The organism is Hyphococcus sp. D3-15, from assembly GCF_055809375.1.
In genome coordinates this window covers 113,891-224,989 of the sequence record NZ_CM147910.1, presented here as the reverse complement: position 1 = coordinate 224,989, position 111,099 = coordinate 113,891, and the positions used below count along the sequence as shown (strand labels likewise).

Below are 111,099 nucleotides of genomic sequence, written 5' to 3'. Positions count from 1 at the left end.
GAGCTGGGTGTGGAATTCCAATACCGGCGCGGCCGATTTCAACTATGTGGCCAAGATGGACAAGGTCGTTGATTTGGACATGACCTTGGGCTTCGGCAATTTCAAACTCAAAGAGATTGCGGCTGCGATGGAAGAGGGCGATAGCGACGCAGTGTTGAGCCGCGGCGCATTCAAAAACTTCTCGCTCAAGATCGCGGATGAAAAAGCCCTGGACGCTGTGTTCGCCCTGGCCGGGTTGCAAATGGGCAGCAGCGGCGAGGAGCTTCGCGCCTCAGCCCCCACGATGATACGGCTTTCCGGCGGGCAGGTTGCTCAAATGAACCCGCGCATATCTGAATATGTGAACGCAGTGGCTGATTTTGTCGCCAAAGGCGGGTCGCTCGAAATTGCGGCGAAACCGGCGGAAGCAGTGCCGTTTGCAAAATTGCAGTCCACCGGGACGACCGCGCCGCAAACCATGCCGGATGTGCTCGATCTGAAGGTGACGCATAAGGAATAGGCCGTTAGGCTGATCGATATCCGGCCGCTGCTCCGCTATGCGCGGCGGCGGCCGGGGGACCTGGGGAGGTTCAAGCGCGCTGAGGGTTGAGAGCTTAGGGGATGTTACGCGGACGGATTGTGTTCGCGCCGGCGGTGGGCCGGAAATAGGGGAAACGGGGAGATGATCATGACCAATTTTGTTTCTATGCGCGGTGTTCGCAATGCGCTTTGCGCATCGGTCGCGGCGCTGGCGCTGCACGCCTGCGCGACAGGGCCGGCAAAGATTTTGACCGCAGAAGATTTGTTGTCTGCACCTTATTCCCTTTCAAAGGGCGCGCCCTTCGACGTCGATGCAATGTTCGGCGCGCTGCCGCAATGGGTGTCCGTCACTCACAATGGCGCCAGTTTCGATCCGGCGCTTGGCGGCATGGTGATCGATGATTTGACCATTGCTTTTGCGAGCGCGCCCGATGCGCGCCTTGTTGCAGATCGCGCGGTCATGTGGGGCGGCGACGCTGCCGCCGCGCAATCTGTTTTCGCCGGCGAAGCAAGTCTTACCGAAATGTCCGCGCTTTTTGATCGCCTGACCATCGAGGGGTTGCATTCGGAAGGCCTGCAATGGGAGGCCGGATCGGAAAATGCGTCGCTGTCGATCGGCAAGCTGGTCATCGACGGTCTTGCGGCCCGGTCATACGCGCTTGAAGACAAGGCTGGCGCCAATGAAGCTGCGCCGGTCCTCCGCAATATAGCCGCCGTGATGGGGGCCTTCGCTTATGACGGCGCCGCTTATTCGGATTTTGCATTCCGATTGAACAACAGCCGCGGCGACAATGTTGAAGTGGCTGTCGAGGAAGTGTTTTCACGCGGATACAATGCCGGCGCCCTCGACTTTGAAAGTGCGCGCAATATCTACGCCTTGATCAAGGGCGGCGGCGCATCGCTTGTTGAGGTTTCCGCTGAAAAGAAATCTGCGGTAACGAAAAACAATTCTTATGAGAAAATTCTGAACAAGCCGCCGGTCGAAACAGTCAATGAATTCATCCGACACCCTGCTGCATTTCTCGCGGAAGCGACGGGTGGCGGCGCGACCGAATATCAGATCGATCTTACGCAGTCGCGCGGTTCGGACATTAGCGGCGCTCTTGTCTGGCTTGCGCGCTGGGAGTTGCCGCCAATCACCGAAACGGATCTGATCGATCTCGGCATACAATCCATGCTTGGCTATCGCGAAACCTGGAATGGTTCGCCGGTCTACACGGTCGACGCCGTGAATATTGTTGCGTCAGATTTCTATTGGCTGATCCCGTCGAATTATAAGGCCGTCTATCAGGGCGTGACTTATGATTTCAATGTGCTGTTTGCGCAGATGCGCGATGGCATGGGCGCCGGTTTTGCGACGGAGGCTGCGCCGCAATTCGAGCAGATTATCGATAGTCTGACGGCGCTCGGTCTCGACCGCGTCACTGCGGATGGCGGCCTGTCCTGGCGCTGGGACGGTGAGACCGGCGACGCCTCGCTGGCGGAAGTCGTCGATGCGGCGAATGTCGCTTCCACAGGGTTTGATATTCAACTGGAAGGGCCGTCGCTTGCTCGTTGGGATGCGATGGTGCGCGAAGAAACCTCTCTCCAAAATGCGGCTGAGGAAATCGCCCTTAACGGGCTGGGCTTCGACATCACCGATAAAGGCATTGTTGAAAAACTGTTTGATTTCGCCGCCGCGCAGAACGGGGCGGGCACAGGTCCGGAAATGCGCCAGTCCGTTGTGGCTATGATGCGCCTTTCCGGCGCGCAAGGCGCTGAAGTGAACGCCCGCATACCTGCCTATGCGACGGCGGCTGCGAATTTTCTGGAGCAAGGCGGCACGCTTAGCCTGCTCGCCGATCCCGCCGCGCCTGTCACTATGGGTCAGTTGAAGGCGGCGTCACAAACCGCGCCGACGACCTTGCCGGATGTGCTGAATGTGACGCTGACGCATACAGAGTAAATTTTGAAAAACAAAAAACGGCCGCGCGAGAGGCGGCCGTTTTTTTTTGATCGGAAGTTGTTCCTAATCGTCGAGAACAAAAGTGACTTTCATTACGACGCGATATTCCTTGATTTTTCCCTTGTCGAGAATCAGCGACTGATCCTTGATCCAGGCGCCTTCGACATTTTTCAGAGTCTTGTTGGCGCGTTCGATGCCTTGTTCGATAGCGTCTTTAAAGCCTTTGCTGGAACCTGATATAATTTCCGTTACGCGTGCGACCGCCATAAATATTCTCCCATTTATTGATTATGTACGAGGACCCGCCTCGCGCGGCAGGGCGGATTAGAGCGGTTTTTTATGCAGTGCGCAAACCGTGCGGCCGGCTGACGGTAATTTAATAAAAGGCGTGATTATCGCGTGGGAACGGGTGTTTCGCCGGCATAGTCGTAAAAGCCGCGCCCGGTTTTGCGGCCCAGCCAGCCCGCCTCCACATATTTCACCAGCAAGGGACATGGACGATATTTTGAATCCGCCAACCCTTCATAAAGCACCTGCATGATTGCGAGACAAATATCGAGGCCGATGAAGTCGGCAAGCTCCAGCGGTCCCATGGGGTGGTTGGCGCCGAGCTTCATGCCGGTGTCGATGGCTTCGACAGAACCGACGCCTTCGTAAAGTGTGTAGATGGCTTCGTTAATCATCGGCATCAGGACGCGGTTGACGATGAAGGCCGGGAAATCCTCCGACACGGTCATAGTCTTGCCGAGGCTTGCGACGACGGCCTTTGTCGCTTCGAAGGTTTCTTTCGACGTTGCGATGCCGCGAATGACTTCAACGAGCTTCATCACGGGAACCGGATTCATGAAATGAATGCCGATGAAATTTTCCGGATGGTCTGTAGCGGCGGCAAGCCCGGTGATGGACAAGGATGAAGTGTTGCTGGCCAGAATGGCGCCGTCTTTCAGCGCGCCTTTCAGGCTGGCGAAGATTTGCTTTTTCACCGGCAGCACTTCGCTCGCGGCTTCAATGATGAGATCACATTCCGACAAAGCGGAGACTTCGGCGGCGGTTTTGATCCGCGCGAGCGCGGCTTTTTCCGTCGCTTCGTCAATCAGGCCCTTGGCGGATTGGCGTGCAAGGTTTTTGGCGATGGTGGAAAGCGCGGCCTCTAGCTGTCCGGCGCTGATGTCGTTGAGCACGACGTCATACTCCGCCGCAGCGAAAACATGGGCGATGCCGCGCCCCATCTGACCTGCCCCGATTACGCCTACGGTTTTTATTGTTGTCATGTTCCGCTCCGCCGACTGTCCGCTCTTATGGGTCGCGGATACTGCACCGCAACAAGAGTTTGAGCAAGGCCGGGCGGGGCTCAATCTCGGCGGCGAATTTCAGCGGCGAAGCACCCATGGGCGGCGTTATGGGCGTGCAAATAGGCGACTTCCGGGTTGCCAAAGGCGGCGTTTATGTCATCGGCGGCGAGGCCTTTCAGCGCGAGGCTGGCGCCGACCAGAATGCCCGCTGTGTTGAAATGGCGCAGGGCTATCGGCCGGCCCGTCAACACCGGCGGCACGTCATTGTCGTAAGTGGCGGCGGCATTTGCGTTCTCGCGCACATAAATCGCGTAGGCTGACCGGTAGGGCGTTTGCGCCTTATGGCTTTCATAATTCAGCAGCAGAACGGTTTCGCCGGGCTCGGCGTCGTCAAGCGTGATGCGGCACGGAAAGCCGGGTTTCGCCGTGGACTTTGAACGTATGACGCCGCGTTGTGCAAGCGCGTCGTCCGAAAGCTTGAAAAGCGGCGCGAATTCTTGCGGCGACAGGCCGGTGATGATGAAAGACATAGGCGGTGCTCCAGTTGATTGAGCTGTCCTTGTCCTTCGGTACCGCGCTCTTCGCCACCCGGTTCTTGCTGACGAAAAAAAGCCCCGCCAAAGCGGGGCTTTTTGATCTTCAATTTCGGATCACTCAGAGCGCGGATTCAAGTTCCGGCAGCGCCTTGAAGAGGTCGGCGACCAGGCCGTAATCGGCGACCTGGAAGATCGGCGCTTCTTCGTCCTTGTTGATGGCGACGATGATTTTCGAATCCTTCATGCCCGCAAGGTGCTGGATCGCGCCGGAAATGCCGACCGCGATATATAGCTCCGGCGCGACGACCTTGCCGGTCTGGCCGACCTGATAGTCATTCGGCACATAGCCCGCATCGACCGCCGCGCGTGACGCGCCGACCGCCGCGCCGAGCCTGTCGGCGACCGGGAAGATGTATTTCTCAAAATTCTCATAGGAGCCGAGGGCGCGGCCGCCGGAGATGACGATCTTTGCGCCGGTCAGTTCCGGGCGTTCGGACTTGGTCAGCTCTTCGCCGACAAAGGCGGACAGGCCGGGATTGGCTGCTGCGCCGACGGTTTCAACGCTTGCAGAGCCGCCTTCTTCCGCCGCCTTAAAGGCGGTCGCGCGCACCGTGATGACTTTCTTCGCATCGGAAGATTTCACCGTCTGCATGGCGTTGCCGGCATAGATTGGACGAACAAATGTGTCCGGCGCTTCGACCGCGACGATCTCGGAGATCTGCATCACGTCGAGCAAGGCGGCGACGCGCGGCATGACGTTCTTGCCGGTCGTGTCGGCGGATTTCAGGATCGCATCATAAGAATCGGCAACGGAGACAATCAGCGCCGCCAGATTTTCTGCGAGGCGGTTCTCATATTGCGCGTCGTCAGCATGCAGAACCTTGCGCACGCCGGCAATCTTGCCGGCGGCTTCTGCGGCGGCGGCGCAATCCTTGCCCGCGACGAGAATATCGATGTCGCCGCCAATGGCGGCCGCTGCGGAAACGGTCTTGTGAGTCGAGATCGCTAAGCGCTGTGTTGCGATGGTCGGCGATGACGAGGACAGCCATTAGAGCACTCCCGCTTCGTTTTTCAATTTGGAGACGAGTTCGGCGACATCGGCGACCTTCACGCCGGCCTCGCGTTTCGGCGGCTCGGTGACTTTCACCGTGGTGAGGCGCAGCGCGATATCGACGCCAAAATCACCGACTTCTTTCACGTCCAGCGGTTTCTTTTTCGCTTTCATGATGTTCGGCAGCGACGCATAGCGCGGCTCGTTCAAGCGAAGGTCGGTCGTGATAATGGCTGGCAGGTTCAACGAGATCGTCTGCAGGCCGCCATCGATTTCGCGGGTGACGCTGGCTTTGCCGTCCGCGATTTTCACCTCAGAAGCAAAGGTGCCCTGCGCCCAGCCGAGCAATGCGGCGAGCATCTGGCCGGTCTGGTTTGAATCGTCGTCGATCGCCTGCTTGCCGAGGATGACCAGTTCCGGTTTTTCTTCTTCCGTAACGGCCTTCAGCAATTTGGCGACGGCGAGCGGCTCAACCGTCTCCTCGGTTTTGATCAGGATCGCCCGGTCCGCGCCCATCGCCAGCGCCTGGCGCAACTGATCTTGCGCTTTTTCAGGTCCGATGGAGATCGCCACGATCTCGGTTGCTGTGCCGGCCTCTTTCAGGCGCACTGCTTCCTCGACGGCGATTTCGTCGAACGGGTTCATGGACATCTTCACATTGGCGAGATCGACGCCGGTCTGGTCCGATTTCACGCGTACTTTGACATTGTAGTCGATGACGCGTTTGACGGGCACGAGAACTTTCATCTGCGATGCTCCTCAAAGGGGCTGGAGGGAGCCGCGGCCGGTGGGTGGCCGGAACGGCGGCGTTTCGGGCCGGACCATAGTCGCGGGATTGTTAGGATTCAACGCCGTTAGGCGCCAATATTTTGCAGCGCAATGTCGGGGGTGTTTGCCGGGGGCGGTGATGGCGGCGGCGGTTTATGCGCCGCCTTTGCCCACGAGCCACAAAAACAGCATCATCAGGCCGATCGTGACCGCCTGCGCCGCGACGCGCATGCGCATCAGCTTGTTCGAATTTTCCTTGGCGAAGTTTCCGCCTTTGGCGAGCGAATAAATGCCGACGCCAAGAATAATCGCCGTTACGGCAAGACCAATAGGAATCAGGAAGAATACAAAGGCGTCCATGAAGGCGCTCCCAAATATTTCTATTATCAAAAAGCCTTGGCGGCTCTTGAGGGCAATATAGGGCGCGCCGGGGCGAAATGCTACTGTTCCCGGGGTGCGTCCGAGGGCAGCAGGCGCTTGTGCCAGGCCGGGAGGAACACGCCTTCTTCCTCAACGAAGTAGCTGGCGGGAATCGCATCGGCGCTGGTTTCGGCGTTTGCCGTCACCGGCCCTGCAAGGCCGTATAGATAGGCGCGGATATCGGCGTCTGCAGGCGCCTCCACCCCCAGGCCGCCTTCCTCGGGTGCGGCGACCATCGGCGGTTTCAGCTCATTGAGCGCGAAATCCATGCGCACGTCATAGGTCCGCTCAGCCTGGTAGCGCAGAAAGCGTTGGGCGTTATACCATTGCGCCTTGACGCTATCATCCGTGCACGCCTCAAACTCAGCGCCGCTGGCGCCCCATCGCCGCTCCGGGCAGTGATAGGGGTCGAAAGACATGTCCCACAAACGCTCCATCGCATGGGCGAGGGTGAGGCGCACCCGCGTCGCGTCAGAGCGCCGATAGGTGAACCTGCATGAGCTGTCTTCATCTTCGAACGCGGCGACAAGATCGCCGGCGAGATCATCACCGTCATAGGTGACGCCGGGCGCCCCGGTCGTTACGTCTTCGACCAGTCTTTGCATGTCGCGCCGCAGCTCGATGAAGCTGACTTTCAATCGCGCATCACGAGAAGGGGTCGAATATTCCTCCCACTCCCCATAGGTCCCGAAAATGTTTTCCGGCAATCTGGGCGGGTGCGGCTTCAAATGGGTGCGGGCACGATAAGCGGCGTCCACAGCGACTTTACGGGCTTTTAACGAGCCGCAGATCGTCTCCAGACCGAAGCGCAGTTCGTCAACGGGATCATAGGCGAAGCCCGGTGCAGCAAGTTTGCGGCGGACATAATCGTAATAATGCAGGGTCCGGTCCTGGAATTTGAATTCGCCATAATGCCAGACGCCCGAAGGATGCGGGACATTGCCGACATATTGCTCCATGGAGAAATCGGAGATCTCCGCATTTTTCGCCGCATAAAGTTTTCCGCCATGCAGGGAGCCGTCGGGATCGAGGCGCGCGCCATCGACGCGGATCGGCCGCCATGCCTTCAGGCCAGCGCCGAGCGCAGGTTTTGAGCGCATGAAATTAGGCCCATAAGCGGTGCGCGTCACCGAATTATCCGGGTGCGAAGCAACCACCAGCACGCGCCCGTCTTCCAGCACGTCGTAAATGATGCCCACATGGCCATAGATGTCATAAGCTAGAATGCCGGGTTTGACGGCGCCGCGCTCAATCTTCACCGGATAGAAATCATCATGACTGCCGCCACCGCCGGTTTCGGGGTCGGTGCGGAACATGGCGGTGGATACTTCGCCGCCAATGCGCGCAATGAAAGCGGGCGCGTTCGGGACGGAGTTCAGAATTTGCCGGCGCCCCGCCACGACATTGCCCTCGCTCGAGTAGCGCAAATCTTGCCGCGACCGGTCAGCGGTGCGCATGGCGTTCTGGTAGGAAAAGGGCAGGCCGTTTTTCCAAGCGTAATAGGCGCGCAGAATATAAGCCATGTCGGCGCAATCGCCGGGAAGATGCGGGTCGATAGCCGAGCGATAAGGATTGGCGTCGTCTTTGAGACAGGAATCGATGGAGGTGCAGTCCGAATGGCCGATCGCCGCGACAAACGCGGAAAACCCTGCCTCGTCCGCCGGACTCCATGCCGCTTTATGCACTTCCCAGGCTTTGCCGGTGTTGACGGCGGGCGGAATGACGCCCTGTTCCGCCATCGCATTGGCGAACAGCGTCCCCGCTCCACATACGGCCCCCGCCGCTGATTTCCACGACCAACCCATAAGCTCCTTTTTAACGCGGGGTTAACCGACTCGATAGGGGGCTGTTTTCTGGAAAAATTTCGGCGCCGGGCCGATCCGCAGCCCGAAAAATTGCGGATTTCGGCGTGGCGAACGCGAAAAAGCGACGTGTTTTCAATGGGGTAATGCGAAAAATCGGATTTTCAAGTCTGGCGCGGCGCTTTGTCCGTCACGATCTATAGGGCTCAAGGGCTGAAAAAGGGAGGCGATTATGGGCTTTGAATTATTTGTGGCGGTGCTGGTGGTGCTCGCCATTTTCCTCATGTTCAACACCGTCAAGGTGGTGCCGCAGGGCTATGAATTCACGGTCGAGCGTTTCGGCCGCTACACCAAAACCATGAAACCGGGCCTGCATTTCCTGATGCCGTTCATCGACCGGGTCGGCCGGCGGATGAACATGATGGAGCAGGTGCTCGACATTCCGGCGCAGGAAGTGATCACCCGCGACAACGCGCAAGTCTCGACTGACGCTGTCGCCTTTATCCAGGTGATGGATGCGCCGGCCGCCGCCTATGAGGTGCACAATCTGACGCGGGCCATTTCCAATCTGTCGATGACCAATATCCGTACCGTGATTGGTTCGCTTGATCTCGACGAAGTGCTGTCCAACCGCGACGACATTAATGAGCGCTTGCTGAGGGTTATCGATGCGGCGACGCAGCCCTGGGGCGTGAAGGTCACACGGGTTGAGATCAAGGATCTGGAGCCGCCTGCGGACATCACTGAAGCCATGGCGCGGCAGATGAAGGCGGAGCGCTTGAAGCGGGCGGAAATTTTGACGGCGGAAGGCGAGAAGCAATCCGCGGTGCTGCGCGCTGAAGGTGAAAAGCAGGCCGCCATTCTGGAAGCGGAAGGCAGAAAAGAAGCGGCCTATCGCGATGCCGAGGCGCGTGAAAGAGAAGCCGAGGCTGAAGCCAAAGCAACGCAGATGGTGTCGGAAGCGATTGCAAAAGGCGATGTTCAAGCGATCAATTACTTTGTCGCGCAGGACTATGTGAAAGCGTTTGAAAAGCTCGCCATCTCGCCGCAGCAGAAAACCGTCATCGTTCCTGCTGATATGAGCGCGCTTGTGGGCACCATCGCCGGTGTCGGCGCCTTGGCGAAAGAAGCGTTCGGCAAAGATGCGCCGCTCCGCTCGGGCGGATCGGTTCCTAGCGCGCAGTAACATTTACGCCGCCCGTCCCGGCTCTTGCGCCGGGATGGGCCGGCAATTGGAGAGGAGCATTAAGATGGAAGCTCTGATTACCTTTCTAACCGATATGCCGTTTTGGTATTGGTGGGTGTTTGCGCTTGTTCTGCTTGTGATCGAACTGGCGACCGGATCCACCTATTTCTTCTGGCCGGCTGTAGCGGCGTTTGTCGCTGGTCTTGTGGACATCTGGCCTCTTGACGGCGCATGGCAGATGCAACTGGTGGTGTTTTCCGCAGTCACGATCGTGTTGTCTATTTTTGCGCCGCCCTATGTGAAGCCATGGCTGCATAAGACGCAGGCGGATCATCTCACTTTGAATGAACGCGGCGCGCAAAAGGTCGGGCGTCAAGTCAATGTGGAGGTGGCGTTCGTCAACGGCGCAGGCAAGGTGCGCCTCGGCGATACGCTATGGCTGGCCGAAAGCGAAGACGGGCGAAACCATGCAGAAGGCGCGGTGGTTGAAGTGACGCGCGCAGAAGGCACGAAGCTTTATGTGAAGGCGACGGCTTAGCGCCGGCTGGTTCTGGCGCGAGGCCGGGGGGTGACTTCATCCGGGTGCTTAATTGAATTGGGATGCGCCGACGGCGTGTCCTAATTTCTGTTAACCAGCGCTTCAGGCATTCGCAGTTATGCTGACGGTGAAGGGAATGCAAGCAGTGCTTGCAAAGCAGACAGCGCTGCGGGGGCGTTATGAAGTCGATTACAATCAGAAATGTGCCGGCGGAAACGCACCGGCGATTGCGTATTCGCGCAGCCAGGAATGGCCGTTCGCTGGAGGGTGAGTTGCGCGCGCTTTTGGGCGCTATCGCGCAGGTCAATGCTGAGCCGTCGCGGCCGGAAGCACGGGCTCGTCCGGCGGGGGATGCCATCAACCTCACCAATCGCGATGTTGCTATTGATGTGGCGAGCGCGCGCCAAAAAGTGCGCCAGATTCTCGAAAGAGAAGCCGAATAGCCCCGTTTTACAAGGCTATTTGCGACTTTCAAAAAACTACGTATACAGATAGATGTGCGTGCGCTGTGCTTCGCGCTTTTCTGGCGACAAAAGCCGGCGCCCAAAAATGGGCGCCGGCTTTTGCCTGCTAGTGCGGCTGCCGGTTCCGGGCGCAAGGCTTCCCCTGCGCCCGGAACCGGGCCTCCTCCCTATTCGAGAATCGGTGCGGCGGTGTCCGGCAGGTCCGGCCAGCCGGAAGAATGCTGGGTGTTGTTGCCACGGAACATCGCCTCGATATGGCGGATGAGGCCGTCCTGAACCTTGAAGACTTCAAAAACGACCGACTCGTTATTGTCCGGATAATCCGGCGGCGCGGTGAAATGGCCGATGCCCATGACGACGCCGCGTTCAACATCCGCGATGTAGATGCGCCGATTTTTTACCGGCCATTTGATGCGCGGGTTCTCAAATTCCGTGCCGCAGCTGCCGGGCAGCATGGCTGAGTTGACCGTCATCGTTGCGAGCTCGTAACGCTGGCATTCCGGGTGGAATGGCGTCTTCTTGTAGTCCAGCGTGCCGGAGACGACGTCGAAATATTGGTTTGCGACCGTGATAAGTTCCTCGCGCGGGACCCGCTCGTCCTCTGGCAAGTATGTGTCGAAGATGCGATCTGAAAGATGCATGGAGGCGGCTGGCGTGCCGCGCAGCGTGCCGTCAAATGCGATCTCTTCGATCTCGGTAATGCTCATGTCTTCGACTTTCAGGCGAAGCATGTAGAACCACCACTTTTCCGCATCGCGCGTCGGCGTGTTGGTCACCGTGGCGAGCATAACGGCTGAGCCGGTGTCCGGATCCACGAAAACCTGGCGATAGGGGATGCGGTTGATCTCGCCCCACACCATGCCTTTGCCGAGCTTTGCTTTCTCGCCATTGGAGGTAATGCGGACGTTTTTTGCGGTCTTGATCCTGTCTGTTTTGTTTAAAATCAGATTGTCAGTATAGGCCGTCATGACTTCAAGCAGGCAACGCCGGTCACACTGATCGGCTTGTGCAAAGGCGCTTGCCGGGGTGAGCGTCGCGATCAGTGCGGCGGTAATAGCTGCGAGCCGTCGCGGCGCGCCATTCTTAAAGTCAGCAATCATTCCAGTGCTCCCTAAAACACATCTTTTGTTGTTTGGAGATTTAGAAGCGTGCAGCGTCGACGGTATTGCGCCTGATCATCCCCAGTCGGCCCTGTTCGGCGCCGCAACGGGTGCGACCGAGCCAATGGGCATTCTTACCGCGCTGGCCGGGACACTGCTAATTTGGGAGCGTGTTGACTGTGATTAAGAAATTACGTCGCGCAGCGCAGCATTTTATCTGGCGGCGCATCATATTTGCGCAATCTAGTAGTAGGCCCGGCGGCGGCGAGTCTCGGAACTCGTAAGGGTGCGGCCGATCGGCCAAAGCGCGAAGCCGGCAAGCTTTAGATGCGCCCAGGCGAAAGGCAGGCCGATAATGGTGACGCCAAGAAAGAAGGCGGCGACCACATGGCCCAGCGCCAGCCACCAGCCCGCAAGCACAAGCCAGATGATGTTGCCGAGGAAACCCAGCGGCCCTGTCCCTACTTCTTCGCCATACAGAATTTCGCGATTGATCGGCTTTGCGCCAAACGGCCATAGCGTATAGACGCCATTGTCAAAGGCGGCGCGCGCCCATGGCAGGCCGATGATTGAGATCGCCATGAAGAATGCCGCCAGGAACCAGCCAAGCGCCGCGACCGCGCCGCCAAGCGCCAGCCAGAGTATGTTCAGCACAAGCGAGACAAGCGACATCGAGCTTTCGTCGCGCAGCGGATGTTCCGGGTACATAGGGCGTCTCCTTCGTTAGTCAGGATATAGGCCTAAATGGGCCCGGCGCCATGCATTTCGCCGCACAAACGCAACCGTCCGGCGTGTTCAGCGTCTCACTAAAAGGCGATCCAGCGCGAACCGGTCATATTCTTTGAAAAAGATGATGATGAGAGAGGCGACCGCCACGGTGGTGGACGGGAAAAACAGCAATTTACTGGTCTCCGGCGTCAACAGGTAAAGACCCAGAGGATCGGCCAGGTATTTCCAGATCGCCGCCGCGCCGCCGACCAGGATGACCGCTTGAACCGGGTAAATGATCACGCGGAAGAGGCCCAGAATGACCAGCGCGCCGAGGGCGATCTGCCCATAGGCCAAAGGAAGGATTAAACTCTCGGCGCTGATCATGCCGCCATAGTATTTTTCCGAAAGGCCTACCGCCGTTTGCGGCGTCATTACGCGCAGGACGCCCCAGATGATGAGAAGCGCGCCGGTTGTTGCGCGCAAGGCGAGTAACAGAACAGCTTTCATGGAATGCCCCCAGAAATTTCCGATTTTCAAAACAATAAACGCATGGGACGCTTGCGGTCACATCACAATTGAGAGGGCGGTTGGCGCCATGGGAGCGCCATGTGGGCGCCGCAATTACATGGTGAACTCGGCGCCATGAAATCGGCTTTGGCATTTCTTGCGGCGAGCATGTGTTGTTTTGCAGCGATCGCGCACGCCCAGCGCCCGGCGACGCTAACCAGCGACACACCATCCAGTTTCGGCGCGCAGCTGTCAGAGGCGGCGGTCGCGCGAACGGAGCAAGAGATTGTTTATGACGCGTCCTATGTGAGGCTCGCTTATCCGATGGGTGACGTGCCGCCGGACCGGGGTGTTTGCGCCGATGTTCTCGTGCGCGCCTTGCGCGCCCTTGAGATCGATCTTCAGGTCTTGGTGCATGAGGATATGCGCGCAAATTTCAGCGCCTATCCCGCACATTGGGGGCTTGAGCGCCCCGACAGGAATATCGATCACCGGCGCGTTCCCAATCTTGAAACGTTCCTCACCCGCGAAGGCGCAAAATTGCCGCCAAGCGCGAATGCTGCGGACTATTTGCCCGGCGATATTGTTGCGTGGAATTTGCGCGGGGATGCGGGGTGGCTGCCGCATATCGGGATCGTCACGGACCGCATCGGCCCGACAGGGCGCCCTATGGTTGTTCACAATATCGGAGCGGGGCCGAAGCTTGAGGACGTGCTGTTCGATTGGCCGATAACCGGGCGCTATCGCGTCAGCGCCGATCTGTTGAGGGCGCACACTTAGGAACTGCAACGGCGATTTTCAAGAATTGATCCGGCTTGAATTTTTGCGCAAGAGTCGCCGCCTCGGTGCGGATCCTGCGCCGTTTTCAAAAAAATTTCAGGAGGCGCATATGCGCAAGGTTCCTTTAGGCCGGTCTGGCCTTGAAGTCTCACGGCTTGGTTTTGGCTGTATGGGGCTCGCAGAGTTTTATGGCGATGCCTTGTCCAACGGGGCTGCGGAGGTGCTGCTTGATGCGGTGCTCGCGCGCGGCGTGAATTTTCTCGATACGGCGGATATGTATGGCGCCGGCCGCAATGAAGAGCAGCTTTCCGGATTTTTGAAGAAACATCGAAGCGACATCGTACTGGCGACAAAATTCGCCATTCAGCGCGGCGAGGGCGGTGACTGGCTCGGTCTGTCGAACGATCCGGCCTATATAAAAAACGCCTGTGACGCCTCACTGAAACGCCTCGGCGTCCATGTGATCGATCTCTATTACATGCATCGGCGCGACCCCGCCGTACCTATCGAAGACTCGGTTGGCGCAATGTCTGACCTGGTCAAGGCGGGCAAAGTGCGCGCCATCGGCCTGTCCGAAGTCAGCGCCGATACGTTGAGAAAAGCCAACGCGGTGCATCCCATTGCGGCGGTGCAGTCGGAATATTCCATCATGACCCGCGACATGGAAGCGGAGATCATACCCGCTTGCCGGGAGCTTGGCGTGGCGTTTGTCGCTTACTCGCCGCTTGGACGGGGAATACTGACCGGCGCCTATCGCAAGCCGGAAGATTTTTCCGCCGATGATTTCCGTGCGTCAACGAGCCCGCGTTTTCAGGGGGAGGCGATGGAGCAAAATGTCATGCTCGTCGACCGGCTTGCGGAAATCGCTATGCACAAAGGCGCGAGCCTCGCCCAGATCGCGCTTGCCTGGGTGCTGGCGAAAGGCGACGACATTATTCCCATTCCTGGCACCAAAAAGCTTGCGCGGTTAGAAGAAAATATCGGCGCGCTCAATGTGACGTTGGCTGAAGAAGACATTGCCGCGATCGAAGCGGCGGTGCCGCCGGAAGCCGTCGCCGGTGCGCGCTATCCGACCGGGTCGCGCGCCTCCTTCTTGAACACTTAAGCTCGCGCGAGGCCAAGCTCGGCGATGATGTCTGAGGGAGATTTTCCCTTCTGTCGCAAGGCCTTCAGCGTCGCCGCCTTGTCGCGTTTGGCGAGGCGGCGGCCATTGTCATCCGTCAACAGACGATGATGGCGGTAAAGGGGTTCGGGCAAATCTAGCAGGGATTGCAGCAAGCGGTGCAGATGCGCTGCGTGATATAAATCCTCGCCGCGAATGACATGGGAAATCCCCTGTACGGCGTCATCATGGACAGAGGCGAGATGGTAGCTCGTGCCATTGTCCTTGCGGGCAATCACCGGGTCGCCAAAAATCTCTGGCGTGGCTTTGATTGTTCGCAGGCCATCCGGCGTTTCTTCCGTGAATGAAAGCGTGTCGAAAGCATCGCCCAAATATTTTCTTGCGGCCACTGTCGATAATCGCCACGCAAAAGGCGCGCCTTCCGCCAGCAAATACCGCTCTTCAGAAGCAGGGAGCGGCCCGCCCACATAGGCAGGTCCTTCCGGTCCCTCAGGCGCGAAATGCGGGGCGCGGGCGATTTCGTCGGTGATCTCCTTGCGGGTTTTAAAGCAGCGATAAACGAGGCCTTTCTCGCGCAGCGTGTTCAGAGCGGCGGCGTATTCATCGAAATGTTCCGATTGCCGGCGTGCGGGGGTTTCCCAGGTGAGTCCCAGCCAGGCGAGATCGTCATAGATCGCCGTCTCGAATTCCGGTTTGCAGCGGATCCGGTCGATGTCTTCGATGCGCAGAAGAAAGCGCCCGCCAGCGGCTTCCGCCGCGCGATAGGCGGTGAGCGCCGAAAAGGCGTGGCCGAGATGCAATAGCCCTGTCGGCGAGGGGGCGAAGCGGGTGACGAGTTTGCTCATGCAACCGTTTTAGCGCGTTCTTTCGCCGGCGAAACCGTGGAGCCTATAAACAAGGCGTTAACCATGAATTTCTATTCTCCGCTGGAATTCATTGCAAACCTTCAGTGGGAAACCGGCTCATGGCGCTCGCGGAAAAAGCTTCTCCTTACGATCTCGATGTCGCCCGCGACATGCAGATCGCCAGCAAGCGTTACGGCGCCAGCTTCGGCAAACAGGTCGGCGATTTTCTCGCCTTGCGCATGGCTGGCGCCGGGATGAGCTTTGAAGAATATATTTATTACGGGCTCTATGCTCATCAGCGCTCGGACTATCCCGCTTATATGGGCGACCAGCGCGCCCGCGCTGCATTCTATATCGCCAACGACCTTCGCAACTGGAACGATGCAGAAGACAAGGTCGCGTTTTTTGAGCGGATGGTTGAGGCAGGGTTGCCGACGCCGCGCATTGACGCTGTCGCTCATAAGACTCGCGAGGTTGGCGGGGTTTCCATGCTGCGCGATGCTGACGCCGTCGCACGCTATCTTGAAGGCTGTGCATTGCCGCTATTTGGCAAGCCGGCTGTCGCCAGTCACGGGGACGGCGCGGTGAAACTCGTTGCGCGTGAAGGCGATAGGCTGACGCTCGCCGGCGGCGACTGCGCCATCGCTGAGATGGCGGCGGAGGTTGCGCCTTATCTTGAAAAAGACGGCTTCGTCTTTCAGGAAGTCTTGTCGCCCCATGCTGCAATTGCGGCGATTACCGGCCAGCGGATCGCCACATTGCGATTGATGGTTTGGCTCGGTCCCGACGGGCCGGTTGTGCGCGAGGCGGCGTTGCGTCTTCCAGCCGGCGATCACTTTGTCGATAATTTCCGCCGCGCGGGCAATCTGGTCGCTTATGCGGACCGCGATACGGGCGTGCTTGGCCCTGCGCGCCGCGGCGTTGGCGTTGCGACCGAAACCCTGGACGCTCATCCCGATAGCGGCGCGGCCATCGCCGGCGTCGCTTTGCCCGACTTCGCGCAGGCGAAAGAATTGGCGCAGCGTGCGGCGATGGTGTTCCCGAGCCTTCACATCCAGTCATGGGATGTTGCGCTCACTGACGCGGGCCCGTCACTGCTCGAAGTCAATCCCGGCGGGAACTTCAATATCATTCAACTCGCTTCCGGGCGCGGCGCCTTCGATCCTGAATTCCGCGCCTTTCTTGAATGGTGCATGAAAGAAAACGCCGGCGCAAAATCAAATCCCAAAGCACTTAATCAGGCGCGCAAGCTGCTGAAACTGTCCTGATTGCAGCCGCCTCGCGCGCACGCTTCTCTCCCGAACAAGTTTTTGCTACCCTTTAACTGAGGGGCGGCGATGAGTGAAGATTTAGAAGACGGTGACGGCGAGACTGCCGATGATGCGGGCGTATCCATAGCGGCCGTATCGGCTGTCGGCGCAGCATACTACGCAGCGGCGGCCAAGCGCGCGTATGAGGCAAAGCACTCTGGACCGTTCTGGCCAGCGGCTTTCTTGATCTGTCTTTATTTGTCTGTGTTCTGGTCGGCCTGTCCTTTCGAGCGTCGCAACATCGTGGTGTAGTTTGCAGCCTATGGCGCATCTGTTTGCTAAAGGAGGCAATCACGCCGTATTTCGGTAAGCAGCGGCTGCATCGATTCTTTAATGTCTGAAACAAGTTGCTGTTGCGGGGCCAGAACCTGGTTCAAGTCCAGCAATTTCTGAAGTTCTTGCGAGTTGCCTCTTCTGCACGCGTCGAGCAGTTCGCTTTTAAACTCTTTGTCTTCACGGCTTTGAGTCATGGCTTTGTAAGCTCGCTTAAACTTCCCTTTCCGCAGTTTCCCTACAAGCTGGCAAGCGACCATTGTGTTGTTATCCCTTAGAGAGGTCAGCCTGCTGTCAAGGCGATCGATGAGTGTGGTCGCGGCGGAGAAAGAGAAGCTTATCCGATTGCAGCGTTCCTCACGATCATTTGTTATTGTGCCAATAGTATTAAGAGTGTTTGTGTTATCCGTGGCCGCGTCTGCGGCGTAGCCAGCGAGCGCTGACACCGTCGTAAGATCGGATTGTGCCTCCATCAGATCCTTTTTGACGGCCTCCAATTCGGTGTCTCCCGAATGTTCAGATTTCGGGCTTGCTAAGTGAGCGTTCAAGGTGGCTGCCAGGGCATCTAGCCTTTCATTCAAACGAGCGGTTTCTTGCTTTGCAGCTTGTTCAAAATAAAATGCATTCCACATCCCCTGCTCGTTATTCCTTGGAGCGTTTTGGTAGTGAATATTATAAAGCTGCGGATAGAGGGCGGGCATGATCAAGTGAGTCTGTTTTTGTGGAATGCCTTGTTGCCTCAATTCTTTCAATAAGCTCTCCTGCATCGCAGCAATTATCTCGTAATCTGTAGTGCGACGGTTTTCTTGCTGGGCGCTCATTTCGATTTCGTGGATTGTTTTACTTGGGGCATTGGCGGCCGTTAGGCCTAAAGTGCCGCTTACGCCAAGCAAGGATGCTCCTTGCGCCAGAAGGTTTTTGAAACGGGCGGCTTTTTCCTGAAAATGTTCAGGCGGAAGCCTCCAGTGGTAGAAAAACAAAATAAAGAAAAAAACGGTCGCCAAACCTAAATCAATTGCGAGCACCATTTTTGCGTTGAATCCGTTGCAAAAAGGGTTCTTGCGAATGCTATCGGTGTCGGATGCGGAGGTTTCATTGGTTGCGCTTGTGGGCTGCGTGACGTTGCGCACCTCGTAACAGTCATATGAAAACCCGATGGCTGCAGTAGCGATCAGGATGATCGTTGTCGCGGAGATCCCAATGAGAATGGTGCGGCGCTTATCATCGATCAACGCAAGGCAGAACAGTTTCATTCGAAGAAACGCGTAAAGCAATAGAAAGAGAATGCCGTCGAAGAGCGTCCAGAGTAACAAGAAGGCTGCGCCTATTCCTGCAGGAAACAGCCTAAAAAGGCGCCACCAGAAACTTGGTGACGGTTGTGCCGCAAAAGCGTACAGCGCGCGCCACGTTTGTAACGTTCGATGGCGTAATCGCTTGGGTAAGCGCGCCAGCCGATTTCGGATTAGCGTTTTTTTGTCATTTAGATTGTCGTCTTGCGGGTTTAGGCCGTCCATGAAGATGACGGATGCGAGAGAGATAATAGTGATGGCGATTAAAATCAGACAGATGATCTGGTAAAGAGATATGGTCGAACCCCAATGGTCGAGATCATGCGTAAAATGTGGCAGTAAGAAATTTCGCTGCATATTATGCGCCCCCACACAATAATATGATCTTATTTTCTCCTCTTTTTAAGTATTGTCAAATAAATGCCACGCTATTTTAGAATATAGATCTTAAGCGCCCCGTTTTCTTTTAAAATCATAGCCTTGACTGGCCTTACGCGCCGGCGCCGCCAACAGTCATGCTGTCGATTTTCATTGTCGGTTGACCAACGCCCACGGGCACGCCTTGTCCCGCCTTGCCGCAAACGCCAATGCCGGGATCGAGTTTGAAATCATTGCCGATCATTGAAACCTTGGTGAGGACGCTTGGGCCGTCGCCGATCAGCGCGGCGTTTTTGATCGGCGCGCCGACCTTGCCGTTTTTGACGCGATAGGCCTCGGTGCAGTTGAAGACGAATTTGCCTGAAGTGATGTCCACCTGGCCGCCGGAGAAATTCACGGCGTAAATGCCGTCTTTCACGCTGGCGAGGATTTCTTCCGGATCGTCTTTGCCGCCAAGCATGAAGGTGTTGGTCATGCGCGGCATGGGCTGATGTGCAAAACTTTCACGGCGGCCGTTGCCGGTGGAATCACCGCCCATCAGCCGTGCATTGAGACGATCCTGCAGGTACCCCTTCAAGATCCCGTCTTCGATAAGGACGGTGCGCGAGGTCGGCGTGCCTTCATCATCGACGGTGAGCGAGCCGCGCCGTCCGGAAATCGTGCCGTCATCGACCACCGTGACGCCCGGCGCGGCGACGCGCTCGCCGATCCGGCCGGCAAAGGCGGAGGTGCCCTTGCGGTTGAAATCGCCTTCGAGCCCGTGTCCGACCGCCTCATGGAGCAGAACGCCGGTCCAGCCCGGCCCGAGCACCACTTCCATCTCGCCGGCTGGGGCCGGCTCCGCTTCCAGATTGACCAGCGCCTGCCGCAAGGCCTCGTTCACCTGCGCCTGCCAGGCGTCGGCGGCGATGAAGCGGGCATAGCCCTCGCGGCCGCCAGCGCCGTAGCTGCCTGATTCCTGACGGTCGCCTTCGCCGGCGGTCACAGAGACGTTCAGGCGGACGAGAGGCCGGAAATCTCGGATGATTTCGCCTCCGGGACGAAGTATTTCCACAGCCTCCCAAGTCCCGGACAGGGAGCAGGAAACCTGACGCACGCGGGGGTCGAGCGCGCGCGCATAGTCGTTGATATCGGCCAAAAGCTTGGCTTTTTCCTCAAATCCCTGGCCGCCCAAGGGGTTTTCATCGGAGTAAAGCTTGGAATTGGTGCGCGCTGGGCCGCCCGCCAATGCCCCGCCGCGACCGGATTTGACCGCCTGAACCGCGTCGCCAGCCCGTTTCAGCGCGGCCTCGGAAAGTTCGGAGGCGTGGGCGTATCCCGTTGATTCGCCGCAAACGGCGCGCAGGCCGAACCCCTGATTTACGTCGAAATTGGCGGTTTTCAGCCGGTTGTCGTCGAAAACAAAGGCTTCTGACTGGCTATATTCCAGATAGAGTTCGCCGTCGTCAGCGCCTTTCAGCGCATTGTCGAGGACGCTTTGCGCGCGCGCGGGATCGAGATCGGTGCGGGAGAAAAAATATGATTCTGTCATCCACAAGATTTAGGGCTCCAAAGGCCCGGCGGCAATGGCGGAAATCCGGGGCGGGGGGCGGCTGTGGTGCTGCGACCATTTTTCCTTCGCTAGCGCGATGACGGCGCGCCCAAGGGCGGCCTATAAGCGGCCCGTCTGAAGACTTAAAAATTTGACCTCGGCGCTCAAGCGGGCGTATCGAGGCGGCCGGATTTGGAATGAACAGCCAGCTGATTGCGGCGGGCTTTCGACAGGCGCGGGATGCGACAATGAAAAGACTTTTCTCTTTCCTGACTGGATTGAGCGTGATGGCGGCTTCCGCCGCTTACGCGTTGCCCGAAGATGGCGGCGTGAAAATGGTGCCGCCGGCGTCGGCGCTGGCGGAAGAAGTGCATTTTTTCCATGACGGCATTTTGATGCCGGTGATGACCGTGATCAGCCTGTTCGTGCTGGGGCTGCTGATTTGGGTGGCCGTGCGCTACAATTCCAAATCAAACCCGGAGCCGAGCAAAACCAGCCACAACACATTGCTTGAGGTCGTCTGGACCGGCGTTCCCATTATCATCCTGTTGATCATCGCGCTTCCTTCCTTTGAACTGCTTTTCAAAGAAGGCGTGACGCCGGACGGCAAACAGGTGGTCGCGCGCGGCGATGGACAAACGGTCGACTTTGTATTCCCGAATGATTTTCCGCCGAGCCGTGCGGTCTCTCGCCGCGATCAGCTGCAGGTGATGATCGACACGGGTTCGGATCGCCGGAGCCTTAAATACAAAACCGACTTCACAGTCGAAGGCTGGGGCGAGACCGACATGGTTGTTTCGTTGAACCAGCCTGCGCCGATCGGATCGAGCGTGATTTTGCGCGGCGGCAGGTCAACCCAGAATGTCAGCGGCTGCCCGATGGCGAAGCGTTATTTTGACGGCTGCGAAAAGGAAGTGATCCTTGAGCCGACCATGACGTTGAAAGTCACCGGCTATCAGTGGAACTGGAGCTACGGCTATCCTGATTTCGGCGACTTCGAGATTTTCTCGAATATGCTGCCGGAAGAGCAGACAACGCCGGAAATGTACCGTTTTGAAGTCGACAACCGCGTTGTTGTGCCAGTGGGCGAGACCATTCGCGTTACGACAACAGCGAAGGACGTCATTCATTCCTGGACTCTGCCGAACTTCGCCGTAAAGGTCGACGCCGTCCCGGGGCGCACGAACGAAACCTGGATCCGCGCTGACCGCGAAGGCGTCTATTACGGCCAGTGTTCGGAAATTTGCGGCGTTCGCCACGCCTTCATGCCGATTGTCGTTGAAGTTGTCTCCCGTCCGGCATTTGAGGCCTGGATCGACGGACAGCGTTCGCTCGCCGGCATCGATCCAATGTTCGCTACCGATAAAGTCAAACTTGCGCAGGCCGATGACGCCAGCGCAGCCGCTGAATAAGAGGGCAAGGAACCATCATGGCTGACGCACACGCCACTCCCGGGTCGCATGACGAGCACGACCACACACCACCATTCTTTGTCCGCTGGTTTTTTCGACCAACCATAAAGACATTGGCACGCTCTATCTGATCTTTGCGATCATCGCCGGCATTGTCGGCGGGGCGATGTCGGGTCTGATGCGGTGGGAGCTTGCCGAGCCGGGCGTGACCATCCTGACCCGCTTCACCGGCGGCGACATGGACGCGGCATATAATTTCTACAACGTGCTGACGACCTATCACGGTCTCATCATGATCTTCTTCATGGTCATGCCCGCCTTGATCGGCGGCTTCGGCAACTGGTTTGTGCCGATCATGATCGGCGCGCCGGATATGGCCTTCCCGCGCATGAACAATATTTCCTTCTGGCTTTATGGCGCGTCGGGCATTTTGATCACCATGTCCCTATTCGTGCCGGGCTATGGCTCCAATCTCGGATTTGGCGGAGGTTGGGTCATGTATCCGCCCTTATCGTCGAATACGGGCAATCCCGGGCCCGCGATGGATCTATTGATCCTGTCGTTGCACCTGGCGGGCGCCTCATCGATCCTTGGCGCCATCAATTTCATCACCACGATCTTCAATATGCGCGCGCCAGGCATGACGCTGCATAAAATGCCGCTCTTTGCATGGTCGGTTCTGGTGACGGCGTTCTTGCTGGTGCTGTCGCTTCCGGTTCTCGCCGGCGCGATCACCATGCTGCTGACCGACCGCAATTTCGGCACGTCCTTCTTTGACGCGGCCGGCGGCGGCGACCCGCTTCTGTTCCAGCATCTGTTCTGGTTCTTCGGCCACCCGGAAGTCTATATTCTCATCCTTCCAGGCTTCGGCATCATCAGCCACATCGTCTCGACCTTCTCGCGCAAGCCGATCTTTGGCTATCTCGGCATGGCCTATGCGATGGTGGCGATCGGCTTTGTCGGCTTCATCGTCTGGGCGCACCACATGTATACGGTCGGCCTTTCGGTGAACATGAAAGCCTATTTCGTTGCGGCGACGATGGTCATCGCGGTCCCCACCGGCATCAAGATATTCTCATGGATCGCGACCATGTGGGGCGGCTCCATACAATTCAAAACGCCGATGGTCTGGGCGATGGGCTTTATCTTCCTGTTCACCGTCGGCGGCGTCACTGGCGTTTTGCTCGCCAATGCGGGCATCGACCACTATATGCACGACACCTATTATGTTGTTGCGCACTTCCATTATGTGTTGTCGCTCGGCGCTGTCTTCGCGATTTTTGCGGGCTGGTATTACTGGTTCCCGAAAATGACCGGCAAGATGTACCGCGAAATTCTGGGTCAGCTGCATTTCTGGATCATGTTCCTTGGCGTGAACCTGATCTTCTTCCCGCAGCACTTCCTCGGCCTGCAGGGCATGCCGCGCCGTTATATCGACTACCCTGAAGCATTCGCCCAATGGCACCACCTGTCGTCGGTCGGCTATGCGATCACCCTGGTGGGCATGGCGGTGTTCCTGGTGGCGATGATCGACGCGTTCTTCATCTACCGCCGCAAGGCCCCGGCCAATCCATGGGGCGCGGGCGCGACGACGCTGGAATGGACCTTGCCGTCGCCGCCGCCATTCCACCAGTTCAACGAACTGCCGCGCTTCGACAAGGGCGACGCAAAAGCCTTCTAGGCGTTAACCTTCCTGTCGCGAAAAATCGCCCCGCCGGTTCATCCCGGCGGGGCTTTTTTGTTGAAAAAACAAGAGGTTTAGCCTGCTGGCCGAGCGCGCAAAAATCCGGTACAAATAGTTAACGGCTGGTCTGAAGAAACGATCTATGGAGGGGTGCTGTGTTGGAGACGGTGATCAATGATGTGGCGGGTATTTTTCGGTCGACTTTCCTGAATGGCGACATGATCGCGCTGACGATCGCATTCGGCTCGGTAGTGGTTGCGTCGCTGGTGATGCGTCGCGGGACGCAGATCGGATCGATGACCTTGCTGGCGCTGATTTTGTTTGCAATTGGCGGCTATCTGCGAGGCTATTTTCGCGGCGCGGCGGCGGAAACGACCTATGGCGACCGCGCGGTCTCCCAGCTGGATGCAAGCTGGGGCTATTTCATGGATCTCCAGGCGGGCACCTTGCTGGCCTATTTCATCGCCTTCATGTTTTTGATCCTGCTCCTGTTCGGCGTGCGAACCCTGTTCGGCCGGGCCTGACGGGGCGATAAGCGGCCGCCGGGCGGGCTGTTCATAATTGCGCGCCGCGGCCATTCGTCATTTGAAAGGCGCTGCTGTTTCCGGCATAAGGCGCGCCATGAGCGATGCCGCTATGAAACCTGAGCCTTATTCCCTTGTGGGACAGTCCTACGCCCTTGCAGGGCCGGGCGATTATTTCGCGCTGTTAAAGCCGCGCGTGATGTCGCTTGTCATCTTTACGGCCTTTGTCGGCATGGCGGTCGCGCCCGGATCGATGAACCCGTTGCTGGGGCTTGTCTCCCTGTTGGCGATCGCGGTCGGCGCCGGCGCCTCGGGCGCGCTTAATATGTGGTGGGACGCGGATATCGATTCGGTGATGAAGCGCACCGAATCGCGGCCAATTCCGGCGGGGCGAATTCCGCGCGCGGAAGCGGCGGCGTTTGGCGGCTTTCTGTCTTTTCTGTCCGTTGCGTTGTTGGCGCTTGCGTCGAACTATCTGGCCGCGGGGCTGCTCGCCTTCACGATCTTCTTTTACGTCGTCATCTATTCCATGTGGCTAAAGCGTTCGACGCCGCAAAACATTGTCATTGGCGGCGCCGCCGGCGCGCTGCCGCCTGTCGTTGGTTGGGCGGCTGCATCTGGCGCCGCGCCGCTTGAGGCATGGGTTTTATTCGCCGTCATTTTCCTGTGGACGCCGCCGCATTTCTGGGCGCTCGCGCTGTATAAGCGCGGCGATTATGAACGCGCGGGCGTGCCGATGATGCCCGTCGTGAAAGGCGAAGCCTCAACCCGCAAACAGATTTTCGCCTATGCGCTGATCCTCGCCGCGACCGGCGTAGCGCCATTTGTCATCGGCATGGCGGGCTTGCTGTATCTGGCGGTGAGCGCGCTTCTGGGCGCCGGATTTGTCGGGTTGTCCTGGGTCGTGTTGAACGCCTCGGAAGGCGATTATAAATCCGCGAAAAAGCTGTTCGGCTTTTCGATAATTTATCTCTTCGGTCTGTTTGCGACATTGCTGATCGAGAATTTGGCGGGGCTCCATGGTTGAAAATGTTGATCCGCCAAGAGCTTTGACGCCGGATGAGCGCAAGCAACAAAAGCGCCGCAATGTTGCGATCGGCCTTTCGCTGGCCGCCTTTGTGGTGATTGTGTTTTTAGTCACCATGTTAAAGCTGATGGCGAACGCGCCGCAGGGGTTGAGCGAGATGACAGATCAAGATCTGGCGACACAGGACCAATCGAACGGCAGTCGGGCGAGGAACCGTAAAACGGCGATGATCGTTTCCGGCGTCGTTGTCGGCATGGTGGCTATGTCGTTTGCGGCGGTGCCGGCCTACCGCGCTTTTTGCCAGGTGACCGGGTGGAACGGCACGACCCAGCGCGCCGAGACCGGCGCTGACCGCACGCTGGCGCGCCAGATCGCCATCCGCTTTGACGCCAATGTGGGCAATGGCCTCGATTGGCGGTTCCATCCTGAACAGGTGTCCCAGACGCTTCATATTGGCGAGACGGGGCTTGCTTTCTACGAAGCCGAAAACCACTCCGCCAAGCCTGTGACCGGCCGCGCGACCTATAATGTCTCGCCAGCCAAGGCGGGAATTTACTTCAAGAAAATCGAGTGTTTTTGCTTCACGGAGCAGACGCTGGCGCCGGGCCAGAAAATATCCATGCCGGTGACTTATTTCGTCGATCCGGCGCTCGCCGATGACCGGAATCTCGATGACGTCCAGACCATTACGCTCTCCTATACGTTTTTTCCTTGGGATGACGGGACGGAGACGGCCGCTGACGGGGATAGTGCGGCCGAATAGCGCGGGGTCTGGGGGCGACGGCGCTTGGAATTTTGGCCCGCCCCAGTATAGAACCCTCTCAAAACCTTTCGGAATTCGCTCAAGAGGGACCTGCCATGGCCGGCGCGGAAGTCAAACACGATTACCATCTCGTCAACCCATCACCGTGGCCTTTGGTTGGCTCAGTATCCGCTGCGATCATGATGATCGGCGCGGTCGCCTGGATGAAATCCGGCGCCGGTGAACCGGGCATTCTCATTGGCGGTCCGACCGATGAAGGCGCGGCGAAGATTTTGGGCCTTAAGGGCAACACGCTCTTCATGATTGGCTTTGCCGGGATCTTGGTGACGATGCTCGGCTGGTGGCGCGACATCATCAAGGAAAGTCTGACGGGCGAAAACACGGCGGTCGTTATCCGCCTCGGCCTGCGCTACGGCATGCTGCTGTTCATCGCGTCAGAGGTCATGTTCTTTGCTGCATGGTTCTGGGCGTTTTTCGGCGCGGCGTTGTTCCCGACGGCGTTCGATCCGGTCATGCTCGCCGACGGCACGCAAATGCTGAACGGCAATGGCGATCCCGCTTTTATTGGCAATGACGGACGGTTGCATGCAATTGGCGGCGTCTGGCCGCCGGTCGGTGTTGAGCCGCTCTCTGCGTGGGGGCTGCCATTGATCAACACGCTGGTCTTGTTGCTGTCCGGCACGACCGTCACCTGGGCGCACCATGCAGTTCAGCATGGCGACCAGAAAGGCCTGGTGCAGGGCCTTATCCTCACGGTTGTTCTCGGCGTTCTGTTTACGTCGCTGCAGGCGGTTGAATATTACGAAGCGCTCGCAGGCGGCATGTTCAAATTTTCCGGCGGCGGCATTTACGGCTCATCCTTCTTCATGGCCACCGGCTTCCACGGATTGCATGTTCTCATCGGCACGATCTTCCTGATCGTCTGCTTGTTCCGGGCGCTGGCGGGCCATTTCACGCCGGAGCGGCATTTCGGCTTCGAATGCGCCGCCTGGTACTGGCACTTTGTCGACGTGGTTTGGCTGTTCCTCTTCGCCTTCATCTACGTGCTCGGCAATCAGGGGCTTTTGTCCTAGGCTGCTGACGCAGCAACATGGGAGGGCGGCGAATGCGCTCTCTGCAGATCCTGAAAACCGGCCTTGCGGCGCTCGCCGCAGGCTTGCTCTCCGGGTGTCTTGTCTCTGAAGAGCCCGTTCTGGATGCGGCGACCGGCAAGGGCCGCCCCTTCGCACAAGGCCAGTACACAGCTTGCGATTCCGAAACTGCGGAAGATTGCACCCTGTTCGCCATCACCCGTCTGGATGACGGGTCCTATTCGCTGACAGCGGAAGATGAAGACCCGGCGATCTTCAGATTTCGGCGCATTGCGCGCGACGCTTATGCGGTCCAGTCCGCTGAAGATGACGGCTATGCCTATTATTACGGCGCAGGCGACAGCAGTGGTTTTTCTTTGACCATGATGTTGTGTCAGGATCTTCCGGAAACACTGCGCGCAAAGCTTATCGCCAAAAATGATCTCTCGACCGAGGACCAGGATTTTGAGGTTTGCACGGTCGAGACAATGAAAGGGCTGGTCGCCGCCGCAAAAGCCTATCATCGCGGACAGACGACGGGTGAGGAAAACGCAACCATCTTCTTGGCGCCCGTGGCTGACGAGGCGGGAGAATAGTCCGTATCATGATTTATTATCCGCCTGTCTCGCCTTATGCCGCCGGCTTCGGGGCGAAATGCCCGCGTTGCGGACAGGGGGCGCTGTTTGACGGCTTTCTCAAAATGCGGCCCGCCTGCGAGGTTTGCAATCTCGACTACGCCAAAGCGGATTCGGGCGATGGACCAGCCGTGTTTGTGATTTTCATTGTCGGGTTCATCGCCGTCGCGCTCGCCTTCGTGGCGCGCTATGTCTGGTATGCGCCTATGGGCGTTGCGATGGCGCTTAGCATTGGCTTCGCCGTGGTTTCGATCCTGACCTTGTTGCGGCCGTTAAAGGCGACGATGATCGCGCTGCAATACGCAAACAAGGCGGCGGAAGGCCGTCTCGAAGAGTGATGGCGCGCCTGCGATTTGAATTTCGTCCCGGCCTGACCATTGCGACCGCGCTTGCGCTAGGGCTTTTGATTGTGCTCGGAAGCTGGCAGTTGCACCGGCTGGACTGGAAGCGTGATCTGATCGCGCAGGTCGAGGCGCGCGTGAATGCGCCGCCGATTCCGTTCGATGAGGCCGTTGGCCGCGCCGAAGCGGGTGAGGCGATGGAATATGCGCCGGTGAGCGTCGAAGGACGCATGGACGCAGACCGGGCGGCGAATGTCTTCGGCACATTTGACGGAGATGCGGGGGTTTTTGCTTTCGCACCGCTGATCACCGCCTCCGGCAGGGCGGTCTATGTCAATGCGGGCTTTGTCCTGCAAGAGGCCATGGGCTCCACCGCGGCGAACGCAGAAGAGCCGACGATTATTACGGGCCTTTTGCGCTACCGGGAAAGGCCGACGCCGCCAGCATCCTGGTTTCAGGCCAAGGGTAAATCCGTAGACGGATTATGGTTCATCCGCGATCCTGTGGCGTTCGCAGCGGACGCGCAGATCGATGCATTTCCCTATTACATTGATCAAGGCGTCGTGCCGGGGCGCGAATGGCCGAAGGGCGGCACGACGCGGCTCGCTTTTAATAATCGTCATCTTGAATATGCATTGACGTGGTTTGGTCTGGCGGGCGCGCTGGCGGGCGTTTGGGCCGCTTTTTCTTTGAAAAAGGCTGACTGAGGCTTTAGCGTTGCATGGCAGGGCATTGATCTTGGCGGTCTGTGCGGGGGAATGGAAGCTATGTCTCTAGAGCCATTATTGAGCGCGCCATGGGTGATTCAGGTTCACGCATTTGGCGCCATCGCCGCATTTCTGCTCGGGGTCGTTCAACTATCGGCGCCAAAGGGAACCCTGCCGCATCGCACGCTCGGCACTGTCTGGGTGCTGATCATGGTGGCAGTTGTGGTCAGCAGCGTTTTCATCCGCCCTGCGATAAATCCCGCTACGCCGTTTCTTCAGTGGTTTGGGCCGATCCATGCGTTCACGGTGCTGACCGCGGTCGGCATCGTCATCGGCGTATCGCAGATCCTGAAAGGCGGGCCAAACCTCAAGCGCCATTCCGGCCCGTTTATCGGGATGTTTCTCGGGGGATTGGTGGTCGCGGGCGCGCTCGCCTTCTTGCCGGGGCGGATCATGAACGAAGTGATGTTCGGCGGCTAAGCGCCGCCGCGCTATTCCTCCCGCAGCTTTCTTTCATAGGCGCTGACCAGTGTCATATAGGGGCTGACCTGATCGAACACCGGATCGGTGACTTCGTCCGGCGCATAGTTCTGATACATTTCAAAATGCAAATGATAGGTCGTCGGAACGCGTTCGCCGGCGGAATTGAAAAAGTCATTGGAGACTTTTCCAAGGCGCTGGCCTTTGGTCACATACTGGCCATCCGTGACCGCCAATTGGTCCATGCGCAAATGCATATAGCGGTAAAGCGTGCCGTCGGCGGTTTGCAGTTTTACAGTGTATTTTGAGTCTGCAAGGCCGACGATGCGACCATCCTCGACGGCGACAGCCCAATGGCTGGCGCCGGTTTCGGGAATGCAGGTGGCGGGACGGATGTCGACGCCCTCATGGCCGCCATCCGGGCACATGATTTGCGAGCGCGAGCGCGACTCGCAGAATGTGTCCTGCCAGGGATAGTCGTAATTCGATGTCTCGCATTGGCCGCCATTCATGCCGTTGATGGAGCCCTGGCTGCCGCCATAGCGATAGACCTGGCTGTTCAGGAAGGCGGCGTCCTCGAGCGGGAACTGAATGTCCGGGCGGTAAATGGTGGCGTCGGCATTGCCGGGACCGGAATTCGGCAACAGGTCGCCCACGGGCACATAGGAGAAAACGCGCCCCTCGTCATCGGCAAGAAAGTCGTCATCGGGAATGGGGTCCGGCTCTTCCGGATCCGGATCGATGGGATCTGGTTCAATCGGATCCTCCGGCGCAGGATCATCGGGGTGGTCGATCGGGTCCGGCGTTTCGCCGCCGGAGAAATCGCATGCCGTAAGAGACGCTGAACAGATGAGCGCGAAAAGGAATTTGTCGAACTTTTGCATCATTCGCCTCCCGCCAATTCAGGGTTGGCGAGAAACATCGAGTCTGCAAGGCCGGAGATATACTCATCGGCGGCGCATCGCGGATCGGCGGCGGGGTCGCCGCATTCGATGGTCATCACATAGCCGCATCCGAATTTGGCGAAGCTCAGATCGACGCCGTAATCGTTGCGCGAGATGTAATAGGCGGCGTTGGTGCTGGCGAGCCGGCGCGGCTTTTCCGCTATGCGTTTGCGGAAAGCGACCGTTTCGGGCGCGCCGCCAACCACGCGATTGCAGGTGCCGGAAATCGACAGGGTCGCTTCCGTGTCGATGCGCGCGGTCGCGGTGTAGACGTTTTCCATGCCGTAGATTTTGATCTGATCGCGCACCTCAGAAGCGGCTGGGATCAGAACAGGAATCTGGGGTTTTTCAATTTCTTCTTGCGTCACGCGGCGCAAGTGGCTGGCGGCCGCGAGGGGGCGGATGCCGCCGGGCGCAGGCGGGGCGGCGGTGATTGCGCGCGTGGCGGTCACGTTCAACTGCGCGGCGCGGCGTTCCTCATCCGCATCGCTGCTGCGTTTCAGATCTTCGCGCAAGGCCTGCAAATCCGGCTTGCCGGAAAGGGTTCGGGCGCGCGCATCGCGCTTATCCGAAGCGGCGCGCAAGGCGGCGGCGAGGCCGCGTTTGGGAATGCGCTGGGCTTTTTCCTGAAGCGCGCTTTTCAGCGCCTCCGGGTCGGGCCGCGTTCGATCCTGAGCGGAAACGGCGCCAGCCGCGATGCTGGCCGTGATCGCCGCGAGGCCAATGCCTGCTAGCCATAATGTCTTCATGCCAACCCCCTTGCGAGCGAATTTATCGCTCAGTCAACTTGAATTCAATGCGCCGGTTTTGCGATAGCGCCGTGGTTGAATAACCGGAAACCAGCGGCGCCGCCGAGCCGGAGCCGGTGGCGAGCAGGCGGCGTTCGGGCACGCCGCGGCTGGTCAGATACTGCACCACGGAAATCGCTCTTTGTGCAGACAACTCGAGATTGGAATCAAATAACGCCCGGCATGACGGGCCCAGCGGCGAGGCGTCCGCATGGCCGTCGACCCGCAGCACCCAATTCACTTCTGTAGGAATCTCACCTTGAATATCAAGCAAGGCGGTTGCGAGCTTGTTGAGTTCGACCTTGCCGGCGTCGCCCAATGTCGCCGAGCAGGAACTGAACAAAATATCGCTTTCAAAAATGAACCGGTCGCCAACAACCTTGATGTCGGCGCGATCGCCGAGCGCGTCACGCAGCGCTTCGAAGAAACGCGACCGCACTTCCTGAAGCTCCTGCACCTTGCGCGCGAGGGCGGCGTTAAGGCGTTGTGACAGGTTTTCGATCTGCGCCTGCTGCTCAATGTCCTTGGCCTCGGCGGCGTCAAGGGCTTCTTGCAGGCTGGCGAGTTGACGGCGCAGCGCGGCGATTTGCGCATTGAGGGTTGCAAGCTCGCTTTTCTGGGCGTCGGAAAGCGCTTTTTCCGCAGCCAGTTCCTCAGCGGACGCGGCGACGGCGGCCTGGCTTGTCGCCAGCGCGGCGGTCATGTCGCCCAGCTTTGTGTCTTTTTCCTTGATGGTGTCTTCAAGCGCCAGAACCTGCGCCTGCAATCTGTCGCGCTCGGCGGTGGCGAGACCGAGCTGGTCGTTCAGCGAGTTAATCTGTGCGATCAGTCGCGCCAGCTCGTCGTCCTTCGAGGCAAGCTCATCCTTTACGGTCTGCAGGCGGTCGCCGAGGTAAAATTGCGCCACCACGAAAATCGACAGGACAAACATCAGCACGAGCAGCAATGTCGACAATCCGTCGACAAAGCCCGGCCATATATTGGCCTCGCTGCGTGAGCGCCGGCGCGCCATGGACTAACTCCCCGCCCTTATTCGCCTTTACCGACGCGGATCAGCGTTCGGTTCAGCGCCCTGATTTCATCTTTCAGCTCCGCCATCTGGCCGGCGGCCGCTTTGATCTGGGTTTCGGTATTGGCGGCAAGCGCCGCCTCAAGCGCTTGAACGGCGCCGATAAGGTCGTCATCGGCGATCTCCGCGCTGAGATTGGCGCCGCCTTTGCCGCCGCCGCGCACGGTGTCGGTTTTTCCGGCGAGCCAGTCTTCAAGATCCGTATAGAAACGGTTCTGCGCCTGGCTAGCCTGTAAATCGAGGAAGCCGACAACTAGGCTGCCGCCAAGGCCGAACAAGGAGGAGGAGAACGCCGTTCCCATGCCGGAAAGCGGCTCGCGCAGATTGGCGATCAATTGCGTCACCGCGTCTTCCGCCGCGCCGCCGGCATTGGCCAAGCCGTTAATCGTCGCGGCGACAGCGTTGACAGTTTCCAGCAGGCCCCAAAAGGTGCCGAGCAGTCCGAGAAACACCAGCAGGTTCATCAGATAGCGGCCCATCTCGCGGCCTTCATCCATCCGCGTGCCAATGGAGTCGAGAATGGCGCGAGAGGCTTCAGGCGTCAGCTTGCCGGCATTGTTCTTGTCCGCATCGAGCAGCATGGTGGCCATGGCGCGGATCAGGCCCGGCGCGCGCGGTAGGCGCGTGCGGCTCGGATCAACCGCGCCCCAGAATTCATCGACCCAGCGAATGGCGGGGGCGATGACGCCGGCCTGTCTCAGATTATAGATAATGCCAATGGCGAGGACGCCAATGATCAGACCATTGAGGGCCGGATTCGCCTGAAACGCGTCCATCAGCAGGGGCGTCGGCTGCGGGCTCCAGGGCGACAGATAGAAAATCATCGCGCCGACTGCGATCAGGAACAGCAACATGTTCAAGATGTAGCGACCGGGCCGGACAAACTTCACCGACCGTTCAAGCGAGCGCGCCATTAGCTTCCCCTTGGCCTACGATACCCCGTTGGGCGTTACATTATTCAAAAACCGGGCCGGGGGATATGGGCGGAGCTGCGCTTTTGCGCCTTTTATCGACGGCGTTCCGGCGGCGATTTCGGCATTTGGAAGGGCGCCGCTTGCGGCGGCGCGGCGAGGATTTTTGATCGGCGCACGGAATGCGCGAATTATTGCGCACAAGTTGCGCATTTTTATTGACATGACAGTTGGATGACATGTATATGACAGTTTAGTGACATATGTGTCATGCAGTCATGTCATGAAACCCAAGCAACCTGAAAGGGGCATAAAATGAAAATAAAACAAGCTCTTGCTGGTATCGCAGCCGCCGTCGCCTTTGGCGCCGTAGCCGTTGCATCAGATTTCGGATCTGCGCCGTCAAACTACGAGGCGCTGGCAGTTGATTATTTTGGCGAGCGGCTGACCGACAAGCGCGCCGCCCGTTACGAGTTCACCAGCGCACCTTACCAGGTGTTCGCCGATGTGAGCGGTTATGAAGGATTGCCTTGCTGGGCGGTGGATGTGCGCGTCAAAGCCCGCATGCCGAACGGCACGATGGGCGGCTATGTGCCTTACACGGTTCTCTTCCTCGATGGCGAAGCGATCGCCCTGGAAGATGACGTGGTACGGATGGTCCGCGCCTAACGCGTTTTTCGTCTCCGAATCAAAACGCCGCCCTTTTGGGGCGGCGTTTTTTTTGCATGCGCCCGACGGCTAAAGGTCAGCGGCGCTTTTCAACTCGATCGGCCCGAGATTGAGGGCGCGGACATCCGCTTCGATTTTTTCGCGGTCGCCGACAATCACCCAGACAAGACTTTCAGGATGCACCACCTCTTTGGCGGCGGCTGTAATGTCGGCGATGGTCAGGCCTTCATACGCATCTTTCAGCGTTTCAGGATAATTCCACGGCCGGCCATATCGTGCGCTTGAGGCAAGGCTGCCGAGCACGTCGCCTGATGTTTCAAACGAGCCGGGCAGGGACCGCACATTGTTCAGCACAGTGCGCTGCAGCTCGTCGCCGGTCGCCGGTTTGGCGCCGGTATAGGCGGTGAGTTCTTTCACCAGCTCCTGCAGCGATTCCTTGGTCTTGTCGGTTTGCACCGGCGCATAGACCATATAGGGCCGCTGGCCCGTAGCGCCTTGCATGAAGGTGTAGGCGCCATAGGCCCAGCCTTTGTCCTCACGCAGATTCATGTTCACCCGCGCCGAGAACTGGCCGCCAAGAATGTCGTTCATGGCGGTGATGGCGATGGCGTTGTCCGCATTTGACGGCGGCGCCACATGGGCGGCGAGAATCAGCGATTGCGGCGAGCCCGGCTTGTCCACGAGAATGACTTTGCCATGCGCCGGGCGTTCGACCGCCGCAACATTCTTGGTCGGTACCGGCGCTGAAGGCGCGTTCCAGCGCGCAAACGCCTTTTCGAGCAATGGCTTGATTTCCGCCATGGTCGTATCGCCGACGATGAAGATTGTCGCATTGTCGGGACGGATCCATTTCTGGTGGAATTTCGTCAGGTCGTTGCGGGTCAGTGAGTTGATCGACTCGACAGTTCCGGAGCCAGTCAGCGGCGCAGCATAGGCATGACCTTCGCCATAGATTTCCGGCGGCAGCAAACGCAGCGCGAGTTGCACCGGGCTGGCTTTTTCCTGCTCGATATTGGCGAGCCAGCGTACGCGCAGCTTGTCAATTTCGTCCTGCGCAAAGGCCGGGTTCCGGATCACATCCGCAAGAATATCAAGCGACGGGCGAAGGTTCTCCTTCAGCGCAGACATCTGCACCGAATTGACATCGAGATTGGCGCCGGCGCCGAGCGTCGCGCCGAGCAGATCGAGCTGCTCTGCGATCTGGGTTGCGGAGCGGCGTGTCGTGCCTTCGTCAAGCATGGCGGCGGTGAAAGATGATGCCCCGAGCTTGCCGCCTTCAATGCTGTCCCCGGCAAATCCGCCGTCAAACTGAACAGCGATTTCGACGATTGGCACCGTATGACGCTCCGCCAGCACGACTTTCATGCCGTTGTCCAGCGTGGCTTCTTCGATTGCCGGAAACACCAGGTCCGGCGTGGAGGTGACTGCAGGGATGCCTTTTGACCGGTCGACGGTTGAAGCGGTCGTCGAATATTCCGGGAACGGAAGAATGTCGAGTTGGTAATATCCGGCATTCATCACGTCACGCGCGGCCGCAAGCACGTCTTGCGGCGTGGCGGCTTCCAGCCAATCCAGCTGTTCAAGAATGAAACCGGGATTGTCTGCATAGAGCGCGCCCTGGGCCAGGGTTACGGCCTTGCCGCCAAAGCCGCCAATTTGCTCCAGGCCGCGCAAAATGTCGGCTTTAATGCTGGTTTTCGCCCGTGAAAGCTCAGCGGTGCTTGGACCTTTGGCGAGGAATTGCGCAATGACGGCGTCGGTCTCGCGCTCGACTTGCGCGCGGTCTGCGTCTGCATTCGCATCGACGGTGAGGTTGTAGAAGCTCAGCAACTCCTGTTCCTGATTGCCGAGGACGGCCATGGTGGCGATCTGCAGGTCATCGATCAGCCGCTTATACAGTCTTGAGGTCTTGCCGCCGCCAAGAACTTGCGCGGCGAGCTCAAGCATGACGGCGTCGCGCGTGGTGCGTCCCGGCGCGACCCAGTAACGCTCCAGGCGTGGTTGCGGCACGCGATCATACATCACCTCGCGCACATTTGTTTCGAGCTTCGGCGCGTCGGCTTTGGTCTGCGTAACAGGCGGGCCGGCGGGAATGTCGCCGAAATATTTTTCGACCAAAGTGCGGGCGGTTTCCGCATCAATGTCGCCTGCAAGGACGAGGACCGCATTGGCGGCGCCGTAATAATCCTTGAACCATTGTTTCGCCGTCTCGAGCGAGGCGTTTTCCAGATCCTCCATCGAGCCAATCGTGGAATGGCTATAGGGGTGACCGGCAGGCAGCAGGCCTTCCAGCATTGAATATTCAACCATGCCATAAGGCTGGTTGTCGCCCTGGCGTTTTTCGTTTTGAACCACGCCGCGCTGCTCATCGAGCTTTTCCTGGGTGAGCGCGCCGAGCAGGTGGCCCATCCGGTCGGATTCCATCCACAAGGTCATGTCGAGCGCGGTGGTGGGCACGGTCTGAAAGTAATTTGTACGGTCGAACCAGGTGGTGCCGTTCAGGCCGGTGGCGCCGACTTCCTCAAACGGACCGAACCAGTCCTTGTCGAAATTTTCCGAGCCGTTGAACATGATGTGTTCAAACAAATGCGCGAGATCCGGTCTTGCCTTCCGGCTCGTCCTTGGAGCCTACATGGTACCAGATCGAGACCGCCACCAGCGGCGCCTTGCGGTCTTCATGGACAACAACGCGCAAGCCATTGTCGAGGGTGAATTCATCATAAGGCAGATCGATATCCGCGGCGGTTGATGTCGCCGGGGAGAGCGCCAGCATGGCGGCGCTGAGAACGGGTAGAATGATACGCATCAGATATTCCCTTCTGAAAATGCGGGTTGGTTGCTTTTCGCAATATCGGGGCGTGGCGGCAAATGCTAATGCGCCATTGCTGCGCGCTTTATCGCAGTTCAGGCACAGTTCAGCGCAAGACAGATGTAGCGGCTAGCGGGGCGCGCGCTTGGCGAGAATGCGCTGCAAGGTGCGACGATGCATGCCAAGCCTTCTCGCCGTCTCCGAAACATTATGGTCGCAGAGCTCATAGACGCGCTGAATATGCTCCCAGCGGACGCGGTCGGCGGACATTGGGTTCTCAGGCGGCGCCGGGCGTTCGCCAGGACGCGCCAGCAATGCTTTTTCCACATCGTCAGCATCGGCGGGCTTAGAGAGATAGTCGATTGCACCGGCCTTCACGGCGGCGACCGCAGTGGCGATATTGCCGTAGCCGGTAAGCATGACGACGCGGCAGTCCTCGCGTTTGGCGCGAATGGCTTCGACGACTTGCAGACCGTCGCCATCCTCAAGGCGCAGATCGACGACGGCGAAGGCCGGCGGAATGTCCTTGATCATGGTCGCCGCGTCACTCACACCGGCGGCGAGGATGGGCTGAAAGCCCCGTTTTTCCAGCGCGCGGCCAAGGCGCGTGCGAAACGGCTCGTCGTCATCGACGATCAGGAGGGTCGCGTCTTCAGGCAGAGACGTATCGTCGGCGCGGGCTTCATCAAGATGGGACATTGGCGATACCGGGGGGTGTTTTCGTTCAGGCATAAATGCGCTTTTTCGCGCGGAATTCAAGCGATTAGGGCAGATTCTCCGGGGCTGAGCGCCCATTGCGCGCCAACCCATGCGCCGGTGACGCCGGATTCTCCGGAATTCCGGCGCAGATTGTCAAAACGGACTACGGCGCCGGTTGCTTCCAGCAGGGTTTTGGCGATGAAAAAGCCGAGTCCGAGGCCGGTTTTGCCGCCGCGCTCGCTCACATATGGCTCGCCGAGACGGGCGAGGATGTCGGCGGAAAAGCCCGGCCCGTCATCTTGCACCGTGATCGACAACCTTTCGCCATTCCAGTCGGCCTGGAACAGCACTTGCGCGGCGGCGTAGCCGGCGGCGTTTTCAATGAAGTTGCGGAGACCGAAAATGATTTCCGGGCGGCGTTTGAGAACCGGCATTGGCGATCCGTCCAGGCTTTTCGTCTCGATACGGATGACCGGTCCGTTTGGCTGGTCGAGAAACGGGCCGGCGGCCTCGCGCATCATTGTGTCGACGCTCAGCTTGTCATGCATGATGTCGCCAGCATCGCCGTGCCGGGACAGGCGGCCAAGAATGTCGCGGCAGCGCTCGGCCTGACTGACCAGCAGCGCGGCGTCATCGATCATGTCGTCTTCATCGGGAAAAGAGCGTTCGATTTCGCGCAGCATTTCCTTGGCCGTCAACTGAATGGTGGCGAGCGGCGTGCCCAGCTCATGGGCTGCGGCGGCGGCGAGGCCGCCCAGAGCGGTCAGTCTTTCTTCGCGCGCCAGCACCAGCTGCGTCGCAGCAAGGGCGGAGCGCACTTGTGCGGATTCGGCGGCGATCCGGTGGGCGTAAACAGCAAAAAACGCGATCGAAAAGGACAGCGCCGCCCACACGCCGGCTTTATATATCGGCGCCAGAGTTAGCGCTTCGCCCGGCAGCCAGGGCAACGGCATGTGATTGATCGCCAGCAAGCTCACTCCGGCAATGGCCAGTGCGCCAATCGCAATCGTAAAGCGCAAGGGCAGGACGCTGGCGGCGATGGTGACGGGCGCAATGATTAGCGCGGAGAAGGGGTTTTGGATGCCGCCGGTGAAAAACAGGAGCGCGCAAAGCTGTACGATATCGAAGGCGATAAAGCCCGCCGCCTCCTTGTCTGACAAAAGCCTTTGCGGTGAAAAACGCAAGACGGTGAAAAGGTTCAGCCATGCGCTGGCGGCGATCGCCGCGAGGCACAGCCCTAGCGGCGTTGGAAAGCCCAGTGCGAAATGCACGATCACGATAGCGAACGACTGTCCGGCGACGGCGAGCCAGCGCAGCGCGGTCAGCGTGCGCAGGCGCACGGGCCCGCGCAATGCGGTCATGGCGTCCTGGGTGTTTGGGCTGATTGCAAGGGCATGCGGCATTCGGCGCTTTTAGCGCGCCTGTCATTCAGATGGAAAGCTGCTATTGAAAATCCAGCCAGATAATCGCCGGGAGGCATTCATGACCCGCATCGCCGCCGCTTTGTTTTTGCTGCTCGCCGCTTGCGGCCAGCAAGAGCCCTCCGTCGCCATTCCCACGCAAGGCGTCATCGCGCTTTCCGATCAGTTCACCGGGGATTTCGCCTTGGTCGACAAGGCTGGCGTGCCGAAATCCGATGAGGATTTCGCTGGCAAGGTCATGCTTGTCTATTTCGGCTTCACGAACTGCCCGGATGTGTGCCCAGGCGATGTGGGCGTCATGAGCGCCGCCCTGAACGAGCTAGGCGATGAGGCTGCGGAAGTCGCGCCATTGTTTATTTCAGTTGATCCAGAACGCGATACGCCAGCCGCGCTGACGGATTATTTCGCCTTTGACGAACGGATCGTCCCGCTGACCGGCTCCGTCGAGGCGGCCGAGGCGGCCCGCGCCAGCTTTAAAGTGTCGGCGTACAAAGAGACGCTGCCTGACAGCGCGATCGGCTACACGGTTAACCACCAGCGGTTTTTCTTTATTTCCAACCGGGCGGGCCAGCCGGAATATGGCATTGTCGGCGGTCTGAGCCCGCAGGAGCTGGCGGCTTTATTGCGGCGCGAAATCGCAAAATAGGCGCTGTGCCAAGAAAATAATATAAATTACAATCGGTTACGGCTGCAGTTCGCTTTTTCGGATTGTTGCATAGCCGTCATAAATCATTGCCTCCTAGCTTCGGTTAGGCGCATAGTCCCGCATTCTTTAAGGACTTGCGCAGATTTTGTGCTATGCAGCATAAAATCAGTAGCGTTTCGAGGCTCCACACAGAGATGTTATACACCGCATATGAACTCGCCTACGCCGCCACGGCCCCCGCGCGGATCGCCGCTGGAGTTGGCGCGCAATTCTGGCGCTCTCCGCTTAATCCTGTTGCAGATAGCTGGTTCGGCCGCTCGGCCGCCGCGGCGCTCGATGTTTTTGAAAACGCCGTAAGGCGCTATCCGAAGCCGGAATGGGGCCTCGATGCGACGACAGTGAACGGCGCCGAAATCCCCGTTCAAATCAAGGCGGCCGTCAAAGAAGATTTCTGCACGCTCCTGCATTTTGAGCGCGACAAGGACGCCCTCGCCAAGGCGAAGGGAAGTTCTGAGCCTGATCCCAAAGTGCTCATCGTCGCGCCGCTCTCGGGGCATTACGCGACATTGTTGCGCGGTACGGTCGAAGCGATGCTGCCGGAACACGACGTCTACATCACCGATTGGGCGGATGCGCGCCATGTGCCATTTTCCGCCGGGCGTTTTGATCTCAATGATTATGTCGACTATCTGATCGGCTTTATACGGACGATTGGTCCCGGCACGCACGCCATGGCGGTTTGTCAGCCTGGCCCCGCTTTGCTCGCCGCCACTGCGATCATGGCGGAAGACAAGGATCCTCTGCGTCCTGCCTCGATCACCATCATGGGCAGCCCGATTGATACGCGCCGGTCGCCGACCTTGCCGAACAAGCTCTCGCAGGAGCGTCCGCTGCACTGGTTTGAGCAGAACATGATCTACACGGTGCCCGCGCCTTACGCCGGCGCCATGCGCCGCGTCTATCCGGGATTCGTGCAACTCTATTCGTTCCTGTCGATGAATTCCGAACGGCATGTAAATGCGCAATATGACTATTATGAGCATCTTGTGCAGGGCGACGGCGACAGCGCCGACAAGCATCGCACCTTTTATGACGAGTATCTTTCCGTCCTCGACATGACGGAGGAATTCTACATTCAGACGATCAAAGAGGTGTTTCAGGAGCACACATTGGCCGATGGCAAATTCATGCATCATGGCCGACTGGTGAAGCCCGAAGCGATTACCGACATCGCCTTGATGACGGTCGAAGGCGAAAATGACGACATCTCAGGGATTGGGCAAACGCAAGCGGCGCATGATCTTTGCGTCAATATTCCCGAGAATATGCAGCTCGATTACATCCAGCCGAGCGTCGGTCATTATGGCGTGTTCAACGGCTCGCGCTGGCGCTCCGAAATCCAGCCGCGCATCGCCGACTTCATGCGCATGGCGGCGAAAAAAGCCGCGAAGCGCCCGGCGGAGAAACTTGCGGCGGAGTAGAGCGTAGCTTCAGCGCAGCAAGCTCAGCCGGCTTTCGACAAAAACGCGATAGGCAGGCCGCCAGCGCCTTCAAGGTAGTAGATGCGCTCGCCATGGGCGTCGTCAGGGCCTTTGACGTCGAGGCCGTTTTTCTTCGCGCGCTCCGCAAAGGCGTCTGCATCATCGACAACGATTTGCAGCATCGTCATTTCCGGCATTTGTTCGCCCGCCGCCCATAGCTCGATCCAGCTTCCAAGACCGGTCTTGGCGCCTTCGTCCACGGGGAACACCGCGCCGGAAAAACCATTGCTTTGCCCCAGATCCAGCGGGCTAAGGCCCAGTCCGTTTTCCCCAAGCAGATCCGCGATAGACTTGGCGTCTTCGGCATGGGCGACTTTGCAGAACCTGATCCCTAGAACTTTCATGGATGATCTCCTATTGAGGCGGTGCACCCCATTCAAAAGGAACGCTACGATAAATGGCGGCAAAATCCAAAAACGCTACGCGCCTCTACCTTGTCGATGGTTCCGGATATTTGTTCCGGGCCTATTTTGCGATGGCGCGCTCGCGGGAAGGCCTGACGCGGCAATCGGACGGGCTCCCGGTCGGCGCTGTGTTGGGGTTTTCCAACATGCTCAACAAATTGCTGACGGACATGAAAGACGAGCATGACCCGACGCATCTTGCGGTCATTTTCGACTACTCCGGCAAGACGTTCCGCAATGAAATTTACCCCGACTACAAAGGCAATCGCCCGGATGCGCCGGAAGATCTGATCCCGCAATTCCCGTTGGTGCGAGAGGCCACGCGCGCCTTTAACGTGCCATGCATCGAGACCGAAGGCTTTGAGGCTGACGATATTATCGCGACCTATGCCCGCAATGTCGAAGCGGAAGGCGGCGAGGTTGTGATCTTTTCCTCCGACAAGGATCTGATGCAGCTCGTCTCTGATCATGTTTCGATGTTTGATCCGATGAAAAACAAGAAAATCGGACGCGAAGAGGTTGTCGAAAAATTTGGTCTTGGTCCGGAGCATGTTGTTGATATCCAGGCGCTTGCAGGAGATCTCGTCGGATAATGTGCCCGGCGTGCCGGGAATTGGCGTCAAAACCGCCGCGCAGTTGATCGAGGAATATGGCGACCTTGAAACGCTGTTGGCGCGCGCTGAAGAGATTAAACAAAACAAGCGGCGAGAGAATCTTATTGAATTTGCGGAACAAGCGCGCATTTCAAAGCAGCTTGTAAGCTTGCGGACAGACGTACCGCTGGAATTTTCTGTCGATGAGCTGGCGATGCGCAGCCTCGATATTGATTTGGTCATACCGTTTCTTGAGAAAATGGAGTTCACCAAACTGATCGATCGCGTGAAGCGAGAGGTCGGCATGGACGAGCTTGACGCCCGCACCGGGCCGGCGCCGTCTATGGACGTCGCATCTGACTATGAAACCATCTTCGATGAAGGCGCGCTGAAGCGGTGGGTCGCGCAAGCCTATGAGCGCGGCGTTGTCGCCGTCGATACTGAAACAGACAGTCTCGATGCGATGCAGGCGAACCTTGTTGGCGTGTCGCTTTCCACCCGCGCCGGTGCGGCCTGCTATATTCCGCTCGGACATGGCGCAGAAGGGCTTGCGCTCGATGATGAGGAAGTCGCTAAGCAAATACCGCTCGACAAAGCGTTGAAGATCTTAAAGCCGATGCTGGAAGATGAAAGCATTCTCAAAATCGGTCAGAATTTGAAATATGATGCGCTGGTTCTGTCGCGCTACGACATTTCCATATCGCCCTTCGACGACACCATGCTGATGTCCTATGCGCTTGATTGCGGCAAAGGCGGGCACGGCATGGACGAGTTGGCCAAGCGCCATCTCGATTATGAAACCATAAAATTTTCCGATGTCGCTGGAACCGGCAAGAAGGCGAAAACTTTTGATCAGATCGCCATCAAGGATGCATCGAAATATGCAGCGGAAGACGCGGACATCACCTTCAGGCTTTGGTCTGTTTTGAAGCCGCGACTGGCGGCGGAGGGGAAAGCCACCGTCTATGAAACATTAGAGCGCCCGCTCGCGCCCGTCATTGTTGCGATGGAGCGCGAAGGCGTAAAGATCGACAAAGCCGTTCTGGCGCGCCTGTCGTCAGATTTTGCGCAACGCATGGCGGCGGCGGAGGCCGAGGCGCACAAACTGGCGGGCGAAGAGTTCAATCTCGGCTCGCCCAAACAGATTTCGGAAATTTTGTTTGGCAAGCTCGGCCTGCCGGGCGGCAAGAAAACTGCGAAAGGCGCGTGGTCGACCAATGCCGACGTGCTCGAAGAACTCGCTGCGGCAGGTCATGATCTGCCCCAGGCGTTGCTTGACTGGCGTGGACTTTCAAAATTGAAGAGCACCTATACGGATGCACTCCCCGAGGCCATCAATCCGGAAACCGGCCGCGTGCACACCTCTTACGCCATGGCATCAACGACAACAGGGCGGCTCGCATCCACCGATCCGAACTTGCAGAATATTCCCATCCGCACCGAAGACGGACGCAAAATTCGAACAGCCTTTATTCACGAAAAAGGCAATGTTCTGATTTCGGCGGATTACAGCCAGATTGAATTGCGGCTGGTCGCTCATATCGCCGATCTGAAATCGATGAAGCAGGCATTTGCGGATGGCGTGGATATTCACGCCATGACGGCGTCGGAGATGTTCGGCGTGCCGGTTGAGGGTATGGACCCGATGGTGCGCCGGCGCGCGAAGGCGATCAACTTTGGTATTATTTACGGCATCTCCGCCTTCGGGCTTGCAAACCAGCTTGGTATTTCGCGCGGTGAAGCCAAGGAATATATCGACGCATATTTCAAAAAGTTTCCCGGCATTCGTCAGTATATGGATGATACAATCGCATCTGCGAAAGCGAATGGTTATGTGGAAACGATTTTCGGCCGCCGCACTTATGTTGGCGGCATCAATGACAAAAACCCGGCCATGCGCGGTTACTCAGAACGTCAGGCGATTAATGCGCCGATACAGGGCGCGGCCGCAGATGTTATTCGCAGGGCGATGATCCGCATGCCGGCGGCGCTGAAGAAAGCTCATCTCAGTGCGAAAATGCTGCTGCAGGTCCATGACGAACTCATCTTCGAATGCCCGAAAGATGAGGCCGTGAAAACATGCGAGAAAGTGGCTGATATTATGATTGAGGCGCCGGTTCCCGCCGTGACCTTGTCCGTGCCGCTGGTTGTTGATGCACGGGCCGGCAAAAACTGGGACGAGGCGCACTGACCGCCTCGGATCACTGCCTGGGCAGGGCCCCAGATGCCTGTCGGTTATTCGCCTGCTTGCGACAGCCTGATGGCGTTGCCGTCTTCGGCCGGCTCTGTGATGGCAGGGCCAGCGGCCTTGGCGTTCTCACCCGATTTCTCCTTGGGGATTGATATCAACCCCAGGCAGGCAAAGGCGACGGCGAACAAGACGGTTTCAAACTTCATACAACTCCCCCAGTTGTAAAAATTTAACATATTCCGCAACTGCACAATAGCCTTCGCAGGTGCAATATTTATGACAAATTGAGCCTAGCGGCGTATTTTCGCGAAAATCTGAGATGGCGAGTGGAAGCGCTGCAACCAAAGGTGGCGGCGTTCGGCGGTTTTCTCTGATTTTGAATGGTTACAGCGCCTATGGCGTCAAAACCCGCATTGCGGGCGCTGGCTCTCAAAAACATAGAACGCGAAGTGGGGATCTTTGGCGAATTGGGTGCTGTTCGCCCATATCACCGCATCGCTGACGGGGTGTTTGAGATGGGGTCGGGCGATGTCGCGCATGGCTGAGTTATGAAAATAGACGCAGCGTCCGGCGCTCAGAAACGCTTCGGCGGCCTGCCCGGCTTCCGCGGCGTTTTCTTCCAGCGCGGCCATCACGAACGCGCCTTTAGCCTCCGCCGGGATCAGCATCAAAGGCATCTGCGTCAGCACCAATGCGTTTTCAGGGATCGGCGCAGAAATATCCTGGCTCATGGCGAATTGCTCGGCGCGTGTTTTTTCGTGGCCGATCTCTTCGTAGAAGTTGATCGCTGCTGCATAGGATAGGGCTGCAAATGAGATGATGAGCGCGCGGCGTGCGGCCTTCCCTTGGTCCGTTGGCCGCAGGTAATAGATGAGAGAGGCGAGAAGCGCGGCGGCGATTAGCCATTGCGGATATAGCGAGGCGGGTGAGAGCCACCGCTCAGACGCTGCGGCAATCTCCTGCATGCCGAGATAACCCATAGCTGCAATGGCGATGATGACCAGCAAGTTTTGCCGGCTTGGCGTTCCGCCGGCCGCCACAATCAATTCACGAAGGGCCGCCGCGCTCAAGATCGCCAGGAATGGCAACGCCGGGATGAAGTAGCGCATATTGTAACTGCCGCCGCCATGCCATTGGTTGAGGGCGTAGAAACACACCGGCGCAGCAATGGCGAGCAGGCAAAGCCCGGTCGCCGCCAGTCGCTGCTGGCGCAGCGCGCTCACGACAGGCAGCAACATAAGCGCCAACCAGGGCGCGCTCTGGACAAGCGCCTTTTTGGGGTAACCCCAAAACATCAGCTGGCCGAATTCATTGCGTTCAACGCCTGCCTGAAAATAGGCGTCATGGGCTTGTAGGTTAAACACCAGAACATATACGCCCTTGGCGATGCGCCATACGAGATCGCCAAGCGGCGAGGCGAGGACGGCGATCAAGGCGAGACCCGCAAAACCGAGGATCGCTTTCAAGTTGAATTTTGATATGCCAATCCGCAACAGGGCTGGAATGTTGACCGCCCAGATTGTGATCACCGCCGCACCTGCTGCGATCGCCACTGGCAGATAGGCGCCAAGGCTCGCTGCGCCTTCTACCTCGCCATAGCTGAGCGGGGTGAAGTCGCCAAATTTCATTTCATTGAGAATGCTCGCAACGAAAAGTCCAGGAAGCATACCCAGTATGAGCGCCAGCGGCGCCAGCCGGTCCTGTGGGCGGGCGAAAAGGCGCAGCCAGAAAAACAAGGCAAGCCCGACAAGGAAAAGGTCAATTCGGATATTAAGGCCGGCGCCGACCAACAACCCTGCGCTTGCATACAGAGCGAGCGCGCCGCTGCGACGGTCCGTGTCTTGTGCGGCGACCGCGCATGACACGGCGCCGAGCCAGAAGGCGAGCGCCAGCATGTGAGGCCAGATAGCAAAAGCGTATGTAGGGGCGAAGGTGGCGACAGCAAAAATACCCGCCGCCCAAGGAGCGCTGCTCGCGCCGAAAAGCCGGCGCGCCAGAAAATGGGTGAGCCAGACCGCCAGCGCAAAGCACAACGCATTCATTAACATCAGGCCGTGAATGCCGAAGGCCGCGTAGAAGGGCGCAGCAAGCAAGGCGTAGCCGGCGGGATATTGTGGATAGACGGCGCCTTCATGGGCGACCGTCAGAAATTTTGTGAGCGGCGGCGCGCCGTCAACGCCGCCATTGCCGCCAATATAAAAGGCGCCATTTTCGGCCATGGCTTTCGCCATGTCATAATAGATCCCGCCATCAATAATGAAGGGCGCCGGCGGCGCCAGGAACGCGCCGATCATCAGCAAACAGAACAACGCAGCCCAGCGCAAGCGGGCCGCGACGATGCGGGAGAGCAAGCTCGACAATCCGGAGTTTGCGTTCAGTGCCAGGCTGCGAGACAAGGTGAAAAGCCGTATCAGCTACTTAACCATGTTAGGCGTTCCGCCTGAACAAAGAATGAAGTGAGTGGGCGGTGCGAGTGGATTTACGCGCGGTTAAGTGTGTTCGGCCAAGCTGCCTATGTCCCTAACGCGCGGCGAATGCACCCATGACAAAGCTGATCATTCAGATTCCCTGTCTTAACGAATCGGAAACCATTGCCGCAACGATCGCCGATCTTCCGGCTACGATTGATGGCGTTGATGTCATCGAAATTCTGATCATCGATGACGGATCAACGGATGACACCGCGGAAGCGGCGAAAGCCGCCGGGGCTCATCATGTGCTTTCCAATGGAGCCAATCGCGGTCTTGCGCAGAGTTTTCAGCGCGGGCTCGACGCCGCCTTGCGGCTTGGCGCCGACATCATCGTCAACACTGATGGCGACAACCAATATCACGGCGCTGATGTGGCGGCGCTGGTGCGCCCGATCCTCGACAACAAGGCGGATCTTGTCGTTGGCGATCGCCAGACTGAAACGGTTGAGCATTTTTCACCGCTTAAAAAGTCGCTGCAAAAATCCGGCAGTCGCGTTGTCAGCGCGCTCGCCAATGCCGAGATCACTGACGCAGTGAGCGGTTTTCGCGCCTTTTCGCGCCAGGCGGCGATGGGCGTGACGGTGCGCTCGAGCTTTTCCTACACGACGGAGACTCTGATTCAGGCGGGGCGGCGGCGGTTGCGCATCGCTTCGGTGCCCATACGGACGAATAAAGTCGAGCGCCCGTCGCGGCTTTTCCGCTCCATTCCGCAATTTCTTGTTCGCACCGGCCGCACTATGCTGCGCGCCTATGCGATGTACGAACCTCTCAAGATTTTCGCCGTGCTTGGCGTCGCATTAATGGTGGCGGGCGCCATTCCTGTGGTTCGGTTTCTTCTCCATTATTTCGCCGGCGATGGGGCCGGCATGATCCAGTCGCTGATCATTGGCGGCGTCATCATGATGATCGGCGCCATCTCTGCGATGTTTGCGCTGATTGCAGACCTTGTCGCCTATAACCGCCAATTGCTTGAGCTGACCCTCGAACGGGTGCGCAAGATTGAATATGCGATGGACGCAAAGGAAGCGCCGAAAAAACGCCTCCCCATCGAAAAGCTTCGCGAAGAGTTGAAGGCGATCCGCGCGCGCACCGGTTCCTAAGCCGCAAGATCCGGGCGCCTGACGCCGCGAATCCATGCTAGTTTTCCGGCATGACAGTCTATTCGCTCACCCTTTTTGATACGGCGCTCGGGCGCTGTGGCCTCGCCTGGGGTGAAAACGGCTTGCGCTCTGTCAGCTTCCCGGAAGAAAGCGACGACACGACCTGTGCGCAATTGCGCCGCCGCGCGCCGGGTGCGGTTGAGGCTGCGCCACCAGACGACATTGCAGCGGTCATCAGTGATATTCAGGCGCTGTTCGAGCGCGCGCCGCGCGACCTTTCCTATGCCAAGCTAGATCTGGAAAATATCGCCGCCTTCGAGCGAAAGGTGTATGCGCTGTCGATCAACATCAAACCCGGTGATGTGAAAACCTATGGGGATCTGGCGAAAGCGCTGGGCGACGTTGGTCAGTCCCGCCGTGTCGGCCAGGCGCTGGGGCGCAATCCGTTTCCGATCGTTGTGCCTTGCCACCGGATTGTCGGCGCATCCGGCGCAATGACCGGTTTTTCCGCGCCGGGCGGCGCCGACCTCAAGCGCAAGCTCTTGAAAATCGAAGGCGCATTAGAGCCGGATTTGTTTGACGCCCTTTAACTCAGCCCCATGGGCCTTTGCGGTGTCCCTCAAACGGCGAAGGGCCTTCCGGGTCAAGGCGGGTCTGACCGCCCATGCCCGCCATCTGCATCAACCGGTCAATACGGTCTTGCGTTTGCGGATGGGTGGAAAACAGGTTTTGCGCGCCGCGCCCGGATAGCGGGTTGATGATCATCAGCTGACCGGTTTCCGGATGCCGTTCGGCGGTGGCGTTGGGAATTTGCGCTGCGCCATTTGAAATTTTCGCCAGCGCCGAGGCGAGCCATTCGGGATGACCGCAAATTTCCGCCCCCGTCCGGTCGGCCTCATATTCGCGACCGCGGCTGATCGCCATTTGCACCAGCGCCGCCGCCATGGGCGCAAGGATCATGATCGCCAGCGCGCCAATCAGGCCGCCGCCATTATTGCGGTTGCCGCCGAAGAACATCGCGAAATTCGCGAGCGTCGTGATTGCGCCGGCGATGGTCGCGGTGACCGTCATGGTCAGCGTGTCGCGATGTTTCACATGGGCTAGCTCGTGCGCCATCACGCCGGCCAGCTCCTTCTCATTGAGCATCGCCAGCAGGCCGGTCGTCGCCGCAACGGCGGCATGTTCTGGATCGCGGCCCGTCGCGAAAGCATTGGGCTGCGGATTTTCGATAATGTAGATTTTCGGCAAGGGCAGGCCGGCGCCGACGGCGAGGTCTTTCACCATCGCCGCATAGCGGCGCACCGCGCCGGATGCGTGGCGGTCATCCACTTCTTCCGCGCGATACATGCGCAGCACCATCTTGTCGGAATTCCAATAGGCGAAGAGGTTCGTGCCGGCCGCAAACAGGAAAGCGAGCATCATCCCGCCAGCGCCGCCAACCATATAGCCGACGCCCATGAACAGCGCAGTCATGGCTGCGAGCAGCATGCCGGTGCGAAGCGTATTCAACATGTGGCGGGCCTCATCCTTTTGTTTTCAGGCTTTATTTGCCGGATCCTGAGTTCTATATGTGGTCTCGAAAGGCTTGCTTCAATATGGCTGATGACTTCGAAACCGCGCCGAAAAAAGACTTGCCGCCGGCGGCGCAGCGGGCGCTGGCTGAAGCCGAGGCGCGCCGGGAAGCCGCGAAGGCAAAGGCCTTGCCCAAGGAAATCGGCGGCCCGAAGGGCGAAGAGCCGACGCGTTACGGCGACTGGGAAAAGGGCGGCCGGGCGGTGGATTTCTAACGCCGCCACAACGCCGCGCTAGGGTGCCGCTTTTGCTTGGTTCCTTACGCAGCTTGCCCTTATGCTTTGCTTCGTTAAGGCAAAGGAAAGGGCGTGCGACATGCAGCTTCGGGAATGGCAAGGCGGTTTGAAAGCGGCGGCGCTCGCGGCCTATGGCGCGCTCGCAGGATGCGTCGATCCGGTTTCCGAAGGGCGTGCGGAGACGGCGTCCGCTGCGGCGGCCGGACTGGTTCCTGTGCATACCCAGCAATTCACCGACCGTCCGATTCCGCGCTTCATGGCGGACGCCGCCTGGCCGGACCTGCCTGACGATGTGATCCTCGGCCAGATTCCGGGACTTGCCGTCGACGGCGATGACAATGTCTGGATTTTGCAGCGGCCGAACTCCCTCAGCTTTTCCGATACAGGGCTCGATCAAAATCCGCCCATTGCAGTGTGCTGCCGGGCGGCGCCACATGTCATGAAATTCGCGCAGGAAGGCGCGTTCTTGAGCGCATGGGGCGGTCCCGAACATGCGCCCGAGGTCAACGGCGTCAGTCAATGGCCGTCCAATGTTCATGGCCTTTATGTTGATGCTGAAAATACGGTCTGGATCGGCGGCAATGGCGATGGCGATCATGTGGTGTTGAATTTTACAGCCGACGGCGCATTCATTCGCGCCATCGGCGAGCGCGGCCAAACCCGCGGCAATCACGATCGCGAAACGCTGGGAAATCCTGCAGATATTGCGCATGACGAGGAGACAGGTGAGGTCATCATCGCCGACGGTTACATCAACAAGCGCATTATCGGATTCTGACGAAGCGGGAAAGTTCACTCGATACTGGGGCGTCTATGGCGCCTCGCCCGATAATGCGACGCGCGAAGGTTCGTTTGACCAGTCGCAGGCGTCAAGCAATACCGATGGCGGCGCCGACCCGGAATCGAAAACATTTGGCGATATTGTTCACTGCATCGTACGCGGTCCTGACGGTCGCATTTATGTCTGTGACCGGCGCAATAATCGCTTGCAGGTGTTTGAAACGAAGGGCGATGGTGAGGCAAGTTTTGTTCAGGATATTGTATTCGCGCCGGAGACAGGCGGCACACGGACGGTTTCCGATGTCGCGTTTTCGCCCGACGCGGCGTTTATGTATGTCTCTGACATGATGAACGGTCAGATCTGGATACTCGATGCGAAGACCTATGAATTTCTTGGGGCTGTGGGGCGCAATGGCCGCTATCCCGGCGAGTTTATCTGGCTGCACAGCGTCGAGGCGGATAGCGACGGCAATCTCTACACGACGGAGGTGAACACCGGCCGCCGCGTACAGAAATTCGTTTTTACCGGCGTCAACTAAGCCGGGTGCGCTTGAGCGGCGCCAGGGTCGTCTCCTAAGTATAGATTAAGTAAAAAAACAATATAAATACTAATTAAATAAAAAACCATTATTGAGAACAAACAATAAACATGCTACTTATGCGTGTATATGCGATGGTTGTTTGTTTTTCTTTTATGGTTTTCCGGGCCTGCGCTGGGGGCGGGCTTTAGCGGTCCTGCGCGCGGGCAGGTCGAGCGGGTGATTGACGGCGATACGGTGAAAATGCGGGTCGCTATCTGGCTCGATCAGGAGATACTGGTTTCCGTCCGGCTCGCCGATGTGGATGCGCCGGAATTGTTCCGTCCGAAATGCGAAGCCGAACGCGCGCTGGCGAGGAAGGCGAAGCTATTCGTCGAAACATTTCTGAGCGGCGGCGAGGCGGAACTGGCGGATATCAGGCGGGGCAAATATGCCGGCCGGGTGGTCGCCAGAATTGAAGCGGGCGGCGCCGATCTCGGACGCGGATTGGCGGCGGCGGGGTTGGCTGTGCAAGGCGGCCGGGGCGACTGGTGCGAAGATTGAGCATGCAGCGCTAACCCTGCCGGGTTGGTTTTCCATTCCTAAACAGGCGTTTTCCGAATCCGCCGGAGCAGTAAGCTTTGGCTGACAACAATGGACGACCAGGGAGAGCGCCAGTGAGCGGACAATATGAAGCGCCGAATGTAGACGACAAGGCGATCTGGGATTTGTGGCTGTCGATGCATTATTTGCCGGCGGCGACAGCGGCGGACGAGCTCGGCATTATCGACGCTCTCTGCGCCCGCCCGATGACGCTTGATGAATTATTGCAAGATTTGTCGCTGAACCGGCGCGCCCTAGGCGTCACCATGTCGGTCTTGTGCGCACTCAATCTGGCGGCGCGCCGTGACGGCGTCTACCACCCGACCAGCGTTGCGCGCGCATATTTACGCAGCGATAGCGAGTATTATTGGGGCCCGCTTTTCAGCTCTTACAAAAACAGCTCTTCAATTCATGAGCAGCTGATCAATTTGTTGAAGAGCGGTGATGGCGGCGTGCGCGACCGCCCTTCCGATGGTTGGGAAGCGGGAAAGATTACGCCCGACGCGGCGGCGTTTATCGCCAAATTCATGCATGCGCATTCGCTGCCGGCAGCCGTCGCCGCCGCGCGTTCCGGCGTTTTCCGGGGCGTTCAAAAATTGCTCGATGTGGGCGGCGGCTCTGGGGTTTTTGCGATCGCAGCAGCGCAGCGAAATAGCGATCTGCGCGCGAGCGTCATGGATCTCGATACGATGTGCGACGCCGCGCAGGAAATCTTTATCAGCGAATCAGGCGTCGGCGACCGTGTTGATACGATCGCCGTAGACATGTTCCGCGAAGACTGGCCAAAAGGTTATGACGCGCTGTTCTTTTCAAACATCTTCCATGACTGGAATGAAGAGATAAATGCGACGCTTTCAAAAAAGGCGTATGATGTGTTGCCTTCCGGCGGGCGAATTTTTCTTCATGAAATGCTGATGAACGACAATGAAGACGGCCCCTTGGCGACGGCGTCTTTTTCGATGCTGATGCTGCGCGGCACCAAGGGAAAGCAATATACGCTTCGTGAGCTGACGACGATTCTGGAGGGCGCAGGCTTTGCTGATGTCAGCGCTATGCAGACAAGCCCGTATTACTCTGTGGTGAGCGCAACAAAACGCTGATTAAGTGCCGTCGGGTTCCGGCGTCGACGGTGCGGATGAATAGCGAAGAGATTGGCGCTTCAGGCCCTCAGCGTCAGTGATCCTGATCGAACCATAGCGGGTCTCCACAAGGCCGAGCGTTTGAAATTCCGCCAGGACCTTGTTCACCGCCTGTCGCGATGCGCCGACCATGACGCCGATGTCTTTCTGTGCGATTTTGAGGTCGGACATTGGTTCGCCGCGCGCCTTGGCGCTTGAGGCCAGAAACGACAATCGTGAAGCGATGCGCGCTGGCAGCGGGAACATGGTCACTTCCTCCATGAACAGGAGGGAGCTTCGCGAAATCTTGACGAAAAAATCCAGCAGCGCGGTTTCAATTTCCGGGTGCGCCTTGCGCAAGCGGGTCAATTTGCTTCGCGATAAAAACAGCAACTCACAGTCAGTCAGCGTCTCCGCCGACAATGGATAGGGCTCTCCGTCAATAACCGCGAGGTCGCCAAAATTTTCCAGCGGCGAATAAATTTTGAACAGGAGTTCTTTCCCGTCCGGGGAAAGCGAAAAAACCCGGACCTGGCCCTTGGTGAGCCTGTATAGCCCGCGCGCCGGCGCGTACCGCTCATAAAGCAAGACGCCGGCCGGGGCGCGCATGCTTTGCATTTCATTTAGAACCTCATCGCGCACTTCCGCTGGGAGTGCATCGATCCAGTTCAGCACCTCTACGCCTTTACTCACGCTTTACGCCCGCCCTGATCTTTACAGATCCCCCGGGTGGCTTCTTACCCCTTTTGCGGCTGCGTTGAATACGCTGCGACGCAACAATTCTTGGCGCCAGCGTGTCGAAAAAGAGTCAGCCGTAACTTGATCTAATGCTCAGGGTAGATTTTGTAACAGAGTTATCGCTTTTGGCGTTTATGCGCAGTAATATCTGCGCAAATAAGAAGAAGAGGGCTGAACACACAGCCACAACGACAAAACAACAGAGCTAAAACGCCCAACAAACGCGGCGTTTCCAGGGAGGATTGATAATGGCGAAGTCAGTATTCGCAAAAAAACTGTTTCTAACTTCGGCGCTGGTTGGCGGCGCCGTGTTGATGGCCGCAGAACCGGCGGTGGCGCAGCTCGATACGATCGTCGTGACCGCACAGTCGCGCGCAAAGGGCCTGCAAGACACGCCGATTTCAATTTCAGCGGTGCCGGCTGAAAAGCTGACCGATGCGGCGATTCAAAAATCGGAAGACCTGCAATTTCTGGTTCCGAACTTCACCATGACAGAGACCGGGATCGCGACGAATGTGTTCATTCGCGGCATCGGGTCCGGCATCAACCAGGCGTTCGAGCAATCCGTCGCTACCTATATTGACGGGGTTCACTATCCTCGCGCGCAACAAACCCGTGCGCCATTCCTTGATCTGGAGCGGGTCGAAGTGCTGCGCGGGCCGCAGGCGATCCTGTTTGGCAAGAACGCAGTCGCCGGCGCTTTAAACATCACCACCGCCAAGCCGACAGAAGAGTTTGAAGGCTATTTTTCCGGGTCCTACGAGTTTGTCGATCAGGAATATATCCTTGAAGGCGCTGTCTCTGGTCCGATCAGCGACCGTGTGCGAGGACGCCTCGCCGGGCGCTATCGTGATGCGGACGGCTATGTAGACAACGCGACGCTGGGGCGCACCGAGCCGCAACGTGAAGACTGGATGATCCGTGGCCAGATCGAAGCAGACATCACCGACAATTTCCAGGCGCTGTTAAAAGCGGAAGTCGGACAGTTTGATGTTCTCGGCCGTCACATCGAAGTAATTGGCGAAACCCCGTCGGTCGCGCCGGGACCGTTTAACGGGCTTACTTATGGCCAGATCCTCGTTGGCGGCTTTGGCGCTGACCCGAGCGTTTTGAACACCTCTTTTGATGGCGTGCGCAGTTCAAACGGCGATTTCAGCAACAATGAAACTCAAACCTATGTGGCGAACCTGACCTGGGACGCCAATGGGTTCGAAATTCGTTCGACGTCGGCATATCAGAACTTCAAATATGACGAATTGTGTGACTGTGACTTCACTGGCGCGTCGGTTTTTGAGGCGTTGCTGCAAGAAGAATACACGCAGTGGACGTCGGAGCTGCGAGTGACGTCGCCTGTGTGGGACAGTTGGGATTTCGTCGCCGGGCTCTACTGGCAAACCAGCGATCACGATTATTCCGATCAGATCGCCGTGCCGACTGATTCCATTCTCGTTCCGGCGATCAATGCGCTCACCATGAGCTCTGCCGGTCTGGCGGTGTCGGGAACGCAAGCGGCGCGTGACGCGACCACCGATGGCGATGTGTACTCGGCCTTTGCACAGGTCAATTTCCGTCCGATGGACCGACTTGAGCTGCAGCTTGGCGGCCGTCTCAGCTATGAAAAGAAAGACGGGACCCGCTCGCTTTCGATTGTCGATCTGGACTTCAACACCTTGCCAACGGCGCAAATCTCCGCGCCGCTCATCTACGCCAATCTGTTCGGCATCACGTCGACCAATTTGTCGGCGCTCTCCTTGTCTCCGGCGCCCCAGCTTGCGGTTCCTGCGACGGGGCTGCTCGGTTTGTTGGGTGAACTCCCGGTCGCCGGCTCGCTTGAGGAAACACGCTTTTCCCCCGACGTGAAGCTCGTCTTCGACGCGACGGATGACCTCCTGCTCTATGCGAGTTGGGCGCGCGGTTATAAGACCGGCGGCTTCGACTTCCGCGCAAACAACAAGAATTTTTACACAACGCTCGCGGATCTCGTTCCAGTTTGGCGATGAGCAAGCCACTAATTACGAGATTGGCGGCAAGCTCGGGATTGGCTCCTCCGCAGAAGTCAATTTCGCGGCCTTTTTGACGAAGTTCGACGATTTGCAGATTTCAATCTTCGACGGTGTGCTTGGCTTTAACGTGGGCAACGCCGCCGCCGCGGAAATCATGGGCTTCGAGATCGATGGGCGCTGGGCCGTCAGTGAGTATCTGACATTGTCCGGCGCTGCCGCTTACACCGACTTCGAATTCACTGATTTCGAAAACGGTCAGTGCTATTTCGGGCAAACGCCGGATTCAACGGAGATCCCGGGGCTGTGCTCATACACCGGAAATTCCAATCAGCTGGTGTCGAAATTCCAAGGCGTTGCCACGGCTGATTTTCATTTCCCGGTCATGGGTGATTATGAAATCTCCAGCGTTACCGACCTTTTCTACACGTCCAAATATGACGCTTCGTCGACTTACGATCCGGCGCTGGTGCAGGACGGATATGCGACCATCAACACCCGGGTCGCGTTCGGACCGCAAGATGGCGGCTGGCAGCTTGCTTTCCTTGGCAAGAACCTGACCGACAAACAGTTTCTGCAATATGGCGGCGACACCCCGCTCGCCGGATCGACCTTCGGCGCGAAGTCGAACTATTCCTTCTTCAGTCAGGGTCGCACTTTGTGGGTTCAAGGCCGGGTGAATTTCTAACGCCTGACGATGCTTGTATTGCGGGCGGCGAGATATGCGCCGGCCAAGTAAAAACGGCGGATCATATGATCCGCCGTTTTCATTTTCGATGCGTGATGTCCGCGCTAGCGGTAAAATATGGTTTCATTGCCGGTAAACGTCCACGGCTCGCCAAGATCAATACAAGAGGAAACATCTCCGCGCGCTTCGATCTTTAACAGATCGAGCCCCTTGTCGTTTTCCATCCGTTGCAAAAGAACGACGCCGGTCATCAAGGGGCCGATGAAGTTGGCTCTCAGGCGTTGATAGCAGTGAACCGCGCCGTCATTCACATCGGCGAAGGGCGTATTGATGCGCCCGTCGCCTTTGGTGAAGGAAAGGAATTCATTTACGGGCGTTTGCGCCGCGCCATTGGCCGCGTCGACGCGGCTTTTGGGGGCGAAGATCATTTGCGGCGTCAGCGACGGCAATCGTCCATGTAGTGCGAAGATCAGCCGGTCCGGATCGATTGAGTCCGGCGACAGCGCGATGGCGCTGACTTTGGTTGTCGCGGCATTGTGGGTGGCGTCCGTGAACCATGCTCCTTGTGCGGCGCCGGGCGTGTCCACAAGCGCTGTGCGGCATGCATTGTCGCCTTTCGCGCGGCGGATGCCCCACGCATCGCCCAATTTCGCGACCCATGCCGATTGTTCTTCCTTCGGCAGATAGTCGATGGCGCAGCGTGCGCGCGTGACGTCGGTGTTGATAGCTGCGAGCAGGCTTGGCGCGGCGTCGAACACTTCGGCGCGGGCAAAACTGTCAATCCGGTAGCGTTCCGGGCGGGCGAGCGGCGCCGGCGTTGCGGCGAGATCATGCAGGCCGACATCAAAGCCATCGCTTTTCCCGATCACGTCGCCTGGATTGACCCGGATACGCGTCTCAACGGCAGTGTGATCGGACGTCCCAAATTCAGTGAAGGCGACAAGTCCTCCGGCGCGCTGCAACAGGCCTGCATCAATTTCGTCTATCCGGTCGTAGTAAAACGAGATGTCGTCGCAGGACCGGAAATGCACTGTCCAGGACAGGTTCTGGGCGCGGCCATATTCATCGCGCATCACGCGGCGCTCAATTGCCACAATGTCGGCTTTCGCCGGGGCCAAGGCTCGCGTCTGGCGCCGTTCAAAGGCTTGTTCGCCGGATCGGGTGTTGAGGCGGATATATGGCGCGGGCAAAAGCTCGCCCGGCGCGGTGACGCCGCCCAGCGGCGAAACAGAAAGAATATCGTCAAGCGGGGCGAAGGGGCCGGTCAAAGCGGGCTCGCCAATGGCGCAGGCGCGGGCCGACATAGGCGCGCCATCGGCCTTCGCCACGGTCTTGGCGGCGAAAGCGCCGGCTTGTTCGACGAGTTGCGGGCCGCCTTGAGGCCAAGCGATGGCCGCGCCAAAAAGGGCGGCGGTGATGAACGCCGCAGCTAGTCTTACAGCGTCACCGGATCCGGACATGAAACAACCCCCCGATTTGTCCCCGCGCTATTGCGCGCCGAACGTCCTATGCGGGCCCGGCCCTGTCAAGGCGCGCCTGCGAAGGCCCCGCGCCGCGCGGCTTTTCGGGCTCGACAGGCCTGACGTTGCGGGGTAGGCGCCGTATCAATAGGGTTAATGGCGCGCGAACGGGAAGGCGAATTTTATGGTGAAATGGCAGGGACGGCGGCAGAGCACCAATGTTGAGGATCGCCGCGGCGCAGCCGCCGCCGGCGGCGCCGGCATCGCCGTGATGTTGCTGCGTCTCATCATCGGCCGTTTCGGGATTCGCGGTTTGCTGGTTGTCGGGGTGGTTGGCGTCGGTCTTTACATGGCCGGGGTCAATCCGATGCGGCTGCTGGATGGCGGCGGACCCTCTACAGCGCAATCGGGGCCGGTTGACGATGAAACATCGCAATTTGTGCGCGCCGTGCTCGCGGAAACCGAAGATGTGTGGTCGCAGACCTTTTCGAATGCGGGCTCAGATTATCCAGAGCCTACCCTTGTAATGTTTTCCGGCAGCGTTGCTTCCGGCTGCGGTCATGCGTCTGCGGCGTCGGGGCCGTTTTATTGCCCGGCGGATCAGAAGCTATATCTCGATGCGAGCTTTTTCCAGGAGCTCGCGCAACGCTTCGGCGCGCCGGGTGATTTCGCTGCGGCCTATGTTATCGCCCATGAGGTCGGGCATCACATTCAAACCGTGACGGGAATCTCAAAGCAGGTGCGCACAGCCCAGCAACGCGCCCAAGGCGAGAGCGCGCAGAACGCCCTGCAAGTCAGAATGGAGTTGCAAGCTGATTGCTATGCGGGCGTTTGGGCCCATCACGCCGCGCGTTATCGCGATTTCCTGGATGACGGCGATATTGAAGAGGGGTTGCGCGCCGCCGCTGCGATTGGCGATGACACGCTGCAGCGCAATGCCGGGCGGCGCGTCACGCCTGAAAGCTTCACCCACGGGACATCCGCGCAAAGGCAGCGTTGGTTTACGCTCGGCTATCGCGGCGGTGATGTGGGCGATTGTGATACATTCAATGCGCGCGAACTATAGCCTTCGCATCACCCGCGCCAGAAGGCGGGTGAGAACAACACAAGCACGGTGAAAAACTCTAGCCGGCCGAGCATCATGCCGGCCGACATTGCGAGTTTCGCCGCATCGGGCAGGCTGGAGAAATTGCCCGCTGGTCCGACAATGTCGCCAAGCCCGGGGCCGACATTGGCGATCGCCGTCCCCGCTGATGAGATAGCGGTCAGCGTGTCGAGGCCGAGACCGGCGAGGATGACCGCAAGCGTCGCAAAAGTTGCGAAATATACGAAAAAGAAGCTTAGCACCGACACATAGACAGCGTCCGTCAGCGGCCGGTGGTTATAGCGCGCGATGAAGACGCCATTCGGGTGGGCGAGGCGTTTTGCGTATACAACGACAGCGGATAGCGCCACCTGAAAGCGGAAAATCTTCATGCCGCAGGAGGTCGATCCCGCGCAGCCGCCAATAAACATGATGCAGAAGAAAAACCCGATCGCGAAGGCGCCCCAATCATCATAGTCCGTTGTCGCATAGCCCGTGCCGGTCAACACGGAAACGACATTGAAGATCGCCATGCGGAAGGCCGTGAACAAGCCGAGATGCGCATAGACTTCCGACACTTCAATCATGATGACGATGGTGAGGAACGCGACCGTCGCGGCGAAGAATCTGATTTGACTGTCCGTAAACAGACGTTTCCAGGCGCCGCGGGTCAGCGCCGCCAGAAAGATGCCGAATGGCAAAGAGCCGATGATCATGAACACCGTGACGACCATATCGATCGGTCCGCGCCCGACGGTCAGGAAGGCGCCGATTGATGCGTCTTTGGTTGAAAAGCCGCCTGTCGATACGGCGGTCAGTGCATGATTGACGGCGTCAAAGGGCGTCATCCCGAAGCCCCAAAGGCAAAGGAAGCACAGCACCGTGAAAAATGCGTAGATGGCGCTGAGGCCAAGAGAATATTGCGCCGCATTGGCGATGAATTTCTCTGAGGTATCCCAGGCTTCATTTTTGAAAATCTGCATGCCGCCGACCTTCAGGGCGGGCAAAACAGCAAACGCCATAATGATAACGCCGACCCCGCCGAACCATTGCAGCATGGAACGCCACAACAGCGCCCCTGGCGGCGCATCATCGAGACCTGACACCACGGTGGATCCTGTGGTGGTGATGCCGGACATCGCTTCGAAAAACGCATCGACATAGGAAAGGTGCAAGCCGCCAAGCGCCAGCGGGATGGCGGCGAACATCACCAGCGCCAGCCAGCTTCCGGCGGTCAGCATAAAGCCTTCGCGTATGCCCACATTTTCGATGCGGCCCCAGCTCGCCGCCGCGGAACCGCCGCCGATCAGGATTGCGGCGGTCGCGCCAATTGCAAAGGCGGACCAGTCAGCGCGGTGGACTTCGTCCGGCGACAAAAGATCCGCCGTCATGGGGATAAGCATGGAGACGCCGAGCGCGGTCACAAGCGCGCCTGTAACCAGCAAGACGGGACGAAAATTCAGCATGGCTTCACAGAATCGCGGCGTCGTTCAGCGCGGCCCGTCGATTTTGCGCTGTGGCGGGGGCTCTAGTGGATTTGGCGCAATTCATGCGGGCTGTCGAGGGAGAAGGCCGGAATGTCCACATCGAACAACTCGCCTTCCGTCGTCTCCATGCCATAGGCGCCGACCATCAGGCCAGAAGGCGTCGCCAGCGGCGCGCCGGATGTATATTCAAAGCCTTCGCCGGGGCGAATCACCGGCTGCTCGCCAACCACGCCGTCGCCGGCGACCACATCGGTCTGGCCGCGCGAATCGGTGATCCGCCAATAGCGGGTGCGCAGTTGGACCGGAACGGTCGATTCATTGTTGATCTCGCACCGTATAGGCCCAGACATAGCGGGGCTCATCGGGATCGGACTGATCCTCGAGGTAAGTCGGGCTGACGCTGACGCGGATTCCGCGCGTCACGCGTTCATAAGCCGTGCTGCTGCGGTCTCCCCTCGCCATCGCGCCGCCTTGCAACTCCATTACAGTCCCCTTTTTTCGCCAATCTAGGCTGCATCGCGCGGGAGCGCCAGACGTTGGCGCAAATTCAACGGGGCGGGGAAAAGCAGCGGCGCGGCGCCCGTGAATAGCCCTTGCCATCATCTTCAGCGGCGGGCAAACGAGCAGATATGGTTGAGACAACGCGTTTGAAGGAAGGCGTTCTAGCCTCGCAAGACATTGCTGCGCTGATCGACACGAATGTCATCAGCGGCGCCGATCTCGCGCGGCTTCAGCCGGCAAGCCTCGATCTGACTTTGTCCTCTCGCGCATGGCGGGTGCGTGCGTCGTTTCTTCCCTCGCGCGCGCGTACTGTCTCCGCTCGCCTGACCAGCGGTCTCGCTATGCAGGAGATTGACCTCTCCGCCGGCGCCGTCTTTGAGCGAGGCTGCGTTTATCTGGTGGAGCTAAACGAAAAACTGGCGCTGCCGGACAGTATTGAAGGCGCGGCCAATCCGAAGAGTTCTACCGGCCGCATTGATGTGTTTGTTCGACTGGTGACGGATTTCGGCGCGGCCTTTGATGAAATTCCCGCCGGTTACCACGGCCCGCTCTATGCGGAAATCAGTCCACGGACTTTTTCCATTTTGGCGCGGGAAGGGTCGAGCCTCAATCAACTCCGGCTCAAGGCGGGCGCCTGCCAGCTTGATGACGCGGCCTTGCGCCGCCTGCATGATGAAAATGCATTGGTCGATGGCGTCGCAGATATTTCAGGCGGGCTCGGCCTTTCGGTTTGCATCGCCGGCGACGACGAGTGCATTGGTTGGCGCGCGCGCCGCCATTCCGCCCTGATTGATGTCGACAAGGTGGGCGCGCTTGATAGCCGCGACTTCTTTGAGCCGATTGCGCCGCCGACCTCTGGATTCATTATCCTCGACCCGGATGAGTTTTATATTCTCGCCTCAAAAGAAGCGCTTGCGGTGCCGCCTGACTATGCGGCGGAAATGACGCCTATCAGCCCCGGTCTTGGGGAGTTTCGCGTGCACTATGCGGGGTTTTTCGATCCCGGTTTCGGCTGGTCTGACGGTGTGGATGGCGGCGGACGCAACGGCTCGCGCGGCGTTCTCGAGGTGAGAAGCCACGACGCGCCCTTCGTGCTTGAAGACGGTCAGCTTGTGGCGCGCCTTGTTTATGAGCATATGGGCGCGCGGCCAGAGCGTTTATATGGCGCCGGGCTCAAATCGAACTATCAAGGACAGGGTTTAAAGCTGTCCAAGCATTTCCGCTGATTTGCGCGACTAGTCTTCGTCGGCGGTCATCGCCGCGACCATCGCCGCCGTATCCGTATATTGCTGGAAACTGATAATCTTTCCGTCTTTCACTGTCCAGGAATGAACGAACGGGGCGTGTTGTTGTTTGCCGGTGGCGAGATATGTGCCGCCATAACGGCCGAAGACGACAACGCGATCACCTTCTGCGACACTCTCTTCGGGTATCGCGGCGAAGCCTTCCCATTCGCCGCCGAGACGCGCGAACAGGCCGCCCACGACGGCGTCAGGTCCAACATAGGGGTTATTGTCGGCATACGGATTGCCTTCCGCTTCACGCCATTCGATGTCAGGGCTCATCGTGCTGACCGCAAGCTCAATATCGCCCGCGGCGAATCCTGCATAAACGGCATCGACGGCGGCGCGCGCCGGTGATGCGGCAGCGCTTTCGCCCACTTCCGCAGAGTGTTGCGCGCAGGCGCTCAAGATCGACGCGCTTGCTAGCGCCGCAAAAATTTTCAATTGGATATTCATTTTCCGCCCCGTTTGCATGTTGTGCAGGGAGACGTAGCACGCTTTACGCGGCGGGCGTAGCGCCGCTTTGCTCTGAGGTCTCATCTTCATGCTCCGGGTCAGAGCGCGGATCCATTTCAAAAACGCCCGGCGAGGTGCGCGGGACGGAGACAAAGGCCTCGCGACGGCCTTTCGGCGCGGGGTCACGCAAGACAACCCGGAACACGCCGAAAATGACCAGAGCGCCGTAAATCGCCGAACTGTGCAGAAATAGCGCCCGAGGGCCCGCGGCCTGCATGATCAGCGGCGCAATGACCGGGCCCAGCACTGCGCCGACGCCATAAAGCATCAACAAGCCCGCTGCGAGGGTGACATATTCATGGGGCTCGGCGCGGTCATTGGCGTGAGCAACGCACAGGCCGAAAATCGGCATTGCTGTAAGCCCGAAAGCGAAAGCGCCGAACAGCAAGGCCTGTCCGGAATGATTGCCGGTGAGGGCGATCAGGACGCCCGCTGCGCAGCAACCAGCTGCGACGAAGATAATCAGAAGGCGGCGGTCGAGCCGGTCGGAAATAAGACCCAGCGGCCATTGCGATAGGGCGCCGCCAATAACCACCGTGGTCATGAAAATGGCCGCTGTGCGAACATCATAGCCGAGCCTTTGCACATAGACTGCGCCGACGGCCCAAAAGGCGCCATTAGCGGCGCCGACGCATAAGCAGCCAACGCCGGCGAGCGGCGAGATGCGAAACAGTTTCCTCAGATCCAGATTGGCTGAGCTAATCGGTTTTGGCTGAGCGGTGGTGGTCATCGCCACCGGTACCAGCGCAACGGAAATCAAGATCGAGACAATCGCGAAGAGTGCAAATGAGGCGGGGTCTGCGGTCGCCAGAAGCACCTGTCCCAAAGTTGCGGCGGTGAGGTCGACTACCCGGTAGACTGCGAGGATGCGCCCGCGCCGTTCATTGGGGGCGGTCTCGTTGATCCAGCTTTCGATGATCATATAGAGACCGGCCAGCGCAAAACCGGTGATGATGCGCAGGGCGATCCAGAACACCGGATTGACCGCCAGTGCATAGGCCAGCGCCGCAGCCGAGGCGATTGAGGCAAGGGCGGTGAAGGCGCGGATATGGCCCACGCGCTTGACCATATGGGGCGCGATCTGACAGCCGGCGATGAAGCCGACAAAATACGCCGACATCAACAGGCCAATCAGAACAAGCGAGAAGCCTTCCAGATTGCCGCGTACGGACAGCAAGGTGCCCTGCAGTCCGTTTCCGGCGATCAGAAGAAAGGCGGCGATTAAGAGCGCGAAAAGGATGCGGATTGTTTGGGCCATGACCCGGCCTAATACACATGTTCGCCGCAGCGCTTGATAGGGGGCCAGGAAACTTTTCTGTGGAAAATGAGGGGGGAAGGGTGTGGCAAGGGGGCAAAAGAAAAAGGGCGCCGCTTAAGCGGCGCCCTTTCTTCCCGCTTTCGCGGAAAATCCAGAGTACACCCCAATCCAGTGAGAATTCAGATGTTCTCCAGTGCGACTGTTGAATGAACCCGTTACCGTCTCCATTCCCAACCGCTAGACCTTGCGGGCGCAACATTCAGGTCGTGGCTGCCGGCATTTGCGTTTCGCCATGTCCGACATATTGCGTCCTACAGATCCGCGCCGCCTCTTCCCATGCGCCAGCTTGCGCTGTCACAGGTCGTCGCCGCCGCGCGCCGATTTGCAGCTAGCCCGCTGCTCACGGCGATTCCGGTTACCCGTTTCCCGCAACGCCTTTCGGCTTTACGGCGGGTACGGACCGCTCAGATCCGGCCATGCCCATGAAGCTCACCTTAGCTTCAATTGCCGATATGCTTCTGAGCGTCGCATTCGGCTAGCGCATCATTTCGTTCCGCCCGTCCAACCTGCCGCTAGGCAAACACAACAAATTGTCGATAGGGCCGCGAAACAAGATCAGGATACCGAAATATTAACATCGGTCGAATCATTCTTTTCCACAATTTATCGAAGTCAACTGTGGGGAAAAGACAATGCTGTTTTTTCAAATGTTTGTCAGTTTTTCCGAAAGATCACGGACAAATTATTCGCGGGCATTTCCACAACCGTATGCAGATGAAGTCCGTTTTCCCGGGCCAGTGGTGCGATATCCCGCTCAAGATCGCGCACGCCCCAGCGAGGGTCTCTCGCTTTCAGGCTTTCATCAAAGGCTTTATTCGACGGAGCCGTATGCATCTCATTTCTAGAGAACGGTCCGTAAAGAAACAGTTTCCCGCCTTCACCGAGCAAGCGTCCCGCGCCCGCAAACAAGCCTTGCGCCGCAGCAAAGGGCGCAATGTGGATCATGTTGATCGATACAAGACCTGCCAGGGGCGCCAAATCTTCAACGCCCCAATCTGTATGCGATACATCAATTGCATGCGGACCAAAAAGATTGTCGAGCGCGGCGCCCTTTATCCACGCGGCGATAGAGCGCCGCGCAATTTCGTCCGGGTCCCCCGTATGCCAATCGACATTGGGCAGTGCGGTCGCCAGATGCACAGCATGCTCCCCGGTGCCGCCGCCAATCTCTAAGACGCGTCCTTCATGCGGCATGTTGGCAAGGAAAGCATCGCGGATCACATCGCGATTGCGCGCGGTCGACGGTGAGAAAAGCTTGTCGCCGGCGCTGGTCCGGTTTTCGAGTGCAGTTTCTTTCGGCGGACGTGTCATGGCGTTCTCACCCTGAACAGCTGGCGCCGCCTAACACGCAAAATTGCGCGCAAAACGGATGGTTGAGTTTTACAGGCTTTGCCGCCTCGCCGAGGCTTGCGCCCATTTCAAATTGCCGGTCATAGGGCAGCAGCGTGCAAGACAACACGGTCGGCGCGCCGGCGCCTTTGCGTTTGACCAGCATGCGCGATGTTGCGCACATCATGTCATTCGGGCTTTTGCCCAGAATTGACCAGCAGGCGGTGGTGATTTCCGGAACGTCGCGCGCCATATCCATCTCTGGAAAGATGACAAGCTGCGCCGGGTCCGTCGCGTCGATTGCAAAACCCCGTTCCGCAAACAGCTTGGCGAAACCATCGCGCAGGGCGGCGTCGCTTTCGCCAGACAGGCCGCGCCCGGCGATCGAAACCTGAAATGCATTTGAAAGCAGCCAGTCCAGTCCGGTCATGGCGGCTTCAAATGCGCTTTCGCCGCGTTCCAGATCATGCTCCTGGGCGCCGTAGTGATCGAGGCTGATGCGCAGACTCAGGCGGTCTGCAAAGCGATTATTGAGCGCCAGCAAGCCTTCACGCATGCGCGGGCGCATCATCGGCCGCATGGCGTTGGTCAGGATCAACACCTCAAAGCCGCGCTCAAGCGCGGCTTCGGTCATCGCTATCATGTCGGGGTTCAAAAAGGGTTCGCCGCCGGTGAAGCCGATTTCACGGGCGCTCATCTCAACCGCCTGATCTAAAAACGGCGTGACTTCCTCTGCCGTGAGATAGGCGAGGCGGTCGTTCGATGGTGATGATTCAATATAGCAGTGCTTGCAGGTGACGTTGCAGAGCGTGCCTGTATTCACCCAAAGCGTATCCAAGCGCGTGAGGGCGATTTCGGCGCGCCTCTCGCCATTCGCCGTTCGCTCCGGGAGCTGAAATTTTTGGGGTGCAATCGTCGTCTCGCAGTCCATCACGCATCTACTCGCCTTAAGTCGCGCAGCATGAACGAAAACGCCCGCCAGCGGAACCGGCGGGCGCATCAAGTCGCTTCAATTCGGCGTCATGTGCGGCTAGCGATTGTCCTCAATCGGGGCAAGCGGCGCGCCATAAATCGCGTCATCTTCATATTCAGGCTTTTCCGGCAAGGGTTCGCCGGTCACCGGGTCGACCCGCGCCGGTTGCACCGGCGCCATCATGGTCGGTTGCGCGCCCGGCTGATCGCGGTGGGCGAGAGCCCAGACCGCATTTTGCAGGACAGCCGATTGCGGCTGCGATACTTTTTCGCGGAAGATGATGTCCGCCGGCGTGACATTCGCCTGATAATAGTCGCGGTTCCAGCTGCCGCGCGATTTCAAGATCGCGCCTTCAAGACTGACGCCGCCATAGAGCCCGCGTGAGCGCGAGAAGGCGAGCACGTCGACTGTCTGCGCCTTGGCGCCGGCGCCGATTGGGCCGGCGGCGATCGACAGGTCAGCGCCGAGCTTCACAGTGGTTGAGAGCAAGTGCTCCATGCCGCGCTGGGTCATGACCAGCAGAATGGTCTCCGAACCTTCAAATCCCGCCTGAAAGCCGAAAGAAATCGATCCGACGGTGAAGAAAGTCGGTTCCGACCAGCTGCCGTCTTCATTGCGGGCCAACATGACCGCATTGCCGCCGGAAGCGCCGACGATGAAGCCGCCGCGCAGGGATTTTGGAATGATCACCATCGCCTGCGCCTGGTCCGCCGTATTCCACAGCGGCTCATATGCGCTGTCATTAGCGAAATAGCTCACGGTCTCCGCAGCGCTGATCACCAGCTCGGACGCTTTTTCCGCTTTTGGCTTTGCACTGGCGGGCGCAATCGTCATCGCGATTGCCGCGCCGAAAGCGCCAATTATGCTCAATAGCCGTTTCATGTGCCGGCCTCCTTTCAAATTCCCCGATATCCTTAGCGCAGCGCCAGGCTGTTCCGGTTCGGGCGATAGATAAGCCTGTTTGCGTGGGCCGAAAGATGGCGCCAAGCGGCGGCGTATATGAATTCTTGGTCAGATTTGCCGCCCCCGTCGAGACCCTTTCGGGCCCGAACCAGCCTAAAGCAGCCGGAAACTGCCCGCTTGACCTTTTTTCTCGCTGGGGCGACATGATCAGGCGCGGCATTTGTCGCGCTACGCGCCGGCGCATTCGCTGGCTGCTGGCGGGTGTAGCTCAATGGTAGAGCAGAAGCTTCCCAAGCTTACGACGAGGGTTCGATTCCCTTCACCCGCTCCAAATCAGTCGGCGCGAGCAGGCGCCGCCGTCTAAAACGAGATCTTTGAGCGCTCTGGTTTTCGCAAAGGCGTCGACCGGCTTAGCGCCTTGCATGTCGATGGCGGCTTGCAGATGCGCATCCGCCGCGCGCAGGAACGGATTGGTCGCCAATTCCAGCGCGACGGTGGTGGGCACGGTCGGGATGTTTTTTGCACGCATGGCGCCCACTTCCGCAGCACGACTTTTCAATTCATCATTATTCGGATCAACGGACAGGGCGAAGGCGGCGTTGGCTTTTGTGTATTCATGAGCGCAATAGAGTTTCGTCTCCGGCGCCATGGCGGCGATCATCGACAGGGACGACCACATTTGCGCCGGTGTCCCTTCGAACAGGCGTCCGCAGCCCATGGCGAAAATCGTGTCGCCGACAAACGCCGCGCCGTCATCGGCGAAGTGATAGATGATGTGTCCCAGCGTGTGCCCAGGCGTTTCGTGCACGATGGCTTTTGAGGAACCGAGCGCAATGATGTCGCCTTCGCCGGCCTCAATGTCGATGCCGGGAATGCGCGCCGCTTCGCCTCTTGGTCCGATAATTTCACATACCCATTTTTTTCAGCGCCAGATTGCCGCCCGCATGATCGAAATGATGATGGGTGTTGAGGATATGGGTCAGGCGCCAGCCCGCCGCATCCAGTTCGCGGTTGATCGCCTCCGGGTCCGGCGTGTCGAGAGCGGCGGTCGCGCCGGTGTCGCGATCATGGATGAGATAGCCATAATTGTCGGAAAGGCAGGGAAACTGGCGGATTTCAATGGGCATGGCGGGTTTTCCGGGGCGACGGGCGCGTCATTGACGTGCGATTAAGGGCGCCAGCATAACAATCACAGGCGGGAGGCAAAACCATCCCGGCGGGAAAGTTTCGATGCGCACCGACATTCTCGATTTTTATGAGTTCTACCGCACCTCGCTTGGCGGTGCGGCGCGCGACGTCATTGCGGGTCGTCTCGCTGAAATCTGGGGCGACGGCGCCGGGCTGACCATCGCCGGCTTCGGCTACGCCAATCCCTATCTTGAGATATTCACAGCGGCGCGGGCGCGCTTCGCACTGGCGCCAGGCGCGCAAGGCGTCATTCGATGGCCGCAAGGCGCAGCCAACGCTGCAAGCCTTGTCGGCGAGCATGAATGGCCGATTCCTGACGCCAGCCTCGACCGCATCCTCATTGTGCATGGGCTGGAAGAGGCGCCGCAGCCCCAGCGTTTGATGCGCGAAGTCTGGCGCGTTCTGAAAGATGACGGCCGGGTGATCATCATCGCCTCTAACCGGCGCGGCTTGTGGTCGCTGATCGACACGACGCCATTCGCCGCCGGGCGGCCCTATCTCAAGCGCCGTCTCGAAGGGCTGGTGCGTGATGCGATCTTCCGGCCGCGCTTCTGGGACTCGGCGCTGTTCTTTCCGCCTTTGCGCTCATCCTTGTTGCTGCGGGCGGCGCGGGCCTGGGAACGCGCCGGCGCGCGGCTGTGGCCGGGCTTGGGCGGGGTTTTGATGCTGGAGGCGGAAAAGGACATGCTGGCCCCCGTGGGGCTGGTGCGCAGCGCCAGGGTCCGTTCTGTGCGCCCCGCCGTCGCCGCGGCGCAGCCCTTGCAGCGGTCTGAGGGCCAGCGATAGCCGCTTTGGTTGCCAGCGCGCCCGCGTGACCGCTATATCGCGGGCGTCAATCGTAAAGGAATACAGCAGATGGCTCTCCCGGCGCCGCGTCCCGGCATTATGGAAATCAAACCCTACAAGCCCGGCTCCTCGGAGGCCCCCGGTGCGGTGGAGATCCACAAGCTTTCTTCAAACGAGTCCGCCCTTGGGGCGAGCCCGAAGGCGATCGAGGCCTATAAGGACGCAGCGAGTTCGCTTGAGCTTTATCCCGAGGGCGGTTCGACCAAACTGCGCGAGAAAATCGGCGCGGCGCACGGGCTCGATCCGGCCCGGATCGTCTGCGGCGCCGGCTCTGACGAAATCCTGCAATTGCTCGCGCGCGCTTATCTGGGGCCGGGCGACAATATCATCCAGAGCGCCCATGGATTTGTTGTCTACGCAATCGCCGCCCTGGCCTGCGGTGCGGATACGCGCTTTGCGCCGGAGAAAAACCTCACCGGCGATGTAGACGCCATGCTGGCGCTGGTTGATGAAAATACGCGCATCGTTTTTATCGCCAACCCGAATAACCCGACCGGCACCTATATTCCGGATGCGGAGATTCGCCGCCTGCGCGAAGAATTACGCGAAGACATCCTGCTGGTGCTCGACGCCGCTTATGCAGAATATATGGAAGAGGCGGATTACGACGCCGGAGAGAAGCTGGTGGAAGAATATGAGAATGTGGTGATGACGCGCACATTCTCGAAGATTTACGGTTTGGCGGCGCTGCGCCTGGGGTGGGGCTACTGCCCGCCCGCCATCGCGGATGTGCTGAACCGGATACGCGGCCCGTTCAACGTCACCACCGGCTCGCAGCTGGCGGGCATCGCCGCGACGGAAGATCAGGAATTCATCGACCGTAACCGGGCGTTCAACCGTGAAGAGCGCGATTACCTGCAACAACAGTTGGGCGGGTTGGGGCTCGACTTCACGCCGAGCCATTGCAATTTCGTGCTGGTGCGGTTTCCGGATGAGGCGGGCCTCAACGCCGACGCGGTTCAGGCCTATCTGAAGGAAAACGGCGTGATCGTGCGCGAAATGCACGCCTATGGGCTCGGCGAGTATCTGCGCATAACCGTGGGCCCGAAGGCGGCAAACCGCAAACTCATCGCACTGTTGGAAAAGAAATTCGCCCGTGACTGAACCTGTTAAATTCAATCGCGCCTGCGTCATCGGCATTGGGCTGATCGGCTCGTCGCTCGCCCTCGCCTTGCGTGAACGCGGGCTCGCCGATGCGATTGTCGGCGTGGACCGCGACGCCGATGTGGTCGCGCGTGCGCAAAAGCTCGGAATCATCGAGGCGGGTGAAACCGATCTCGCCAAGGGCGTCAAAGGCGCCGATCTCGTCATTGTTTCAACGCCGGTTGGCGCCGTCGCGTCAGTGGCTGGGGCGCTCGCGGACATTGTGGACGATGGCGCGCTCATCATTGATGTGGGCTCGGTGAAAGGCGCAGTCGCGGAAGCGGCGAAAGCCTTGCCTGAACGCGCATTGTTCGTGCCTTGCCATCCAGTGGCCGGCACCGAGCGATCCGGTCCGGAAGCTGGGTTTCCCAGCCTTTTTCAGGATCGCTGGTGCATCCTGACGCCGCTCGACCGCAAGGACGACGCTTATAAGGCGGCGGTCGAAAAAGCCGCCGCGCTATGGACGGCCGTGGGCGCGCAGGCGGAGATCATGGACGCCGCCCATCACGATCTGGCGCTTGCGGTGACCAGTCACCTGCCGCATTTGATCGCCTTCACGCTGGTCGGCGCCGCCGATGACATTGAATCTGTCGCGGCGGGCGAAGTCGTCAAATATTCCGCCGGGGGGTTCCGCGATTTTACGCGCATCGCCGCGTCCGATCCGATCATGTGGCGCGATGTGTTCTTGAACAACAAGGACGCTGTGCTGGAGGTTCTGGGCCGCTTTTCCGAAGAGCTTGCGGTGATGCAGCGCGCCATTCGCTGGGGCGACGGCAAGACGCTCGAAGACTCATTCTCGCGCGTACGCGGCTTGCGCCGGGCGATTGTCGAGGCCGGTCAGGAAAGTGAAGCGCCGAACTTCGGGCGGGATACAAAAGAGTAAAAAGCTTATATTTTATGATTGCAATCGGTGTGATCGACGTTGGTTCCGTAAACAGGAATAATTTGGGTTGGGCAGTTTCGAGCGACAACGCGGGAGTAAAAACCGGAAAAAATCTCGACGAATTCATAGATATGATCGCTGGCCTCCTGAAACACGGACCAGTTGCTTTAGGTTTTGAGGCTCCGATCTACGTTCCTTCCGGGCGTCCGCTTAGTGAAATTCACCGAGGACGCTTGCAAGAAGGAAACCGCGCTTGGTGTGTGGGCGCTGGATCTCAGGTATTGGCGATGAACCTTACTGTTATGGAATATACATTTCGGAATCTGGTGCTTCGGCGACCAGGGTTAAGTGCGACGTTTCAATACAATGACTTCTCAGCAGCTGATACCTTGTTTGTGTTTGAGGCATTTGTCTCAAGTGGCGCTAAAGATAAATTCAAGCACGACGATATACATTGCGCTGATGCAATGGTCGCGATCGAAGAACTGCAAAATGTAATAGCGAGCGGCCGGTCGATGGAATCTGCGCTAGGTGAAGAGTGTGTTTTCAATCTAGCGGCGGCAGCTTGTATGAGGTGTGGTTTGTTAGTCGAGTCACAGTCGTTAAGCCAAGCGTGCCTCGTTGTCAGACCGAATTAGCGCGAATTTCAACTGCAAAGTTGGTTGCGCTCATCCTGGGCGGAAACCTAAGCGTCTTCTTCGTCCAGCGTCACATCATGCCCCCACAGGGTTTCGATATGGGTGAGCACGGCCTCTGAGGTTTTTTCGTTGAGCTTGCGTCCCTGATGCACCGTGTGGCGCAGTTTCAATGTGCGATCGCCGTCGAGATCGGCGCCGACAACCTGAATATTCGGTTCATGGGCGCCGAGATCGTACATGGCGGAAAGCGACTGACGCACCCGGCGGAATCCACGATCGTCGTGGATCGCCTCAATTTCCATGTGACTGTCTTCGGAATCATCGCCAATCGCGAACATGCGGAAATGGCGCATCACGGTCGGCGAAAGATATTGCAGGATGAAGCTTTCATCGCGGTAATTGGCCCAGGCGTCTTTCAGGACGCTGCGCCAGTCATTTGAGCCGGCGATATCGGGGAACCACTCGCGGTCTTCCTCTTTCGGGTCTTCGCAGATGCGCTTGATGTCTTCCATCATCGCAAAGCCGAGCGCGTATGGATTGATGCCTGAATAGCGCGGATCGTCGAATTCCGGCTGGAAGACGACGGAGGAATGAGAGTGCAGGAACTCCATGATCGCGCCTTCGGAAATCTGTCCGCGATTGTAGAGCTCATTCATGATGTAGTGGTGGACGAAGGTGGCGCAGCCTTCGTTCATGACTTTCGTTTGTTTTTGCGGATAGAAATATTGCGCAATATTGCGGACGATGCGCACCAATTCACGCTGCCAGGGACGCAGGACTGGCGAGGCTTTCTCAATGAAATAGAGCAGGTTTTCTTCGGGAAGCTGGATGTTGCGGACTTCCGCCTGACGTTCTTCCTTCTCGCCTTCGTCTTCTTCCGTGTTCGGCAGGGTGCGCCAGATGTCGTTGAAATTGGTCTCTTCGTGTTTGACGCGCGCGGCGATTTTCGCGAGGCGGTCCGCGTCGGAAAGGCGCGGCGGGCGATTATAACGAAACACGCCCTGATCCATCAGCGCATGCGCCGCATCAAGCACCGCCTCAACCTCTTCAAATCCATATTCGTCTTCGCATTTGGAAATATATTTTTTGGCGAAATCGAGATAGGGCAGGATGCCTTCCGCGTCGGTCCATTGCCGGAACAGATAATTGTTCTTGAAAAAATGATTATGCCCGAAAGAGGCGTGCGCCATCACCAGCGCCTGCATGGTCATGGTGTTTTCCTCCATGAGATAGGCGATGCAGGGATTGGAGTTGATGACGATTTCATAGGCGAGGCCGGAGTGACCTTTTTGATAGCTCATCTGGTCGCGGGCGAAATGTTTGCCAAACGACCAGTGCTTGTACATTAGCGGCATGCCGTGGCTTGAGTAAGCGTCGAGCATTTGTTCGGAGGCAATGATCTCGATCTGGTTCGGATAAACGTCGAGCCCCAGATCACTCAGGCCAATGTCTTCGATTGCGTCATAGGCGCGCTTCAGCGCGTCGAAGTCCCAATCGGCGTCCGAATAGAGGAGGGGGAGTTTTTCGGTGAGCGCGCTCACGCTGCCTCCTTCGCGTTCTTGGCGAACAGCTCGCGGAAGACAGGGAAGATGTCCTGCGGGCGCGCGATGCGGGTTTGCGCGAAGTTCGGCCAGCCCGGCGCGAAGGTGCGATAGGCGCGCCAGAGTTCCGCGCCTGAATCCGCGTCTGAAAACACTTCCAGCTCGCGCTCGTCCAGGATCTCGATATAGGCGTAATATTGCGAGATCGGCATGACCTCTTCGCTGAGCATCTCGACACAACGCTTGGCGTCGCCTGACTGGGTGAAGCCGTCTGACGCCTGCGCCACATAGATATTCCATTCATGGGCCGGGAAGCGGTCGCGCTGCACCTCCAGCATTTTTTCCAGCGCGGTGGAGACCACCGTGCCGCCGGACTGGCGCGAATAAAAGAACGTTTCCTCGTCCACTTCTTCCGCGTGGTGGGTGTGGCGAATGAAAACCACCTCGACGCGCTCATAGCGGCGTTTGAGGAAGAGATAGAGCAGCATGTAAAAGCGTTTGGCGAGGTCTTTTTCGCGCTCGCCCATGGAGCCGGAAACGTCCATCAGACAGAACATGACGGCGGCGGTCGTCTCCACCGGCGTCGGTTCATAGGCGTTATAGCGCAGATCCAGCGGGTCGATGAAAGGCGTATAGCGGCGGCGCTTTTCCATTGCGTCGAGTTTCGCGAGGATGTCTTTCTTCTCTGAGATCTCTTCTTCGCTTGGGCTCGCAATGCGTTCCAGCTTGAACAGGCGCTCTTTCAGCTCGTTCATTTCCTTGGTGGAGGGGCGCTTGAGCGCCAGCCGGCGCCCATGGGCGTTGCGCATGGTGCGAATGAGATTGATGTTGGTGGGCGAGCCGGCGACGGTCAGGCCCGCGCGCTTATAGGCGTAAGCCTTGATCTCTTTTAAGGAGCGCTTGACCAGATTGGGCAGCTCAAGGTCTTCGAAAAAGATGTCGAGGAACTCTTCCTGCGTCAGCGTGAACTGGAACGAATCCTCGCCTTCGCCTGTGTCGCTCGCTTCCTTGCCTTTGCCGCGCCCGGCGCCCTTTGGCGGTTTCTTGATCTTGTCGCCGGCGGAGAATTCCTTGTTGCCGGGATGGACCATCTCTCGCTCGCCCTGCTCGCGATCATGAGAAAAGCGCGGTTCGGCAGTCGATTTTGAGGGAATCGAAATCTTCTCGCCCTTGTCGAGTTCCTTCATCGAGCGGTCGCGCAGGGATTTGTTCACCGCGTCCTTGATCTGCGCCTTGGCGCGTTTCAGGAAACGCTGACGGTTCCCAAGGGACTTGCCCTTGGGATTCTTGCGCCGGTCGATGAAGTGGAATGAGTTCATAAGACGCTGCCAGTGGTTGTTATCGCGCTTTGTTCACGGCTATTGTTTTGGTTTTACCGATGAATTCCCCACTTCCAGGCGCAAGCGTGCATCTGCTATAGGAAACCAAATTGTGTTTTGGATAATAGATCGTGGCTACAGATTGTGTGTCTGAGGTCTGGGCCTTGTAAGGCGCTTTTCCGTCTCGCACTTGCCGAAGCAATTCTTTCTGAGAGATTTTGCCGGCCACTTTCGCAGCGCTCCAGGCGACAAAGACTTCAAGAGGAATATCGCCCCATGGATCATCGGTGCGCCATTCTTCATCTGGTTTCGTGCTTAACGTCATCTGCTCTGCCTTGCCTCGGAAAATATAGCGCGAGCAAAGCCATGCGTCTTGCGGGGCGTCGCCGTCGACGCCGGAGAAAAAGTCACGGAAAACCAATTTTCCCACATTGATGTTATCAGGAAGAGAGGACCTCGCATCCTGAACCAGAAAATCGCCGACATAGGTCTGGCGCCAATAAACCACAGCCGCAACCAAGACGATGGCGAGGCCTGTCGCCCATATAGCAACGCCAAGGGCATTTCTTTTCGGTCTATCGACGGGCGTAGCGTTATGCATCACTTCCGCCCGTAATCTGCGCCTTGGCGCGTTTCAGGAAACGCTGGCGGTTCCCAAGGGACTTGCCCTTGGGATTCTTGCGCCGGTCGATGAAGTGAAATGAGTTCATATCAGACGTCGCCCCATTCCGCTTCAACGTCGTCTTCGACGGACTGGTCGAGTTTTCGCGAAACCAGTCGCGAGAAAGCGATCATGGCCCCGAGCGCGATCAAGGCAACCCAAAATTTCTGGGTCACGAGCGTACCAATAAAGCCTGCGACCAGAATGGCGATCTCAACAAGGGTGTATAGTTGAGCGCGATCCAGTCTGGAGATTAAGTCGCGCGATCCACTCATCTACCCGGCCTTGTTGACGCGCATATACCATTCGACGAGCCGGCGGACCTGACGCGGGGTGTAGCCGCGCTCTTCCATGCGGTTTACGAAATTCTCGTGCTTGGCTTCCGTCTCTGAATCTTTCTTAGAGTCGAAAGAAATCACCGGCAGCAGGTCTTCGACCTGGGAGAACATGCGCTTTTCGATGACATTGCGCAGCTTCTCGTAAGAGGTCCATTTCGGATTGAGTCCCTCATTATTGGCGCGGGCGCGCAGGGCGAATTTTACCACCTCATTGCGGAAGTCTTTCGGGTTGGCGATGCCTGCGGGCTTTTCGATCTTCGACAGCTCTGTGTCGAGCGTGGCGCGGTCCAGCAACTGGCCCGTGTCAGCGTCCTTGAAGTCCTGGTCTTCGATCCACGCATCCGCATAAGCGATATAGCGGTCGAAAAGATTCTGACCGTATTCCGCATAGCTTTCGAGATAGGCCTTCTGGATTTCCTTGCCGATGAAGTCGGCGTAGCGCGCCGACAATTCTGACTTGATGAAGTCGAGATATTGCTTCTCGGTCTCGTCGGGATATTGCTCGCGCTTGATGAAGTTCTCGAGCACATACATCAGATGCACCGGATCGGCGGCCACTTCGTCCGTGTCGAAGTTGAAGGTTTCCGACAGGACCTTGTAGGCGAAGCGGGTCGAAATCCCGTCCATGCCTTCGTCGACGCCTGCAGCGTCGCGATATTCCTGCATGGTTTTCGCTTTCGGGTCGGTGTCTTTCAGCTTCTCGCCATCATAGACGCGAAGTTTTGAATAGAGATTGGAATTGTCATGCTCCTTGAGGCGCGTCAGCACCGAAAAGCGCGCCAGCAGGTCGAGTGTTTCCGGCGCGCAGGCGGCGTTGGAAAGCTCTGAATGGGCGAGCAGCTTTTCATAGATTTTGCGCTCTTCGGTGACGCGAAGGCAGTAAGGAACCTTGATCACATTGATGCGGTCAAGGAACGCTTCGTTGTTCTTGTTGTTGCGGAAGGCCTGCCATTCGCTTTCGTTGGAGTGGGCGAGCACGACGCCGTTGAACGGGATCGGTCCGAGCGCTTCCGTGCCCACATAGTTGCTTTCCTGCGTCGCAGTCAGCAGCGGATGCAGCACTTTGATCGGCGCTTTGAACATCTCCACGAATTCCAGCAGGCCCTGGTTCGCGCGGCACAGCCCGCCTGAATAGGAATAAGCGTCACTGTCGTCCTGGCTGAAATGTTCGAGCTTTCTGATGTCGACCTTGCCGACCAGCGCGGAAATGTCCTGATTGTTTTCGTCGCCCGGTTCGGTCTTGGCGATGGCGAGCTGGCGCAGTTTCGACGGGAAAATGCGCACGACTTCGAATTTGGAAATGTCGCCGCCGAACTCATCGAGGCGCTTGACCGCCCAAGGGCTCATCAGCTCCGTCAGACGGCGCTTTTCAACGCCGTATTTGTCGGCGAGCAGGCTTTTCAGCTCTTCGGACTGGAACAGGCCGAGCGGGCTTTCAAAGACCGGAGAAATTTCATCGCCAGCTTTGAGGACATAGACCGGATAGGTCTCCATCAGGTCCTTCAGCCGTTCAGCGAGCGAAGATTTGCCGCCGCCGACGGGCCCGAGCAGGTAAATGATCTGGCGTTTTTCTTCTAAGCCCTGCGCTGCGTGACGGAAGAAAGAGACGATGCGTTCGATCGTGTCTTCCATGCCGTAAAAGCCGTCAAACGCTTCGTAGCGGCGGATGGTGCGGTTGGAAAAGATGCGGGCGAGACGCGGATCTTTCGACGTATCAAAGAGCTGCGGTTCGCCGATGGCCTTCACCATCCGTTCGGCCGGCGCGGCGTAGAGCATCGCGTCGTCGCGTGCGGCGAGCAGATAGTCTCGCAGGCTCATCGCTTCTTGTTTCAGCTTTGTGTAGCTCTCGGAAAAGACGTCAAACACATCGAGAGATTGTTCAGTCATGATCGCACGCTCACTTCTTCACTCGCTTTCGCGGGGCCCCGCAGCCGATTGAAATTAAAAAAGGCGCTGGTCATGACCAGCGCCCCCACTCACTCTACAAAGCATCACCATCGACAATGGCGTATTCAAAATCCGGCGTCTTTCGCATCCTTGGCAACCCCTCGCTATCCATATGGTTTGCATTCAGCATGAAGCAAGAACGGATCGCCGTCTGCTTGTTCGCATTCATGTGATTGCACTCATACATCTCGCTTGCCGCCCTGTTAGCCGATGCCGCTCGCCGTTGTTCTTCCGTCCGCTCTCCGTCTTGTTCCCGTAACGCTTTTGGATAAACCCAAAACCATCGCGCCCGAGATAGCGCGAAACAAGGTTAACCAAAGGCCCCTAACATTTCGTTTCGTATTTTTTCGTGTGACGAATAATGTAACATCAAAACTGAGTCGGTGCGATAAATAAATCGCTTTTCGTGCGTTTTGCGCGCCGCCTCATTGTCGCCCCATTGCGCTCACCGGCGCCGGGGTGGTGTGGTGCGCGCTATTGGATGCTTATGCCAATGTAAGCAGGCGCCGAGCGAGGTCGTCGCGTTAGCGCTTAGAGGGTGCGACTGCCAGACCGGGTTTTACGTTGCATCAATCTTTATTGACGCTTTCCCAATGCGGGGTTGCGCCGATGCGCCGTGAGCGACGGATGTGCAGGAAGACGAGCACGCTCGCCAAAGCTGAAAAGAAGCACCAGACGGACGCCGCCGCAAAGTAAAATGCGAGCATGGTGACGATGGCGCCGACCAAGGTCGCCGCGCCGAACGCGACCACATAAAAATGGCGTGAGAGAAAGAGCGGCGCAACCACGGCGAGCAGATAGAGCGCGAGCAAGCGCCGCTCGAATTCAAGATCGGTGGCGTAGCGCAAGCCGTCGGCGACTGCAGTGACCGTGTAATGATGATTTACAAGAATATAGGCCAGCGCGCTCGACACCACGACGCCTGCCGCCAGCAATATCCATAGCGCCGGTCGCCGCCGTCTCTTCGGCTCCATCGCGATGACGCTCAAGGGAATATAGGTGGGCCAGATCACCTGCGCCAGCAGCAGATAGGCGATGGTGAGCGATATTGGCGCGGCGCCGGAATGGTTGAGATTTAACCAGATCGCGCCCTCAATCGACTGATGGACAGCGAAGATCAGCGGGATTGCTGCGAACGCCATGTCCTGGGGTTTTGGGCGCTGCGCCAGGGTCGCGACGCCGACCCCGCACAGAACGGCGGCGGCGGCAAAGCTGGCGGCGGCTGAAAAGCACATGGTTGAATGCTATCTGCGCCCGGCTGGCAGGTCGACTGATTTTGTCGCTCACTCTACCGGCGCGGCGTCAGACAACAGATCCTCGCCCGGGTCTTCGCGCCGTTCTTCTTCCACTTTTTCTTCAAGATGGGTGTCGGGCGCGACGCTTGGCGCCGCCGCAGACCTGATCGGGCGGGGTTCTTTTTTGGCGTCATCGCCCTGACGCTCCATGTGGGAGGCAGCCTCCGCCTCATTGGGGCGGGGCGGGGCGCCTGCATCGAAACGGAGCCGGTAGATCGGTTCAGGCAGCGCGAAGCCTGCTTCTTCCAGCGCCGTTTTCGCGGCGAAAATCGCAAGGCTGCGCGATTTTGCAAAATCCGCCGTTTCCTGATCAATCCAGGCGGCGAAGAAAATGACGATATTGGAATCGCCGACGATGCGAATGAAGCCCATGGGCGACGGATCCTTCAGCACGAAGTCGAAGGCTTTGATGGCGTTGACGCCGATTTCGATGGCGGCGATCGGATCATCGTCGGCGTCCACCCCAAGCTCAAAGTCGAACCGGCGTTCCGGATTGCGCGTGTAGTTGAGGATGATGGCTTTAAAGACCGTGGCGTTCGGGATGCGAAGATGGTTGCCGTCAAGGGTCATCAAAATTGTCGCTCGGGAGGTCAGGCGGATAACGCGGCCTTCCTTGTCGTCGATCACCACATGATCATTTGGACGGAAAGGCTGACGCAGGGACAGCATGATAGAGGCGATATAGTTCTCGATTGTGTCGCGGACAGCGAAGCCAACGGCGAGCCCGATAACGCCGGCTGCGCCTAAAAACGCGCCCAGCAGGGCGGTTGCGTCCAGCAGGCTAAGCGCGGCGACAGCGCCAAGAATGAAGAAAAGCGCGCGGGCGGTCGAGGCGGCGAGTTCGGCGATGAACGCATTGGGCGTCACCCAGCGCCAAAAGGCGCCCCAGGCGGTCACAAGCCAGCCAAAGGCGGCGATGGCGAGAAAGACGCAGAACGCGAAGAGGATCAGCGGCAGCGACCGCACGCCGTCACGGAGCAGGCGTTCCACCTGTCCCAGTGTCGGCGTCACCCGCGTGGAAACGGAAAGGTCGCGCTCGATTTCGTTTTCGACAGTCACAACCCCGTTAATGCGCGCGGCGATGGCTTCTGCGCGCGCGGCGGCGTCTGCGGTGGCGGTCTCGCCGGACAAGGTGACGACTCCCGCAGCGACGCTCGCTTCCACCTGCTCCAGCGTGTCGATTTCGTTGAATATGTCCGTGATGCGCGCGCTGATTTCGGAATCGCTTGCGACCGGCGGCGCCGTATCAATGACGGTCTCCGGTTCTGCGGGCTCACCCTCCTGCGCATGGGAAGGCATGACGAATAACATCGCCGCGCAGAACAAAAGCGTGAAAAGTCTTGATCCAGCGTTCATGGCGCGCATTGGCCTCCCTGTCCGCCTGCACTGTTGCATATGTGCGCGGTCAAAAAAATACGGGGGCTGACGCGGCGTTATTTCGCCGGGCAAGCGTATCAATTATTAGCGCGCCAGCGCCTCGTCGATCAGCTTCGCGGTCGCGCCGGCGCCATAGATCTTGGTGAAGGGACCCATGCGCGGACCTGCTTCCTGGCCGAAAACGACTTCATAAAGACCTTTGAACCAGTCGCGAATGTTTTCGAATTCCTGCGCCTTGCCGGCGTCGAAAACAGCGGTCTGGTAATCGTCTTCCGAGCCCGCTTCGCCGAGTTCCTTGAGGCGCGCGGATAGCATAGTGAGCGCAGCGCGCTCCTTTTCCGTCGGCGCCCGGAATTTTTTCGTCGGCTTGATGAAGCGTTCGAAATACCGCTCCGCATAGCCGATCATCGCATCCGCTGCGGCGAATTCCTGTTCCGTCGCATTCGGGCGGTATTTCTTGATGAAGCCGCGCAGCATTTCCGCATCCGCCGCGCCCGCCGCGCTGACCAGATTGAGGATCATGGCGAAGTTCACCGGCGGCATGACAGCCGGCGGCTTGCCTTGATGAATATGCCAGACCGGATTGTCGAGCGCTTTCGCGCCGTCCTGTCCGGCGTATTTCTCCAGATGGGTCCAATATTCATCGGCGGTTTTCGGGATGATGTCGAAATATAATTTCTTCGCCGATTTCGGATTCTGCCACATGTAGAGCGACAGACTTTCCGGCGAGGCGTAGGTCAGCCATTCTTCAATGGTGATGCCGTTGCCTTTGGTTTTCGAAATCTTCTTGCCCTGCTCATCGACAAACAGCTGATAGTTGAAACCCGCAGGCGGTTCGCCGCCAAGCGCCTTCACGATCCGGTTCGACAGGCGAACGGATTCAGTGAGGTCTTCCCCGGACATCTCATAGTCTACGCCCAGCGCATGCCAGCGTCCGGCCCAGTCGACTTTCCATTGCAGCTTCGAAGCGCCGCCGGTGACGGTGCTGCGTACTTTTTCACCATTCTCGTCTTCGAAAACCACTTCGCCTTTGCTCGCATCGATTTCGAGCATCGGCACATAAAGCACGCGGCCGGTGGTGGGTGAAATCGGCAGGATCGGCGAATAGCTGGCGCGGCGATCCTCGCCTAGGCTCGGTAGCATGATTTCCATCACCGCGTCATAACGCTCAAGAACGCGGATCAAGGTGTCGTCGAATTCTCCCGCGCGATAGCAGTCGGTGGAGGATTTGAATTCGTATTCAAAACCGAACTGATCGAGAAAGGCGCGCAGCTTGGCGTTGTTGTGATGGGCGAAGCTTTCATGCTCGCCCCATGGGTCCGGAACGACCGTCAGCGGCATTTGGAGGTATTTGGCGAGCATTTCCTGGTTTGGGACATGGGGAGGCGCCTTGCGCATGCCGTCCATGTCGTCGGAAAATGCAATCAGCCGGGTTTCGCGGCCGGTCAGCAATTCAAAAGCGCGGCGCACCATGGTTGTGCGCGCAACCTCGCCAAAGGTGCCGATATGGGGCGGGCCGGACGGGCCGTAGCCGGTCTCGAACACTACAGGGCCGTCCTTTTTCAGCTTCTCAAGGCGCTTGATCAGGGATTTGGCTTCCTGAAATGGCCAGCTTTTGGCCGCGGCGGCGTCTTGGGCTGAGAAGGTTTTGATCTGTAGGGCGGTCATTGAATTGCTTTCGGAAACAAAAGAAGAGCGAGGTTTAACGCGGCGGCGCTACAGGTCAATGACTGCGTAGAGGGGTGCGATTGTACGCGGTTGCCGTTTCCCCGATGCGCCGTTAGTTTCGCCGGGTCGACCCCCGGTCCCCCACCCCGATTTTTGCATAGGAGCCTTTTCATGGCTGGCAGCCTCGTCAATCTCACACCACAGGAAGCGGTAATCTATCTGATGGTCCTGACCTCCGCGTCTGACGGCGCCATCAAGGATGAGGAATTGCGGACCATTGGCCGTGTCGTGCGGTCCTTCCCGTTGTTTTCCGAGTCCGATGAGCGTGAGCTTGTCGCCATGGCCGAGGCTTGCGGCGCGCTGATGTCGTCGGAAAGCGGCTTGCACAAAGTGCTTGAGTCCGCTGCGGCGGCGCTGCCGGATCATCTCGGTGAAACAGCCTATGCTGCGGTCGTCGACGTGGTCACCGCCGATGAAAGCCTCGACGTCACCGAGATCCGGATTCTTGAACTTGTCCGGGATGCGTTGAAGGTGCCGGATGACGGCGCGGCGGCGATCGAACACGCCGCCCGCGCACGGCATATGACCTTGGACGGCGCGGCCTAGATCGTCACAACATCGCCCAGCAAACGCTGGCGACGACGAAAGCGATGATGACATTCAGCATGGCGCCCTCGCGGGCCATGTTGGCGATGGAGACGCGGCCGGTGCCATAGATGATCGCGTTTGGCGCGGTCGCCACCGGCAGCATGAAGGCGCATGTGCATGAAATGGCGGCCGGGATCATCAGCAATTCCGGCTTGACGCCTGATCCTGCGGCGACTGCGGCGAGCACCGGCATGAGCAGATTGGCCGTGGCCGTATTGGACGTCACTTCAGTCAGGAAGGTGACGGAGAGGCATAATCCCAGCATCATTAAAAATACGGGCGCTTTGGTCAGGCCTGACAGTTGATCGCCGATGAGCGCGTCGAGGCCGCTGGCGCGAAAGCCGGCGGCGATGCAGATGCCGCCGGCGAACAGCAAGAGCATGCCCCAGGGAATGTCGCTCGCGGTCTTCCAGTCTAGCAGGGCGCCGCCGCGACCATTCGGGACAAGAAACATCAAAATGACCGCGAACACCGCCACGGTGGAATCGCCAGCCGCTTCAAATCCAAGCGCGCCGGCCCAGCCGCCAAAGGGTTCGACGCGTGTAATCCAAAGCGCGATGGCGATGGCGAAGACGATCAGCGTACGCCTTTCCTCCCGGCGCCATGGGCCCGGTGATGCAAGCATGGGCGTTTTGACGTCGCCGAGATTGCGCGTCAGCCAAAGCGCCATTAACGGCACGCCAATCACGACAATCGGCACGCCGATGCGCATCCAGCGCAAAAAGGAATATTCCTCCCCAGTGGCGAGCAGGTAATTTTCAGCGAATATGAGATTTGGCGGCGTGCCGATCAATGTCGCCGTGCCGCCGAAGGACGCCGCATAGGCGATGCCCAGCAGCAAAGCGGGACCGAGTTTTGCATCATCCGTATGCGACAGGATGGCGAGGGCCATGGTGGCCAGCATCAACGTCGTGGCCGTGTTGGAAATCCACATGGACAATATGGCGGCCGCCAGCATAAAGCCGATCACCAGTCTGCGTCCTGACCCGCCAACCAGCCTGATCATATAAAGCGCAAGTCTTTCATGCGCGCCGGAGCGCTCCAGCGCCTTTGACAGCATGAATGACGCCATCAAGAGGACGATCACATAAGACCCGAGCGCGGCGGCGGCTTCGCGCTGGTCCATCACGCCCGCCAGCGGGAACAAAGCGAAGGGAACAAGCGATGTCGCCGGGATCGGCAGGGCTTCGGTGACCCACCAGAAAGCGGTGAGCGCCGTGATGGCGATGGTTGCGGTGATTTCCTGGGAAAGCCCGCCAAAATGCGCCGCAGCGCCCGCAAACAGGGCAAAGACCAGGCCGGAAATGATGCGCCGTGGATTCATAACTGCCTTTGTTCCTTGAATTGCGGCCAGATGTCCAGATTGTGAAGCTTACGGCGCGCACTATGAGTTAGTGTGTTTTTGGGGCAGGGACTTCATTTATGCGTCTGTCAGTATGCATTATTTTTGCAGCCGTGATTGTTCTTGGCGCGCCGGCGTATGCGGCGCCCGATGAAGCCGCATTCGCGTTGTTTGAGAGCGGCGATTATGAGGGCGCCGCAGAAAATGCGGCGGCGATTGGCGGCGCTGAAAATCTCGCACTTGCCGCGCGCGCCCTGAACGCCAAAGCCTATTTGCAGCGCGACAATGGCGATGCGCGCAAGCTGGCGAAGGCGGCGCTCGAATATGCCGAGGCGGCGATCAGCGCCGATGACGTGCTTGTCGAAGGGCATTTGCAGGCGGCGATCAGCCTCGCGCAGCGCGGCAGCCGCATGGCCGCTTTGCGCGCCTTCTTTTTGGGGATAGCCAGCCGCGCCCGCGATGAGCTTGATCTGGCCTTGGCGCGCGAACCGGACAATTCCTGGGCGCTTTCTAGCTCCGCCGCATGGAACCTGGAAGTTTCGCGGCGCGCCGGGGAGGGCCGTTTCGGTTCTGACCCGCAAACCGGTTACGCACAGTTCTTGAAAGCCCGGAATCTCGACCCTGACAATTTGCTGATTGCCTATGAATGTGCATTGCGCCTGCTGGCCTATGACAAGCCGGAATGGAGAGATGACGGGCTTGCTGCGCTGGAAGTCGCGTTAACGGGCGCGCCCGCCAGCGCTTTTGAGCGGGAAATGCAGTCTCGCGCGCGTGATTTCAATGCTGCGATCGCCGCCGGGCCTGAAGCAGAGCGCAAGTTTATCGACGCGCAACCCTGAACGCCACTGGACGGTTTTGGCGCGGCGCGCTAACCCGGCGCCATGGCAGAGACAAATCACCCCGAATTCGTTTACCGGCTGGCCAGCATCGCCGAATGGCGTGCGGCGCAGGAAACCGGCATCGTGCCGAAGCGTGACATCGATGTGAAAGATGGCTATGTCCACCTGTCGACGCGCGGTCAGGTGCTGGAAACCGCGCAACGGCATTTTAAAGGCGCCGATGATCTTCTCGCCTTGGAGATACCGCTGGCGCCTATTCTGGATGATGTAAAATTCGAATTGGCGCCAAAGCGCGGCGAGGCGTTTCCGCATCTTTACCGGGACTTGCGCCGCGACGATGTTACGGCCGCGGTGCCATTGCTGCGCGACGGTGAGGTGTTTTCTTTTGGAGCGCGCTCGTGAAAACGCCGATGGTTCTCGCAGATCTGGGCGCAAAGGCCGTGGGCGTTCTCGATGCGGAGGCCGCGCACCACCTTACAATCCGTATGCTGAAGGAGGGGTTCGGCCCGAAGGCGGCGGTGGAGACGCCGCGCCTTGCGATCAAGGTGGCGGGACTTTCTTTCCCGAACATGCTGGGGCTGGCGGCGGGGTTTGATAAAAACGCCGAGGCGCCGGATGCGGTGCTGGATCTCGGTTTCGGTTTTGTCGAAGTCGGTGCTGTGACGCCGCGCCCGCAACCCGGCAATCCGCGCCCGCGCGTGTTCCGGCTCCGCGCTGACGCCGGGGTGATCAATCGCTATGGGTTCAATAATGACGGGCTTGAGCGCGTCGCCGAGCGCCTGAAGGCGCGCCCGAAGCGCGGCATAGTCGGCGTCAATCTCGGGGCCAATAAGGACAGCGAAGATCGTGCGGAAGACTATGTAAAGGGCGTGCACGCGCTTGCCGGTCTGGTGGATTTTTTCACAGTCAATATTTCATCGCCCAACACGCCGGGCCTGCGCGCGCTTCAGGGCAAATCCTCGCTGGAGGAGTTGATGCGGCGCGTGCTTGCCGCCCGCAATGAAGCGGCGAGAGATACGCCGGTGTTTTTGAAAATCGCGCCGGATCTTGCTGATGAAGACAAGACCGATATCGCCGATGTTGTGTGCGCGATGAAACTCGATGCGCTGATCGTTTCCAATACGACGATTGTGCGCGCGCCCAATCTGCGCAGCGCGAGAGCGGGAGAAGCCGGCGGTCTTTCCGGCAAGCCGCTTTTCGCGCGCTCCACAGCTTTGTTGCGAGAGCTTTCCGCCGCGATTGGTGATGCGGCGCCGCTTATCGGTGTTGGCGGGGTTTCCACCGCGCGCGACGCGTATGAAAAAGTTCTCGCCGGCGCATCGTTGGTGCAGCTTTACACCGGAATGGTTTATGAGGGGCCCGGTCTTCCCTCGCGCATTCTGAAAGAGCTGCCGGGGTTTCTCGATGCGGACGGGTTTTCATCGATCTCAGACGCGGTCGGCGCAGGCCATCGCTAGGCGATCAAGAGCTGGGTTCGAATGCGCGCGAAATACGCGGCAGCCAGACCGCTAATGTCGCGGCGCGCAAGATGAAATAGATCGAAAACGCCGCCCACAGCCCGTGGTTTCCCCATTGCGCGGCGAGCCAGAGTGATGCGGGCAAGAAGATGAAGGACGAGATGATCATCGAGTTGCGCATCTCCTTCGCGCGTGTTGCGCCGATGAAAATGCCGTCGAGCTGGAAGCCAATGACGACCATGAGCGGGCTGACGACCACCCAGGGCATGTAAGTTTGCGTCGCAATGCGGATTGCGCCCGGCGGCGTAAGCAGCGCGATCAGCGCGTCGCCTGCGAGCCAATAAAATACAACAAAGGCGACCGATGCGGCGATGGCGAGAATAAACGCCTTGCGCACCGCCATGTGATAGCGGGCCTTGGCGGCGATGCGGTCGCGCGCGCCCATTGCTTGCCCGACCAGGGTTTCCGCTGCAATCGCGGTGCCGTCGAGAGCGAGTCCAGTGAAGAGAAATAATTGCAACAGCGCCTGATTGGCAGCGAGGGTCGCATCGCCAAAGGCGCCGCCGCGCTGTACGAACCATGCAAAGCAGAACGCCAGCAATAATGTCCGGATAAAGATATCGATATTGATGGATGCTGTGCGTGCGATGCGGTCGGCTTGCCAGAATTCCGCCGGGCGCCAATGCACATTCAAGCCGCCATGCTGCTTCATCATCAACAGGACTAATCCGGCGGCGGCGATGAAACCGGCGATTTCTGCGATCAGCGTGCCCGCGGCGACGCCAGCGGCGCCCCAGCCGAGGCCGACGACAAACCAGTAATCGAGACCGATATTCACCACGGTCATGAAAATGCTGGCGATCATCAGATAGTCGGTGCGCCCGCGCGCCGTCATCCAGCCAAAGGCGGCGTAGGAAGCGAGCGCAAAAGGCGCGCCCCAGATGCGAATGTCGAAATAGGTCCGCCCATGGGCGAGGGTTTCCGCGCTGGCTTCCGATCCGGTGCTGAGCAATTTGAATGACAAAAGGCCAATTGGATATTGCAAAAGCACGAGCGCCAAGCCGACTGCGGCGCCGATCATGCCGCCGCGCACCAGCGCCGCGCGCGCTTCCGCCTCATCTTCGGCGCCGGCCGCCTGTGCGGTAAGGCCCGCGACGCTCATGCGAATAAAGCCGAACGCCCAATAGGCCAGGGAGAAGATCACCGAGGCGAGGCCGACGGCTGCGATGTCGAGCGGGCGGCTCGATTGCGCCAGCGCCCAGACATCCACAGCGCCCAGCAGCGGCGTCACCGAGGCGGCGACCGAGGCCGGCCAGGCGAGGCGCAGAATATCGCGATAGGAAACGCTGTTTGAAGCCGGGCTCATTCCCTCCGCCTAATCGCTCTCGCGCGCCTTGTCACCTCAAAGCGAACAGCGGACAATAGCGGCCAATGAGAGAACAATGGGAGCAATGGGAGTCCCCGCCGGGCGGAACGGGCAATAAGCTCGACAGCTCTGAGATTGGCGCGCTCGCCCATCTTTATCGCGGCGAGGTATATCGCTCGACCATCTGGCGCACGCGGCTCGACAATACGACCAATTGGTCGGTGGTGACGCTTGGTCTGGCGCTCTCTGTCACTTATGCGGACCCGGCCGCGTCGCCATTGCCTTTGCTGCTGGTCGGCATTCTCATCACCATGTTCTTGATTTTGGAATCGCGCCGCTACCGTTTTTTCAATGTGTGGCGCGCGCGGTGCCGGTGGATCGAAACGAACTTTTACGCGCCGATGCTGCTGCGCTCATCCCGGCCGGAGCCCGGTCAGTGGCAGGATGTGCTGGCGCAGGATTATCTGACGCCGCAATATCATATCGGTTTCTGGCGGGCGATGGGCCGCCGCTTGCGCCGCAACTATATGTGGATTTTCAGTTTTCAGGCGGTGGCCTATGCGGGCAAGATCATCATTCACCCGACGCCCTTAACCACGATGGATGAATTGTTCGAGCGTATGGCGATCGGGCCGTTCTCAGGTGAGTTGATGCTGGCGCTTGGCTTCGTTTTTCACGGCTGCTGGATTGCGCTTACTGTGCGCACTTTCTTGTTGGACAAGCGCGCCCATGGCAATCGGGACGGTTTCACCGGCATGGGCTAGCGCCGGTTTGGCTCGGGTGAATTTGCGAGCTTTTCTTTCAGCGCCGCATTTTCCGCTTCGAGGCGGGCGAGCTTTTCGTGCATCGGCGCCATCGCTTCAGCTATTTCCCGCCGGGTGTATCGTTCCGTGATGTGTTGCGGGCAATTCCAGTCAAAGCCAGCAATGTCGATAAGAATCGCCCGCTCTGGTTTGGCGCGGTAGGCGGGATCGTTCAGCTCGGCCACAACGTCCGGATTGTCTTCGATATCAACAATGCGGGCGCGGCCAAACAGCTTCAACCGTCGGCGATTGGCGTAATCCATGAAGAACAGCGCGATCCGATCATTGCCGGCGAGATTGCCGACGGACAAATATTGCCGGTTGCCGCGAAAATCCGCATAGCCCAGCGTCTTTTTATCAATGACGTGAACAAAACCCTGCGGTCCGCCGCGATATTGCATATAGGGCCAGCCGGTTTCAGACACGGTCGCCTGATAAAATCCATCGCGTTCGCTGATGAAGCTTGCTTCGGCTTCGGTGAGCGCATCATTGGCGTCAGCTTCGGGCGCAAGAAATTTTCCATAGGCGTCCGCCGACCCAAAGCGCGCCTGCAAAGCGCGGACGGTGTCGGTGAAGGCGATCTGTGAATAGGCGCGGGCCATGATTTTCTCCAGTCGAATGTCGGCGAATTCCGGCGCCTAAAGGCGCCGGTCGCTTTCGGTGATGGGGGCGTCGTTAATGCTGGCGTATCGACGGCGCATCAGCCCGTCCTCGTCAAATTCCCACAGTTCATTGCCATAGCTGCGCCACCATATTCCATCGGCGTCGCGGGACTCATATTCAAAGCGCACGGCGATGCGGTTTTCCGTATGCGCCCAATATTCTTTCCTGAGTTTGTAGTCGATTTCTCCGGCCCATTTCTCGCGCAGGAAGGCGATGATTTGCTCGTGGCCCTTTAAAAAGCGGTCGCGATTTCTCCATTCGGAATCCTCAGTATAAGCAAGCGCAACGCGCTCCGGATCGCGCGTGTTCCACGCATCTTCTGCGGCCTGAACTTTAGCGCGGGCGGTTTCTTCGGTGAAAGGGGGAGAGGGGGACGCGACGACATTTTGGTTTTCCTTATTTATAGTGGTTTTCAAAGTGCGGACGGTTTTTGAGCGCGAAACAACGTTTGCTATGAAGGGGCTCCCCCGCATTGGTCGCAGAACTCAAAATTTGCCGAGCTGGATTTCATCATTGCTGGGACGATCAAGCAGTTGCTGATCCTGATGCCACGTATCCGGCCTCGCCATCGGCAATGTCGACGCCGCTCATCTCGATGCCGGGATGCTGGATGGGTGTTGCGTAAGCCGCCTTTGCGGTTGGCGCGGCGGCGGCGCGCGTTGGGAACAGCGACAGCATCGCGATTACGCCGCCCATCATCAGCAACGCAGAGATGATGCTGTAAGCGAGCGCGATGAGGTCGAGTCTGCGCAAATACAAAGTGAAGGGTGATGTCTTTCTCACGGGTCTCTCCTTTTGTTTCCGCCGATTAGGTCTGCGCTTTCGTCTGCGAAAGTACGGGTGACTGATCGGTGATTGTGAATTTAGAGAACCTTTACCGACTAGTCAATGTTGTGGGGTGTCGTTTTTCTCGAAATTGGTCGCGAAAACAGGATATCCGGGCCTATGGCGTTGTTTTTTCGCCGGAAAATAATTTGTGATTTGCACGCGTTGGCAAATGAATTACATTCACAGACCAGTTTAGGAGATTGTTGAATTGAGTGCTTCCAAGAGAGACGAGCTCGTCCAGAACGCGTTGAAAGCGTTTTATCGCGGGGGTTTTCACGCCATCGGCATGGACGCGCTGGCGAAACAGACCGGCGTGTCCAAAACTGCGATGTACAAGCATTTCCGCACCAAGGAGGATTTGATCCTCGCGACCTTGCGATTGCGCGATGAGCAGTTTCGCAATTGGCTGGTGCGCCGGATGGAGGCGTTGGGCTCGACGCCGCGCGAGCAATTGCTTGCAGCGTTCGACGCGCTGTCAGAATGGTTTCACGAGCCTGAATTCCGCTCCTGCATGTTTATCAAGGCCTCATCGGAATTTCAGGATCGCAATCACCCAATCCATGCAGCGTCGGCGGAGCACAAGCGCATGCTGCTGGTGCATTTCCAGAAGCTGGCCGCGGAGGCGGGGGCTGAAAACGCAGAAACGCTGGCGCGCCAATTATTGCTGTTGAAGGAAGGCGCCATCGTTTTGGCGCATCTGCATGACCCGAAAAAGATTGCCGTCGACGCCCGTGCGGCGGCGCAAACCCTGCTCGATGCGGCGGGAATTTAGTCTTCGCGCGTCAGCGTGTAATCGGTGTTGACGGTCCGGTAAAAACAGCTGCGCCGGCCCGTATGGCAGGCGGGCCCCGTCTGTTCCACGACAAGTTCGATAGCGTCCTGATCGCAATCTGTGCGGATCTCGACAACACGCTGAAGGTGCCCGGATGTGGCGCCCTTGCGCCAAAGCTCGCCGCGTGACCGCGACCAATACCAGGCCTCGCCTGTCTCAAGGGTCTTCGCCAGTGCGTCGGCGTTCATATAAGCGAGCATCAGCACCCGGCCGGAACCGGCGTCGCTCGCCACGACCGGCAGCAGGCCGTCGGCCCCGAATTTCGGGGCGAAGCGGGCGGTTTCCTCGATTTTTTCATCGAGACTTTTCGGGTCGGTGAAGGAAACAGGCTCAGTCATTTTGCGACCATAGCAGGCTCATGGGCGCAGGAAAGCCGGTTCTTGCCGCTTCGCTTGTTGCCAGCGCGCGGCGGCGCGGCTAGCAACACAGGCCAAGAGGAAATTCCGATCCATGGCCTTGACGATCTATGACAGCATGGCGCGCGAAAAGCGCGTTTTCGAACCCGCCGATCCGAACCGGGTGACGCTCTATGTCTGTGGACCGACCGTTTACAGCTACGCCCATATCGGCAATGCCCGCTCCGCCGTTGCGTTTGATCTGCTGTTCCGTGTCCTGCGGGCCCGCTATGGCGCGGATCATGTGGTATATGCGCGCAACATCACCGACATTGACGACAAGATCATCAAGGCGATGCGCGAAACCGGGGAGCCGATCGAGGCGATCACGGAAAAGTTCGCTGACATTTATCGCGCCGATATGGGCGCGCTTGGCGTCATACGCCCGACCCTGGAGCCGAAGGCGACAGCGCATATCGGACCGATGATCGCCATGATGGAACGGCTGATCGAAGCGGGCGCGGCCTATGCGGCGGAAGGGCATGTGCTGTTTTCCGTCGATGCGTATGGGGACTATGGCAAGCTCTCCGGGGCCGACCGTGATGAAATGCTGGCCGGCGCCCGTGTCGAAGTCGCGCCCTATAAAAAAAGTCCGGCGGATTTCGTCTTGTGGAAGCCGGCAAAAGAAGACGAACCGGGGTGGGACAGCTCATGGGGCCGCGGCCGGCCCGGCTGGCATCTTGAATGCTCGGTGATGATCGAAAGCGAGCTAGGCGAGACGATTGATATTCATGGCGGCGGACAGGATTTGCGTTTCCCCCATCATGAGAATGAAATCGCCCAATCGGCTTGCGCCCATCAGGGCGCGCCGCTCGCCCGCTATTGGATGCATAACGGGTTTTTGCGCATGGGCGCCGACAAGATGTCGAAGTCGCTGGGCAATATCGTGCTCGCTCATGATTTGTTGAGCGATTGGCATGGCGAGGTGCTTCGCTGGGCCTTGCTTTCTGCGCATTACCGCCAGCCGCTGGAGTGGACAGAAGACCTTTTGAAGCAGTCCAAAAAACAACTGGACCGGTTTTATCGCTTGCTGGAAGAAATTCCGTTTACGGATGAAGCGGGCGCGGCGCCGTCAAGCATCATGCTGGCGCTCGAAGACGATCTCAACACGCCAGAGGCCTTTGCCGGCCTGCACGAGCTGCGCGACATCGCCAGCCAGATGGAAGGCGACGCGAAGGCCAAGGCGATTTCGCGCCTGCGCGATGCGGGCCGTCTCATGGGGTTTTTCAACGAAGATCCGGCGGCGTGGTTTCAGGCAGCGAGCAGCGACGGTCCTGCGGCGGAAGAGATTGAAGCGCTGATTGTTGAGCGCGCGGCGGCGCGAAAGGCGAAAGATTTCGCCCGCTCCGACCAGATTCGCGATGACCTGGCTGCAAAAGGCGTGATTTTGGAAGATGGTCCGCAAGGCGCGACCTGGCGGCGGGGATAGACGATGCGGCTGATCGAAGCTGTCTTTCCCGCTGGCAAGCGCGATCAGGTCGAAAAGGCCATCGAAGAACACAAGCCGTTGCATTGGCGTTTTTCCTCGACTGAGGAAGACGGGTATGCGGTGCTGCGCGCCCTGTTTGTCAGGGAGGGCGCTCAGGGGCTTGTGGATGCGCTGCAAAATATCTGCGCGAACGAGAAGGATTGGCGGATCATTGTCCTGCCGGTGGAGGCGACCGCGCCGCTGCCGGAGCAAGAAGAAGACAAGAAGGACGAGGAAAAGAGCGCGGGCGCCAAGAATGTCGCTTTGCGCGAGGAAATCTACAATGACGTTGCGGACGGCGCGAAGTTAAGCCTCGACTTTTTCATTCTTACTTTCGCTTCCGCCATTGTGGCGGCGCTCGGGCTTAATGCCGACAATATCGCCGCCGTGATCGGCGCGATGGTAATCGCGCCGCTATTGGGGCCGATTCTGGCGGTGTCGCTCGGCGCGGCGCTGGGGGACATAAAGCTGCTCTTGCGGGCCGGGCGAAATGCAATCGCCGGTCTGTCGCTTGGCTTTGCTACAGCAGCGATGATCGGCGTCTTTTTCGGCGTGAATCTTGAGAGCAACGAATTGATCAGCCGCACGGTGGCGGGACTCGACTCCGTCGTGCTGGCGCTTGCCGCGGGCGTCGCCGCTGCGCTGTCGATTGTCGCGGGCATTTCTTCGGCGCTGGTTGGCGTGATGGTGGCGGTGGCGTTGCTGCCGCCTGCAGCCGCGGCGGCGCTTTTTCTCGGCGCCGGGGAGTTTGGGTTTTTCGGGCGCGCCTTGCTGCTGCTGACGGTCAATGTGACCTGCATCATGCTCGCTGCGCAGGCGGTCTATATTTACAAAGGCATTCGCCCGCGCACCTGGTTTGAAAAGAAGGCGGCGTCGCGCGCTTCGCGCTTCAATCTGATTGTCTTGCTGATTTTGCTCGCGGCGCTGATCGCGGTCATTCTTCTTGCGCCGACGAGCGTTGTGCCGGGCGTTTCGGGCGCAACGAACTAGAGAGCAAGCGGTTCGCGCGCGCCTGAGCATCTTGCGGTGTCGCCCGCATTGCAGCGGGGCGAGGTTGCGACAGTCTGGGCGTTCACAGCTGCGTGGGTTCCCTCTGCGCCTCTTTAAATGCCGCAAACAGCATCCTAGATAGCGTCTAGTTCATCGACAATTCAGCTGCCGGAAGGCAGGCGTTTTCCGTGACCGCCACCTGACAGGCTGGCGTCGCGAGGAGGAGTGTTATGATTTCGATCCGCAAAGGTGTTGACCGTGGCCACGCCACTCACGGCTGGCTCGACACCCATCACACGTTTTCTTTCGCCAATTATTACCACCCGGAGCAAATGGGCTTTCGGGCGCTGCGGGTCATCAATGAGGACCGGATCAATCCCGGCGCCGGTTTCCCGACGCATCCGCATCAAGACATGGAAATCATCACCTATGTGTTGGAGGGCGCGCTTGCTCACAAGGATTCTACTGGCGGCGGCGGCGTCATCACGCCGGGCATGGTGCAATATATGTCTGCCGGGTCGGGCGTTACGCATAGCGAGTTCAATGCGTCAGATACGGAGCCTTTGCATCTCTACCAGATCTGGCTGCTGCCAAACGAAAAGGGCGGGGCGCCGCGCTATGAAGAGCGCGAGATCGGCGACGCCCGCGAAGGCGCATTGAAGCTCGTCGCCTCGCCGGATGGCCGCGACGGGTCCTTTGCGATCCGCCAGGATGCGCGCCTTTACGCTTCGGTCGTCAAGGAAGGCGAGACCCTGTCGCACCGGTTTGCGCCCGGCCGTCATGGCTGGCTGCAAATCGCCAAAGGCGGAGTTGAGGTCGGCGGGCTCACTATGCAGGCGGGCGACGGCGCGCGTATCTCGGTGGAAGACACGGTAGCCTTCACCGCCGTCGCGGATAGTGAAGTCCTGCTGTTTGACTTGCCGTAAAAAACCGCCACATAGGGCGCATGTTGAGCGAACTCTATACTGGTGGCGTGCTTGATGCGGCGGCGGCGATCCCACCGGCGCATCGGCTGTCCTCGCCTGACGCCAGCGCAACCAAAGTCAGTCGCGTTTGCGGCTCGGAAGTTTCCGTTGACTTGCGGATGGATGGCGACCGTGTCGTTGAATTCGGGATGGAGGCGAAAGCGTGCGCGCTGGGGCAGGCGTCCGCTTCCATTCTTGCGCGCAATATTGTCGGCGCCGAAGCGGGCGAGCTTTACGTCTTGCGCGATCAGATGCGTGCGATGTTGAAAAATGACGGCGCCGCACCGGCCGGTGAACGCTGGGCGGATCTCGCCATGCTGGCGCCCATTCGCGACTATCCGCAGCGTCACGCATCCACATTGCTGGTATTTGAAGCGGTATGCGCGTGCCTCGATCAGCTCGGTTTTTGCGCTGAAAATTAGGCGATTTTGTGAAGCGCTAATCTTTTTTCAGCGTTCACGTCATTCTGACGTGTTTGTCATCCGCGTCGATCTTGATTGCGCGCGATGAAGGACCATTTCCGTATTCGACGAGGCGGCCCGGCTTTCTCTCCCCAATGTGGGGCCGCCAATCGGGCGCCTGCGCCGTCCCCCCACGGCGCAGGCGTTATTTTTTAAGCGGCTGCTTCTTGCGCTTCTGACGCGTCCGCGCTTTCCGCCGCTTCCTTCATCACCCAGGCCTTGAACGCTTTCACCGCTGGCGACGATGATTTCGACGGCGGGTGGACGAGGTAATAAGAAAATTCTGTCGGCGTCGTCAGGTCGAAGGGAATGACGAGCCGCGCGGCTTCAAGATCCGCCAGCGCTAGCGCCGCTTTCGCAAGTGCGACGCCCTTGCCGGCGACCGCCGCTTCGATGACCAGCGATGACTGATTGAACTTCAGGCCGCGATCGCCCTGCTTGTGTTCGACGCCGGCGGCTTTCAGCCACATCGGCCATGTCGGGCAGCCGGGGTCTTTGTCATTGCCGGAATCATGCAGCAGCGTGTGATGGGCGAGATCTTCCGGCTTCTTGATCGGATGATCGCCTGTAAGCAATTGCGGGCTGCAGACCGGGACGATCTTTTCCGCCATCAGGTGTTCGGTGATCAGGCCGGTATAGCGCCCGCCGCCATATCGGATGGCGATGTCCACATCATCGACCGCGAAATCCACCACATTCATGTCCGCGGAAACCCAGACATCGATATCGGGATGGGCCTCTTGGAACCGGTCGAGGCGCGGCACAAGCCATTTGGAGGCGAAGGAGGGGGCGACGGAGACCGTCAGCCGGCCCGCATCGGCCTTTTTGGAGAGGATTTCTCCGGCTTCCACCAGCTTGTCGAACCCCTCCCGCAAGACGGGCAGGCTGGCCTGCGCCTCATCAGTCAGCAGCAGGGCGCGCTTATGGCGGCGGAAAACCGGCGTCTGCAGGAAGTCCTCCAGCGCCTTGATTTGCTGGCTGACAGCGCCAGGGGTCACATGCAGCTCTTCAGCCGCTTTAGTGAAACTTAAGTGGCGAGCGGCGGCCTCAAACACTTTCAAGGCGTTCAGGGGCGGCAATTGCTTCATTTTCTGGGCACTCTCTCCTCTTCGGCAGTGTTTTTTCAGATAGAATTGCTAATAAGGCAAGGGAAAATATGCACGTCACCAGTTTGTGAAGCGTGGATAAGGCAATCTGATTTACGGATTGGCCAGCAAACGCGTGATTTTCACAGAAAACCTATCAGGATTGGCAGAAATATTCGATTGAGGCCGGGAAACCTTGCTCATAGCTTCCCATCAACGCCGCCGGGGTGCGGCCGAGTTTTTGGGGTTAGATTAGATTATCTATATGAAAGCGTTTCCTGCCCATATCGATCTTCGCGGTCGGCCAGTGGTCATCCTTGGCGGCGGGGCCGCCGCTTTGGCCAAGGCGCGGCTGATGTTGTCAGCAGACGCAGCATTGAGTCTGATCTCTCCTGAATTCGCCGCGGAGACTCGCGCTGAGCTTGCCGGCAAGGCCCGCCTGATCGAACGCGATCCTGTCGCTGGCGATGTCGAGGCGGCGGCGCTGCTCTTCATCGCCGATCTGGATGAAGCTGTGGCGCAGCGCTGGGCGGAGGTCGCGCGCATGGCCGGCGTTCTGCTCAATGTTGTGGACCAGCCGGCGCTTTGCGATTTCACGACGCCATCGATCATTGATCGCGGCCGTGTCGTAATTTCCATTTCGACTGGCGGCGCGGCGCCCGTGCTGGGCAAGAAACTGCGCGCCGACATAGAAGCCTTGTTGCCGCCACAGCTCGGCGCGCTTGCTGATTTCGCAGATCGTTATCGTGACGCAGTGAAGTCGCGGTTTGAATTTGCGGCGCGCCGTCCGTTCTGGGAAACGTTTTTCGCCGGACCGATCGCAGCGCAGGTTCTCGCTGGCGATGAGCGCGGCGCTCATGAAGCGATGCTCGCGCTTATCAACCGTCAGCAAGCGGAAGAAAAAACCGGAATCGTGCATATTGTCGGCGCTGGGCCGGGTGATCCCGATCTCCTGACGATCAAGGCGTTGCGACTGCTGCAGCGCGCTGACGTCATCCTTCATGACCGCCTGGTCAGCGATGAGATTTTGTCGCTGGCGCGCCGCGATGCGGATCGGCTTTATGTGGGCAAGGCGAAGTCCAATCACGCTGTGCCGCAAGAAGAAATTGAAGCGCGCATGATCCAGCTGGCGCGCGAAGGGAAAATGGTCGTGCGCCTCAAGGGCGGCGATCCGTTCGTCTTTGGGCGCGGCGGCGAGGAACTCGATGCGCTGCGCGAAGCGGGCATTCCTGTCTTTGTCACGCCGGGCATTACGGCGGCGACCGGCTGCGCCGCCGCAGCCAATATGGCGCTCACCCATCGCGACCACGCTCAGGCGGTCACCTTCGTCACCGGCCACGCCAAGGGTGAGGCGGATCCCGACCTCGACTGGGCGGCGCTGGCGGCGCTGAAAAACACGCTGGTTGTTTATATGGGCGTGACCAAGGCCGAAACGATTGCAGGCAATCTGATCGAGCATGGCCGCGGCGCCGAAACGCCAGTGGCGGTGATCGAAAACGGAACGCGTGAAACGCAAAAAGTCGTCAAAGGCGCGCTTGGCGATCTCCCTCGTCTTCTTGAGGCGGGCGGGATCAAAGGGCCGGCGCTGCTTGTTATTGGCGAAGTCGCCGCGCTCGCCGATGGCGATGCGCTTGTTGACCTTATTGGAAAAGAAAGGCTCGTCGCATGAAGGCTGTTACTGCAAACCGCTTGGATGATGGCGCCGTTGTCTATCTCGGCGACGATGATAGCTGGACTCCTACGCTCGCCGCCGCTGCGCGCTTTGAAAATGACGAAGCAAAGTCAGTCCTCGCCGCCGCCCTGTCGCGGGTGAAGGAAATCTCCGACGCCTATTTGATCGATGTTGATGAGAATGGCGCGCCTGCCGGGCGTGAAACGCTGCGCGAAACCATTCGCAAGTCTGGCCCGACCGTGCGGACCGATCTTGGCTATCAGGCGGGCGCTTAATTTATGAGCAAGCTCAGAATTTACGGCGACGCGATCAGCGGCAATTGCCTCAAGGTCAAGTGGACCGCTGATTTGCTCGGTCTCGATTACGACTGGATTGAAACCAGCGTTCTCGATGGGCAAACCCGCACGCCCGAATTTCTGGCGATGAACCCGGCAGGGCAAGTCCCCACGGTCGTTTTGCCGGACGGTCAGGTGTTGGCGCAGTCCAATGCGATCATGCTTTATCTCAATCGCGCGCATGGCGGCGCATTGCTGCCAGAAGGCGACTATGCGCAAGGCAAGGTCTTCGAATGGCTGTTCTGGGAGCAATATTCCCATGAGACATGCATCGCGGTCCGCCGCTTTCATAAGCACTATTTGAAAAAGCCTGACGCCGAGATTGATCCGAAGCTGATGGGGAAGGGCGTTGCGGCGCTGACCTTGCTTGAGAATGCGCTGAAGGATGCGACCTATCTTGTAGGCGATGCGCTGAGCGCCGCCGACATTGCGCTGGTCGCCTATACGCGTCTCGCACCGGAAGGCGGCTTTGACCTCGAACCATTCCCCGCCATTCGCCAATGGATCGCGCGTGTTGAGCGCGACCTGAAAATTCAACCCGCCCCCAATACAATGAAGGCCGCCTGATGTACCGCTATGATGAATTTGATGCGACGATGGTCGCTGAACGGGTCGCGCAATTTCGCGGCCAGGTAGAGCGCCGTCTCGCCGGTGAGCTGACTGAAGATCAGTTCAAGCCGCTGCGTTTGATGAACGGGCTCTATCTGCAGCTGCACGCCTATATGCTTCGCGTCGCCGTTCCCTATGGCGCCATGTCGTCGAAACAGATGCGCCGCCTTGGGGAGATCGCGCGCAAATATGACCGCGGCTACGGCCATTTCACAACGCGTCAGAATATTCAGTATAACTGGCCGGCGCTGGTCGATGTGCCTGACCTGCTTGATGAGCTTGCAGATGTTGAAATGCATGCGATCCAGACATCGGGCAATTGCATCCGCAATGTCACCTCGGATCAATATGCGGGCGCCACCGCCGAAGAAGTCGAGGATCCGCGTCCTTATTGCGAAATGATCCGGCAGTGGTCGACTTTTCATCCGGAATTTTCGTTTCTGCCGCGCAAGTTCAAAATTGCCGTCACGGCGGCGGACAATGATCGCGCTGCGGTCAAGGTGCATGATATCGGCTTGCGCCTGCATAAAAACGACGAAGGCGAGACCGGTTTCGAAGTGATCGTCGGCGGCGGGTTGGGCCGCACGCCCTATGTGGGTCACGCGATCCGCAAATTCCTGCCAAAGCAATACTTACTGTCTTATCTTGAGGCGATCCTGCGGGTTTATAATCTCGAAGGCCGCCGGGATAATATGTACAAGGCGCGCATCAAGATTCTCGTCAATGCCGAGGGCATCGAGAAATTCTCGCAGATGGTTGAAGAAGAATGGGCGCAGATCAAGCGCGAGGAAATCGATCTGCCTCGCGAAGAGATGGCGCGGATTGACGCTTACTTCGCGGCCCCGGCTTTTGAGACCTTGCCGGATGAAAGCGCTTCACTGGAAGAAAACAAAGCGAGCGACAAGGAATTTGCGCGCTGGCTGCGGGTCAACACGGTCGCCCACAAGGCGCCGGGTTACGCCATCGTCAATATATCGCTCAAACCCATTGGCGGCATTCCCGGCGACATATCCGATGTGCAGATGGAAGCGGTCGCAGATATTGCTAAGCAATATTCGCTCGACGAAATTCGCGCGACCCATGAGCAAAATCTCGTTCTGCCGCATGTCAAAAAAGACGACCTTTACGCCGTATGGACCGCGTTGAAGGCGGCGGAACTCGCCACCGCCAATATCGGGCTGGTCAGCGATATCATCGCTTGTCCGGGGCTTGATTATTGCTCCCTTGCCAATACCCGCTCGATCCCGGTGGCGCAGCGCATCGCGGAACGCTTCGCCAGCCTCGACGACCAGGAAGATCTCGGCGAGCTGAAGATCAAGATTTCCGGCTGCATCAACGCTTGCGGCCACCACCATGTGGGTCATATCGGCATTCTCGGCGTCGATAAAAAAGGCGAGGAATTCTATCAGGTGACGCTTGGCGGCTCCGGCGCTGAAGATGCGTCGCTGGGTGAGATCGCCGGCCGCGGCCTGTCTTCGGAACAAGTTGTCGACGCAGTTGAAAAACTCGTCTCTGTCTATCGCAAGACCCGTCAGGGTAAGGAACGTTTTCTCGACACCTATCGGCGCATTGGCGCTGATCCTTTCAAGGAGGCTTTGTATGAAGCTGCTTAAGATTTCCCGCAATAAATTGTTGCCGGCGCTTGAAGAGCCCCTCGCGGAAGTCTCGCTTGAAGATTGGCGCGACAATCCGCAAGGTCATCCTGACGCGACCGCGCTGACGATTTCCAATGCGACGTCGCTGGCCGACATCAAATGCGATATTCACGGCTTCTCCGTGATCATTCTCGCCTTCCCGGTATTCAAGGACGGCCGCGCTTACTCACAAGCCCGGCTGCTGCGTGAGCGCTATGGATATACGGGCGAAATTCGCGCCCGCGGCGACGTGTTGTTCGACCAGCTTTCGTTCATGGCCCGTTGCGGCATCAATGCTTTTGAGTTCGCCGGTCCGAATGCAGAGAATGCAGGCGCGGCCATGCGCGAATTCACCTTCGCCTATCAGACATCTGCAGATGGTGCTGCGCCGGTCTGGCGCAAACGCCTTGACCGCGCAGCCGCGGCGTAAAGGGGGCGTTCATGGGCGCATCGGCAGTATCTGTGCGGGCGGAAACCTTGCTGGACTCTCACGCCAATGACGAGCGCGAAGCGCTGGCGCGCCAGCTTGCGCAAAAACATGCTGGCGATGATGCGCTGGAGATCCTGCGCGTTGCGATCACCGAGGAGTTCGCCGGGCGTATTGCGCTGGTGTCGTCTTTTGGCGCGGAGTCGGCGGCGTTGCTGCATCTCGTTGCGCAAGTCGACAAATCGCTTCCCGTGATTTTTCTTGAGACCGGCAAGCACTTTGCGCAGACCCTGAGTTATCGCAAAAAACTGGCGAACCAGCTTGGCCTTACCGATGTGCGCGATATTCGTCCGTCTGCGGAAGGGGTTGCTGCGCGCGATCCGGCTGGTGATTTGTGGAAGCGCGATGCGGACGCTTGCTGCACCCTGCGCAAGGTGGAGCCTTTAGAGCCTGCGCTGGGTGAATTCGACGCCTGGATTACGGGCCGCAAGCAGTTTCATGGCGGCGGGCGCATGCATCTTCCGGCGTTTGAAGCCTCGCCCGCCCATATCAAGGTCAATCCGCTGGTGCGCTGGTCGAAAGCCGACATCGACGCGTATTTCGAAGAACATGAATTGCCGGCGCACCCGCTGATCGCGCAGGGCTATCCGTCTATCGGCTGCTGGCCCTGCACCCATCCGGCGGCGGCGGGCGAAGATGTGCGCGCCGGGCGCTGGCGTGGCGCGGCGAAAACCGAATGCGGCATTCACGGGCGGTAATTCGGGCCGGCTTGGTCGGCAGTCCTCAAGATATCGAAGCGTCGCGCCGTATCATTAAAAATGACGCGGACAAAAACGCGAGGGCGGCGCCGATAAACATGGCGCCACGGATCGCCCGCATTTCGATGCCGCCATACAGAGCTACAAGCGCAACAGCGACGCCGATCAGAACAAGCACACTGACAATGGCGGTTTTCGGTGATTTCGACATAAGCGCTCTCCTAGTCCCTTCTCAGGCTAGCCCGGCCATTGCGTAATTCATAGGGCGTGCAGCTGAAAAAAGCCTTCTATCGCTGCCCACGCCGCCGGTTCGGTGAGCATGGGCGCGTGGCCGACATTTGGAACTTCCACATAGTCGAATGAAGGATGCACGGCCCGCATCTTGTCGACGATCTCGGGCGTCAGGAGGTCGCTGATCGCACCGCGGATGAGCAAGGTCGGCTTGTCCTTCAGGCTTTCAAACGGTGCCCAGAGGTCCGGAGCGGGGCCGACCTCAGTCAGCGCCTTGCCGATATTCTGGTCATAATCGAGGGACCAAGACCCGTCCGGGTTTTCCCGAAAGGTGCGGCGGGCGAAGCGCGCCCAGAAGCCGTCGTCCTCGTTGGGAAAGGCGACGCCGTTGACTGCGCGGATTTCCTCAATCGCCGCCTCAAACGTAGCAACCACGGCGGCTGTCTTTCCCGCATATCCGGCAATCCGGGTGATCCCTTCGACAGCGAATTCCGGACCCACATCATTGATAATAGCGGCGGCGACCCGCGCCGGAGCGGCCTGATTGACCAGCATGGACACAATGCCGCCCAAGGACGTACCGAGGAATATGGCGTCGCTGAGCTTCAACACGTCCATCGCTTTCAGGACGTCGTCCCGATAGGTTAGCGGATGATAGCTTAAATAATCTGGATCATAGTCGGATTCGCCGCGCCCGCGCATGGTCAGCGCTATAACATCGCGCCCGGTTGCTGCGATGCGAGGGGCCAACTCCTCAAAATCACGTTCGTTTCGCGTCAGGCCATGAAGGCAAATCACCGGCGTTTTGCGGCCGCCGCTATAGCGGCTTGCGCTCAGCTTCAGCGCCGGTGAGATTGTAATGGACGTGTTGCTCAATTTTTTGGCCCTCCGCATGCGCAGATGTCGCATGCCTTTTGTCGTTAAAGAGTTTTTGTGGCGGACGCCGAAAGCAAACGCTTCACCGCATGATTACAACGTCTCGTCGCGTGAAGATAACGCTTCGTCGCATGTCAGTTCTTTACGCGATATTAACGTCGGTTAATGCCCGTTAACCAGTTGTGATGATTATGCCACAAGAAAAATCAATTGAAGAATAGCGCTACTATACATCGTTGACCTATTCCCCGCCATCAACCTAGCATTTTCGTTAATGCCAAGCGTTGGCATGAAGTGAGCGCCCTTTTCGGGCAGCGAACCTTCCAAATGTAAAAACAGCTGCTGCGTCATCGCAGCGAGCTTCCAGAAGGGGATTGAAATGCGATCCACAGAAATCGCGAAGCGTTTGCTTCGCACCACTATGCTCGCCGGTATACTCACCGGCGCGGCGACGGCGGCTAACGCGCAAGATGATGCGGCGACGGGCGATGTCGTCATCGTCACCGGCTCGCGTATTGCGCAGCCGAACCTGACTTCACCCTCGCCGCTGACTGTCGTTTCTCCAGAAGACATCAGGCTGCAGGGCACGACCCGGGTCGAAGACCTGCTTAACTCGCTTCCGGCTGTGTTCGCGAGCCAGGCTTCGTCTTTGGCGAACGGCGCAGACGGTACAGCGTCGGTTGACCTTCGCGGTCTCGGCACGACTCGTACATTGGCGCTGGTAAACGGCCGCCGCCTGATTCCTGGCGACCCGAGCCCGACCAGCGGTTCCGCTGCGGACATCAACATCATTCCTGCCGCGATCTTGAAACGCGTTGACATCTTCACCGGCGGCGCATCGTCGGTCTACGGCGCGGACGCTGTCGCAGGCGTTGTCAACTTCATCGTCGACAAGGATTTTGACGGCCTTCGCATTGATGGCCAGTACAGCTTCTATCAGCACAATAATAATGACGATCTCCTCCCGCCGCTTCTGGACGCGAGTGGGTTTCCGTATCCGACAGGCAGCTCCACCGATGGCGAGGCTGTTGATTTCACGCTGATGTACGGCACGGATTTCGGCGATGATCGCGGTCACGCAATGGCGTATTTCGGATACCGCAAGGTCAATGCTGTAATTCAAGCTGAACGTGATTACGGCGCTTGCGTGCTGCAAAACTCGAGCACGACCACGCATAATTGCGGTGGTTCTGCAACATCGCCAGAAGGCAACATCCTGGTCTTTGACACGGATGTCACACCTGGCACGTCGACGTTCTACACCTTCACGCCTGGCGGCGGCCTGGCTCCGGGGTTGACCGTATTCAACTTCGCGCCGTTCAATCACTATCAACGCCCTGACGAGCGCTACACTGCGGGCATGTTCGTTGATTATGAAATCAACGAGATGGTCAAGCCGTACATGGAATTCATGTTCATGGACGACCAGACAAATGCGCAGATCGCACCGTCGGGCAACTTCGCGAACACCCAGTCTGTGAACTGCGACAACCCGTTGATGTCAGCTGAGCAGCTTGCGGTCATTTGTGACGCGGATAACCTGATCAACGGTTTCCTCGGCACGTTTCCGCTTGCAACAACGGCAAGCTACAATCCGAACCCGGGCGACGCGCCGCTTACCTTCTTTGACTCCCTTGGCAATACCTACAATCGCGGCTTCATGCAGCCGCTGCGCAGAAACGTCGAAGGCGGCCCGCGTCAGGCGCTTCTCGGCCACTCGACGTTCCGTGCGGTTCTGGGTTCCAAGGGCGACCTTGGCGACTATTGGTCGTATGACGCCTACTATCAGTTCAGCAAGGTCTCCTACACTCAGACCTATATCAACGAGTTTTCGATTGCTCGTTTGAACAACGCGCTGAACGCCGTCACCGATACGCGTGCGGGAAGCGCGACTTTCGGTGAAGTTGTCTGTCGCTCGGTTATTGACGGCAGCGATCCGAACTGCGTGCCTTACGATCTTTTCGCTGGCGCCGGCGGCGCTTCGCCTGAGGCTGTCGCTTATCTGTCAGCTCAGGGCCTGCAAACCGGTGAGACAACTGAATCAGTCTTCAACGCCTCTATTACTGGCGACCTTGGCGAATACGGCGTGCAGTTCCCATCTGCAAATGACGGCGTGAAAGTCAACGTCGGTCTCGAATGGCGGAAGACTGCGCTTAACCTGGTTACGGACAACGCGTTTGCGACTGGCGACCTTACCGGTCAGGGCGCGCCGACATTGCCGACTTCCGGCGACATCAAAGTGCTCGAATTCTTTGGCGAGACGCAGATTCCGGTAATTCAGGACGGCTTCGTCGAGGACTTCACAATCTACGCCGGCTACCGCCGGTCTGATTATGAAACCAGCTCGGGCGGAGAGTTCGGCACTGACACATGGAAAGTCGGTGCTGACATTTCTCCGAACTCGCAGTTCCGTCTTCGCGGCACCTACAACCGCGCTGCACGGGCGCCGAACATTCAGGAGCTGTTCTCAGCGGCTTATGTGGGTCTGTCCGGTTCTAGCGATCCTTGCGGGGGCATCACCATCACAGCCACAGACTATGGCTGTATCGCTCAAGGCCTGGCTATTGGCAGCGGCACGCCGCTGAACCCGGCTGGTCAGTACAATGGCGGCCTCGGCGGCAACCCGGACCTGCAGCCGGAAACGGCTACGACCTGGACAGTCGGCGGCGTCATTCAACCTGACTTCATCGACGGCCTCGCGCTTACAGTTGATTACTACAACATCAAACTGCAGGACGCGATCAACTCGTTCGGTCCTGACGCGATCCTCGCCGATTGCGTCGCCAACGCGACTGCGACCTTCACGCCGGCTTCATGCGGCCTTGTGAACCGCAACGTCGCCGGATCGATCTGGCTGACGCCAGGCGGGTTTGTTCAGGATACGCCGGAAAACGTCGGCTCGATCCAGACACGCGGTATCGAGATCAGCACGCTCTACAGCTTTGATCTCGCCAGCGCAGGCTCCCTGTCAGTCGACTTCACGGGCACAAAACTTCTGTCCTATGAATTCGATAACGGCCTGACGCCGATCTATGAATGCGCAGGTTACTATGGTCCGACATGTAGCGCTGGCGGCACAACCAACACTGGTGCTCCGCTGCCGAAATGGCGTCATAAAGCACGCTTTAGCTACCGCACGGCGTTCGATCTGGGGCTTTCTCTCCAGTGGCGCTATATCGGGTCTGTCACTGCTGAGACCCTTTCGTCAGACGTGTCGCTGGCCGGTGCGCCTGCGTCCGTTATCGATGACGAAATTTCCGCAACGAGCTACTTCGACCTCGTCGCGACCTATGTTCACAACGACTCCTACACACTGCGTCTTGGTGTGAACAACATTCTCGACAAACAACCGCCTTACGTAACGTCTGGCCGCGGCGGCACTGCCAATTTGTGCCCGACCGGTCCGTGTAACGGCAACACTTACCCGGCGACTTATGACGGTCTTGGCCGTTACCTGTTCGCCAATGTGACGCTCGAATTCTAAATCGAGCACACGCTGAACAAGAGCAGAGGACTCCTTCGGGGGTCCTCTGTTTTTTTTACGGGTTGCTATGATAGACAACTCCTCCCGCCATTGGCGGTCGCCAATGAGCCCCCTGCCGCGCAGGCTGGAGACTAAATGACCGAACCGACTTTATCGCAAAATCCGCCCCCCGATTATTTGGCGCAGGCTGTAAACGCTGCGCGCAGCGGCGACATGCGCCGTGCGCAGGAGTTCGCTGAGCTTGGGCTTGGCTCAGGGCAAGGCGATGCGGCCGCTTTCCATGCTTTTTGGGCATGGTGTTCGCCAGAACAGGAGAGCGGAAGAAGGCGGCGGACCATCTTTCCAGCGCCCATAGCGCGCGTCCTGATGACGTCACCATCGCCTGCAATCTTATCGCTATTCTCATGGAGGATAAGCGTGAGGCGGACGCGCTGGCGATTGCGACGGAAAAGCTCGCACTGTCAGATCAGAGCTTGCGCGTCGCGCGCTATCGCGGGTTTCTCGCCCAGCAGTGCGAAGACTTTGCCGATGCGGTCAAGGCGTACGAAATTGTTCTCGCGAAAGAGCCAGATGATTTTGAGATTCTGAACAATCTCGGCAACGCAAGATCGGGCATGGGAGATCACGAAGGCGCAGTAGAAGCTTTACGTCGCGCCTTGGAACTGGATTCGAATGCGGCGCCGACTCATATGAATCTGGCATCAGCCTATACCGCCCTGGGCCGCAATGACGATGCGGAAGAAGTGCTAAAAGCGGCGGCGAAAAAATTCCCGGCCGACCCTCAGCCGCATTATCGTCTGTATGTGCTCGACAAAAGTCTTTTCAGGCAGGGCGAAGCGGTCTCTGCGCTTGAAGAATGTGTCAAGCGCGCGCCGGACATTGCCGAATATCAGCTGAAACTCGCGATTGAATATGGCGTCGAGCGACGCACGCAAGAGGCGGAGCGCGCCTATCGCCGGACGATCGAACTCGACCCGTTGGAGCAAGGCGCATATCTCGGTCTTGCAATTCAGTATGAACATACAAACCGCGAGGATGAATTTGCGCCGTTGATCGAGTTGGCGAAGCGCAATGGGATTGGCGATGGCCCTTGCGCATTCATCGAGGCGTTGGAGCTGCGGCGCCTTGGAGAATTTGAAGTAGCCCTTGAGCGCCTGAAGGCCGTGCCGGAAGATGTAGAGCGCATCCGCGCGGCGCATATAAAAGCGACGCTATTGGAGCGCTTGAAACGCAGCGACGAAGCGTTTGCAGCGTTCACTCACGCGAATGACCTGGCGGCGGTGGATAATCCAACCGAACCGCTGGAGCGCGCCGCAAAACTGCGCGATGACCTTAGGGCAAGTTTTGATTTGCTGAAGCCGGAATTATGCGGTTCATGGGACAATATTGCAGCAGACGATGGACGCGACGACCCGGTCTTTCTTGTCGGGTTTCCACGTTCCGGCACAACCTTGCTCGATACGATCCTGATGGGGCATCCGGACGCCGTCGTGATGGAAGAACAGCCGCCGCTCAACATCGTTGAGGAAGAGCTTGGTGGTCTGACCGCCTTTGCGTCGCTTAACGCAAGCGAACTTGCAAAGGCGCGCCGGCGCTATTTCGAAGAGGTCGAAAAAATCCAGCCGGTCGCGCCGGGGAAATTGCTGATCGACAAATCACCGCTGTTTCTCTATCGCGCGCCGACCATTCATCGGCTGTTCCCGCGCGCGAAATTTATTCTGGCGTTGCGCCATCCTTGCGATGTTGTCCTTAGCTGTTTCATGAGCAATTTCCGCCTGAATTCAGCCATGTCGAATTTCCTACGACTTGAAGACGCCGTCGAGTTTTATGATGTTTGTTTCAGTCACTGGAAACAGTCGCGCGCCTTGCTCCCGATTGATGTTCATACGATTGTCTATGAGCGGTTGGTGGAGGATGTCGCCGGAGAGGTCGGGCCGTTGCTCGACTGGCTCGGCCTTGAGCAGAACGCGGAGATATTCGATCATCGCAAGACGGCGAAGGCGCGCGGATTGATCACGACGGCGAGCTACTCGCAGGTGACCGAACCGATTTACAAGCGCGCCTCCGGTCGGTGGGAGCGATATCGATCCCATCTTGAGCCGGTTTTAGATGGTCTTGCGCCTTGGGCGGAAGAGTTCGGATATGGCGACCCGCGTAAGCCTGGCGAAAAAGGCTGACGGCGCCGCGACGCTCAACACGGTTTGCCCATATGAAAGCCGCGCCGACGCAAAAGCGCCGGCGCGGCTTTGTTTTCGGGGGAGGGCTTTCTAGGCTAGCGCGGATTCCGCGGTCAGCACCGCGGCGGCGGCGTTGACGGCTGCTGCGATGCGCAGCGCTGTTTGCACCTGGTCAGTCTTGAGCCCGGCCTTGCGCACGACTTTCTCATGGCTGTCGAGGCACATGCCGCAACCATTCACGGCGGAGACGGCCAGTGACCAGAGTTCAAAGTCGACCTTGTCGACGCCGGGATTGCCGATGACGTTCATCCGCAGCTTGGCCGGCATGGTTGCATATTCCGGCGCAGACATAAGGTGCGTTGCGCGGTAATAGACATTGTTCATGCCCATGATCGCGGCGGCGGCCTTTGCGGCGGTGAGCGCTTCTGGCGAGAGTTTTGATTCGACTTCCGCGACGACCGCTTTGATTACGGTTGCGTTGCCGGCGGCGAGGGCGGAGGCGAGAAATGCACCCCATTTTTGCTGATCCGTAAGGCCGGTTTCCGACGCCAGCGTGCCGAGGTTCAGGCGAATGTCTTTTGCGTAATCCGGGATTTGATCGCGTAGCGCATCAATGCTCATTGTTTTCTCCTTTTCATTGGATGCAAAAAGGGCGCGGCGGCGCTTTGAAAGCCGCGCGCGCCCTTCTTTCGTCTGATTTAAAGCGTGTCGCCGCCGAGCGGGCGGTTGCAGGCGCAAAGTTCATCCGTCTGCAGACCATCAAGAATACGCAGGGTTTCCTGCGGATTGCGGCCGACATTCAGGCCGTTGACCGTGACATGCTGGATCACATTATGCGGGTCAACGAGGAAGGTTGCGCGCAGCGCCACGCCTTCCGGCGCGCGGATGCCAAGACCGTCAACCAGCGAGCCGGTTGTGTCTGCGAACTGCCAGGACGGAAGTTTGTCGAGATCCGGGTGATCGCGGCGCCAGGCGAGTTTACAGAATTCGTTGTCCGTGCTGCCGCCCATGACGATCGCATCGCGGTCTTCGAATTCCTTTGTGAGGCGGCCGAACTCAGCGATCTCGGTGGGGCAGATGAAGGTGAAATCTTTCGGGTAGAAATAGATCACTTTCCATTTGCCGGAAAAGCTGTCCTGCGTGATGTCCTCAAACGCAGATTTCCCGTTTTCTTCGTGGGAGTTGAATCCGGGCTTTACGCCTACAACAGAAAAATCGGGAAGCTTATCGCCGACGCCTAACATGCGTGTCTCCTTTTTGGGTTTCATTCAAATCCTAGGGCTCTTTAACGAGCCAGCAAGAGTTAGATAACGCTCTTGGAAAATTAATCAAATAGATTATATTACTCAATAATATCGATTTAACCGATTTCTATGCAAAGCCGAAAAGGTCAATGAAATGACGCCCTTGCCGACCCTCCGTCAACTCCAGTTCTTTATGGCCCTGGTCCGGCGCGCCTCCTTTTCCAAGGCTGCAGATGACTGCCTGGTGTCACAGTCGACGCTTTCATCGGCGATCAAGGAGATGGAAGCGCTGATGGGGCAGCAACTGGTCGACCGCTCGACCCGGTCTTTCGCGCTTACACCGGCAGGGGAGGAAGTCGCTTCCCGCGCGCCGGCGTTGTTGGCGGGCGCGGAAGATCTTGTGCGGTCCGCCAGCGGCCGGCGCCCGCTTGAAGGGGCGTTCACCTTGGGCGTCATCCCGACCATCGCGCCATTTGTGCTGCCGCGGGTGTCAAAAGCACTGAGGAAAGCATTTCCGAAACTGGAGCTCTATTTGCGCGAAGATCTGACGGCGACGCTGGCGGAGCGGCTGGCGGCTGGTTTGGTCGATGCGGCGGTGCTGGCGTTCCCTTACGACTTGCCCGGCGTCGATTCCATCGAAATTGCGGAAGACCCCTTTTGGTTCGCCTGTTCGCCGGATCATCCCTTGGCGAACAAGAAATTTGTAAAGCGCGACGAAATACGCGGCTGCGAATTACTGTTGCTGGAAGACGGTCATTGCCTGCGCGAACACGCAGTCGATGCATGCGAGTTGCGCGACCGTGATGCAGCGGCGTCCTTTGGCGGCACCAGCCTGTTCACCCTGGCGCAGATGACGAAATCGGGGCTCGGCGCGACGCTGTTGCCGGAGATGGCGGTAAAGGATGGGCTCGCGAAGAGCGCCGGCTTGCGCGCGATTCCTTTCGAAAACCCTGTGCCTTCGCGGCGGATCGGCGTCGCCTGGCGGCGCGGCTCCGGGCGCAAGGAAGAGGCGATGACATTGGCGGAAGAGTTGAAAAAAGTGCTGAATTAGGCGGTTTCCGTCGATACAGGGGCGTGTTTGATCGCTGCGATATCGCCATTGTCAGACATCATGATCGCGACAGGCCTTGTCGAGCGGAATTGCGAAAGGATGATCATCACCGTCACGGTGATCGGCACACTGAGCAACAGTCCGGCAAAGCCCCAGAATGACCCCCAGATGCTAAGGGAAAACAGCACCACCAGCGGGCTCAAATTCAACGTTCGCCCGACAATGCGGGGCTCGATGCCGTTTGACATGATTTGCTCCGCCCCAATCAGGCTGACCGCTGTGATCAGCGCCATGCGCCCGCCGCCGCCATCCGGTTGCACCAGAGCCAGCAGGACCGGGAGCGTGATCGCTGACGCGGCGCCGAAAATCGGAATATAGTTCATCACGAAAATCAGCAGCGCCCAGAAGCCAGCAAATTGCACGCCGATGACCAGCATGATCACATAGCTGATGCTGGCGGTGACAAGGTTGGAAAGGGTTTTGACGGTGATGTACTGGCGGACCATGACGCCGATATCGGAGATGGTTTCATTTATGGCGTGGCGTTGAACTTCATCAGCCCCAAGCAGGCCGATTTTCTTGAAGATACGGCCGCGCTCGATCAGCATGAACACAAGATACAAGAACACCGTGATGAAGGTGAGGAAGTTTGACGTCAGTGAGCTTAGGCTTCCCGCTGCTCTGGAGAGCAAAGGCTTGATGAGGTCGAGCGCGGAGCGTTGAATTTGTTCAACCCCGCCCAGCAATTCCTGAGGCAGGAAGTCGATGGTGCGGAAAAATGCGATGACCTCCTGGCCGACATTGCGCAGGCGCAACTCATAGCTTGGCCAGGCATCCAGCAACGTCTCCACATTGGACCGGATGATCTCAACAAAGAGAACCATGCCGCCGCCAATCAGGATGAAGGAGAAAATATAGCCCACCCATTCGGGCATATACTGCCCGACCACCGGAATGCGCCGGACGCTTTCCTTCAAGGTAAAGATCAGGAAGCAAAGAAAGCTGGCGACCACAAAAGGAATGAGGACGCCGCGTCCCACATAGATGATCAGGCCGAAAAGCACGGCGATCGCCAGGCTGTAAAAAGTCCGCGCAACATTTTGACCGCCACTTTGCGCCATCGGGGAAAGCCTCCATTTTATTCGGCATTAATAGGCTGATTTGCGCCAATTGCGCCAGCTTCGCGCGAGCGGACGTAAGAACTGAACATTTAGGGCTCACCCGCGACGCCCCCGGGCGCA

Annotated in this window: 111 protein-coding genes, 1 tRNA gene and 3 pseudogenes (1 of these 115 running past the window's edge); 58 read left to right on the top strand and 57 right to left on the bottom strand. The window is 58.6% G+C overall.

Translation table 11 applies throughout. The features are described from left to right. Both AC0L8G_RS01115 and AC0L8G_RS01110 read left to right on the top strand, forming a co-directional pair. Positions 1-499, top strand: partial view of a hypothetical protein gene (locus tag AC0L8G_RS01115; RefSeq protein WP_473386146.1) — the final stretch only. The gene continues 1,175 nt to the left of window position 1, outside the view; 499 of the gene's 1,674 nt are visible here — the last part of the coding sequence; its start codon lies beyond the left edge, outside the window; it ends in the stop codon at positions 497-499. A gap of 168 nt (positions 500-667) precedes the next feature. Next, on the top strand, positions 668-2,464 hold the full coding sequence (locus AC0L8G_RS01110) for a hypothetical protein (RefSeq protein WP_473386145.1): 1,797 nt from the start codon (positions 668-670) through the stop codon (positions 2,462-2,464). 63 nt (positions 2,465-2,527) lie between these two features. Here the strand turns inward: AC0L8G_RS01110 and AC0L8G_RS01105 are convergent, their stop codons facing one another. The 7 genes and pseudogenes from AC0L8G_RS01105 to AC0L8G_RS01075 all read right to left on the bottom strand — a co-directional run bounded on the left by AC0L8G_RS01105 (position 2,528) and on the right by AC0L8G_RS01075 (position 8,336). Then, entirely contained in the window at positions 2,528-2,731 is a 204-nt protein-coding gene (locus AC0L8G_RS01105; RefSeq protein ID WP_473386144.1) for a dodecin family protein, read from the bottom strand. A gap of 125 nt (positions 2,732-2,856) precedes the next feature. Then, complete coding sequence (locus AC0L8G_RS01100; RefSeq protein WP_473386143.1) at positions 2,857-3,735, bottom strand: 3-hydroxybutyryl-CoA dehydrogenase; 879 nt, start codon at positions 3,733-3,735, stop codon at positions 2,857-2,859. A gap of 80 nt (positions 3,736-3,815) precedes the next feature. After that, complete coding sequence (locus AC0L8G_RS01095) at positions 3,816-4,286, bottom strand: DUF1203 domain-containing protein (RefSeq protein WP_473386142.1); 471 nt, start codon at positions 4,284-4,286, stop codon at positions 3,816-3,818. Positions 4,287-4,410: 124 nt separating this feature from the next. Then, positions 4,411-5,341 (bottom strand): annotated as a pseudogene (locus AC0L8G_RS01090) (electron transfer flavoprotein subunit alpha/FixB family protein). Continuing rightward, positions 5,341-6,090, bottom strand: coding sequence for an electron transfer flavoprotein subunit beta/FixA family protein (locus tag AC0L8G_RS01085; protein WP_473386141.1), 750 nt, complete (start codon positions 6,088-6,090; stop codon positions 5,341-5,343). Before AC0L8G_RS01085 ends, AC0L8G_RS01090 begins: the two are co-directional and overlap by 1 nt. Before the next feature lie 174 nt (positions 6,091-6,264). Continuing rightward, on the bottom strand, positions 6,265-6,471 hold the full coding sequence (locus AC0L8G_RS01080) for a twin transmembrane helix small protein (protein WP_473386140.1): 207 nt from the start codon (positions 6,469-6,471) through the stop codon (positions 6,265-6,267). Between the two features lie 80 nt (positions 6,472-6,551). After that, a complete protein-coding gene (locus tag AC0L8G_RS01075) occupies positions 6,552-8,336 on the bottom strand; it encodes a hypothetical protein (protein WP_473386139.1) in 1,785 nt (594 codons plus the stop codon). 229 nt (positions 8,337-8,565) lie between these two features. Here AC0L8G_RS01075 and AC0L8G_RS01070 point away from each other — a divergent pair, with 229 nt between their 5' ends. The 3 genes from AC0L8G_RS01070 to AC0L8G_RS01060 all read left to right on the top strand — a co-directional run bounded on the left by AC0L8G_RS01070 (position 8,566) and on the right by AC0L8G_RS01060 (position 10,500). Further along, positions 8,566-9,519: an SPFH domain-containing protein gene (locus tag AC0L8G_RS01070; protein WP_473386138.1), complete on the top strand. Its 954-nt coding sequence runs from the start codon at positions 8,566-8,568 to the stop codon at positions 9,517-9,519. Between the two features lie 64 nt (positions 9,520-9,583). Further along, the gene (locus AC0L8G_RS01065; RefSeq protein ID WP_473386137.1) at positions 9,584-10,057 is read left to right on the top strand and encodes an NfeD family protein; all 474 of its coding nucleotides are present in this window, start codon (positions 9,584-9,586) and stop codon (positions 10,055-10,057) included. Between the two features lie 179 nt (positions 10,058-10,236). Then, complete coding sequence (locus tag AC0L8G_RS01060) at positions 10,237-10,500, top strand: FitA-like ribbon-helix-helix domain-containing protein (protein ID WP_473386136.1); 264 nt, start codon at positions 10,237-10,239, stop codon at positions 10,498-10,500. Positions 10,501-10,688: 188 nt separating this feature from the next. On the opposite strand, the gene AC0L8G_RS01055 is transcribed toward AC0L8G_RS01060, so the two are convergent. The 3 genes from AC0L8G_RS01055 to AC0L8G_RS01045 form a co-directional block, all read right to left on the bottom strand. Next, entirely contained in the window at positions 10,689-11,621 is a 933-nt protein-coding gene (locus AC0L8G_RS01055) for a DUF8021 domain-containing protein (protein ID WP_473386135.1), read from the bottom strand. A 243-nt stretch (positions 11,622-11,864) separates the two neighbouring features. Then, positions 11,865-12,293, bottom strand: coding sequence for a YccF domain-containing protein (locus tag AC0L8G_RS01050; protein ID WP_473388928.1), 429 nt, complete (start codon positions 12,291-12,293; stop codon positions 11,865-11,867). Between the two features lie 123 nt (positions 12,294-12,416). Next, positions 12,417-12,839 carry a hypothetical protein gene (locus AC0L8G_RS01045; protein ID WP_473386134.1) on the bottom strand — a complete coding sequence of 141 codons (423 nt, stop codon included), beginning with the start codon at positions 12,837-12,839 and terminating at the stop codon, positions 12,417-12,419. A gap of 135 nt (positions 12,840-12,974) precedes the next feature. Between AC0L8G_RS01045 and AC0L8G_RS01040 the strand changes: the two genes are divergently transcribed. Together AC0L8G_RS01040 and AC0L8G_RS01035 are read left to right on the top strand one after the other, a co-directional pair. Beyond that, positions 12,975-13,619, top strand: a complete 645-nt coding sequence (locus AC0L8G_RS01040; protein WP_473386133.1) for a DUF1287 domain-containing protein — start codon at positions 12,975-12,977, stop codon at positions 13,617-13,619. Positions 13,620-13,728: 109 nt separating this feature from the next. Next, positions 13,729-14,724 (top strand): aldo/keto reductase, encoded by a 996-nt coding sequence (locus AC0L8G_RS01035; RefSeq protein WP_473386132.1) that lies wholly within the window; start codon positions 13,729-13,731, stop codon positions 14,722-14,724. Here AC0L8G_RS01035 and gluQRS read toward each other — a convergent pair. Beyond that, entirely contained in the window at positions 14,721-15,587 is an 867-nt protein-coding gene (gene gluQRS, locus AC0L8G_RS01030) for a tRNA glutamyl-Q(34) synthetase GluQRS (RefSeq protein ID WP_473386131.1), read from the bottom strand. The genes AC0L8G_RS01035 and gluQRS overlap by 4 nt on opposite strands. A 119-nt stretch (positions 15,588-15,706) precedes the next feature. Between gluQRS and AC0L8G_RS01025 the strand changes: the two genes are divergently transcribed. Both AC0L8G_RS01025 and AC0L8G_RS01020 read left to right on the top strand, forming a co-directional pair. Beyond that, a complete protein-coding gene (locus AC0L8G_RS01025) occupies positions 15,707-16,855 on the top strand; it encodes a sugar-transfer associated ATP-grasp domain-containing protein (RefSeq protein ID WP_473386130.1) in 1,149 nt (382 codons plus the stop codon). A 69-nt stretch (positions 16,856-16,924) separates the two neighbouring features. Next, a complete protein-coding gene (locus AC0L8G_RS01020) occupies positions 16,925-17,149 on the top strand; it encodes a hypothetical protein (RefSeq protein ID WP_473386129.1) in 225 nt (74 codons plus the stop codon). A gap of 26 nt (positions 17,150-17,175) precedes the next feature. On the opposite strand, the gene AC0L8G_RS01015 is transcribed toward AC0L8G_RS01020, so the two are convergent. Together AC0L8G_RS01015 and tldD are read right to left on the bottom strand one after the other, a co-directional pair. Continuing rightward, on the bottom strand, positions 17,176-18,816 hold the full coding sequence (locus tag AC0L8G_RS01015; protein WP_473386128.1) for a hypothetical protein: 1,641 nt from the start codon (positions 18,814-18,816) through the stop codon (positions 17,176-17,178). A gap of 133 nt (positions 18,817-18,949) precedes the next feature. Then, the gene (tldD, locus tag AC0L8G_RS01010; protein WP_473386127.1) at positions 18,950-20,368 is read right to left on the bottom strand and encodes a metalloprotease TldD; all 1,419 of its coding nucleotides are present in this window, start codon (positions 20,366-20,368) and stop codon (positions 18,950-18,952) included. A gap of 248 nt (positions 20,369-20,616) precedes the next feature. Between tldD and AC0L8G_RS01005 the strand changes: the two genes are divergently transcribed. The 10 genes from AC0L8G_RS01005 to AC0L8G_RS00960 all read left to right on the top strand — a co-directional run bounded on the left by AC0L8G_RS01005 (position 20,617) and on the right by AC0L8G_RS00960 (position 29,011). Beyond that, positions 20,617-21,780, top strand: coding sequence for a cytochrome c oxidase subunit II (locus tag AC0L8G_RS01005; RefSeq protein WP_473386126.1), 1,164 nt, complete (start codon positions 20,617-20,619; stop codon positions 21,778-21,780). Between the two features lie 73 nt (positions 21,781-21,853). Continuing rightward, on the top strand, positions 21,854-23,461 hold the full coding sequence (gene ctaD, locus AC0L8G_RS01000) for a cytochrome c oxidase subunit I (RefSeq protein ID WP_473388926.1): 1,608 nt from the start codon (positions 21,854-21,856) through the stop codon (positions 23,459-23,461). Between the two features lie 158 nt (positions 23,462-23,619). After that, the gene (locus AC0L8G_RS00995; RefSeq protein WP_473386125.1) at positions 23,620-23,988 is read left to right on the top strand and encodes a hypothetical protein; all 369 of its coding nucleotides are present in this window, start codon (positions 23,620-23,622) and stop codon (positions 23,986-23,988) included. A 97-nt stretch (positions 23,989-24,085) separates the two neighbouring features. Continuing rightward, positions 24,086-25,015, top strand: coding sequence for a heme o synthase (locus AC0L8G_RS00990; protein WP_473386124.1), 930 nt, complete (start codon positions 24,086-24,088; stop codon positions 25,013-25,015). Next, on the top strand, positions 25,008-25,778 hold the full coding sequence (locus tag AC0L8G_RS00985; RefSeq protein ID WP_473386123.1) for a cytochrome c oxidase assembly protein: 771 nt from the start codon (positions 25,008-25,010) through the stop codon (positions 25,776-25,778). Before AC0L8G_RS00990 ends, AC0L8G_RS00985 begins: the two co-directional genes overlap by 8 nt. A 95-nt stretch (positions 25,779-25,873) precedes the next feature. Next, entirely contained in the window at positions 25,874-26,851 is a 978-nt protein-coding gene (locus AC0L8G_RS00980) for a cytochrome c oxidase subunit 3 (RefSeq protein ID WP_473386122.1), read from the top strand. 32 nt (positions 26,852-26,883) lie between these two features. After that, positions 26,884-27,444, top strand: coding sequence for a hypothetical protein (locus AC0L8G_RS00975; RefSeq protein WP_473386121.1), 561 nt, complete (start codon positions 26,884-26,886; stop codon positions 27,442-27,444). An 8-nt stretch (positions 27,445-27,452) separates the two neighbouring features. Beyond that, positions 27,453-27,821 (top strand): DUF983 domain-containing protein, encoded by a 369-nt coding sequence (locus AC0L8G_RS00970; protein WP_473386120.1) that lies wholly within the window; start codon positions 27,453-27,455, stop codon positions 27,819-27,821. Beyond that, a complete protein-coding gene (locus tag AC0L8G_RS00965) occupies positions 27,821-28,531 on the top strand; it encodes an SURF1 family protein (protein WP_473386119.1) in 711 nt (236 codons plus the stop codon). The genes AC0L8G_RS00970 and AC0L8G_RS00965 overlap by 1 nt, the downstream gene beginning before the upstream one ends. A 60-nt stretch (positions 28,532-28,591) precedes the next feature. After that, positions 28,592-29,011, top strand: a complete 420-nt coding sequence (locus AC0L8G_RS00960) for a DUF2306 domain-containing protein (RefSeq protein ID WP_473386118.1) — start codon at positions 28,592-28,594, stop codon at positions 29,009-29,011. Between the two features lie 11 nt (positions 29,012-29,022). On the opposite strand, the gene AC0L8G_RS00955 is transcribed toward AC0L8G_RS00960, so the two are convergent. The 4 genes from AC0L8G_RS00955 to AC0L8G_RS00940 are packed head-to-tail and all read right to left on the bottom strand — an operon-like array spanning position 29,023 to position 32,726. After that, entirely contained in the window at positions 29,023-29,898 is an 876-nt protein-coding gene (locus AC0L8G_RS00955; protein ID WP_473386117.1) for a M23 family metallopeptidase, read from the bottom strand. Continuing rightward, entirely contained in the window at positions 29,895-30,704 is an 810-nt protein-coding gene (locus AC0L8G_RS00950) for a hypothetical protein (protein ID WP_473386116.1), read from the bottom strand. Before AC0L8G_RS00950 ends, AC0L8G_RS00955 begins: the two co-directional genes overlap by 4 nt. Before the next feature lie 22 nt (positions 30,705-30,726). After that, entirely contained in the window at positions 30,727-31,755 is a 1,029-nt protein-coding gene (locus AC0L8G_RS00945; protein WP_473386115.1) for a peptidoglycan -binding protein, read from the bottom strand. A gap of 17 nt (positions 31,756-31,772) precedes the next feature. Beyond that, complete coding sequence (locus tag AC0L8G_RS00940; RefSeq protein ID WP_473386114.1) at positions 31,773-32,726, bottom strand: flagellar motor protein MotA; 954 nt, start codon at positions 32,724-32,726, stop codon at positions 31,773-31,775. A gap of 312 nt (positions 32,727-33,038) precedes the next feature. Between AC0L8G_RS00940 and AC0L8G_RS00935 the strand changes: the two genes are divergently transcribed. Beyond that, positions 33,039-33,392: a hypothetical protein gene (locus AC0L8G_RS00935; protein WP_473386113.1), complete on the top strand. Its 354-nt coding sequence runs from the start codon at positions 33,039-33,041 to the stop codon at positions 33,390-33,392. 69 nt (positions 33,393-33,461) lie between these two features. On the opposite strand, the gene AC0L8G_RS00930 is transcribed toward AC0L8G_RS00935, so the two are convergent. From AC0L8G_RS00930 to AC0L8G_RS00915, 4 genes are all read right to left on the bottom strand, one after another. Then, positions 33,462-35,978, bottom strand: a complete 2,517-nt coding sequence (locus AC0L8G_RS00930; protein ID WP_473386112.1) for a M16 family metallopeptidase — start codon at positions 35,976-35,978, stop codon at positions 33,462-33,464. Continuing rightward, complete coding sequence (locus tag AC0L8G_RS00925; RefSeq protein ID WP_473386111.1) at positions 35,971-36,198, bottom strand: hypothetical protein; 228 nt, start codon at positions 36,196-36,198, stop codon at positions 35,971-35,973. Before AC0L8G_RS00925 ends, AC0L8G_RS00930 begins: the two co-directional genes overlap by 8 nt. Positions 36,199-36,330: 132 nt before the next feature. Then, positions 36,331-36,900: an ActR/PrrA/RegA family redox response regulator transcription factor gene (locus AC0L8G_RS00920; RefSeq protein ID WP_473386110.1), complete on the bottom strand. Its 570-nt coding sequence runs from the start codon at positions 36,898-36,900 to the stop codon at positions 36,331-36,333. A 56-nt stretch (positions 36,901-36,956) separates the two neighbouring features. After that, complete coding sequence (locus tag AC0L8G_RS00915) at positions 36,957-38,303, bottom strand: ActS/PrrB/RegB family redox-sensitive histidine kinase (RefSeq protein ID WP_473386109.1); 1,347 nt, start codon at positions 38,301-38,303, stop codon at positions 36,957-36,959. Positions 38,304-38,382: 79 nt separating this feature from the next. Here AC0L8G_RS00915 and AC0L8G_RS00910 point away from each other — a divergent pair, with 79 nt between their 5' ends. Next, on the top strand, positions 38,383-38,967 hold the full coding sequence (locus AC0L8G_RS00910; protein ID WP_473386108.1) for an SCO family protein: 585 nt from the start codon (positions 38,383-38,385) through the stop codon (positions 38,965-38,967). 194 nt (positions 38,968-39,161) lie between these two features. Then, positions 39,162-40,448: a polyhydroxyalkanoate depolymerase gene (locus tag AC0L8G_RS00905; protein WP_473386107.1), complete on the top strand. Its 1,287-nt coding sequence runs from the start codon at positions 39,162-39,164 to the stop codon at positions 40,446-40,448. 23 nt (positions 40,449-40,471) lie between these two features. Here AC0L8G_RS00905 and AC0L8G_RS00900 read toward each other — a convergent pair whose 3' ends face one another. Further along, the gene (locus tag AC0L8G_RS00900; protein ID WP_473386106.1) at positions 40,472-40,852 is read right to left on the bottom strand and encodes a VOC family protein; all 381 of its coding nucleotides are present in this window, start codon (positions 40,850-40,852) and stop codon (positions 40,472-40,474) included. Between the two features lie 53 nt (positions 40,853-40,905). Here AC0L8G_RS00900 and polA point away from each other — a divergent pair. Continuing rightward, a pseudogene (gene polA, locus AC0L8G_RS00895) lies at positions 40,906-43,696 on the top strand (DNA polymerase I). A gap of 44 nt (positions 43,697-43,740) precedes the next feature. Here polA and AC0L8G_RS00890 read toward each other — a convergent pair. Further along, on the bottom strand, positions 43,741-43,902 hold the full coding sequence (locus tag AC0L8G_RS00890) for a hypothetical protein (protein ID WP_473386105.1): 162 nt from the start codon (positions 43,900-43,902) through the stop codon (positions 43,741-43,743). Between the two features lie 195 nt (positions 43,903-44,097). Beyond that, a complete protein-coding gene (locus AC0L8G_RS00885) occupies positions 44,098-46,092 on the bottom strand; it encodes an ArnT family glycosyltransferase (protein WP_473386104.1) in 1,995 nt (664 codons plus the stop codon). A gap of 146 nt (positions 46,093-46,238) precedes the next feature. Here AC0L8G_RS00885 and AC0L8G_RS00880 point away from each other — a divergent pair, with 146 nt between their 5' ends. Both AC0L8G_RS00880 and AC0L8G_RS00875 read left to right on the top strand, forming a co-directional pair. Continuing rightward, the gene (locus AC0L8G_RS00880) at positions 46,239-47,267 is read left to right on the top strand and encodes a glycosyltransferase family 2 protein (protein WP_473386103.1); all 1,029 of its coding nucleotides are present in this window, start codon (positions 46,239-46,241) and stop codon (positions 47,265-47,267) included. A gap of 50 nt (positions 47,268-47,317) precedes the next feature. Further along, a complete protein-coding gene (locus AC0L8G_RS00875) occupies positions 47,318-47,857 on the top strand; it encodes a methylated-DNA--[protein]-cysteine S-methyltransferase (protein WP_473386102.1) in 540 nt (179 codons plus the stop codon). 1 nt (position 47,858) lies between these two features. Here AC0L8G_RS00875 and htpX read toward each other — a convergent pair whose 3' ends face one another. After that, positions 47,859-48,776, bottom strand: a complete 918-nt coding sequence (gene htpX, locus AC0L8G_RS00870) for a zinc metalloprotease HtpX (protein ID WP_473388925.1) — start codon at positions 48,774-48,776, stop codon at positions 47,859-47,861. An 86-nt stretch (positions 48,777-48,862) separates the two neighbouring features. On the opposite strand from htpX, the gene AC0L8G_RS00865 reads away from it, so the two are divergent. The 5 genes from AC0L8G_RS00865 to AC0L8G_RS00845 all read left to right on the top strand — a co-directional run bounded on the left by AC0L8G_RS00865 (position 48,863) and on the right by AC0L8G_RS00845 (position 52,076). Then, positions 48,863-49,054: a DUF1674 domain-containing protein gene (locus AC0L8G_RS00865; protein WP_473386101.1), complete on the top strand. Its 192-nt coding sequence runs from the start codon at positions 48,863-48,865 to the stop codon at positions 49,052-49,054. 100 nt (positions 49,055-49,154) lie between these two features. Beyond that, a complete protein-coding gene (locus tag AC0L8G_RS00860) occupies positions 49,155-49,853 on the top strand; it encodes an NHL repeat-containing protein (protein WP_473386100.1) in 699 nt (232 codons plus the stop codon). After that, the gene (locus AC0L8G_RS00855; protein ID WP_473386099.1) at positions 49,801-50,394 is read left to right on the top strand and encodes an NHL repeat-containing protein; all 594 of its coding nucleotides are present in this window, start codon (positions 49,801-49,803) and stop codon (positions 50,392-50,394) included. Before AC0L8G_RS00860 ends, AC0L8G_RS00855 begins: the two co-directional genes overlap by 53 nt. 129 nt (positions 50,395-50,523) lie before the next feature. Beyond that, positions 50,524-50,937, top strand: coding sequence for a thermonuclease family protein (locus AC0L8G_RS00850; protein WP_473386098.1), 414 nt, complete (start codon positions 50,524-50,526; stop codon positions 50,935-50,937). A 113-nt stretch (positions 50,938-51,050) separates the two neighbouring features. Next, the gene (locus AC0L8G_RS00845; protein WP_473386097.1) at positions 51,051-52,076 is read left to right on the top strand and encodes a methyltransferase; all 1,026 of its coding nucleotides are present in this window, start codon (positions 51,051-51,053) and stop codon (positions 52,074-52,076) included. Here AC0L8G_RS00845 and AC0L8G_RS00840 read toward each other — a convergent pair whose 3' ends face one another. After that, entirely contained in the window at positions 52,077-52,787 is a 711-nt protein-coding gene (locus AC0L8G_RS00840) for a Crp/Fnr family transcriptional regulator (protein ID WP_473386096.1), read from the bottom strand. A gap of 293 nt (positions 52,788-53,080) precedes the next feature. On the opposite strand from AC0L8G_RS00840, the gene AC0L8G_RS00835 reads away from it, so the two are divergent. Together AC0L8G_RS00835 and AC0L8G_RS00830 are read left to right on the top strand one after the other, a co-directional pair. Beyond that, on the top strand, positions 53,081-54,832 hold the full coding sequence (locus tag AC0L8G_RS00835; protein ID WP_473386095.1) for a TonB-dependent receptor: 1,752 nt from the start codon (positions 53,081-53,083) through the stop codon (positions 54,830-54,832). A gap of 73 nt (positions 54,833-54,905) precedes the next feature. Continuing rightward, positions 54,906-55,520, top strand: coding sequence for a hypothetical protein (locus tag AC0L8G_RS00830; RefSeq protein WP_473386094.1), 615 nt, complete (start codon positions 54,906-54,908; stop codon positions 55,518-55,520). Positions 55,521-55,624: 104 nt separating this feature from the next. On the opposite strand, the gene AC0L8G_RS00825 is transcribed toward AC0L8G_RS00830, so the two are convergent. After that, positions 55,625-56,980: a hypothetical protein gene (locus tag AC0L8G_RS00825; RefSeq protein ID WP_473386093.1), complete on the bottom strand. Its 1,356-nt coding sequence runs from the start codon at positions 56,978-56,980 to the stop codon at positions 55,625-55,627. Between the two features lie 187 nt (positions 56,981-57,167). On the opposite strand from AC0L8G_RS00825, the gene ypfJ reads away from it, so the two are divergent. Continuing rightward, positions 57,168-58,046, top strand: a complete 879-nt coding sequence (gene ypfJ / locus AC0L8G_RS00820; protein WP_473388924.1) for a KPN_02809 family neutral zinc metallopeptidase — start codon at positions 57,168-57,170, stop codon at positions 58,044-58,046. A gap of 8 nt (positions 58,047-58,054) precedes the next feature. Here the strand turns inward: ypfJ and AC0L8G_RS00815 are convergent, their stop codons facing one another. Together AC0L8G_RS00815 and apaG are read right to left on the bottom strand one after the other, a co-directional pair. After that, positions 58,055-59,530 carry a TrkH family potassium uptake protein gene (locus AC0L8G_RS00815; protein WP_473386092.1) on the bottom strand — a complete coding sequence of 492 codons (1,476 nt, stop codon included), beginning with the start codon at positions 59,528-59,530 and terminating at the stop codon, positions 58,055-58,057. A gap of 62 nt (positions 59,531-59,592) precedes the next feature. Continuing rightward, positions 59,593-60,013 (bottom strand): annotated as a pseudogene (apaG, locus tag AC0L8G_RS00810) (Co2+/Mg2+ efflux protein ApaG). 167 nt (positions 60,014-60,180) lie between these two features. On the opposite strand from apaG, the gene AC0L8G_RS00805 reads away from it, so the two are divergent. Then, positions 60,181-61,278: a 2'-deoxycytidine 5'-triphosphate deaminase gene (locus AC0L8G_RS00805; protein ID WP_473386091.1), complete on the top strand. Its 1,098-nt coding sequence runs from the start codon at positions 60,181-60,183 to the stop codon at positions 61,276-61,278. Positions 61,279-61,287: 9 nt separating this feature from the next. On the opposite strand, the gene AC0L8G_RS00800 is transcribed toward AC0L8G_RS00805, so the two are convergent. From AC0L8G_RS00800 to AC0L8G_RS00780, 5 genes are all read right to left on the bottom strand, one after another. Next, entirely contained in the window at positions 61,288-61,791 is a 504-nt protein-coding gene (locus AC0L8G_RS00800) for a nuclear transport factor 2 family protein (protein ID WP_473386090.1), read from the bottom strand. A 43-nt stretch (positions 61,792-61,834) separates the two neighbouring features. Continuing rightward, positions 61,835-63,109 (bottom strand): MFS transporter, encoded by a 1,275-nt coding sequence (locus tag AC0L8G_RS00795; protein ID WP_473386089.1) that lies wholly within the window; start codon positions 63,107-63,109, stop codon positions 61,835-61,837. A 714-nt stretch (positions 63,110-63,823) separates the two neighbouring features. Beyond that, on the bottom strand, positions 63,824-64,480 hold the full coding sequence (locus AC0L8G_RS00790) for a DUF938 domain-containing protein (RefSeq protein WP_473386088.1): 657 nt from the start codon (positions 64,478-64,480) through the stop codon (positions 63,824-63,826). A 7-nt stretch (positions 64,481-64,487) separates the two neighbouring features. Next, the gene (locus AC0L8G_RS00785) at positions 64,488-65,429 is read right to left on the bottom strand and encodes a radical SAM protein (RefSeq protein ID WP_473388922.1); all 942 of its coding nucleotides are present in this window, start codon (positions 65,427-65,429) and stop codon (positions 64,488-64,490) included. A 99-nt stretch (positions 65,430-65,528) separates the two neighbouring features. Further along, entirely contained in the window at positions 65,529-66,353 is an 825-nt protein-coding gene (locus AC0L8G_RS00780; protein ID WP_473386087.1) for a lipid-binding SYLF domain-containing protein, read from the bottom strand. Between the two features lie 278 nt (positions 66,354-66,631). On the opposite strand from AC0L8G_RS00780, the gene AC0L8G_RS00775 reads away from it, so the two are divergent. Beyond that, positions 66,632-66,705 (top strand) — tRNA-Gly (locus AC0L8G_RS00775). Here AC0L8G_RS00775 and gloB read toward each other — a convergent pair. Then, positions 66,694-67,233, bottom strand: a complete 540-nt coding sequence (gene gloB / locus AC0L8G_RS00770; protein WP_473388921.1) for a hydroxyacylglutathione hydrolase — start codon at positions 67,231-67,233, stop codon at positions 66,694-66,696. The two genes, AC0L8G_RS00775 and gloB, sit on opposite strands and share 12 nt — an antisense overlap. Before the next feature lie 46 nt (positions 67,234-67,279). Continuing rightward, entirely contained in the window at positions 67,280-67,501 is a 222-nt protein-coding gene (locus AC0L8G_RS00765; protein ID WP_473386086.1) for an MBL fold metallo-hydrolase, read from the bottom strand. Between the two features lie 103 nt (positions 67,502-67,604). Here AC0L8G_RS00765 and AC0L8G_RS00760 point away from each other — a divergent pair, with 103 nt between their 5' ends. From AC0L8G_RS00760 to AC0L8G_RS00745, 4 genes are all read left to right on the top strand, one after another. Beyond that, positions 67,605-68,348, top strand: a complete 744-nt coding sequence (locus AC0L8G_RS00760; RefSeq protein ID WP_473386085.1) for a class I SAM-dependent methyltransferase — start codon at positions 67,605-67,607, stop codon at positions 68,346-68,348. A gap of 69 nt (positions 68,349-68,417) precedes the next feature. Continuing rightward, positions 68,418-69,512 (top strand): histidinol-phosphate transaminase, encoded by a 1,095-nt coding sequence (gene hisC, locus AC0L8G_RS00755; protein ID WP_473386084.1) that lies wholly within the window; start codon positions 68,418-68,420, stop codon positions 69,510-69,512. Continuing rightward, entirely contained in the window at positions 69,505-70,434 is a 930-nt protein-coding gene (locus AC0L8G_RS00750; protein WP_473386083.1) for a prephenate/arogenate dehydrogenase family protein, read from the top strand. The genes hisC and AC0L8G_RS00750 overlap by 8 nt, the downstream gene beginning before the upstream one ends. A 14-nt stretch (positions 70,435-70,448) precedes the next feature. After that, on the top strand, positions 70,449-71,072 hold the full coding sequence (locus AC0L8G_RS00745; RefSeq protein ID WP_473386082.1) for a hypothetical protein: 624 nt from the start codon (positions 70,449-70,451) through the stop codon (positions 71,070-71,072). 47 nt (positions 71,073-71,119) lie between these two features. Here the strand turns inward: AC0L8G_RS00745 and AC0L8G_RS00740 are convergent, their stop codons facing one another. The 9 genes from AC0L8G_RS00740 to AC0L8G_RS00700 all read right to left on the bottom strand — a co-directional run bounded on the left by AC0L8G_RS00740 (position 71,120) and on the right by AC0L8G_RS00700 (position 81,218). Further along, positions 71,120-72,613 carry a SpoVR family protein gene (locus AC0L8G_RS00740; RefSeq protein WP_473386081.1) on the bottom strand — a complete coding sequence of 498 codons (1,494 nt, stop codon included), beginning with the start codon at positions 72,611-72,613 and terminating at the stop codon, positions 71,120-71,122. Next, positions 72,610-73,932, bottom strand: a complete 1,323-nt coding sequence (locus AC0L8G_RS00735) for a YeaH/YhbH family protein (protein WP_473386080.1) — start codon at positions 73,930-73,932, stop codon at positions 72,610-72,612. Before AC0L8G_RS00735 ends, AC0L8G_RS00740 begins: the two co-directional genes overlap by 4 nt. 19 nt (positions 73,933-73,951) lie before the next feature. Then, positions 73,952-74,533, bottom strand: coding sequence for a hypothetical protein (locus AC0L8G_RS00730; RefSeq protein WP_473386079.1), 582 nt, complete (start codon positions 74,531-74,533; stop codon positions 73,952-73,954). Further along, entirely contained in the window at positions 74,526-74,642 is a 117-nt protein-coding gene (locus AC0L8G_RS00725) for a DUF444 family protein (protein ID WP_473388948.1), read from the bottom strand. Before AC0L8G_RS00725 ends, AC0L8G_RS00730 begins: the two co-directional genes overlap by 8 nt. A gap of 1 nt (position 74,643) precedes the next feature. After that, the gene (locus tag AC0L8G_RS00720; RefSeq protein WP_473386078.1) at positions 74,644-74,868 is read right to left on the bottom strand and encodes a hypothetical protein; all 225 of its coding nucleotides are present in this window, start codon (positions 74,866-74,868) and stop codon (positions 74,644-74,646) included. Then, a complete protein-coding gene (locus AC0L8G_RS00715; protein WP_473386077.1) occupies positions 74,869-76,818 on the bottom strand; it encodes a PrkA family serine protein kinase in 1,950 nt (649 codons plus the stop codon). It lies immediately after the preceding gene. A gap of 629 nt (positions 76,819-77,447) precedes the next feature. Continuing rightward, positions 77,448-78,113: a DUF6629 family protein gene (locus AC0L8G_RS00710; RefSeq protein WP_473386076.1), complete on the bottom strand. Its 666-nt coding sequence runs from the start codon at positions 78,111-78,113 to the stop codon at positions 77,448-77,450. A gap of 48 nt (positions 78,114-78,161) precedes the next feature. Beyond that, positions 78,162-79,529: a mechanosensitive ion channel family protein gene (locus AC0L8G_RS00705; RefSeq protein WP_473386075.1), complete on the bottom strand. Its 1,368-nt coding sequence runs from the start codon at positions 79,527-79,529 to the stop codon at positions 78,162-78,164. 105 nt (positions 79,530-79,634) lie between these two features. Then, a complete protein-coding gene (locus AC0L8G_RS00700; RefSeq protein ID WP_473386074.1) occupies positions 79,635-81,218 on the bottom strand; it encodes a lysine--tRNA ligase in 1,584 nt (527 codons plus the stop codon). Positions 81,219-81,389: 171 nt separating this feature from the next. On the opposite strand from AC0L8G_RS00700, the gene AC0L8G_RS00695 reads away from it, so the two are divergent. Next, positions 81,390-81,824: a tellurite resistance TerB family protein gene (locus tag AC0L8G_RS00695; RefSeq protein WP_473386073.1), complete on the top strand. Its 435-nt coding sequence runs from the start codon at positions 81,390-81,392 to the stop codon at positions 81,822-81,824. A 4-nt stretch (positions 81,825-81,828) separates the two neighbouring features. Here AC0L8G_RS00695 and AC0L8G_RS00690 read toward each other — a convergent pair whose 3' ends face one another. Continuing rightward, positions 81,829-83,190, bottom strand: a complete 1,362-nt coding sequence (locus AC0L8G_RS00690) for an SLC13 family permease (protein ID WP_473386072.1) — start codon at positions 83,188-83,190, stop codon at positions 81,829-81,831. Between the two features lie 98 nt (positions 83,191-83,288). Between AC0L8G_RS00690 and AC0L8G_RS00685 the strand changes: the two genes are divergently transcribed. From AC0L8G_RS00685 to AC0L8G_RS00675, 3 genes are read left to right on the top strand one after another with little or no spacing between them, the layout of a single operon-like run. Further along, positions 83,289-84,047, top strand: coding sequence for a hypothetical protein (locus AC0L8G_RS00685; RefSeq protein WP_473386071.1), 759 nt, complete (start codon positions 83,289-83,291; stop codon positions 84,045-84,047). Positions 84,048-84,089: 42 nt separating this feature from the next. Continuing rightward, positions 84,090-84,449, top strand: a complete 360-nt coding sequence (locus tag AC0L8G_RS00680) for a DUF952 domain-containing protein (RefSeq protein ID WP_473386070.1) — start codon at positions 84,090-84,092, stop codon at positions 84,447-84,449. Then, positions 84,446-85,504 (top strand): quinone-dependent dihydroorotate dehydrogenase, encoded by a 1,059-nt coding sequence (locus tag AC0L8G_RS00675; RefSeq protein WP_473386069.1) that lies wholly within the window; start codon positions 84,446-84,448, stop codon positions 85,502-85,504. The genes AC0L8G_RS00680 and AC0L8G_RS00675 overlap by 4 nt, the downstream gene beginning before the upstream one ends. Before the next feature lie 4 nt (positions 85,505-85,508). Here AC0L8G_RS00675 and AC0L8G_RS00670 read toward each other — a convergent pair whose 3' ends face one another. Beyond that, on the bottom strand, positions 85,509-86,870 hold the full coding sequence (locus AC0L8G_RS00670; protein ID WP_473386068.1) for an MATE family efflux transporter: 1,362 nt from the start codon (positions 86,868-86,870) through the stop codon (positions 85,509-85,511). Positions 86,871-86,935: 65 nt separating this feature from the next. Between AC0L8G_RS00670 and AC0L8G_RS00665 the strand changes: the two genes are divergently transcribed. After that, positions 86,936-87,634, top strand: a complete 699-nt coding sequence (locus tag AC0L8G_RS00665) for a DUF2270 domain-containing protein (RefSeq protein ID WP_473386067.1) — start codon at positions 86,936-86,938, stop codon at positions 87,632-87,634. On the opposite strand, the gene AC0L8G_RS00660 is transcribed toward AC0L8G_RS00665, so the two are convergent. From AC0L8G_RS00660 to AC0L8G_RS00650, 3 genes are all read right to left on the bottom strand, one after another. Next, positions 87,631-88,275 carry a pyridoxamine 5'-phosphate oxidase family protein gene (locus tag AC0L8G_RS00660; protein WP_473386066.1) on the bottom strand — a complete coding sequence of 215 codons (645 nt, stop codon included), beginning with the start codon at positions 88,273-88,275 and terminating at the stop codon, positions 87,631-87,633. The two genes, AC0L8G_RS00665 and AC0L8G_RS00660, sit on opposite strands and share 4 nt — an antisense overlap. A 36-nt stretch (positions 88,276-88,311) precedes the next feature. Next, entirely contained in the window at positions 88,312-88,752 is a 441-nt protein-coding gene (locus tag AC0L8G_RS00655; protein ID WP_473386065.1) for a nuclear transport factor 2 family protein, read from the bottom strand. Positions 88,753-88,861: 109 nt separating this feature from the next. Further along, the gene (locus AC0L8G_RS00650; RefSeq protein WP_473386064.1) at positions 88,862-89,119 is read right to left on the bottom strand and encodes a hypothetical protein; all 258 of its coding nucleotides are present in this window, start codon (positions 89,117-89,119) and stop codon (positions 88,862-88,864) included. Positions 89,120-89,372: 253 nt separating this feature from the next. Here AC0L8G_RS00650 and AC0L8G_RS00645 point away from each other — a divergent pair, with 253 nt between their 5' ends. After that, entirely contained in the window at positions 89,373-89,936 is a 564-nt protein-coding gene (locus AC0L8G_RS00645) for a TetR/AcrR family transcriptional regulator (protein WP_473386063.1), read from the top strand. Here the strand turns inward: AC0L8G_RS00645 and hisI are convergent. Then, entirely contained in the window at positions 89,933-90,334 is a 402-nt protein-coding gene (hisI, locus tag AC0L8G_RS00640; RefSeq protein ID WP_473386062.1) for a phosphoribosyl-AMP cyclohydrolase, read from the bottom strand. The genes AC0L8G_RS00645 and hisI overlap by 4 nt on opposite strands. Positions 90,335-90,446: 112 nt before the next feature. Between hisI and cysS the strand changes: the two genes are divergently transcribed. From cysS to AC0L8G_RS00620, 4 genes are all read left to right on the top strand, one after another. After that, positions 90,447-91,820 carry a cysteine--tRNA ligase gene (cysS, locus tag AC0L8G_RS00635; RefSeq protein WP_473386061.1) on the top strand — a complete coding sequence of 458 codons (1,374 nt, stop codon included), beginning with the start codon at positions 90,447-90,449 and terminating at the stop codon, positions 91,818-91,820. Positions 91,821-91,823: 3 nt separating this feature from the next. Then, a complete protein-coding gene (locus tag AC0L8G_RS00630) occupies positions 91,824-92,849 on the top strand; it encodes a TIGR00341 family protein (RefSeq protein WP_473386060.1) in 1,026 nt (341 codons plus the stop codon). A 230-nt stretch (positions 92,850-93,079) separates the two neighbouring features. Beyond that, positions 93,080-93,775: a pirin family protein gene (locus AC0L8G_RS00625; RefSeq protein ID WP_473386059.1), complete on the top strand. Its 696-nt coding sequence runs from the start codon at positions 93,080-93,082 to the stop codon at positions 93,773-93,775. A 20-nt stretch (positions 93,776-93,795) separates the two neighbouring features. Further along, positions 93,796-94,236, top strand: coding sequence for an iron-sulfur cluster assembly scaffold protein (locus AC0L8G_RS00620; RefSeq protein ID WP_473386058.1), 441 nt, complete (start codon positions 93,796-93,798; stop codon positions 94,234-94,236). A 191-nt stretch (positions 94,237-94,427) separates the two neighbouring features. On the opposite strand, the gene gcvA is transcribed toward AC0L8G_RS00620, so the two are convergent. Beyond that, the gene (gene gcvA, locus AC0L8G_RS00615; RefSeq protein ID WP_473386057.1) at positions 94,428-95,363 is read right to left on the bottom strand and encodes a transcriptional regulator GcvA; all 936 of its coding nucleotides are present in this window, start codon (positions 95,361-95,363) and stop codon (positions 94,428-94,430) included. 262 nt (positions 95,364-95,625) lie between these two features. Between gcvA and cysG the strand changes: the two genes are divergently transcribed. The 6 genes from cysG to AC0L8G_RS00585 are packed head-to-tail and all read left to right on the top strand — an operon-like array spanning position 95,626 to position 100,795. Further along, positions 95,626-97,029, top strand: a complete 1,404-nt coding sequence (gene cysG / locus AC0L8G_RS00610; protein WP_473386056.1) for a siroheme synthase CysG — start codon at positions 95,626-95,628, stop codon at positions 97,027-97,029. Then, positions 97,026-97,307 (top strand): DUF2849 domain-containing protein, encoded by a 282-nt coding sequence (locus AC0L8G_RS00605; RefSeq protein ID WP_473386055.1) that lies wholly within the window; start codon positions 97,026-97,028, stop codon positions 97,305-97,307. Before cysG ends, AC0L8G_RS00605 begins: the two co-directional genes overlap by 4 nt. A gap of 3 nt (positions 97,308-97,310) precedes the next feature. Beyond that, positions 97,311-97,934: a glutathione S-transferase family protein gene (locus AC0L8G_RS00600; protein WP_473386054.1), complete on the top strand. Its 624-nt coding sequence runs from the start codon at positions 97,311-97,313 to the stop codon at positions 97,932-97,934. Further along, positions 97,934-99,589, top strand: coding sequence for a nitrite/sulfite reductase (locus tag AC0L8G_RS00595; RefSeq protein ID WP_473386053.1), 1,656 nt, complete (start codon positions 97,934-97,936; stop codon positions 99,587-99,589). Before AC0L8G_RS00600 ends, AC0L8G_RS00595 begins: the two co-directional genes overlap by 1 nt. Further along, positions 99,576-100,040 carry a DUF934 domain-containing protein gene (locus tag AC0L8G_RS00590; protein ID WP_473386052.1) on the top strand — a complete coding sequence of 155 codons (465 nt, stop codon included), beginning with the start codon at positions 99,576-99,578 and terminating at the stop codon, positions 100,038-100,040. The genes AC0L8G_RS00595 and AC0L8G_RS00590 overlap by 14 nt, the downstream gene beginning before the upstream one ends. 11 nt (positions 100,041-100,051) lie before the next feature. Continuing rightward, a complete protein-coding gene (locus tag AC0L8G_RS00585; RefSeq protein WP_473386051.1) occupies positions 100,052-100,795 on the top strand; it encodes a phosphoadenylyl-sulfate reductase in 744 nt (247 codons plus the stop codon). A 25-nt stretch (positions 100,796-100,820) separates the two neighbouring features. On the opposite strand, the gene AC0L8G_RS00580 is transcribed toward AC0L8G_RS00585, so the two are convergent. After that, positions 100,821-101,006 (bottom strand): hypothetical protein, encoded by a 186-nt coding sequence (locus AC0L8G_RS00580; protein ID WP_473386050.1) that lies wholly within the window; start codon positions 101,004-101,006, stop codon positions 100,821-100,823. 47 nt (positions 101,007-101,053) lie between these two features. After that, positions 101,054-101,902, bottom strand: a complete 849-nt coding sequence (locus tag AC0L8G_RS00575; RefSeq protein ID WP_473386049.1) for an alpha/beta fold hydrolase — start codon at positions 101,900-101,902, stop codon at positions 101,054-101,056. Between the two features lie 379 nt (positions 101,903-102,281). Here AC0L8G_RS00575 and AC0L8G_RS00570 point away from each other — a divergent pair, with 379 nt between their 5' ends. Both AC0L8G_RS00570 and AC0L8G_RS00565 read left to right on the top strand, forming a co-directional pair. Beyond that, the gene (locus AC0L8G_RS00570) at positions 102,282-105,386 is read left to right on the top strand and encodes a TonB-dependent receptor domain-containing protein (RefSeq protein ID WP_473386048.1); all 3,105 of its coding nucleotides are present in this window, start codon (positions 102,282-102,284) and stop codon (positions 105,384-105,386) included. A gap of 293 nt (positions 105,387-105,679) precedes the next feature. Continuing rightward, a complete protein-coding gene (locus tag AC0L8G_RS00565) occupies positions 105,680-107,563 on the top strand; it encodes a sulfotransferase (protein WP_473386047.1) in 1,884 nt (627 codons plus the stop codon). Positions 107,564-107,653: 90 nt separating this feature from the next. On the opposite strand, the gene ahpD is transcribed toward AC0L8G_RS00565, so the two are convergent. Together ahpD and AC0L8G_RS00555 are read right to left on the bottom strand one after the other, a co-directional pair. After that, positions 107,654-108,184 carry an alkylhydroperoxidase, AhpD family gene (gene ahpD, locus AC0L8G_RS00560; RefSeq protein WP_473386046.1) on the bottom strand — a complete coding sequence of 177 codons (531 nt, stop codon included), beginning with the start codon at positions 108,182-108,184 and terminating at the stop codon, positions 107,654-107,656. A gap of 77 nt (positions 108,185-108,261) precedes the next feature. Further along, positions 108,262-108,807 carry a peroxiredoxin gene (locus tag AC0L8G_RS00555; protein ID WP_473388920.1) on the bottom strand — a complete coding sequence of 182 codons (546 nt, stop codon included), beginning with the start codon at positions 108,805-108,807 and terminating at the stop codon, positions 108,262-108,264. A 154-nt stretch (positions 108,808-108,961) separates the two neighbouring features. Between AC0L8G_RS00555 and AC0L8G_RS00550 the strand changes: the two genes are divergently transcribed. Continuing rightward, entirely contained in the window at positions 108,962-109,858 is an 897-nt protein-coding gene (locus AC0L8G_RS00550; RefSeq protein WP_473386045.1) for a hydrogen peroxide-inducible genes activator, read from the top strand. On the opposite strand, the gene AC0L8G_RS00545 is transcribed toward AC0L8G_RS00550, so the two are convergent. Continuing rightward, on the bottom strand, positions 109,855-110,979 hold the full coding sequence (locus tag AC0L8G_RS00545; protein ID WP_473386044.1) for an AI-2E family transporter: 1,125 nt from the start codon (positions 110,977-110,979) through the stop codon (positions 109,855-109,857). The genes AC0L8G_RS00550 and AC0L8G_RS00545 overlap by 4 nt on opposite strands. Positions 110,980-111,099 lie beyond the last annotated feature (120 nt).

What these genes read in the sequence shown, in the direction of transcription:
- AC0L8G_RS00605 (WP_473386055.1), top strand. Translation starts at nt 97,026, where the DNA reads ATGAAGGCTGTTACTGCAAACCGCTTGGATGATGGCGCCGTTGTCTAT.
- cysS (WP_473386061.1), top strand. Translation starts at nt 90,447, where the DNA reads ATGGCCTTGACGATCTATGACAGCATGGCGCGCGAAAAGCGCGTTTTC.
- AC0L8G_RS00790 (WP_473386088.1), bottom strand. Translation starts at nt 64,480, where the DNA reads ATGACACGTCCGCCGAAAGAAACTGCACTCGAAAACCGGACCAGCGCC.
- AC0L8G_RS01015 (WP_473386128.1), bottom strand. Translation starts at nt 18,816, where the DNA reads ATGCAGCGAAATTTCTTACTGCCACATTTTACGCATGATCTCGACCAT.
- AC0L8G_RS00905 (WP_473386107.1), top strand. Translation starts at nt 39,162, where the DNA reads ATGTTATACACCGCATATGAACTCGCCTACGCCGCCACGGCCCCCGCG.
- AC0L8G_RS00925 (WP_473386111.1), bottom strand. Translation starts at nt 36,198, where the DNA reads ATGCGTATCATTCTACCCGTTCTCAGCGCCGCCATGCTGGCGCTCTCC.
- AC0L8G_RS00945 (WP_473386115.1), bottom strand. Translation starts at nt 31,755, where the DNA reads ATGGCGCGCCGGCGCTCACGCAGCGAGGCCAATATATGGCCGGGCTTT.
- AC0L8G_RS00720 (WP_473386078.1), bottom strand. Translation starts at nt 74,868, where the DNA reads ATGAGTGGATCGCGCGACTTAATCTCCAGACTGGATCGCGCTCAACTA.
- AC0L8G_RS01060 (WP_473386136.1), top strand. Translation starts at nt 10,237, where the DNA reads ATGAAGTCGATTACAATCAGAAATGTGCCGGCGGAAACGCACCGGCGA.
- AC0L8G_RS00625 (WP_473386059.1), top strand. Translation starts at nt 93,080, where the DNA reads ATGATTTCGATCCGCAAAGGTGTTGACCGTGGCCACGCCACTCACGGC.
- AC0L8G_RS00695 (WP_473386073.1), top strand. Translation starts at nt 81,390, where the DNA reads ATGGCTGGCAGCCTCGTCAATCTCACACCACAGGAAGCGGTAATCTAT.
- AC0L8G_RS00940 (WP_473386114.1), bottom strand. Translation starts at nt 32,726, where the DNA reads ATGGCGCGCTCGCTTGAACGGTCGGTGAAGTTTGTCCGGCCCGGTCGC.
- AC0L8G_RS01100 (WP_473386143.1), bottom strand. Translation starts at nt 3,735, where the DNA reads ATGACAACAATAAAAACCGTAGGCGTAATCGGGGCAGGTCAGATGGGG.
- AC0L8G_RS00735 (WP_473386080.1), bottom strand. Translation starts at nt 73,932, where the DNA reads ATGAACTCATTCCACTTCATCGACCGGCGCAAGAATCCCAAGGGCAAG.
- hisC (WP_473386084.1), top strand. Translation starts at nt 68,418, where the DNA reads ATGGCTCTCCCGGCGCCGCGTCCCGGCATTATGGAAATCAAACCCTAC.
- AC0L8G_RS00860 (WP_473386100.1), top strand. Translation starts at nt 49,155, where the DNA reads ATGCAGCTTCGGGAATGGCAAGGCGGTTTGAAAGCGGCGGCGCTCGCG.
- AC0L8G_RS00630 (WP_473386060.1), top strand. Translation starts at nt 91,824, where the DNA reads ATGCGGCTGATCGAAGCTGTCTTTCCCGCTGGCAAGCGCGATCAGGTC.
- AC0L8G_RS00725 (WP_473388948.1), bottom strand. Translation starts at nt 74,642, where the DNA reads ATGAACTCATTTCACTTCATCGACCGGCGCAAGAATCCCAAGGGCAAG.
- AC0L8G_RS00825 (WP_473386093.1), bottom strand. Translation starts at nt 56,980, where the DNA reads ATGTCCGGATCCGGTGACGCTGTAAGACTAGCTGCGGCGTTCATCACC.
- AC0L8G_RS01040 (WP_473386133.1), top strand. Translation starts at nt 12,975, where the DNA reads ATGAAATCGGCTTTGGCATTTCTTGCGGCGAGCATGTGTTGTTTTGCA.
- AC0L8G_RS00565 (WP_473386047.1), top strand. Translation starts at nt 105,680, where the DNA reads ATGGTGTTCGCCAGAACAGGAGAGCGGAAGAAGGCGGCGGACCATCTT.
- AC0L8G_RS00545 (WP_473386044.1), bottom strand. Translation starts at nt 110,979, where the DNA reads ATGGCGCAAAGTGGCGGTCAAAATGTTGCGCGGACTTTTTACAGCCTG.
- AC0L8G_RS00685 (WP_473386071.1), top strand. Translation starts at nt 83,289, where the DNA reads ATGCGTCTGTCAGTATGCATTATTTTTGCAGCCGTGATTGTTCTTGGC.
- ahpD (WP_473386046.1), bottom strand. Translation starts at nt 108,184, where the DNA reads ATGAGCATTGATGCGCTACGCGATCAAATCCCGGATTACGCAAAAGAC.
- AC0L8G_RS00585 (WP_473386051.1), top strand. Translation starts at nt 100,052, where the DNA reads ATGGGCGCATCGGCAGTATCTGTGCGGGCGGAAACCTTGCTGGACTCT.
- AC0L8G_RS00680 (WP_473386070.1), top strand. Translation starts at nt 84,090, where the DNA reads ATGGCAGAGACAAATCACCCCGAATTCGTTTACCGGCTGGCCAGCATC.
- AC0L8G_RS00900 (WP_473386106.1), bottom strand. Translation starts at nt 40,852, where the DNA reads ATGAAAGTTCTAGGGATCAGGTTCTGCAAAGTCGCCCATGCCGAAGAC.
- AC0L8G_RS00865 (WP_473386101.1), top strand. Translation starts at nt 48,863, where the DNA reads ATGGCTGATGACTTCGAAACCGCGCCGAAAAAAGACTTGCCGCCGGCG.
- AC0L8G_RS01050 (WP_473388928.1), bottom strand. Translation starts at nt 12,293, where the DNA reads ATGTCGCTTGTCTCGCTTGTGCTGAACATACTCTGGCTGGCGCTTGGC.
- AC0L8G_RS01110 (WP_473386145.1), top strand. Translation starts at nt 668, where the DNA reads ATGACCAATTTTGTTTCTATGCGCGGTGTTCGCAATGCGCTTTGCGCA.
- AC0L8G_RS00715 (WP_473386077.1), bottom strand. Translation starts at nt 76,818, where the DNA reads ATGACTGAACAATCTCTCGATGTGTTTGACGTCTTTTCCGAGAGCTAC.
- AC0L8G_RS00570 (WP_473386048.1), top strand. Translation starts at nt 102,282, where the DNA reads ATGCGATCCACAGAAATCGCGAAGCGTTTGCTTCGCACCACTATGCTC.
- AC0L8G_RS00550 (WP_473386045.1), top strand. Translation starts at nt 108,962, where the DNA reads ATGACGCCCTTGCCGACCCTCCGTCAACTCCAGTTCTTTATGGCCCTG.
- AC0L8G_RS01025 (WP_473386130.1), top strand. Translation starts at nt 15,707, where the DNA reads ATGGCGCTCGCGGAAAAAGCTTCTCCTTACGATCTCGATGTCGCCCGC.
- AC0L8G_RS01005 (WP_473386126.1), top strand. Translation starts at nt 20,617, where the DNA reads ATGAAAAGACTTTTCTCTTTCCTGACTGGATTGAGCGTGATGGCGGCT.
- AC0L8G_RS01035 (WP_473386132.1), top strand. Translation starts at nt 13,729, where the DNA reads ATGCGCAAGGTTCCTTTAGGCCGGTCTGGCCTTGAAGTCTCACGGCTT.
- AC0L8G_RS00875 (WP_473386102.1), top strand. Translation starts at nt 47,318, where the DNA reads ATGACAGTCTATTCGCTCACCCTTTTTGATACGGCGCTCGGGCGCTGT.
- hisI (WP_473386062.1), bottom strand. Translation starts at nt 90,334, where the DNA reads ATGACTGAGCCTGTTTCCTTCACCGACCCGAAAAGTCTCGATGAAAAA.
- AC0L8G_RS00920 (WP_473386110.1), bottom strand. Translation starts at nt 36,900, where the DNA reads ATGTCCCATCTTGATGAAGCCCGCGCCGACGATACGTCTCTGCCTGAA.
- AC0L8G_RS00935 (WP_473386113.1), top strand. Translation starts at nt 33,039, where the DNA reads ATGAAAATAAAACAAGCTCTTGCTGGTATCGCAGCCGCCGTCGCCTTT.
- AC0L8G_RS00800 (WP_473386090.1), bottom strand. Translation starts at nt 61,791, where the DNA reads ATGAATATCCAATTGAAAATTTTTGCGGCGCTAGCAAGCGCGTCGATC.
- AC0L8G_RS00765 (WP_473386086.1), bottom strand. Translation starts at nt 67,501, where the DNA reads ATGCCCATTGAAATCCGCCAGTTTCCCTGCCTTTCCGACAATTATGGC.
- tldD (WP_473386127.1), bottom strand. Translation starts at nt 20,368, where the DNA reads ATGACAGAATCATATTTTTTCTCCCGCACCGATCTCGATCCCGCGCGC.
- AC0L8G_RS00600 (WP_473386054.1), top strand. Translation starts at nt 97,311, where the DNA reads ATGAGCAAGCTCAGAATTTACGGCGACGCGATCAGCGGCAATTGCCTC.
- AC0L8G_RS01075 (WP_473386139.1), bottom strand. Translation starts at nt 8,336, where the DNA reads ATGGGTTGGTCGTGGAAATCAGCGGCGGGGGCCGTATGTGGAGCGGGG.
- AC0L8G_RS00590 (WP_473386052.1), top strand. Translation starts at nt 99,576, where the DNA reads ATGAAGCTGCTTAAGATTTCCCGCAATAAATTGTTGCCGGCGCTTGAA.
- cysG (WP_473386056.1), top strand. Translation starts at nt 95,626, where the DNA reads ATGAAAGCGTTTCCTGCCCATATCGATCTTCGCGGTCGGCCAGTGGTC.
- gluQRS (WP_473386131.1), bottom strand. Translation starts at nt 15,587, where the DNA reads ATGAGCAAACTCGTCACCCGCTTCGCCCCCTCGCCGACAGGGCTATTG.
- AC0L8G_RS00950 (WP_473386116.1), bottom strand. Translation starts at nt 30,704, where the DNA reads ATGAAGACATTATGGCTAGCAGGCATTGGCCTCGCGGCGATCACGGCC.
- AC0L8G_RS00955 (WP_473386117.1), bottom strand. Translation starts at nt 29,898, where the DNA reads ATGATGCAAAAGTTCGACAAATTCCTTTTCGCGCTCATCTGTTCAGCG.
- AC0L8G_RS01070 (WP_473386138.1), top strand. Translation starts at nt 8,566, where the DNA reads ATGGGCTTTGAATTATTTGTGGCGGTGCTGGTGGTGCTCGCCATTTTC.
- AC0L8G_RS00965 (WP_473386119.1), top strand. Translation starts at nt 27,821, where the DNA reads ATGGCGCGCCTGCGATTTGAATTTCGTCCCGGCCTGACCATTGCGACC.
- AC0L8G_RS00980 (WP_473386122.1), top strand. Translation starts at nt 25,874, where the DNA reads ATGGCCGGCGCGGAAGTCAAACACGATTACCATCTCGTCAACCCATCA.
- AC0L8G_RS01020 (WP_473386129.1), top strand. Translation starts at nt 16,925, where the DNA reads ATGAGTGAAGATTTAGAAGACGGTGACGGCGAGACTGCCGATGATGCG.
- AC0L8G_RS00795 (WP_473386089.1), bottom strand. Translation starts at nt 63,109, where the DNA reads ATGGCCCAAACAATCCGCATCCTTTTCGCGCTCTTAATCGCCGCCTTT.
- AC0L8G_RS00700 (WP_473386074.1), bottom strand. Translation starts at nt 81,218, where the DNA reads ATGACCGCCCTACAGATCAAAACCTTCTCAGCCCAAGACGCCGCCGCG.
- AC0L8G_RS00850 (WP_473386098.1), top strand. Translation starts at nt 50,524, where the DNA reads ATGCGATGGTTGTTTGTTTTTCTTTTATGGTTTTCCGGGCCTGCGCTG.
- AC0L8G_RS00705 (WP_473386075.1), bottom strand. Translation starts at nt 79,529, where the DNA reads ATGAACGCTGGATCAAGACTTTTCACGCTTTTGTTCTGCGCGGCGATG.
- AC0L8G_RS01065 (WP_473386137.1), top strand. Translation starts at nt 9,584, where the DNA reads ATGGAAGCTCTGATTACCTTTCTAACCGATATGCCGTTTTGGTATTGG.
- AC0L8G_RS00975 (WP_473386121.1), top strand. Translation starts at nt 26,884, where the DNA reads ATGCGCTCTCTGCAGATCCTGAAAACCGGCCTTGCGGCGCTCGCCGCA.
- AC0L8G_RS00760 (WP_473386085.1), top strand. Translation starts at nt 67,605, where the DNA reads ATGCGCACCGACATTCTCGATTTTTATGAGTTCTACCGCACCTCGCTT.
- gcvA (WP_473386057.1), bottom strand. Translation starts at nt 95,363, where the DNA reads ATGAAGCAATTGCCGCCCCTGAACGCCTTGAAAGTGTTTGAGGCCGCC.
- AC0L8G_RS00815 (WP_473386092.1), bottom strand. Translation starts at nt 59,530, where the DNA reads ATGCTGAATTTTCGTCCCGTCTTGCTGGTTACAGGCGCGCTTGTGACC.
- AC0L8G_RS00915 (WP_473386109.1), bottom strand. Translation starts at nt 38,303, where the DNA reads ATGCCGCATGCCCTTGCAATCAGCCCAAACACCCAGGACGCCATGACC.
- AC0L8G_RS00580 (WP_473386050.1), bottom strand. Translation starts at nt 101,006, where the DNA reads ATGTCGAAATCACCGAAAACCGCCATTGTCAGTGTGCTTGTTCTGATC.
- AC0L8G_RS00780 (WP_473386087.1), bottom strand. Translation starts at nt 66,353, where the DNA reads ATGAAACGGCTATTGAGCATAATTGGCGCTTTCGGCGCGGCAATCGCG.
- AC0L8G_RS00620 (WP_473386058.1), top strand. Translation starts at nt 93,796, where the DNA reads ATGTTGAGCGAACTCTATACTGGTGGCGTGCTTGATGCGGCGGCGGCG.
- AC0L8G_RS00665 (WP_473386067.1), top strand. Translation starts at nt 86,936, where the DNA reads ATGAGAGAACAATGGGAGCAATGGGAGTCCCCGCCGGGCGGAACGGGC.
- AC0L8G_RS00890 (WP_473386105.1), bottom strand. Translation starts at nt 43,902, where the DNA reads ATGAAGTTTGAAACCGTCTTGTTCGCCGTCGCCTTTGCCTGCCTGGGG.
- AC0L8G_RS00805 (WP_473386091.1), top strand. Translation starts at nt 60,181, where the DNA reads ATGGTTGAGACAACGCGTTTGAAGGAAGGCGTTCTAGCCTCGCAAGAC.
- AC0L8G_RS01085 (WP_473386141.1), bottom strand. Translation starts at nt 6,090, where the DNA reads ATGAAAGTTCTCGTGCCCGTCAAACGCGTCATCGACTACAATGTCAAA.
- AC0L8G_RS00595 (WP_473386053.1), top strand. Translation starts at nt 97,934, where the DNA reads ATGTACCGCTATGATGAATTTGATGCGACGATGGTCGCTGAACGGGTC.
- AC0L8G_RS01045 (WP_473386134.1), bottom strand. Translation starts at nt 12,839, where the DNA reads ATGAAAGCTGTTCTGTTACTCGCCTTGCGCGCAACAACCGGCGCGCTT.
- AC0L8G_RS00730 (WP_473386079.1), bottom strand. Translation starts at nt 74,533, where the DNA reads ATGCATAACGCTACGCCCGTCGATAGACCGAAAAGAAATGCCCTTGGC.
- AC0L8G_RS01105 (WP_473386144.1), bottom strand. Translation starts at nt 2,731, where the DNA reads ATGGCGGTCGCACGCGTAACGGAAATTATATCAGGTTCCAGCAAAGGC.
- AC0L8G_RS00710 (WP_473386076.1), bottom strand. Translation starts at nt 78,113, where the DNA reads ATGTGCTTTTCAGCCGCCGCCAGCTTTGCCGCCGCCGCCGTTCTGTGC.
- AC0L8G_RS00670 (WP_473386068.1), bottom strand. Translation starts at nt 86,870, where the DNA reads ATGAGCCCGGCTTCAAACAGCGTTTCCTATCGCGATATTCTGCGCCTC.
- AC0L8G_RS00990 (WP_473386124.1), top strand. Translation starts at nt 24,086, where the DNA reads ATGAGCGATGCCGCTATGAAACCTGAGCCTTATTCCCTTGTGGGACAG.
- AC0L8G_RS00985 (WP_473386123.1), top strand. Translation starts at nt 25,008, where the DNA reads ATGGTTGAAAATGTTGATCCGCCAAGAGCTTTGACGCCGGATGAGCGC.
- AC0L8G_RS00960 (WP_473386118.1), top strand. Translation starts at nt 28,592, where the DNA reads ATGTCTCTAGAGCCATTATTGAGCGCGCCATGGGTGATTCAGGTTCAC.
- AC0L8G_RS00880 (WP_473386103.1), top strand. Translation starts at nt 46,239, where the DNA reads ATGACAAAGCTGATCATTCAGATTCCCTGTCTTAACGAATCGGAAACC.
- AC0L8G_RS00970 (WP_473386120.1), top strand. Translation starts at nt 27,453, where the DNA reads ATGATTTATTATCCGCCTGTCTCGCCTTATGCCGCCGGCTTCGGGGCG.
- AC0L8G_RS00690 (WP_473386072.1), bottom strand. Translation starts at nt 83,190, where the DNA reads ATGAATCCACGGCGCATCATTTCCGGCCTGGTCTTTGCCCTGTTTGCG.
- AC0L8G_RS00745 (WP_473386082.1), top strand. Translation starts at nt 70,449, where the DNA reads ATGATTGCAATCGGTGTGATCGACGTTGGTTCCGTAAACAGGAATAAT.
- AC0L8G_RS01095 (WP_473386142.1), bottom strand. Translation starts at nt 4,286, where the DNA reads ATGTCTTTCATCATCACCGGCCTGTCGCCGCAAGAATTCGCGCCGCTT.
- AC0L8G_RS00555 (WP_473388920.1), bottom strand. Translation starts at nt 108,807, where the DNA reads ATGTTAGGCGTCGGCGATAAGCTTCCCGATTTTTCTGTTGTAGGCGTA.
- AC0L8G_RS01080 (WP_473386140.1), bottom strand. Translation starts at nt 6,471, where the DNA reads ATGGACGCCTTTGTATTCTTCCTGATTCCTATTGGTCTTGCCGTAACG.
- AC0L8G_RS00910 (WP_473386108.1), top strand. Translation starts at nt 38,383, where the DNA reads ATGACCCGCATCGCCGCCGCTTTGTTTTTGCTGCTCGCCGCTTGCGGC.
- AC0L8G_RS00785 (WP_473388922.1), bottom strand. Translation starts at nt 65,429, where the DNA reads ATGGACTGCGAGACGACGATTGCACCCCAAAAATTTCAGCTCCCGGAG.
- AC0L8G_RS00660 (WP_473386066.1), bottom strand. Translation starts at nt 88,275, where the DNA reads ATGGCCCGCGCCTATTCACAGATCGCCTTCACCGACACCGTCCGCGCT.
- AC0L8G_RS00835 (WP_473386095.1), top strand. Translation starts at nt 53,081, where the DNA reads ATGGCGAAGTCAGTATTCGCAAAAAAACTGTTTCTAACTTCGGCGCTG.
- AC0L8G_RS01055 (WP_473386135.1), bottom strand. Translation starts at nt 11,621, where the DNA reads ATGATTGCTGACTTTAAGAATGGCGCGCCGCGACGGCTCGCAGCTATT.